Below are 93,048 nucleotides of genomic sequence, written 5' to 3'. Positions count from 1 at the left end.
CGGATGGTACCGTCGGTTGGTTTGATGTCATTACCGATCAAGGCACAACCAGCATGAACCAACCTAATACCGTGGTTGAGGTCACAAGCTTCCACGAAGCACCTCCTGCGCCAGAATTTTCAGCACACAACCAAATCAAACAAGATTTCAATGATGTCATGGATTTTGCGCCTGAAGGTAAATATGACGCGCGTGAAAACTCTACTGAACAAAAAGAAGAGGCGCCTGAAGTCGATACGAAGAAAAACGCCGCTCCCGAAGCAGAAGCGACGGAAGTAGAGGCGAAAAAAGAAACTGCCGATGCACTAGAAGCAGCTGATACAGAAGCGACTGAAGAAGTTGCGGCACAAGACGCCGCTATTACAGAAGCTCCAGCCGAGGCAGCTCCTGCGGCGCAAGCAGATGCAACCGCGCCTGCAGAAATGGCAGACCTCATCAAAACGACTCTGAATGGTGAAGCCAATATATCTGCGTTTGAAGAAGCGCAAAATATGATGGAAGGCAAAGCCAATGGCGTGCCTGAGGATGGTATAGGCCAAACAACAGAGACGGAAGATACGGCCACCAAACAAGCTGAAATGCTTACCGAGATGATGGAAAGCATGGAAGGCGAAGCAGAAGACGTCATTGAAATGGCCGACCCTGCGGAAACGACTCTTGAAGAACTCGTAGAAGAAAGTCGAGATGATCTCGTCGAAAGCGTGCTAGCAACTCAAGTGGCGGCAGAAATTGTCGCAATCGAAGTGACTCCTACAGTCACTCCTGCGACCGAAGAACCGACAATTATAGAGGAGCCAACTGTTACAGAAGAACCCGTAACCGTGACTCCGGAAGTCGAACTCGAAGTCGAAGTCGAAGTTGAAACCGTAACGGTGACAGCGCCTATTATTGTAGCAGTAAACCCAAATGACAGCCAAACCCGCACCTTCGACGACTCAGTAGTAAATCCTGTCCTTAACTTCACATTAAACGGCTTTTCAAACAGTACCGTTGATGGTGGGTCTGCTGGCTCTTCGCTCACTTTAACCATCCAAAACTCATCTGACATTGATGCCACGGCTATTGTGGCAAATGGTGGAATCACCGCAAGCATTCAAGATAGCAGTAACGTAACAATCAAAAATCTTGCCGCCACTGCAATTGCAGACCAATTCACGATAGCAGGCACGACGACAGGAGAGATTGATGGTGGGGGCGGCAATGATACTTACGATTTCCAAAACTTCTCAGGCGATGTCACGGTTCATAGTGAATCAGGAGATACCATTCACATCGATAACGCCCTTCTAGATGGCGCCAAAATCAACCTCAAAGGCGCAGGTACGATTACCGAAGATGCAAGTGTCAGCTACGCTGCGGACCCGACACTAAGACTTGAAAATGACGGCGTAAACCCAGATAATCTAATCATCGAATTTGGTAACGCAGTAAATTCTCCCAAAATCATTATTGAGGATATTGCGACCGCTAATTTCCAATTCCAACATGAGGGGACTCAACCAATCAACTTTGGGAGTCATAGCATATCCGTTCTGCCTGAGACCCGCGACTTCACTTTAGCAGAATATAGCGATGCCTCTAAATTGACGGCTGTAAACGCGACTTTTTCTAATTCAGGCACTGCAGCACTTGATGTAGCTGGAGAGGTTCACGGTTCGGTGCTTGATGATACAATCACGACCAATGGAGCGTTCCAAACGATCTTTACTTATGATGGCGATGATGTGGTGTATGCAAATACAACAGCCGGCTCAAATAATGGTGGCAATGAAAACTCTGCCTTCGACCTTGGTGGCGGCAACGATACGATCATTGTCGAGAGCCATGGCATCGATTATATCGACGTTGAGGGCGGTGATGGCTTTGATATTCTAGATCTAAGAAGCGTCATTCCAACTAGTGGAGTCACACTAGATCTTACAGCAGGAACTGCTACCTATAACAACGGCTCGACGAACACACTCGTTTCATCGATAAACGGCATTGAAGGTTACCTCACAGGCCTCAAAGACGATAACATCACGGGCAGCAACGGCATTGATCACATTGATTCAAGTGCGGGCCATGACTCCATTGATGCCGGCGATGGCGATGATTTTATTCACGGCGCCGACGGAGACGATACGATTGATGGCAGCCTAGGAGACGATCACATCTTCGGTGGTAATGATAATGACAGCCTGATGGGTGGCGATGGTAATGACACAATAGATGGTGAAAATGATGACGACACCATGAGTGGTGGTAATGGCGACGACACCTTATATGGCGATAGTGGCAACGATATTCTCTTCGGTGATAGCCACAATGACTCCCTCTTCGGCGGAAATGATGACGATATGCTAGATGGCGGTGCCGGTGATGATTCCTTACAGGGCGGCGCTGGAAATGATATTCTGACTGCTACCCTCGGCAACGACATTGTGAATGGTGATGCCGGTGACGACATGATCATAATCAATAATTTGACTTACGGGAACCACTCTATTCAAGGTGGCACAGGTAATGACACCGTTAAATTTTCAGACGGTGGAACTTATGATGTTTCCAACCTCGACGCTTCAGATATCGAAATTCTTGATTTAACAGGGGGCGGCACTAACACTCTCATCAGCTTCACAGCAAATGAAATCTATAGCATTGCAGGCACGGACGCTCTCACTATTGAGGGTGATGCTGGTGATACAATTGCGACTAGCTTCACTGCTGCTGAAGGCTGGACCTCTACTAGCAGCACTGCAAGTTACACGACCTATCAAGCAACCTCCGGTGGCAACACCGTCACCATCAACCTAGACAATGACATCACACACGCCGTCTAAACGGGGATATTAAGCCCATGATAGTTCATTAACCACTGACGATCAGGGATACGTTTTGGGCCACAGGGGCTGCCTTGGGTTCCTACACAGGGGCTTGTGATCTCAGGTGGGACATCAAAACTATCAACAAAGTTGCCAACAGCAGTACAGCTCGAAAGTGCACAGACCGCAAACGCGGCTATAAGAATTGACCGTAGAGACAACATTTGCGTACTGTACAAAAATTCTTCCCCTCGCGTCAAGCAATAAGCCATTTTCTACATCCATCTCTTGGTTGCTCTTACCGCTTTGGTCGCAATCTGATCTGGCGCCCAGCCACGCGAGGTAAAGTAATTACGCGCAGACTCTGCATTCACCGAGAGCCTTAAACCACTAGATGAGAGCTCCTGTGCTAAACCTTCCACGAACGTAGAATACTGCCATGCAATATAAGAAGCCAGAAGGAAGAACATCACATCCGTCACATCGAGCGGGAAGAGAACACTAGGCGCTGCACCGCCGCCGCCAACTGCTGCCGGCATCACAAGCCCCGCATACCCCCAAATTCCGCCATCAACTTTGACACCATTAACGTTAACCGGTCGCCACCAAGAGAAGCCTTTACTGGTACCATTGGCCATAGCATCCATAGCTTCCCAGCACCAATTTACCGTCATCAACTCTCCCAAAGAAGCGGTAACAATCGTCACAAAGAAAGCCAGGAATGCAAAGAGCAGGATTGGCTGCAAGGTGAAATTAAGCACCATATTGATCCAACCTTCAAATAAGCTTTGCGTTCGCCTGAAAAGCAAAAACAAAAAGAATATCGGCGCTAATGCGAATAAAAACCAAAGCCCGACAATGGATTTAATATACGTAAAGAGTGCGCCAATGAGCGCCATGAATAGGTTAAAGGCACCCCAGACCAACAAGATAGCAATAGCGATCCCATAAGGCCCCAAGGGAATACATCCCAACACGGTAATAAAGAACTGAGTTGAAATAATTCGCGCTAATGGCCAGTTAAGAAACTGCAAAGGTGCCGTCAACTGATTTGCCAAATCGAGCTGCCCTGTATACCCCCCGGTTACCCCACCGACTGCCTGTCCCATAAATATTTCGACCATCTCGATCATGGTTCCGAAGAAGAAATTCGCAACAATATCATTAAAGAACTGCCATGCCCCTGGCCCCGTAACAGTAACGATCAAGCCAATTTTAAAGATTAAACTGAAGATCTCACCTGGCTTGAAATTCGCAATATTGAAAACAACCATGACACCATAAATTGCAAGGACCAGCATAATCGCAGTATTACGCACCTTAAGAAACTCGCCGTCGGTAATAATCGCAGAATAAAGTGTCTGGCTTGTCTTGCCTAAAATCTCAATAATCACACTCATAATGGCGCTAATGATACCGCCACCTGCCGCACTACTTGCCTGAAATGCAGGATCTGAAACACAATCCACATCGACACCCGCAGCCACAGCATCTCCTATACCAAGCGCCATCGAAAGCACAATACAGAGCATTAGGAATAACCATTGCGATGGTTGTTTTATAATTTCTAATATTGTCATCATATCCCGTATACCATTACCTTATTATCGCTTTGCGATCAGAGCCTTAGCACCATCTTTAATGCCTTTCGCTCCTATTCTATCCGCGAAACTTGAGTTTTTATCTTGAAGCGATTGGGTCCAACCATCTTCCAGTGCATTAAGCGAACCTCGAATACGTTGCTGTATCGTTTGTCCGCCGATCGTAGGGCTATTAATGGAAAGTGCAAAACCCATACGCCCAGTCACAGCTTGTGAAATCCGCTGAATCGATTCAGTGTAAGAGTAGAACACTCCCCCTACCACTGTCAGGGTTATCATCGCAACGATGAGCTTAATAAGCTGCTGGCTATGTATCCATGTTGAATCGCCTGTTATCGACACCGCGCCCACATTACTTAGATCAAGCTTTGACACCTCAGGTACTTGCGCATTAATTTTTTTATTTAAAAGCCCTCGAACCTCATCACCTATGAAATTATCGGCTCCTACCAAAGAGCTGGAAGCCCTGAGGACTGCACAAAGAGACTCCGCTGCTTTATTACCCCGCTCCTCTATACTTTTATCTTGAATGGCCTTATTAATCGCCTCTGTATATTTATCTTTATCTGCAACGATTTTATCGAGAATCCCACTCGCTTCCACCTCATCAAGCATATTGCGATATTTCCAACCGTAATACAATGTTGTCGCATAATCCCAATAGCCCGCCTTACCACACCTCTGTTCGATTTGCGTGAAAACCGTACTATCCGCTGTAATTTCAAACTCGAAAAGCTTTTCATCATTTTTGACAAGCTTGCTCAAATCGGCTGAAAGCATGTTAATCGTGGTTCCTAATATTTCATGCACAGGCTCCACCACCTTCGTATAGCCTGCAGGCTGGGTTCCTGGTGTGTACCTACGAATATCGGAATAAAGCTCACCATCTAAAAGTAGCTTCGATTTTCTAGGCGTGTTTGCCGCAGCGGTGAATATGTCACCATATTTGATGTAGTGGCCTTCGCTCCCTTTATAAAGCAGCACATCCAGCACACCCAGTGCAAAATACAGAAACGCAATCATCACTGCAGGCTGCATGATATTACGAATGACCATACTTAGCCAACGCTGGAAGAAGTAGCTTTCTGTCGCCTTAAAAAATATCGTCAAAATGAAAACTGGTAGCATCAACATCAACAGAGAAATCGAACCATAGGCCATAACAACCATAGTTGCCGTGCGAACCAAGAACATCGCTAATGCAATGAAAAAGCCAATGGCCATCATTGCAAAATGAATTCCAATGGTACTGGTAAAGAACCCTGCCCCTACAATCCCAAAAAGACCTGCGCTAAGTATGGTTGATGGCCCAAACCCATAGAGACGGCCAAACAGGCAATCCATCCAATCAAAAACACCAATCCATCCCAAATCAGGATAAGCTGATGTGTTAATATTCGCATCGCATATAAAAACGGAGCCCGCCGAAAATGTTGTTTGCGCACCACCAGCAATGATCACCATTAACGTGTCTGTTATATCATAAAATAGAATGGCAATATTATCCAAATTCTCGAACACCACTAGAGCACCCATGACTTTGCCTACAAACATAACGGCTTCGACCTTAACATTACGGAACATTCCCCCGACCGCTTTGATTCCTATAATGACCGTAGCAAGCAGGATCATAACATAAAGCGCTGGCGTCATATAACTATGAACCGCGCCCATGACCTCACTTGTTGTTTTTTCTAGAAGCGTTCGCATGCAATAGATAAAGCGTGCACTATATTTCTTTTGCCATTCAGCAGGCAACAGACCCGATCCGCTCGGCGCTTCTTTCAAACACTTCGTGACTGGAACTTTATTCTTGAAAAAATCCTTTCCAAAAATTGAACTTAGATTAATCCCTGCAATAACGCCTGCTACGCCAGTTTTAGTTCCATCTGTAGGGCCCGCTGTTCTTCCCTGCGCACTAACCGATTGGTCACTTTTATCGATGGGAGCAACAGGCCCAACAAACTGAGCCATTGCCGAAGTTGAAAGGCACATAAGAAGCATTAAAATAGAGATAAACTGACTTATCACGATGCCCCGCCTCTCTGACCGGTTGTGCCCGCAGCGCCATCGAGTGTTTCATCAACGACCTCACTTACAGCTTTCCCCATGTCTCCTGTTTCCGAACTCCTACGAACTGTTTCCTTCAGCGCATTAAGTGTCCATCGCATTTCATTCTCACCCACCATACGCATTTTCGTTGCACTACCAAATGCGGCACCAAATTGCTGCGCCACCAAATCATGTGTAATTTGCGGGACTGCAAGCACCATATTATAAAGAATAAACACCAGTATCGCAGTGGCCATGAGTTGCAGAATAACATTCTGTAGCCATTGCTCCTCCGTGACCTGAGTACCTTTCTTAGAAAGGTACTTCATAAAACCATTCCAATCGATTTTATAGACCATGATCCCACCCGTATGACTGCCCAAATCGTCGAGTGCCTTTTTACCACTTTGCGCCGCCGCCGCACTGAGGGTACTCATTTTATCCCAAATTCCTGTATCAACAAGCTTGTCGTTCAATTTATCCGTCGCCGTTTTAGAAAGTGTTTCTACCTCTGGACTCACATGACGTGTAAATTCAAAGATATTTGACCGCTTAATATATTTACTCCAATCATCTGTTGCAGTTTTTGTCACCGCCTTAACAACATCCTTAATTCCGCCAGCAACTGTTCCAGTTGGCGTCAAACCTAATGCTTCTGAGAACGTGGTTACTTCGGTTTGCTCTTTATTAGACATCTGTGTGAATAACGAAGTTGGTCCGACAAAAATGGTAAATTCCAATGCAACTAACATCAAAATCATAAATAACATCAACAACATAGGCTGCAATGCGTAAGCAATCATCATTTTAAACCATGTCGTAAATTGCTTATAGGTTAATCCGAATAAAAGCATTGGTACAAATAACGGTGCTAATAAGAACAAGAACGAAATAGCGAGAATGGCAACAAGGTACGTAAAGACCAACCTCATCGCAATAAGCAGGAGCATTAAAACAACATAAAGGAGCCCAAAGCCAATCCCAACACCGATTCCACCAGAAAAGAAAAGACTTAGGACAATTGAAAAAATACCAGCGGAAAGAGCGCCCCCAATCAGACCGGTGAATTTTAGAAACAAGCAATCCCAGCTTGCCCATAAGGTGGGTGCTTTGCTGCCTGCTGCCGTATCGCAAAGGTTACCCATGTTACCGGCCGCAGTACTGACTGTCGTTGCAAGCCCTTGCACCATATCCAAAGACAGACCATAAACCCACATATACTTGCTAAAAAATAACGTCACACCGCCAATTTTCAGTATTAAGATAAAACTATCCTTCGGAATGCTTTGCACTGCCCCTAGCGTCAAATTAAAACCAAATAACACCACTGCCAATAGAATGCACCCGCTCACGAGTGATACATAGAAATCTCGATATGGACCATGCGTCACGATACTGCCAACAGAATTATAGATGAGCCCATCCGGTTTCCCGGCGAAGCAACTTACAATTCGATCCAACCATAGACCAGGTGCAGGAGCACACGGACAGATAGCCCCCCCTGAGTTCATCATATCGTTAATGATGCCGCCGCCACCGTTTGCAATACGACTCTGACGTAACGTCTCGCACCCTGTTGGATCTGCTGCTTTATCGCTCGTAAGTGCACTCGTATGTTTTGGATGAATTTGCGCTAATACCTCACCTCCGCTTACGAAAAGCAGCCCAAACATCAAGGCAAGGTGGAAGAAGCAACGCATCAATTGGCAGCTCCTTCACGCAATCGTTGCTGGAAAATGGGCAGAAAAACAGCTGGATTATCGCCAACTTCAGAACGTACTTGGTCAAGCACACGCACGGTCTCAGCGCGCGCAGAAAGCACGTTAATTTCTTCATCCATGCCGCTCAAATCAATACGAGCAATGACCACATCCTTGCCTTGCTTGAGCAAGAAGTAACGACTTGATGGATCCGTTGTTTTGAGCAAATTGAATTCACGATCACTTAACATAAAAGCCGTTTGGTAAGCAGCTGTTGCCTTCGCATTCGGCAAGAAAATTTGCGTTGCCGTTTGCTGGATCAACGTATCAGAAATACTACTTCCCACCGCATCCTCAACACTTTGCGTGGCGAAAATCACCATCGCATTCAGCTTCCGCATCGTCTTGAGCCAATCTTTAATTTTACCCGCAAAAATCGGATTATCGATCAACGCCCAAGCCTCATCGAGAACCACAACCGTGGGCGTTCCATCCAACGATAAATTCACCTTATGGAACAAATAAAGCAGCACGGGAGCGAGTGATGATTTATCTGAAAGCACCTCTCCCATCTCAAAACCAAACGTACTATGTGTCGTAAAATCAAGCGCATCATAGGGGTTATCAAAAATTCGAGCATAACGCCCTTCACCATACCATGGTTTCAAGCGAGAGGCGATTGAGCCTGTTTTCTCCACTCCAAAAAATGCAGCAACATTACGCAACATTCGATCTTTTTTCGCGAGTTTGTAATTACCATTGACCGCTTCTTGAATTTGCTCAACTTCCTCTGGCTCAAGCGTTTTATCATCAAAACGAACCAGTGATTCCAGCCATTCTGAAATAAAATTCCGGTTCTCATTTGTGTCCGGCAAGTGAAGCGGATTAAAGCCACAGCGCTCGGACGGTTGAATGACGCTATAAGCTCCGCCGATTGCACGCACAAAAATCTCTGCGCCCCGATCTTTATCAAACATAAAGAGTCGGCAATTAAATTTCTGCGCTTGCGCACATAAGAAATTCATCAAGACCGTTTTACCGGCACCCGTTGGCCCGATAATCGTTGTATGTCCGACATCGCGTGTATGAAAATTAAAGAAATAGGGCGTTCCCGAAGTCGTATCAAATACGGTAACCGCATCCCCCCAATGGTTCTTCTTAATACGGCCCGTCGGATAATTATGCATCGACACAAAACCCGCAAGATTCATGGTATTAATTTTCGAAGGGCGCCCAATAAAACTGAAATTCCCTGGCAGTTGTGCCCAATAACATTGCTCTAATATCATTTTCTCACGTACGGGAGCGATCCCCACATCCACCATCTTACTAATAGCCAGAGCTAGAGAATCTTCTAAAGCCGTTAAATTATCGTCTATCACCATCACACTACAATGATGATCACCAAAGGCGACGTTACCGCCCATCGCCATATCCAAAGCGGCATTAATTTCAGCAATTTGACTCACCGCAGCATCTTCAGCCGACGCCATGCGGTTTTGCTGTGTTCGCATTTTACCAATCGCCACCGTCCGGTTCACAAATGAGAAGGACTGCGTGATAATAAACTCAAAGGGCAACTGGAGATAAGCGTCAAGCAATCCTGCTGCCGTTGCCGGAGCATATTCTCTCACACTAATCATTCCGGCAAAACGTGTTTTCGTTAAACCCCGAAGCTCAATTGCGCGATTGCCGAAATACAAGCGCTGCGTCGAAAGGTAATGCGAGATATCCATCGTTGGCACTAACATTTGCTGGCGCTGACCGCCATTGACAAGCATCCCCAAAAACTGCAATGGCTGTGACAAGACACCATGCTGCGTCTGCACACATGTCAACAATCGCGGATTATAATCACGCAAACTTGCCAAAAGACGATGGGTTATTTCCTTAAGCTCTTTTTGTGCCTCACGCATGGCTTCATGCTTTTGGCCTTCATCAACAGAATTAGATAAAACGTTGATATAGTGCCCAATCGCACCCAACCCTTCCGTATCCTCACGGCGAACCACCGTAATATAGAGTTCATTCACATACGATTCGTGATTGCTATGCTTCTTCCGCCACTGCTCATTCAACTCATGCGCAAATTTATTTGTAAATTCTCCGCCAGGATAAGCACTTTTTTTGCGCCTAACGGTATGAAACCAGGCGGCATAATTACCGTTGGAAAGACTTTTTAGCAGTGAGTTACGCACCACTTTCTTCATATCAACATCGCTATCATCTGCTGTCTCGAAAGACCAACCTTCCAGACGAATGGTTTGCATCAACTCACCTGATTTGGTGATGATGGTCTCTTTATCAAAGTGATGTTGGTAAGGAATAAACTCAGAAACTGAAACTTCACGCCTAGAGTAACTTGCATTCGTCACCTTGCGGCGACCAAAATTCAGATAATCTTCAAAAGCTTTCATGCTATCTCCCTAAAATACATCATAGGAGTTTGTCTGTTTATGGAAACCCCGATTCACGCATTTCATGCCTTTGGACATTTTAAGAATAAACAACTCAACCGCACGCGGTTCGTTCATACAAATCACAAAACCAATACCGTGAATGGCAGGTGCAGCAACGAATAGGAACAAGAAATTACTCGTCCAAATGAATGTCAGCAGGCAAACAGAGGCATTCACAACAAAGTACATGTAGCTTACGCCCATCGCCATTGGAGGGCGTGCCAAGCCCTGAAAAAGCGGGTCAGCCTGTAGTCGAGCTTCGTTATCAGCCATTTTCCAACCCTCATCTATTATTTTTATTAGCTTACAGAGTAACAGAGAAATGTTTCAGTTTTTTGACGTTCTTACGCTATTTTTTACTTAAAAATCTTAAACTTGTGGAAATTAAGCCGCCTTCTTTTGCACATGTTCAAGCATTTGTTCAATCCGTTCGGCTTCTTGCAAACTGATATTATAGAAACCGGACAACGAAATGATCGCCTCATGCCCGTTATCTGTGACCACTTTTAAACTCACTCTACTGCCCGAACTAGCCTTTAACTCACCGAGTGCTTCTACCAATCCGCCGATCGCTCCAATTTGCGAAATCGTAAAGCGCTGAACGGGCGATTTCGCCCCAACAACCGGCCGATTAAGCGCCTGCTCAAGTGATATAATATCCTTTGCAATCAAACGAATGCCAGAATCATCCTGCTTCCCTTCAGCGATTACAACAACCATCGCACCAGAGATTAAAAGTTCGCGTTTATTATCCAATAACGTTTCATCGAAAATAGAAACTTCGTACGTTCCCGTCTCATCTGAAAGCCCAACAAACGCAAAACGCCCTTTTTGAGAACGCTTATATTTCACCTCACCAATAATACCTGCGAGCTTCACCACTGAATAATCAGAACCTAAGCGCCCTGTCAAATTCGCTGAGGTCGTTCGACGCAATGCCTCCATCGCAGCCACATAACCCGCCATCGGATGCCCACTCAGAAAGAACCCAATTGCCGCAAACTCCTCATTTAAACGCTCCGTTTTTGTCCAATCAGGAACATCAGGCAAGTCAGGCTTAGGCACTGCCACCTCTTCAGGTGCAGCCGCAAATAGGCTATCTTGTTCACTTTCATTATCTTCGGCTGTCGCATTCGCAAAGATCAAAATTTTCTCTAGTGATCCGAACAGCTGCTTGCGATTCTCATGCATCGAGTCGAATACACCTGCGCGAATCAGGTTTTCCATCTGGCGCTTATTGAGCACTTTGCTATCCACGCGCGTCACCACATCGAAGATATCGTTGAACTTTCCGTTCGCTTCACGCTCAGATATCAACATATCCATCGCATCACGCCCAACATTCTTAAGCGCGCCTAGTGCATATCTTATGGCTTTTTTATCCTCTGTATTATCGGTTCGAAAATCAGAAAATGAATGATTAATACAGGGCGGCAAAACATCAATATCACGAAACTTTGAATCTTCCGCAAAGATGGCAAGCTTCTCCGTATTCTGGATATCATACGTCATCGACGCGGCGAGAAATTCAGCCGGGTAATTCGCTTTCAGAAAAGCCGTCTGATAGGCTATGAGTGCGTAAGCTGCCGCATGCGACTTGTTGAAACCATAGCTCGCAAACTTCGCCATTAGGTCGAAAATCGCCTTCGCTGTCGCTTCTTTAATACCGTTATTCACTGACCGCTCGGTGAATAACGCACGCTGCGACTCCATCTCTGCTGCGATCTTCTTACCCATCGCGCGACGCAGCAAATCAGCTTCACCGAGACTATAGCTCGCAAGCTTCTGCGCGATTTGCATCACCTGTTCCTGATAGATCATCACACCGAACGTCTCAGAGAGAATTGGCTCCAAATCAGGATGCAAATATTCTGGCTCTTCTCTGCCGTGCTTGCGCGCAATATAGGTCGGAATATTATCCATCGGCCCCGGACGATAGAGCGACACTAATGCAATAATATCTTCCAAACTATCGGGTTTCAGCTTACGCAGCGTGTCGCGCATGCCGGAGGATTCCAGCTGGAACACTCCCGTTGCATCGCCTTCACCCAACATTTTATACGTCACCTCATCACCCTCAGGCAGCATAAGGAGGTCTAATTCAACCTTCTCATTTTCTTTGATGAACTTACGCGCCGTCTCCAAAACCGTGAGTGTTTTGAGTCCTAAAAAGTCAAACTTTACGAGGCCTGCTGCCTCCGCATATTTCATCGAGTACTGGACGACCAGCATATCCGAACGCGGATCACGATAGAGCGGCAAAAGCTCTACAAGCGGCCTATCACCAATGACCACACCCGCCGCATGAGTCGAGGCATGACGGTATAGCCCCTCCAATTGCAACGCAATCTCGACCATCCGCTCCGTATCTTCTTCTTCACGGATCGCCTCACGCAAAGTTGGTTCCTGATCAATCGCTTCTTGTAGCGTGCACGGGGCGGCTGGATTATTAGGAACAAGCTTGGTAATGCGATCCACCTGACCATAAGGCAGTTGCAACACACGCCCCACATCGCGCAAGACCGCACGCGCTTGCAGTTTACCAAACGTGATGATTTGCGCCACTTGGCTGGCGCCATATTTTTGCTGCACGTAACGAATCACTTCGTCACGACGGTCCTGACAAAAATCGATATCAAAATCGGGCATCGATACACGTTCTGGATTCAAGAAACGCTCAAACAGCAATCCATAACGTAAGGGATCCAAATCCGTAATCAGCAAAGACCATGCGACGACAGACCCTGCACCAGAACCACGCCCCGGCCCCACAGGAATATCATTATCTTTTGTCCATTCAATAAAGTCCGCAACGATGAGGAAATACCCCGGGAAGCCCATTCCGTTAATAACATCTAACTCATAAGCGAGACGGTCAGTGTATTCTTTCGCAACTTGCTCACGCTTCGCTTTGTCCATGTCATCGGTAAAGACTTGCTTCTCAATACGGCGCTGCAAACCAACTTCCGCTTGCTCTTTCAATAGGCGTTTTTCTTCTTCAATATCACCAAAGCGCGGTAAGATCGGCGCGCGTGCGGGTGACATAAACGAACAACGTTTCGCAATATTGAGGGTATTCTCAATCGCCTCAGGCAGATCAGAAAACAGCTCCACCATCTCTTCCGATGATTTGAAATAATGCTCTGGCGTTACCCGACGACGATCATCTTGCGTAACATACGCACCATCGGCAATACACAGCAATGCATCATGCGCCTTATGCATTTTGCGCGTTGCGAAATAGACATCATTGGTCGCGACAATCGGCAAATTATGCTTCGCCGCTAGCTTCAATAATGCGGGTTCAGGTTCTAACTGCGCCGGCGTATCATGGCGTTGGATTTCAATATACAGCCGCTCTGGAAAGAGCTGCTTCATCTTATTCAACCATTGATCCGCCACATCTCCACGGCCCCGCAAAATGCGCTGAATCAGTGGACCACCCTCACCACCGGTCAAACAAATCAGACCGTCGGTTTTACCCTCCAGAATCTTCCAATCCAGAATAGGTTCACCCTCTTGCGCTGATTCAAGATACGCACCTGAAGCCACTTCCAGAAGATTGTGATAGCCCTGTTCATTTTGAGCCAACAACACAATAGATTCAGGTTTTGGGCGTAAATTATGCGTCCGCATCCCTTCTTGTGGCAAAGGAACAAAATCTAACTGGCAACCCATAATCGGCTGCACACCGACTTTGGCCAACCCTTGCGCAAGCTCCAATGAGCCGAACAAATTATTCACATCGGTAATCGCCACGGCAGGCATTTCATACTGCACGCAGAGCTTGCCCAAATCTTTTGGTTTAATCGCGCCTTCCAGCAATGAGAATGCCGTGCGCAAATGCAAATGGATGAATTGCGTCATGATAATTCACCCTTATTCAGCACAACCGAACGCCCCATACGCAACGCCAAATTTTTATTATGCGTCGCAATCAATGCCGACATGCCGCGCTGTTTAATCGCAGCCATCAAGAGCTGGAACACAACTTCTGAAGTCTCGTCATCCAAGTTACCCGTCGGCTCATCCGCCAACAATAAAACTGGATCATTCGCGAGCGCACGCGCAATCGCCACGCGCTGCATCTCGCCACCCGAGAGCTGAGACGGACGATGCGAGAGCCGATCCGCCAAACCAAACTCGCTGAGCAAAGACTCCGCATACGCCGTTGCGTCTACCTTTGATTTACCTGCAACTAATTGCGGAAGCACCACATTTTCTAATGCGGTAAATTCGGGTAGCAAATGGTGAAATTGATAAACGAACCCAAGTGCCTGACTGCGCACTAACGTTCTGTCACGCTCACTCAAATTCGCAAATTCGCTTCCTTGCAGCATCACGCCACCACTATCGGCGGGCGATAAAAGACCCGCGATTTGCAGCAAAGTTGTTTTACCCGAACCCGATGCACCGACCAGCGCCACTGCCTCGCCAATCCCAATCTCTAAATTGATATTGCGCAGCACTTTTAGCTTCTCAGCGCCTTGCGAAAAAGACTTATTCACATTGGAAAGTTTAAAGAGACTACTCATAACGCAACGCCTCCGCTGGATCTAACGCCGCCGCACGGCGCGCCGGATAAAGCGTGGCAAGGAACGATAGAATAAGTGCCATCGCCACGATTAAGCCAATTTCAAACCAATCCACTTTCGCCGGGAGCGTCGAGAGAAAGTAGAGATTCCCCCCCAGCAATTGCTGCCCTGTTGTCGCCTCAAACCACTGGCGAAACGCATCGGCATTAGTCGCAATAAGAATACCAAGTACCACGCCCGCCAACGTCGCCACGGCCCCAATACGCACGCCCATATAAACAAATATTCGCTGAATAGAGCCACGAGTGACACCATAAGCGCGCATCACCGCAATATCGCGCTGCTTATCTTTCACCAGCATCACAAGGCTCGCAATAATGTTAAACGCCGCCACTAACAAGATCATCATGAGGATCAGAAACATCACCGTGCGCTGCACATTTAAGGCTTCAAAGATTGCACCATTGGTTTGCTGCCAATCGAGCACATTATACTCCGCACCCAATATTTTACGAAGTTCATTCGCCACCGCTGACGTATCATCTAACGAGTTCAACGTAATTTCAATAGACTGCGCACTCGGCGTTTTGAAATAGGTTTGCGCCTCTGCAAACGGCATAAGAATAAGATTGGAATCAATCATGCTCATGCCAAACGTGAAGTCACCCATCACCGGATAAGCCTTCATACGCGGCACTAGCCCGACCACCGTTTGACGACCGTCAGGCGAAATTAGCGTGAGTCTATTTTGGCCACGAAGATTGCGCTTCAAGCCACTGCCTACCAACAAGCCTTGCGTCTCAAGCGAGCCACTATTGAGATAATCTTGCAGGTAGGATTTATCTTCCACACCAGAGAGATCATACGATTTCACCTGCGCTCCGCGCGCAAGGTTCTTCGCCGTAATCATCACCTGTCCTTCAATCACGGGCACGGCGCGCTTCACTTGTGCGATCGAGTTAATTTTCTCTAACAGCGAACCCGTATCTGGCACTTGACCTGATTGATGATAAACATGAACATGCCCACTTAAGCCGATGAAATGCTTTAGCATTTCTCCACGCACGCCGTTCATCACCGATGTCACCACCACGAGCGTCATTACCCCCAACGCGATACCGACAATCGCAAACCAGATAATCACCCCAATGAAACTCTCACGTCCACGCGCGTTCAAATAGCGCTTCGCAATGAAAGATTCGTGAGGTTTAAGCAGCACGTGCGATCGCTCCTTGCTGGATCAACTCAAGAGCCGCTTCCGCAGAAATTTCTTGCTTCTCACCGCTACGGCGATTTTTCAGTTCAACCGTTCCAGCCGTCACACCACGCGGGCCGATCGCGATTTGCCAAGGCAAACCAATCAAATCCATCTTGGCAAACTTTTGGCCTGCGCCATCATCCGTATCATCATAAAGAACGGAAACGCCTGCCGCTTCAAACTGCTGATAAAGGCTTGCGCAGACCTCTACACATTCGTCATCCTTACCGCGCAGATTCATCAAACCTACGGTAAAGGGCGCAACCGCTTCCGGCCAAATAATACCGGAATCATCATGATTAGCCTCGATCAATGCACCGACCAAACGCGAGATTCCAATCCCGTAGGAACCACATTCAGGATATACAGGCTTGCCATCAGGCCCTTGAACCGTAGCGCCCATAGATTTGGTATATTTCGTACCAAAATTGAAAATATGGCCAACTTCAATACCGCGTGCTTCGCGTAAATCTGCTTTGGCAACGGGGCAATTATCCGCGTCATGTTGTTCATCAGCCGCCGCGTAAAGCGCACGCATTTCTTCTGCTGGAAGCGAGAGTTTACCGGCGCGTATATCATCGAACTTTTTATCATAATAAAGTGCCGACTCACCCTCATCCGCGATCACGCAAAATTCATGACTCAAATCACCACCGATATCACCCGTTTCTGCACGCAACGGAATAGCAACCAACCCTAAACGATCAAATATTCTCAAGTACATTTGGTAATATTTACCATAAGATTCCACCGCATCTTCGTGGGTGAGGTCAAAGCTATAAGCATCTTTCATCAAGAATTCACGCCCCCGCATCACACCAAAACGCGGACGAATCTCATCACGAAATTTCCACTGGATATGATAGAGGTTCAACGGCAATTCTTTGTAGCTTTTGACACTATTGCGAAACACATCCGTGATAAGCTCTTCATTGGTCGGGCTGTAGAACATCATACGGCCATGGCGATCTTTAATCTGTAGTGTTTCCGCTCCACAATAGGTTCCACGCCCCGACTCTTCCCATAAATCTGCTGGCTGTATGGTGGGCATCAACATTTCATTCACACCGGATTTGGCATGCTCATCACGCACGATATTCTCAACCTTGCGAAGCACTGCCAACCCCAGCGGCAACCAGTTGTAAATGCCAGAGGTAACCTGTCGAATCATCCCCGCACGCAACATTAAACGATGCGACACAATTTGCGCTTCGGACGGATTCTCTTTAATGAGTGGAAGAAAATAGCTGGAGAGTTTCATGATTACGCGGCCTTCTTCGCTGCAGTAATGGCCTGGCACCACACTTGGTTATCAAGGTACCATTGGATGGTTTGTTCCAAGCCTTGTTCAAAGGTGTATTCATTCGTGTAATTCAGTTTTGCGCGCGCGTTGGAATCGTCCATCGCATAGCGGCGATCATGGCCGGGGCGGTCCGTCACAAAACGAATAAGCGCCGAATGCGTTTGCGACATTGAGCGCGGGCTTAACTTATCTAGCGTGGCACAAATCGTCGTAACCACATCAAGATTGGTACGCTCGGCATTACCGCCGAAGCAATAGCGTCCGCCCGGTTCACCTTGGGTCAATGCCGCATAAATTCCACGACAATGATCTTCGACATGAATCCAATCACGCACATTTTTACCGTCACCATAAACCGGCAAATTCTTTTCGGCTAAACCACAAGCAATCATATGCGGGATCAGTTTTTCTGGATGCTGACGCGGCCCGTAATTATTCGTGCAGTTCGTCAGCAAGGTTGGCAGACCATACGTGTGATGCCACGCATTGACCAAATGATCCCCTGCCGCTTTCGAAGCCGAATAAGGCGAGCTTGGCTGCACCTGAAAATCTTCATGGAATTTCTCATCGGAATCCAATTCCAGCGAACCATAGATCTCATCCGTCGAAATCTGCAGATAACGGAACGCAGCCGCTTGCGCTTTGGGCAAAGCACCCCAATAGTGCCGCGCGCATTCCAGCAAGCGGTAGGTTCCCACGATATTCGTTTCGATAAACTCACCGGGACTACTGATTGAATTATCAACATGGCTTTCTGCCGCAAAATTCACCACCGCATCGGGCTGGTACTTATCCAACAAGCTACTCACTAGCGAAGTATCGCCAATGTCACCTTCATACAGCTCCCATTCGCCTTTGCCGGAAATCCATTCCAAGTTTGCAGTGTGGCCTGCATAGGTCAGTGCATCTAGCACGATGACTTTATGCCCTTGGTCAACACAGAGTTTGACGAAAGAGCTTCCAATAAATCCGGCGCCGCCGGTAACGATGAGTGTTTGCATGATATCTAGACTATTACGGTATGAAGTTAATGGGAATGAGAAATTCTAAGTATGGCTTATTATCTGGATAGTCACCCGGAACAGACGGCAGCGGGTTAGCCGCATCAATCATTTGCGTAATCGCACGATCAATTGCCTCCGACCCGCTAGATTTTTCAAGTAAGTAGCGCAGCACACGGCCTTGGCGGTTAATACGAATGCGCAAAACAACCTTACCGCCCTCACCTTTCGAACGTGCAGCATCAGGGTAAACTTTATGTTTATCAATCCATAGCGAGATGGTCTGCGTATAGCGTTTTTGGATTTCTGCCTTCTTGGAACCCGAATTCCCAATCACCGAGCCGCCATTTTGATCGAGCTCTTTAGGCTTCTTACTACCTAACTTCGCCGTCAACTGATTCGCACGCACATAACGTTTCGGCTTCTTCGCTTCCGCCGTACGGGCGGTTTTGAGCGGCTGACGAATCACCTGACGCTCCATCTTAGGTTCAGGCTTCTTCACTGCCACTTTTGGCAAAGGCTCAGGTTTTGGCGGAGTTTTCTTTTTCACCACTTTGACCGGTGCAGACTTAGGCGGCGGAGGAGGAGGCGTAATGGCCGCTTTAGGTTTTGGCGTCTCTAACGCCGCACGCGCCACCTCCTGCTTAGCGGCTTCCACCTTCTTGGGAACTGGCTTTGCTTCAACCTTCTTCGCCAGTTCAAGTTTTGGCTCAACCTTCTTGATCGGCTCCGGTTTAACGGGCTCCGGTTCGGGGCGCTTTTCAATCACCGATTTAGCGGGCGCAGGGGCTGACGCGACAGCAGGCTGCGTTTCCGCCAATCGGCGCTTAGAGAAGAGTCGCTTCACATCCGATGAAGTAATCGCCGCGGCATTAGCCTTACCGCCCAGCTTCACATTGAGCACGCGCACCGGCACCACCTGAACATTATCCTGGGGCATAATATAATAAATCACCGCGCCCATCATATGCAAAAAGAATGCGACGAAAACCACTGCGAAAAAATGCTTCCCATTCAGGTATTTCCCAAACCGTGCGTATTCGCTGTTTTCAATATTTCTGACAGCGCTGAGCATCGATTAACTCAGGCTCTGCGTTACGATAGAGAGATTCGTACCACCGGCCACACGCAGCAAATCCATAATGGCCACCATCTTACTGGCTTCCAAACGCGAATCTGCTTTGAGCGAAATAATCTTGCGCGGGTTATTGGCAAGTAGCTGTGTCACGCTCGCGCGCAATTCATCAATATCAACCAACTCATCATTGAGCAAAATCTCGTTATATTGTCCAATGACAATCACGATATGCCCCTGATCGAGCACCTTGCCGCTATCCGCTACAGGGACATCCACCGGGATCACTTCGAATTTTTCAATCGTCCCCGCAACCAGGAAAAAGATAAGCAAAAGAAATACGAGATTAATCAACGGAATCATACTGACTTCACGCGTCATGCGTTTAGCGCGATTAATTTCCATCTATCACCTCCTCAGCCATTGCGGGCTCCATCTCGGGTGTAACCTCATCTATCGGCGCGGCGGGCGCTTGGTCTATCCGCTCAGGCTCCCAACTTGCCACAGAAAGGTTGGTACTACCGGCTTGATAAATATTATCCATGACCGTCACCATTTGCTGCACAGACACACGCGGCCCACTCAATAAGAGCACGCCAACATCTGGGAATTTTTCGATCGTTCCGCGCAGGGTTTTAATCAACCCCTCTTCATTGACCAAACGACGACCAATATAGGTAGAACCATCACGCGCCACATAAACTTGCAGCAAACGCCCTTCATCTGCCGAACCACCGCCATTGGCTTGCGGCAACATCAGCTCAAGCGATTCACTGCGCACAAAACTGCTCGATAGCATAAAGAAAACAAGCAGCAAAAACACCACGTCAATCAATGGCGTTAATGGCACCTGCCGGGCTTTACGTGCTTCGCGCTCTATCTGCATGATGAATTGCCTCTAAAGCGAATTAGAATTGGCTATAGCGTGGATTAAGCAACTTCAACGTGGAGCTACTTTGCGGCGTTGAACGCATATCAGACGAATCTTTTTGCATGCGATCGCTGGTTTCGCCTTTTTCCTGATCCGTTGAGAGGCGGTCCGTCTCTTCACGCTCACGCACGCGCGCTTGCGCCTTACGGCGACGCTGCGCACGCTCATTACGCTGGAACTCATCTTCCAGCATCATAATTTGAATCGATGTATCTTTCATCACACCGCGCACACGCTCAATCAAACCATCAAAGATGTAATAGGCAACCACCGCCGGAATCGCGACCACAAGGCCACCCACCGTCGTCAGAAGCGCTTCCCAAATACCGCCTGCAAGCAGTGATGGATCCACACGACTCCCCGCACCTTCAAGGCGAGAGAAGGCCGTCACCATCCCGATTACCGTCCCTAGAAGACCAAGCAATGGCGCTACATTTGAAACCATCTCCAACCCACGCATTTGCGTCTCCAAATAGCGGATATCGGTTGAACCTACGCGTGAGATTTCGGCATCACGACTTGATTGCAGCATTTCGCGATCCGATACGCAATTGAGTGCGACCTGCATAATACGTGCAACAGGCCCTTTTGAACGCCCTAGAATCTCACGAGCTTTGGCCAAATCGCCACTACGAATCGCGGCAATCGTCGGCTCAATAAAAGCGGAGTTAAACACACCAGCTGTCGTAAATTGATAGAGTTTAAAGATCACCACCGCGATCGTGTAAATCGACAACCCAGCGAGGATAAACATTACCACGCCGCCTTTTTCAAATAGCTCGAAACCCATAATTTTACCCTCAATATTGGCCGGTGCATCCGGCACTTGTTCCTTATTCACTGCGGAATATAAAGGATTCATTATTCCCTATCAACCTGTAATGCTTGTTTTCGCTAAGAAAACTGCTATGCCTGCTGCATGAGCAAACCATCAAAAACAGAAGCGGAAGAAGCGGTCAAAACCCTTATCCGCTGGGCGGGTGACAACCCTGACCGTGAAGGCTTATTGGAAACCCCTGATCGCGTTTTGCGCGCGTATGGTGAGTTCTTTGCAGGCTATGATACTAACCCACACAATATTTTAAGCAAAACCTTCTCCGAGGTCGAAAATTACGATGAAATGATCGTACTTCGCGATATCGAATTCGTTTCGCATTGCGAACATCACATGGTGCCATTCACCGGTGTCGCTCACGTTGCGTACCTACCTGAAGATAAAGTGGTGGGCTTAAGCAAGCTCGCACGTTTAGTCGAAGCCTATGCCCGTCGCCTCCAAATTCAGGAGAAGATGACAGCACAAATCGCCAATGCACTGGATGAAGTGCTGCAGCCTAAGGGTGTCGCGGTCGTGGTCGAAGCCTCGCATCAATGCATGACAGCACGCGGCGTTCGCAAAAAAGGCGCAACCATGCAGACCAGCCGCATGATTGGCCGCTTCCGCACCGACCCGCGCACACGCCAAGAATTTTTCGATTTACTCCGAAAATAACCTGAGACAAAAACATGTTTAAACTCCGCCCTATTTTACTCATTAACGGCTTACTGTTGCTGGTATTGGGTGCGGCAATGATCATTCCGTTACTGGTTGATCTCATGTTTCACGACGGTCACTGGGAGACCTTTCTCGTATCTGCCTTTATTTGTGGTTTTATTGGCGGCACCCTATACCTGTCCAACCGAGGCTATGGCGGCACTATCAGTTTACGACAAACCTTCCTTTTCACCGCATCCAGTTGGTTTATTTTACCCGCCTTTGCCTGCCTCCCCTTTTACTTATCAGCTCCATCCACTTCCTTTATTGACGCCTACTTTGAAGGGGTTTCTGGCCTCACCACGACCGGCGCGACGGTGATGACCGGTTTAGACACAATGTCCCACGGTATTTTACTCTGGCGCTGCCTGTTGCAAGCACTAGGCGCCGTCGGGGTAATCGTCCTCGCCATGGCCATTTTACCGATCCTTCGCATTGGTGGCATGCAGCTCTTTAGAACCGAATCCTCTGATAAAACCGACAAAGTCATCCCACGCGCGGGGGAGATGGCCAAACTCATCGGTATGACTTACCTCACTCTTTCAGGTATCTGCGCCATAGCTTATTGGAGCTTCGGCATGAGTGGATTCGATGCTATTTGCCATGCGCTCACGACGCTCGGAACCGCTGGGTTTTCTAACTATGACGCCTCTATCGCGCACTTCGCCAGCGCCGAAATCGAAACCATCGCTACCCTTGGTATGATTTGTGGTGCCCTGCCCATTATCCTCTATTATCAGATGATACGCGGCAAGCCCCTAGCGCTCTTTAAAGATATTCAGGTGCGCTGGTTCTTCACCATTCTCGTGTGCACGACTCTGCTCATCACCGCATGGCTCATTTACAATCAAGGGTATGAATTCTGGCGCGCGTTTCGTTATGCTAGTTTTAACGTTGCATCCATCATTACGACTACGGGCTATGTTTCGGCTGATTACGCACATTGGGGTAGCGCGCCAACGCTTATTTTCTTCATGTTGATCGTTGTCGGAGGCTGCACTGGCTCCACAAGCGGTGGAATAAAAATATTCCGTTTCAAAGTTTTATATGAAACAGCTAAAGTTCAACTTTATCAACTTATTCAGCCTCACGGCGTCTTTATCGCGCGCTATGGCCACAAACCTATTTCGGAAAGTGTGAGCGCATCCGTGCTCGGTTTCTTCACTTTATTCGCCTTTAGCTTTATGATTTTGGCGACGGCACTTTCTGCTTTTGGCCTCGATTTTATCACTTCTATGAGTGCAGCGGCACAAACATTAGCGAATGTCGGGCCCGGCCTCGGTGAGATCATTGGCCCTACCGGTAATTACCAAACCCTCCCCGATGGAGCTAAGTGGCTGATTTGCATAGGAATGGTTGTAGGTAGACTCGAATTATTTACCGTCCTTGTTCTCTTTACCGGACATTTCTGGCGAGAGTAGTTTCCGCCTTACGTTGTCATCAGACCGTCACATTTCTTTGCTATAATTAGAAGGTAAAAAAAGGAATGAAAATTATGGCTGATCCAGCAGAAGGCGGTGGTGGTCCAAGTATAATGGATCGCATGAACCAAGGGCAAATGGGTGCCGCTGGCGGCGGTGGCGGAGCTGGCGGCGGCGCGGGTGAGACTCCTGGCGCACTCATTGACACATTCCTACGTATGCTCGGCATCAAAGGCGGCCTTAACGGACATTCAACCGGTGGGTTCGATGCCATCTTTGGCCTCGGCAACGCGTTTAGCGGCCTATCGATACAAGGCAAAAGTCTTTTTAGCTCAATGCTTGATACTCGCGGCGGCATACTCACTAGCTTCTTTGCAGATCTAGGCTTCACCTTCGGCGGCAGCATTCATGGCGCCGGTGGCGATGTTCAACATGCCCCCATTGGCGAGGCCCCCGTTGATACATCAGGCGGCGGCGGAGGCGGTGGTGATGCACAATACGCCTCGATCAACACCATTCCAAGTGCGGCGTTTCAAGATATGGGTGCTATTCAAAATACTGCCCCTCAACATGTGACAGATGCAACCCCTCCTGTACGTGGTGCTAATAAAGCCAAACGTGTTTCGCAAAGCGAAGGTGAAGGCGCAAGCCGCTAAAACCTGCTAACGGCCAAAAAACCACGCCGTCATTAACACTCCCACGATAATCACAAAACGCTTCACAACAGGCTTGGGCATTTTTTGGGCGTAATGCGCGCCAACATAACCACCGATGACCGCCGCGAGCACCATCACTCCCGCTGAAGGCCAATGTACCATCCCACTAAACAGAAAGATAACCACCGCAACACCATTAATAGCGCTCCCTAGCACCGTCTTTAGGGCATTCATCGTATGAATATCACGCACGCCAAGCAGGCTGAGCAACGCCAGCATCAATATCCCGATACCGGCACCAAAATACCCCCCATATAGTGCAATCCCCAACTGCAATAAAATACTTTTCGGTGAAGTGAAATTAACTTGCTCTAGCTCCACAGGTCGCGCACGAAGCTTATCGCCAAAGGCGAAAAGCAGCGTTGCAATCAGCATCAACCATGGAATAAGCGATTCAAACATCTGAACCGGTGTCACCAATAAAACCACCGCCCCTATCGCACCGCCCATCACACTCGTTAAGCTTAACGCGAGCACCGCTTTTCTATCCACCCTCAATTGCTTACGATAGGCCACTGCGCTGGCGACTGCTCCCGGCCATACTGCAATAGAAGACGTCACATTCGCAACAATCGGCGAAACGCCTACAAAGATAAGTGCCGGAAACGTAAAAAACGTCCCTCCGCCCGCCACGGAGTTAATCACCCCGGCAAGGAACGCACTCCCTAACAGAAAAATGATTTCAATCCATTCCATAGCGCCTAAGCACACTCTAAGAAGCAAGCATCGCCGTATGAGAAGAAGCGATATTTCTGCGCCACGGCATGTGCATAGGCTTGGCGTATAGCATCCACTCCGCTAAACGCGCTTACCAACATAAGAAGGGTTGATTTAGGTAGATGGAAGTTCGTAAGCAACGCATCCACCGCACGGAATTGATAACCAGGTGTAATGAAAATATCCGTCTCCCGGTGCTGAGCATGTAACATGCCCGCTTCATCTGCAGCGGATTCCAAACAGCGCAACGCCGTCGTGCCAACACTTACAATGCGGCGCCCTTCGGCTTTTGCTTTATTCAGCGCTATGGCCGTTGCCTCATTCATCTGCATCCATTCCGAATGCATTTGATGTTCGGATAAATCCTCCACCCGAACCGGCAAAAAAGTTCCTCCCCCAACATGCAGCGTCACATGTTGAACCTCAACACCCTTCGCATGAACCTCCGCCATCAGCGCTTCACTAAAATGCAAACCTGCTGTCGGAGCGGCAACCGCACCCGGCTCTTTCGCATGCAATGTTTGATAATTGAGAAAATCCAAATCGTCTTTTTCAGCACGCTTAATGTAAGGTGGCAACGGCATTTGGCCGATCTCATCCAGTGCACTGTAGAACTCCGCATCTGCCTTATTAAACTTTAGCACTACAGTTCCGCTCTCATTCTTACTGAGAGCCTCCGCTTCCAAGCTTGTGCCAAATTCAAGAATATCACCAACACTTAACTTCCGCGCAGGCTTCGCGAAACACTCCCACACGCTACCACGCTCTTGCTTGAGCAAAGTAATGCCAATCACTGCCTCACCTTTTTTGCCGTAAAGCTGAGCGGGAATCACTTTGGTATTGTTAAACACCAGCACATCATCAGGGCGTAGAAAATCAGGCAATTGGCGGATGGTACTATCCGTCAACTCGCCCAAAGAAGAAACGGCCAACAAACGTGACGCATCACGTGGGCTGGCCGGTTCTTGAGCGATTAGCTCCTCAGGTAAGGAGTAATCAAAATCAGAAAGTCGCACTATTGCGCCGCAGCAGCCGCTTTAGCAGGATTTGCAGTTTTCTTAGGTTTAGCAAGTTTTGCCTCTACATCAGCAGCAACGCTCAACGTGATCATCTTATCTGGATCAGACACTTCACCATTGCGAGCAGAATCACCTTTTTTGATACGATCCACATATTCCATGCCTTCGATCACTTTACCCCAAGCCGTGTATTGCTTATCGAGGAAAGTCGCGTCATCAAATACGATGAACCATTGGCTATCACCGCTATCAGGGCTTGCCGAACGTGCCATTGAAGCCACGCCACGTGTGTGAGACACATCGTTAAATTCAGCTTTTATCTTCTGGCCAGAACCACCTGTACCATTACCATCAGGATCACCTGTTTGTGCCATAAAGCCTTCGATCACACGATGGAACACGATTCCATCATAGAACTTTTCGCGGGCGAGCTCTTTAATGCGCTTCACATGGTTTGGCGCTTTTTCGGGCAAAAGCTCAATCACAACACGGCCATCTTTAAGTTCAAGATAGAGCGTGTTCTCTAAATCAGTGGCGTTAGCAGTAGAAGTCATAAGTAAGGTTCCTATTACGGTTAGAGTGGTCAGTAGTTTTTTCATGAAAAGCTCCCTGAATTGTGTTATTTCGCTACTTCTTAAGATATAGGTCAGTTTAATGCAAATAATAAGAGGCTGTCACTAAATCTTCATCAATGCCTTAGCCACATTATCAGACACAAAATGCGAGACGTCGCCATCTAACTTGGCAATCTGCTTCACAAAACGTGACGAAATAAAGTGCGTCGCCTCAGATGCGGTAAGAAACACCGTCTCCAGCTCTGGCGCTAACTTATTATTGATATTGGCCATCTGGAATTCATATTCATAATCCGAGACCGCACGCAACCCACGAATCAGAAGGCTCGCCCCCTGCTCTCGCGCGAAATTCACCAATAGGCCGGAAAACCCTGTCACAGTCACTCTATCGGTCAGTTCAAGCCGTTCAATTTCTTGCTCAACCAGTGTGACCCGCTGCTCCAAACCAAATGCCGGTGACTTGCCTGTATCTTCCGCCACTCCGATGATAAGCTTATCCACCACCTTACAGGCACGCAGGATAATATCCTCATGTCCCTTCGTAACAGGATCAAAAGTTCCTGGGTAAATGCCTGTGCGATTTTTCATATTTTCCCTTAACTTTGAGTTGTCACCTTGAGCGAGCATAGCGAGTCAAAACTTCTCAAGCTAGTGTAAAAGATGCTTCGACTGTGGCGCCTCACGCTTGCGCCAAGAACGTCGGCACCCACCCTATATCGCTTCACTAATACCCATTTTGAGCGAGTCAAAAGCCATAATAGCGGCCGCTCGCGTTGCCACATTCGTATCAGGGATTTGCACCATACGGATAGTGTCAACACCATGTTTGGCCAGCTCCGCATCCGCATATTCAATAAGTTTTAACCCTAACGGGCTCCGCCCCAGCCCGCCACCGAACAGATAAATACTCGTTCTAGCCGCCAACTTCTTTTCGTCTTCGGACCAGCCGTTAGCGGGCTCAATATCTTCATTTTCACCGCTATGGATAATGGCTATCGTACGCCCGAGATATTTACCCGCCATCGCGATTACTTGCGCATGAAGTTCGCTCGCATCAATGTCCAACTCTTCGCCGGTTTCGACGCCCGCCATCGCGTTCAACATCGGCGAACGGTATAAATCTTCCGCGCGAACTGTGCCATCGCTACATAAGATGAGCTCTTCACGTCCTGTTTTCACCTTTAATGCCTCACCGGCTTCTAGCAGCATTGGTAAATCTTCGCTATCGACACGAATACGTAGCTTGCTCGCATGCCCATCGGTGACGAAATGGTAGTGCGTATCGGTATCAACACGCACAATTGCATGGCCAAGACCTGTTCCAAGCCCGATCAAGCCGACATATTTATCCGTCACGCAATGCGGTTTCAAAATATTCCCGCGATGATCAAACATGTCCTCGCGCTCAAGCGATTGGATCGATTTTATCATCCCCGCCAACATCGCATTCGCATCATTCTTCACATTAAAAGGGATGGCTAAGAACTCTGGATTCCGCGCCTGCATGGCTTGCACATATTCACCGCGCAAGTGAATACCATCAAATTCACTCACGAAACGCCCCACATTTGGATTGGTCCCAGGCTTGATAATACCATCAATACCAAAACGCCCCGGAGTCGCGATACCAACACCAATGAGTTGCCCCTCTAACGGCTTTGCTAAATCCACACATTTCTCAATAATATCGACAATTTGGGAAGAATGAGCATCGACCCCTTTGGCCGTTTCCGCATGATCAATCCAATTGGCTTTTGGAGCAAGACTATCGCCCTCAACGATATAAAAGCCAGACTTAACCGTCTGGCCTCCAATATCAATACCGAGCATAAATTGCTTTTGAGGCATCACTTAATGCTAATACTTAGTGCGCGTGGCCGTGGCCGGTGGCGCTGTCATGTGTATGACTTCCGCACGCGCGTGTACCATGCGCATGGCTTTTGCTGCTTTTGCCGGCTTTGCGCAAACCGCACGCGCCTTTATCATGGCTATGTTCAGCTTTTTTCATTTTATTGCAGCATTTGCACGCCGCCTTTTTACAGGTCGATTTCTTGCACGGTGAGGCACAGGCTCCTTTTTCTTTAAAGATCGATTCACCCACCGCATGCTCATCCATATGACACGCACCCAATGCCAAAGCGGCAGCAAACATTATAAATAGTTTTTTCATTCTTCATCTCCGTTATTTTCTTCTGTAACTGTCGGTGCCTCAGAAGCAACTTCAGCCGTTGCTGTTTCCGCAACGCCTTCTGCCGCTTCTTCGCCTTCCGCCAACTCTTCCTCTTCATCAGATTCTGAAATATTGAGGCGAATGGCCGACACTACTTTCTCATCTTTACCAGTTTTAAAGATCGTCACGCCTTGCGTATTACGACCTGCCACGCGGATATTATGCACCGGGCAGCGAATCAATTTACCGCCATCGGTCATCAACATGATCTGTCCATCATCGGTAATGGGCATCGCTGCGACCACACCACCATTACGCTCAGAAGTCACAATATTCGTGATCCCCGAACCGCCACGGTTGGTCGTGCGATATTCATAAGAAGAACTACGCTTGCCGTAACCATTTTCGGTCATCGAGAGAATAAACTGCTCACGCATCGCCATCTCAGTAATGAGTTCATCAGAGATATCGACCTGAGGAATTTCCGCGCCTTCATCATGTTTCCATGGCGCGGCTTTCAAATAAGCCTCACGCTCTTCGCGAGTATACCCCCCAGCATCTAGGATAGACATTGAGACCACCTCGTCGCCTTCAGCTAAACGAATACCACGAACACCGGTTGATTTACGGCTCTTAAACACGCGGATCGCTTCCACTCGGAAGCGGATACATTTACCCGAACGGGCCGAGAGCAACACATGCTGATCCGGCGCGCAGACACGCACATTCACGAGCGACTCGCCTTCATCCAAATCAATCGCAATTTTACCGTTACTACGAATATTTTGGAAGTCAGAAAGATCATTACGACGTGCCGAACCTTTAGAGGTCGCGAACATGATATTCATGTCTTTCCAATCGGCTTCATCTTCTGGCAATGGCATAAAGCTGTGAATCGTCTCGCCATTTTCGAGCGGGAAGATATTGACCAACGCCTTACCTTTGGATTGCGCCGTTCCTAGCGGCAATTTATACGTCTTCAACTGGTAGACTTTACCGTTCGATGAGAAGAACAATACCGGCGTATGCGTGTTCGTCATGAACACTTCCGTCGTCACATCTTCATCACGCGTAGACATAGCCGAACGGCCTTTACCACCGCGACGTTGCGAACGGAATGTATCCAACGGCACACGCTTAATGTAGCCGTTTTGTGTCACCGTCACGACCATATCTTCGCGTTCAATCAGATCTTCAATATCATGCTCAAACTCATTATCTTCAATCATGGTGCGGCGCGGAGTCGCGAATTCTTCCTTAATCGCTGCGAATTCTGAAAGCATCAATGCGAGCATTTCATCACGATTTCCAAGCAATGATAGATACTTCTTAATATCCACCGCTAGCTCTTCTAACTCGCCATTAATTTTATCTTGCTCAAGGCCAGTTAGGCGTTGCAAGCGAAGTTCAAGAATTGCACGCGCTTGCGTTTCCGTAAATTTGATACGGCCCGATTCGATCTGATTTCCACGATCTTGCACGAGATCGATCAAGGCACGTACCGATTCCGCTTCCCAATCGCGACGCATCAATTCTTCACGCGCTACCACGGGATCTTTCGAAGCGCGAATCACTTTGATCACTTCATCAATATTGGCCACCGCAATCGCCAAACCAATCAAGTTATGCGCACGATCACGCACTTTATTCAGTTGGAATTGCGCACGACGCGTCATCACTTCTTCGCGGAATTCTACGAAACTCACGAGCATATCGCGCAGATTCATCTGACGCGGCTTACCGTGATCGAGTGCCAGCATGTTACAACCAAAGCTGGTTTGCAACGGCGTAAAGCGGAAGAGGTTATTGAGTACGATTTCGGCAATTGCGTCTTTCTTGGTTTCAATCACCAAGCGCACGCCTTGCTTATCAGACTCATCGCGCATATCGGCGATGCCTTCAAGCTTCTTATCACGCACCAACTCAGCGATACGCTCTTGCAGCTTCGCCTTATTCACCTGATAAGGAACTTCCGTCACGATAATGGCGATACGGCCATTATCCATGGTTTCCATATCCGTTTTCGCACGCATAATAACCGAGCCACGACCTGTGGTCAGTGCCGAAAGACTACCACTACGACCAAGGATGATACCGCCCGTTGGGAAATCTGGCGCTGGGACATATTCCATCAACTCCAATGCCGTCAGATCAGGCTTTGCGACCAATGCTTCGCAAGCATCCAGCAATTCGCCTAAATTATGGGGCGGGATATTCGTTGCCATACCCACCGCGATACCATTGGCACCATTGGCCATTAGATTCGGAAATTCAGCCGGAAGAACCGTTGGCTCTTTTTCGTTGCCATCGTAATTTTCTTGATACTCAACCGTGCCTTTATCGAGGTCTTCTAGCAAGTGATGCGAGACCTTCGCCAAACGAGATTCCGTATAACGCATTGCTGCTGGAGGATCACCATCCATCGAGCCAAAGTTACCTTGCCCATCGACCAATGGCAAACGCATTGAGAAATCCTGCGCCATACGCACGAGCGAGTCATAAATCGCGCTATCACCATGTGGGTGATACTTACCCATCACGTCACCGACGATACGAGCGGATTTCTTGAAAGGTTTATTCCAATCAGAACCAATTTCCATCATCCCGAATAAAATACGACGATGCACCGGCTTCAAGCCATCACGCGCATCCGGAATCGCACGACTCACGATCACGCTCATCGCGTAATCGAGGTACGATTTCTTCATTTCTTCTTCGATAGAGATTTGCGGCGAGAGCGCCATGTTGGATTCTTCGGCCATAGCCTTTTACCCTTAAACTTTTGTTCTTATTATTTCAGGATAAGAATTAGCAGAGCTTAAGAATGAGTGCAACGATTAGATGCGTGTTTTGTTATGAAAGCAAAGACCCTACGCCGCCATTTGTGCGTTGCTGCCCCGGCAGACCATATGATTTCTGAACATCCAAAGGAGAGCCAGCAACGTCCCCTGCCCCTAAGATATTGCCTGATCCCATCAAAAATGCACCGATCGAATCTGCTTGTGCGGCATTAGCCCCCAACAAAGCTGACGCACCTTGCTTATATTTTTCATTTTCGCCGCCGAATAAGCCTGCCAGCATACCGCCTACAGCAGTGGCACCTACAAGCGCTGCAGCCACCTTGACCATCGTGTTATCGTCTTTTTCTTCGTCCTGACCGCCTACACCTAATATACCTGCAATGGATTGGTTTGTTGCTTGAACCTCTGCATCCACAGCCGCTTGATCTTCCGGTAAGTCAGGATAAGCCTCTCTAACGTCATCCATGAGCTTTTGAGCTTGTGAGCCCAATGAAGGATAGTTCCCTAACAGATCCGCAATTTCTTGATAAGACCCCCTGCGCGTTGCAATCGCACCCACTTTTTGGATAAACGCCTCGTAATCAATATCTTTTTGCGATTGAGTGTCTGGTGCGGGCTGATCATCTGCTGGAGCGGACCCTGCCTGCGTAAAATCCTGTATATTAGTGTGAGAGAACTCCTCAACCGCCTCTTGATCGAGTCGTTCGAAACCTTTCATTGGAGCATGTATGTTCCCTACCATACCTTAAGTATAACCAAAAAATATTACAGTTCAGTTAAGGTTTTGAGGTTAAAATTGTCCTAAACGCTTGCGAGTACGTAAGCGCAGTGCATTCAACTTAATAAAGCCTGCTGCGTCGCCCTGATCATAGACTTCATCTTCCTCGAAAGTAGCAATCGCTTCATCAAAGAGTGAATTAGGTGACTTACGTCCGTTGACCATGACATTACCCTTATAAAGCACTAAACGTACTGTACCGGTGACATATTCCTGCGTCTTATCGATCGCCGCCTGCATCATTTCGCGCTCGGGGCTGAACCAGAACCCGTTATAAACAAGCTTCGCGTAACGTGGCGCCATTTCATCTTTCATATGCTGCACTTCACGATCAAGTGTGAGGCTCTCTAAGCCACGACGTGCATGATACAGAATCGTTCCACCCGGTGTTTCGTAAACGCCGCGCACTTTCATGCCTACATAACGATTTTCTACCAGATCCAAAATACCGACACCATTGGCCGCACCCAAATCATTCAATTTCGATAGCAGAGATGCCGGAGACAACGCCTCACCATTAATAGCAACGGGGTCACCTTTTTCAAAATCGATAAAGACTTCAGTCGGTTCATCCGGCGCATCCTGCAATGACTTCACCCATTGGCACATGCCTTTCGGCGGTGCTACCCACGGATCTTCGAGCGATTTACCTTCGTACGAAATATGCAGCAAATTGCCGTCCGTTGAATAAGGCGGTTCATTCTCTTTATCGCTTGGAATTTCAATATTATGCTCGCGTGCATAGGCGAGCAGCTTCGTACGAGAGTTTAGCCCCCACTCACGCCACGGTGCGATCACCTGAATGTCTGGGTTGAGCGCATAATAAGCCAACTCAAAACGCACTTGGTCCGTACCCTTACCCGTCGCACCATGTGAGACCGCATCCGCACCAATTTCCGCAGCAATCTCCACCTGACGCTTCGCAATCAAGGGACGTGCAATCGACGTACCGAGCATGTAATAGCCTTCATAAAGCGGGTTCGCGCGGAACATTGGGAACACATAATCACGTACAAATTCTTCACGCAGATTTTCAATATAAATATGCTCCACACCGGCGCGTTTTGCTTTTTCGCGTGCGGGTTCAATCTCTCCACCTTGCCCTAAATCAGCGGTAAAGGTAATCACTTCGCAATTATATTCATCTTGCAGCCATTTAAGGATCACCGAAGTATCCAAACCACCTGAATAGGCCAAAACCACTTTATTTACTTTAGACATGCTCTGCTCTTTCTTTCGTCATTGCGAGCGAAGCGAAGCAATCCAGAGCGACTCGGTAAAACCTCTAGGTTGCCGCATCGCTTAACGCTCCTCGCAATAACGAATGTTCATTCGTCATTTTCGCATGTACTTCTAAGCCCAGCCAAACTAAGATGCAAGACATGCGTAGAATTCTTCCTTACTTGGCCCTCGCCTTTTTAGTTTTTTCGGGTTGGACTTACTTTAACGGTCACTCCTCATCCTTCTCAGGCATCTCCGAGGCGCACGCGCTTCCTGCCGGAATTGAAGCCATTCGCCTAGACGAAATCAAAAGCTTCCTAAACGCGGATAAGCCGCGCATCCTCTTTCTGTATGCATCATGGTGCCCTTATTGCCAAAAGCAGATTGCTGGCTTCAAAACATTCCATGAGAAATACCCGCTGGCCAACATGATCGCAGTTTCAACCGATAAAAAACCAAGCGCCTTTGCCAAATATATTAATAGCAAAAACGGCGTACCCTTCACCCCCTATATCTACCAAGGCGATAGCAAGCTAATCGACTACCTTAAAGAGCGTGGAGGCAGCTTCAGCGGAGGCATTCCTTACTTCGCAATTTTCGAAAAAGGTGAGCTTAAACAAGAGTTTCTCGGCCTCACCCACCCTGAAAAACTAGCTGCTGCAGTCGCCAAATAGATTTTCACTTGCGGTAACCACTTCCCTCTGCCATTGATTCTATCAATTCCTTTCTATCCTTTGGGAAGGAAAAGAAAAAGAACAACCATCAGGGAGAAAAAACATGGATGCTCTTACACAAACTGAGTGGCTGATTCTTGCCGCAGGAGGACTTGCATTATTGTATGGTCTGATTGCCGGCAAGCAGATCATCGCTGCTGAAACCGGTACTAAAAAAATGGTAGAGATTGCCTCTGCGATTCAAGAAGGTGCCAATGCTTACCTTAACCGTCAATATATAACCATCACCGGTGTGGGTGTGATTATCTGCATTCTACTGGGCACACAGCTCGGCGAATATGTAGCCATCGGCTTTGCAATTGGTGCGATCTTCTCAGGCGTTGCCGGTTATATCGGTATGAACATTTCCGTTCGCGCAAATGTGCGTACCACCGAAGCAGCCCGTAAAGGTTTGGCCGGTGCATTGACACTTGCCTTCCGTGCAGGTGCTGTGACGGGTATGCTCGTCGTAGGTCTCGGCCTTATCGGTGTAGCAGGATATTACTTCTACCTGAAGAATATCGGCATTGACCAACGCGCGATTATGGAAGCCTTAGTCGCTTTAAGCTTTGGTGCATCACTCATTTCTATCTTTGCTCGTTTGGGCGGCGGTATCTTCACCAAAGGTGCGGATGTCGGTGCTGACCTCGTCGGTAAAGTCGAAGCTGGTATTCCAGAAGATGATCCCCGCAACCCTGCAGTTATTGCGGATAACGTCGGTGATAACGTCGGTGACTGTGCAGGCATGGCCGCTGATTTATTTGAGACTTATGCGGTGACCATCGTCGCAACCATGCTGCTTTCGACGATTTTCTTCGTCACAGGCGACACGGCGGCGATCATGATGGAATATATCCTTAGTATTGGCGCGGTATGTATCGTGACTTCTATTATCGGCACCTTCTTCGTACGTCTCGGTAGCGATGGCAACATCATGAAGGCGCTTTATAAAGGCTTCTTCGCGACGGCGATTCTATCCGCAGTGGGTATCTACTTCCTTACGGATAAACTCCTCGGCCTAGAAACCATCTTTACGATTGACGAATTAAGCTTCACCGGTGCGCAGATCTTTAACTGTGCGCTTGTTGGTTTAATCCTGACTGCCCTTATCGTGTGGGTGACGGAGTATTATACTTCAACGTCATTCCGTCCGGTAAAAAGCATCGCGGAAGCGTCTGAGACAGGTCACGGTACTAACGTGATTCAAGGTCTTGCGGTTTCGATGGAAGCTACGGCTGTTCCAGTTGTTTTGATCTCTGTGGCAATTATCGCGGCATACCTCAATTGTGGTGTGTTCGGTATTGGTATCGCCGCAACAACCATGCTTGCACTTGCGGGGATGGTAGTTGCACTTGATGCTTACGGCCCAGTGACAGATAATGCTGGCGGTATTGCTGAGATGGCGGAACTTCCTGCGAAGGTTCGCACAACAACCGATGCGCTTGATGCAGTTGGTAACACCACAAAAGCAGTGACTAAAGGTTACGCCATTGCTTCTGCCGGTCTTGCTGCACTTGTATTGTTCGCCGCTTACACCGAAGATCTGAAACACTATTTCCCAGATCTCGATGTACAGTTTAACCTATCTGATCCTTATGTCGTAATTGGTCTCTTTATGGGTGGCATGTTGCCGTACCTATTTGGTGCCTTGGGCATGATGGCAGTGGGCCGCGCAGCGGGTAGCGTTGTGGTTGAGGTTCGTCGCCAATTCAAGGAAATCAAAGGCATTATGACAGGCAAAGCGAAGCCAGATTATAGCCGTGCGGTTGACTTACTAACCAAAGCAGCGATTAAAGAAATGATCATTCCTTCATTGCTTCCAATCGTTGCGCCGGTAGCCCTTTACTTCATCGTCAATGAAGTAGGCGGTCAAGCGGCAGCCTTTGCTAGCCTTGGCGCGATGCTGATGGGTATCATTGTAACGGGTCTCTTCGTCGCCCTTTCAATGACAGCCGGCGGTGGTGCTTGGGACAATGCCAAGAAATACATCGAAGAAGGTAACTGTGGTGGTAAGGGCTCTGAAGCTCATAAAGCTGCAATCACCGGTGATACTGTAGGCGATCCGTATAAAGATACGGCTGGTCCTGCGATTAACCCGATGATCAAAATTGCGAATATCACGGCAATTCTATTGCTAGCACTACTCGCACACTAAAACGTTTCGAAAGAAACTTGTGGAGAAAAGGCAGTCACTGGTTGGCTGCCTTTTTTCTTTGCTCTATAGCTATCAGATGCGATTGCTATTTATTTTACTTATATCCTTATTCTTTTCTCAAGCGGCACAGGCCGATAACTTCCAACGCGCCTTTAAAGCCGCAGATAAGAAAGACTGGACGACAGCACTCAACGCGGCGGAAGCGACGTGTCAGAACTACATGAAAGACTACGTCCTGTGGCGCAAATTACGCAGCAGGGACGGTCGTGGCAGCTCCAAGCAAACGCTGCGTTTTATGGAATCGCATCAAGACTGGCCTGAACATGACCGCCTTGGCGCGCGCGCGGCAGAGGCTTTCTTGCTTGAAGGTTTCACTATGTCGGATGAACGACGCTGGCGCAAACTGAGTGGCGAAAAGCAAGACCTCTTCACCTATGCCTGGGTTCATGGTAGCTTCACAGCTACTGAACAAAAGCGCCTCAAAGTAAAATACAGCGAACGCCTCACCCAAAAATTATTCGAAGCCAGAGCCGACCGCCTCCTTTGGGATAATGAAGCGACTCGTGCCAGTAGCCTACTCGTCAATACACGCAAAACCTTCCGTGATGTCGCACGTGTCCGCGTTGCCTATATTACCCGTGCCCGCGACGCAAAACGCAAGCTTCAAAAATTGTCTAAGCGATACCAAAAACACCCTGCCCTGCTTTTTGCTCGTGTGAATTATCACAAAAAGAAACGCCAACACCGCAGCGCTGAGGGCCTCCTAAAGCAACTTCCTGCTAAAGTGCCTTACACGAAAAAATGGTGGAAGCTCTGGCGTTATTATGCGCGTGAAGCGGTTGGCGAAAAACGCTACCGCGACGCTTATAATATCCTCCGTCCGGTTAAAAATGCAGAACATGGCGTAGGCGCTCAACTCTTCTGGCTACGCGGGTGGATTCAACTCCAGTTCTTAAACAAGCCCGCAGAAGCCTATAAGGATTTCTACACGTTCCATAAGCATGTCGGCACGCCAATCAGTAAATCACGAGGCGCTTTCTGGGCCGGCCTCGCAGCCGCCGCAAATGACAATAGCAGTATCGCCCGCAACTGGTTTGCGGAAGCCGCGAAATATCCCACGAGCTTCTACGGCCAACTCGCTAAACTCAAGCAATCGAGCGCAACGACCCTGCCTATTAGCAAGACCCGCATTTCACAAAGCAAACCACGCGCCCTACGCGATCAACTCCCACTTATCCGTAAGCTTGTAAACTATGATCAAACCTATTCGGTCAATGCGTTCTTACTTGGCATGGCCAAGCGCTTTAACAAACCGGAACAAGTGATGGCGATTGCACAAGCGGCGCGCAAAATTGGCGTTCCCCACCTCGCCGTACGTATGGGTAAGAATCACTTCTCAAACCAAGATGAATGGCTGCAACCGGTCAGCCACCCTGTCCCCAGCCTACCGCAGGGGCTGGCCGTTGAACCTGCACTTGTGCTCGCCATCACGCGTCAGGAGAGTGAGTTTAACCCGAAAGCAAGCAGCAGCGCTAATGCACGCGGGTTGATGCAACTTCTTCCCTCCACGGCCAAACTCGTCGCGAAAGAACATAGCATCAGCCACAGCACCTCGATGCTGGGCAACCCGAAACATAATATGAAACTGGGCAGCCACTACCTCGCTGGGCTCATCAAAAAATTTGATGGTCAATACCCGCTCGCCATTGCTGGGTATAATGCTGGCCCTGGCCGTGTCGTGCAATGGAAAAAGAGGTTTGGCCCCTTCCCGAATGATATGGCCGGACAGCTCAAATGGTTGGAGCAAATCCCCTTTTCCGAAACACGAAACTACGTACAACGCGTGTTAGAAAACTTACAGGTTTACCGCAAATTACTGGGAGAGAACCAACCCCTCACCCCAACACGCATGTTCAAAAAATACTAAACGCTTTCTCTTTACGCAGCCTGTCACTCTGAGGTGAATCCGAAGCATCAAAAATCCCTCCCCCGCACAATGCGAAGGAGGGAGATGACAGTGATTGAGTTTCAGCGAGTGTTAGCGTTTATCTAGCGCCACGTATTTTCGCTCGTCCGGGCCCGTATAGAGTTGACGAGGACGGCCGATACGTTGATCAGGCTCTTCGATCATCTCACGCCATTGTGCGACCCAACCCACGGTACGGGCGATGGCAAACATCGCCGTAAACATCATGGTCGGAATACCAATTGCGCGGTAAATAATGCCGGAATAGAAATCCACATTCGGGTAAAGCTTACGCTGCACGAAGTAATCATCTTCTAACGCAATTTTCTCTAGCTCCATCGCAATTTCAAGCAATGGTTCATTTTGAATACCCAGCTCTTCAAGCACCTCATGACACGTCTCACGCAGCACCGTCGCACGCGGATCAAAGCTTTTATAAACACGATGACCAAAGCCCATCAGACGGAAAGGGTCATTCTTATCTTTCGCCCGTGCGATAAATTCTGGAATACGATCCTTACTGCCAATTTCAGTCAGCATATCAAGTACCGCTTCATTCGCGCCACCATGTGCCGGTCCCCAAAGGGATGCAATACCTGCCGCCAAACATGCAAAAGGATTAGCACCCGAAGAGCCTGCCAAACGCACCGTTGAAGTCGAAGCATTTTGCTCATGATCCGCATGCAGAATAAACAGTTTATCAATCGCTTTTTCCAAAACTGGGCTCACTACATAAGGCTCACAAGGATTGGCAAACATCATATGCAAGAAATTACCCGCAAAGCTGAGTTCATTTTTCGGATATACTGGGGGCATACCAATCGAGTATTTATATGAGAGCGCCGCCAATGTTGGCATTTTCGCTATCATACGATAAACCGCCAAATCGCGGTCTTCATCATTCAAAATATCAATCGAATCATGATAAAAAGCCGAAAGCGAGCCGGTCGCTCCTACCAAGATTGCCATCGGGTGCGCATTACGCGGAAATCCACGGAACAACCACTCCAGCTGCTCATGCACCATCGTATGCATCGTGATATTATGTTCAAAACTGTCATATTGTTTCTTCGTCGGCAAGGCGCCTTCTAACAACAAATACGACGTTTCGATGAAGTTACTATTCTCCGCCAAATCAGCGATATCATAACCGCGATAGCGCAAGATACCTTTGTCGCCATCAATATACGTAATCTTCGATTCGCACGAAGCGGTCGCTAGAAAACCGGGGTCAAACGTAAAGTAATCTGTTTCCTTATAGAGTTTACTAATATCAATGACATCGGGACCAATTCCACTTTCCAGAATCGGCAACTCAATCGTAGGGCCACCTTCAATACTCAATGTTGCTTTCTTTTGTGTCATTTCAAGCCTCCTTTGGCATCTATTCTTACAACTATTGATAGAGTATTAGCGAAGAAAAATGAATAAATTACTAATATCGACGAATTGATTTTTGTCATTTCCTTATCGTCTTATGCTGACTATAAGAAATAAGGAGGATTCATGCGATTCGCAATTATACTAATGACCATACTGCTATTAATCGGCTGCAAACAGAATAAGTATGACGAAGTGTGGCATAATTATGAATGGCTTCCCCCGGGTGCAGAAAATTCTAACCCTTACGTTCTCACGCCTCAACACCAAAGAGGCTACGGAAACTACCCTTATTACGATAATGATGCCGAATATGTCCAACCGCGAGGTTGGGGGATGTGTAATGGCACAAACAATCTCGGAAATTGCGAATAGGTTGAATTTAACATTTTTCGCGCTAAGTTAGGCCGATGGAACACCCACTCATTTTTCTAGTCTCTTCGATTCTCTCGCTCATCAACATGGCGCTGCTTGTTTATATTATCATCAGCTTCTTGATTTCGTTTAATATCCTCAACCGCCATCAAGGCCTTGTATCAACGGTCTATCAAGCGCTAGAACGCTTGCTTGAGCCAATGCTCCGCCCGATTCGCAAGCATTTACCGGATTTAAATGGCATTGATATCTCGCCTATCGTTCTGATTCTTATTCTCAGATTCCTAGAATATGCGATGCATTATTACCTCTAATGCCTGAGGGAAGCTTCTACCAACATCACGTCTTTATCTGCGACAATCGCCGCGAAACAGGCCATGTTCGCGGCTGTTGTGCTGAAAAGAATGCCGAAGAATTACGCGACCATCTAAAAACCCGCGTCAAAGACCTCAAGCTAAACGGTAAAGGCAAGGTCCGTATCAACAAAGCCGGATGCCTAGATCGCTGCGAACTCGGCCCCGTCCTCGTCATCTACCCCGAGGAATGCTGGTACCGCGCAACGAGCAAAGCCGACATTGATGAAATCCTACAAACACACCTCATCGAAGGCAAAATAGTCGAGCGCCTAAAGCTGGCCCGCAACCAAACTTTCTAACGGAACACCACCGTCTTGCTGCCATTACGGATCACACGATGTTCGATGTGATATTTGATCGCTTTGGCAAGCACTAGGCACTCAATATCTCGGCCTGCAGCCGTTAGTTCTTTCGGTTTGAAGCTATGATCTACACGCGTCACTTCTTGCTCGATAATCGGGCCTTCATCTAGATCGCTTGTCACATAATGCGCCGTTGCTCCGATAATCTTCACCCCACGCTCAAACGCCTGATGATACGGGCGTGCGCCTTTAAAACTCGGCAAAAACGAGTGATGAATGTTAATCGCCCTGCCCTCTAGCTGCTCGCACATATTCTGCGACAGGATTTGCATGTAACGCGCGAGCACAACAAGATCGATCTGATGCTCATCAATGAGCTCAAGCACCTGCGCTTCTTGCGCGGCCTTATCTTCTCCTACGGGCAGATGGTAAAATGGCACTTTATACCACTCCGCCACCTCACGCAGGTCCTCATGATTAGAAATAATAGCAGGCACCTCAACCGGTAATGTGCCCGTATGCATGCGGTGCAATAAATCATAGAGGCAATGCCCGAATTTCGACACCATCAACAATAAGCGCGGCTTATGCTGCGCTTCATCCAACTGCCACTGCATTGCAAAACGTGAGGCGATGCGCTCGTCAAATTGCTGCTTAAAGGCTTCAATCGAAGCCTCGCCCTCATCCATAAATTCCATACGCAGGAAAAACTGATTCGTGGACTCATCACGAAACTGCGCCGAGTCAATCACATTGCCCTGATGGTTCATAATGAAGCCTGAAACGGCCGCGACAATACCGCGCGCATCCTGACAAGAGAGGGTTAGAATATAGCTAAGATTAGTGTTTGAGATCATTTTTATTTTCATGTGTTGGCAATGGGATAACAATATCATCTTCTGGCTGTTTACGCGGCAGAATGCAAGTAATTGTCGTACCTTTACCTTCTTCAGATTCCAATATTAGGTGCCCGCCATGCAGCTCGATAAAGCTCTTCACCATCGCAAGCCCTAGTCCCGTGCCCGAAGATTTACGGCTCGCAGAACCACTACGGTAAAACTTATCAAATACCGCTTCATGCTCGCTCTGAGCAATACCCATACCCGTATCTTCTACGCTGATTTGGATAAATTCATCACTCGCTTTTTTCTCTATTTTCACCGCGACACTCACTTCGCCACCCTCATCGGTATATTTAATCGCATTGCCTACCAGGTTAAAAATAGCCTGCTTCAAACGGCTTTGATCACCATCCATTCTTCCGATATCCATCGGGCAATCAAATGACATTTTAAGTCCCGCAGCTTCCGCCTTATCACGCAGCATGGTTTGCACTGCATTGAGCATCGGCAACACATCCACCTTGCCTACATCTAATTGCAAGTAACCGGCCTCAATACTTGCAATATCAAGAATATCATCAATGAGATTCATCAAATGCTGCGAGGCCGTACCGATACTTTCCACATACTCAGCCTGCTTATCCGTGAGCGATCCCACATAAGCCTGATTCAGCATTTCATAGAAACCACGAATCGATGTCAGCGGTGAGCGAAGCTCATAGGACACATTGGCGAGAAACTCACTCTTAAGGCGATCCGCTTCTTCCAACGCTTCATTCTTCTCACGCAAGGAGCGTTCAACCAGCATTGAATCCGTCATATCCACATAATTGAGTAGCGTTTGGCCATCGGGTAAAGGCAACGCAATCACTTCAAACACTTTTCCATCACGGCGTTCAATCTGTAGTTTAGAGGTTTTGCGGACGGAAAGCATTTCCGTGAAGTGGCTTTTAAATTTCGTCCAATCATCAAAATAATAAAGCGAACGCTGCTTATTAAGCAGATCATTAATATGCGGCTCTGCTTCGGCCAGTTTCTCGCTCAAATTCCACATTTCGCGGTAGACCGGATTATGCAGCTTAAGGCGGCCATCCTGCCCGAATACCGCAACGCCTTCCGTCAAATGATCCAACGTTTCGCGCTGCACGGCAATCAGCGTATTATACGAACGCTCCAATGCCAGCCTATCCGTCACATCTTCATCGGCGAAAAGAATCCCACCTGAGGCATCTGGAATCGCCAATTGACGCACGGTACGTCCATCAGGGAGATAATAAAACTCCTCATTCGGATCCAATAACCCGGTAAACATTTTAATTCGTTTTTGCTTAAAAGCCGGGAAATTTGCTTGCTCAGGTAGCATGCGATTCTCACGCAATTTTTCCAGCACATCTCCGTATTTCGGGTTTTGACTCAGCCAGCTTGCTTCCAATTTCCACATGCGTACAAAGGCATTATTGTAGAATTTCAAACACTGATCCGAACCAAAAATAGCAATTGCGCTGGTGATCGTTTCCAGCAGATTACTTTGCGTCGCCAGCATATCTTGTAGCTTTGCATTCAGTTGCTCAATATCGGTCTTATCCAATGCAATACCGGTGAGATTCTTACGATCTTCCCACGGAAACTCCATAAAATCAAATAGCTTACGCTCTCCATTCAGCACAACATGGCGGCGCTCATTTTGAGAACCTCCGGTCTTCAGTGCTTGAGCTGCAAGCTTACTACCTTGACTGTAAATCTCTAAAGACTCCCCGCCGCTTGGGTCGGTTGTTTCTTCCGAAGCTTCCAAAAATGCTAGATTACAGTACCGAATCTTTAAATCGTCATTTCGTTGCCAAACCGGCATCGGCAATGCATTAAACATATTACTCAGTTGGCGCATTTCAAGTTTGCTACGTTCATTTTCGTGGCGTAATCGTTGCACATCTTTCGCACGTCCAGTAATATCTTTCCACCAAAGTACTAAATGCTTATCCGCTTCCGCTTCGACAATCACACCATAACATTCCAACCAGCGTTTTTTCGTCGGATCTTCAATTTCTACTGTAAAATTAGACACTTCATCCGCTAAGAGTGCTTCAATTTTCTCGTCTAAACTCCCCAGAGACTCTTCAGGTAACTCTGCCAAAAGTTGCGCATATTCTGTCGAAACAGGAAGAGAAAATAGCTCCCTAAGTTTACGCGAAAACCACTCCCTATCCGTACTCAAACTCCGGTAATAGAAAGAATTATTTGATGATGAGAGCAACGCCGCAATGCGCGCATCGCTGCCGACGGTGCCCAGTCCACCTTTTTGATAAAAATATAAAATAACCGCAGCGCCTCCTCCTAAAAAGGCAGCCACCAACGATAAATAAACCCACATATCCTGCATAGGTCCAGCATGAGGATTTCTCGCTCTTTCACAAGCAGGAATTCGCAATAACAGGCCTGTGATGAGAAGTTAGAGAGAGAGACTATCGAATATGGAAAACAGTTGAGTTATCCAAAATTGTACCTTGCTCAATATCGTGACTCGGCAAAGAATATCCCACATTTGCACCGTCCAGGAACATCGCATCAACGGCGCCATGCTGCGCGGCTATTTGCCCTAAATGGTAATTATTCACCTTATCCGCATGGATGATGACTAAATCACCCTCTGCATTAAACCCCATGGCGGTGCGTTCTTTCAACGAACTTGTCATCGGATTGTTAGGGTTATGCACATTATCACTCCCCGTCACACTATAGGTACCATCTTGATCTAAAAGCACTCCTCCATTTTGGAAGGCCCAATCAATTTTATCTGCTGGAATAGGGGTTGTTTTCCACTCCAATGCTGTCATTACAAATGGGTCCCCATTCGTCATCTTCCCCATAATGCCATTCTCATCTGCGAAATTCTCTATCCCACCACTTGCAATATCAAAGCGCGGCAAGCTCGGGTCAACAAACGGGCGCTGTATATCGCCATCCACAATCAACATCCCAACCGTTTCGCCATAGCGCGTCGGGATCGTTTGACCATTTACAACGTAAGAACCGGCGTTATCAAAAAGCGGGCCATTTAGCGTCAACGCATACCCCTCTTGCGTTAATACTCCCCCGCCCTGCGCATCTTGCTGAATCAACACATCTTTGAAATCTTCAACAATAATAGTGCTATAGCTACTATTTCCAAACGTGCCACCCATATCATACGTTAAATTGGAAGTGACATTAATTTTCGTATTCCCAGCATCAACGACGCCTCCATCTACCACTGCACCTCCATCCACCGTCGGTTCTTCTGCAGGCGGTGTTGTGACATCAGGTTCCGCATTCACATCGGACATCACCTCCAGTGCCATAAACCCAAACAGAGAGCCCACTAAACCACTGAACAAACCATGCATCGCACCGGCGCCAATAATATTACTCACATTCACTTTCCGTGCGACACTCAATGCTTCAGCAGAGGGAGGGTTTGCTGTATCCGCCGTCAATTGCGCGACACGCTCTTGCGCCGCAGACGTTTGCTTTACAGTCGCACGTACAGAGGTAATCAGGGCTGCGGCTAGCATACCCGCAACAATCGGTGTCGCAAAAGGTCCAAGCGCAACCCCTAACAGGGCCTGTATTGCAAAAGATTTAACCACCATAAAGGTCGCCATTGAAGTGGCGGTTGAAGTGACAAAATCAATCGGATTATCCATCGCATAATTGATATTTTGCTGAATCTTTTTAGAAAATGTGACAGGCCGCGCCGTCGCTTGCGAGCCGCTCTTTAACAATAAATCTCGTTTTTTAGGCAAGGCATCACGCCCAACACCATTACGCCAAAGGTGTGTTTCTGCGTTGTTTAATGTGGAGGATTCAACCACCAAACCAATAATAAGAATCTACTAACATACTAAGATTATAGCAGATATTTGGCTCTGCTATAATCTCTAGTATGTTAAGCTTTTATGACGAAAAAGCCTAGTAACGATACGTTTCAGGCTTAAATGGCCCTTCTTGCTTCACACTAATATAATCAGCTTGCTCTTTGCTTAGCTTCGTCAGCTTCACACCAAGTTGATCAAGGTGCAGCATTGCTACTTTCTCATCCAACTGTTTTGGCAATACGTATACTTTATTTTCGTAATTATCAGAATTTTCCCATAGCTCAATTTGCGCCATGACTTGATTGGTGAAGCTCGCAGACATCACGAAACTTGGATGACCTGTCGCACAACCCAAATTCACCAAACGGCCTTTCGCCAACAAGATGATACGTTTTCCATCCGGAAATTCAACTTCATCGACTTGCGGCTTAATCTCAGTCCATTTCATGTTACTGAGTGCTTCAACTTGAATCTCATTATCAAAATGACCAATATTACACACAATCGCACGATCTTTCATCGCACGCATATGATCGATCGTGATAATGTCTTTGTTACCCGTCGTGGTCACAAAAATATCCGCTGTGGCGACAGCATCTTCCATCGTCAGAACTTCGTAGCCTTCCATGCTCGCTTGAAGCGCGCAGATAGGATCAACCTCAGTCACTGTTACGCGAGCGCCATGACCTTTAAGCGCCGCGGCACAACCTTTACCCACATCGCCATAACCGGCAACCAGAACACGTTTACCGGCAAGCATCACGTCTGTCGCCCGCTTCAAACCATCCGGCAAGCTCTCACGGCAACCGTACAGGTTATCAAATTTCGATTTTGTCACCGAGTCATTCACGTTAATCGCAGGCATTTCCAATGTGCCGGCTTTTTCCATTTCGTAAAGGCGAAGTACACCGGTCGTTGTCTCTTCCGACGTGCCTTTAATGCCAGCCACCATGTGCGGATAATCGTCATGAATCATCTTCGTCAGATCACCACCATCATCCAAAATCAGGTTCGGAACCCAATCCGGGTTTCCTTCGATCGTCTGGCGAACGCACCATACATATTCTTCTTCGGTCTCACCCTTCCACGCGAACACAGGAACGCCGGTCGCCGCAATCGCAGCAGCCGCTTGGTCTTGCGTTGAAAAGATATTGCACGATGACCAACGTACTTCAGCGCCAAGCGCCGTAAGCGTTTCGATCAAGACAGCCGTTTGAATCGTCATGTGCAAACACCCAACAATACGCGCACCTTTAAGCGGATTCTTGCCCGCATATTCTGTGCGCAAAGCCATCAGACCTGGCATTTCACTTTCGGCAATAGAGATTTCTTTACGTCCCCAATCAGCGAGGGAAATATCAGCAACTTTATAATCAGTATCAGTCAGAGCGGGAGCGGGAGTATTCATAGGGTAAATCCTTTGGTTAGATAGCTTCTGGCATTGCCATCTCGATACACATAAGTGTCGATGGTTTAGCCGTTTCAAGTACTTGTAATAAATCACGTTTTACCAAACCAACGCAGCCTTGCGTTGGCGGGTAATCTTTAGGTGCCACATGGAAGAAGATGGCACTGCCCTTACCGGGCTTAAAGGGGTTATCATTGTACCCTAACGTCACAATAAGATCGTATTTTTCATCCTCGCGCCAAAGCTCTTCATGGCTTGGCTCAAAGGGAAGTTTCACCGGCTGATTATAAGCGGAACTATCTACATCATCACACCAACCATCATCTTTTTCGATAATACGCAACGGCAGATCCGTCACAGGCGGGTCCATGCGATCCGCACGATACCACACTTCTCGTAGAGGAAAACTTCCAACCGGGGTTTTCAAATCACCTTCGCGCTTTTCTCCAGTTAGCCCTGTCTGACCCAAAGTACAGCGATAACGTTGACCTCTAAATTCCAACGTTCCAAGCCCTAACTCGGAGGATGCATTAACTAAGATGGTGCCGGACACGAGATTCCTCTGAGATTGAAAGATGTTTTTGAACTTGTTCAACGATACCATCAGCATCCAAGCCCGCTTCGGCAAGCATTTCTTGCGGAGAAGCATGCTGCTGGAACTTATCTGGCAAAAAGAGTGGTAGAATACGCCCATATTCCTGAGTGTTCCATGCCTGTAAAGCGGCCAGCTCAAGCACATGCGCGCCAAAACCGCCTGCCGCACCCTCTTCAACCGTCAGCACAAGCTCATGGTTTGCCAAAAGCTGTTCTACAAGCGCGGCATCAATCGGTTTCGCAAAACGAGCATCCGCCACCGTCACTGAAATCCCTTGTTTCGTCAACTCATCCGCAGCTTCGTCACAAGCCGAGAGGCGCGAGCCGAGAGACAAGAGTGCCACCGCTTTACCTTCACGAATGATACGACCTTTACCAATTTCCAGCACTTCTGGATTCTCCGGCAACGCAACCCCCTCGCCTTCGCCCCGCGGGAAACGGAAGGCAATCGGCCCCGTATCATGAGCATTAGCGGTATGTACCATATGGACAAGTTCAGCCTCGTCACTCGCAGCCATCACCACCATGTTAGGCAACGCCGTTAGGTAACCAATATCGAATGCACCGGCATGAGTCGGCCCATCGCCGCCGACCAAACCCGCTCTATCAATCGCAAAGCGAACCGGCAGATTTTGAATGCATACATCATGCACCACTTGATCATACGCGCGCTGTAAGAAGGTCGAATAAATCGCACAATAAGGCTTCATACCTTCAAGCGCCATGCCTGCGGCAAACGTCACCGCATGCTGCTCTGCAATCCCCACATCGAAGGTCCGATCCGGATAGGCTTCGCCAAATTTATCTAAACCTGTGCCCGATGGCATCGCCGCGCTAATCGCCACGACTTTCTCATCCACTGCCGCTTCCGCCATAAGTTGTTTGGCAAAAACGCTGGTGTAGCTCGGCGCGCTTGGAGTCGATTTCGCTTGCACTTTCGTCGACAGATCGAACTTCTTCACCGCATGGTATTTTTCTTTGCTCGCTTCAGGCGAAACAAAACCCTTACCTTTTTGCGTGACCACATGAATCAACACCGGCCCAGAATCTTTTTGATTTTTAATATTTTTAAGCACCGGCAAAAGGTGATCCATATTATGCCCATCCACCGGACCGACATAATAGAAACCGAGTTCTTCAAACATATTGCCACCGGCCACCATCGCGCGAGCATATTGCTCTGCCTTCTTAGCAAAACGCGCCATCGGTTCCGGAAATTTTCGAGTGATCGCTTTACCAATATCGCGGAACGTATGATACGGCTGCGACGATACCATGCGCGAAAGATACGCACTTAGCGCTCCCGTCGGCGGTGCGATCGACATATCATTATCATTGAGAATCACAATCAAACGACTACCTAAATGGCCCGCATTATTCATCGCTTCATAGGCCATACCAGCGCTCATCGCACCATCGCCAATCACGGCAATCACATCATTATCGCGGCCTTCAAAGTCACGACCTACCGCCATGCCTAAACCGGCTGAAATCGAGGTTGAGCTATGCCCTGCGCCAAACGCATCATATTCGCTTTCTTCGCGCTTACAAAAACCGCTTAGGCCCTCTTTTTGACGTAGAGTATGCATTTGATCGCGGCGCTCAGTCAGAATTTTATGCGGATAACATTGATGCCCCACATCCCAGATCAACTTATCTTCGGGCGTATTAAACACATAATGCAAAGCGACGGATAATTCGACCACGCCCAAGCCTGCGCCAAGGTGACCGCCCGTTCCCGAAACAATTCGGATCGTTTCCGCGCGCAATTCATCCGCAATTTGCGTCAGTTCGGACTCATCGCGCTTGCGTAGCGCCTCAGGATTGCGTATTTCATCAAGTAACATGTTAGGAAATGTAAGGATTTTGGCGGCTGGCGCAATGATTTTTGCGACTTGCGCGCTATTGAGTTTCTCCGCTTTTGCCGAAGATGACTTCATCACCTTGCGCGACTATAGCGAGATTCACTGTCAATTATTGCAATCCGCATCCCTCCAGCCATCCCCCACCATGGAAAAACGCATCGAAGAGCTCATCCACACACCGGATGAATTTCACCTTGAAAGCCAATATGAGCACGCACCCGATTTCGGCTTTTTACTTCCGAACTATTGGTCCGTCATGAGCTGGGCACAGCGCGTTCGCTTCAATCACGGCATTGTCGCGCTCATCAAACGCCGCATGCAAATCCCACAACATCACGTTAAAGCGGGTGATTGCGACCCGCAAATCCGTATCATCGAATATCCGAATCAAGAGGAAGATGAAAGCGAATCGCCCCTGCCTCGCCCGGCGAAACTACAGGCCCTGATTCTCATGAATATTCGCGGCAAATTAAATGCTGAAACGCCTCTCACCTACCTCTTCACCAAAACCTGGAATAAAGGCTGGAAACTAGAGGATGTGCTTATTCACACCAATAGCGTGAAAAACCGCGACAGCGAAACGCTAGAGGAGGTGATTCGCACACAGGGGCTGGATGAATTAGAGGCTTATATCGAGCAATTACTCAGTAAAGAGTGATTTATCCGCTCTTTCCGATAAAATTATTTTATGCCTAAAAACTTACATGAGTTAAACGAAATCGGTATCGCGCTCTCAGCCGAGCATAATATTGAACGATTACTCGAAATGATTCTGGAAAAAGCCAAGCAAATCGCGAATGCTGATGCGGGAATTTTATTTACCAAACACGAATTAGAGGAAGCTTATATCCAGCGTGTTCGCCATTGCGATACTCTAAATATCCATGTCGGCGGCACCACGGGGGAGCCCACTTACGGCTACCCGATTGAGCTACAGAACGCCAACGGCAAACCCCATACAAGCTCCGTGACGGCGGCCTGCGCCATGACGCGAGAATCTATCAATATTGAAAATATACAAGACCACCCAGAATTCGATTTCTCTTCCACCAAAGATTTTGACAAGCGCCGTGGCTACGAAACAAAATCCGTCCTCGCGGTGCCGATGATCACTAAACGCAAAGAAGTGATCGGCGTCATTCGCCTTTCCAACGCGCAAAATGAAAAGGGTGAAATCTCAACCTTTTCTGCCGAAACTCAACACATGGTCGAGTCGCTCGCTTCCCAAGCCGCCATTGCGCTCGACAATGATTTACTCATTCAAGGTTTGGAGGATTTGCTCGAATCGTTCATTCAACTCGTCGCAAAGGCCATTGATAATAAATCGGCGCATACGGGCAACCACCTGCAGCGCATCCCCATTATTGTCGAGATGCTTGCCAAGGCCGCCAATGACTCTAAGCACCAAGCGTTTAAAGATTTCAACTTAAATGAAACCGAGATGTACGAGCTACGTATCGCAGCATGGTTGCATGATTGCGGCAAGCTCTCCACGCCGGATTATATTCTAGAAAAAGGCACCAAGCTCGCCACTTTCCATGATCGAATTCAAGTGATCGGCACCCGCCTAGAAGTACTGCTACGCGACCTTGAAATTGCGCACCTAAAAGACGAAATTGATGGGGCCACTCATGCCAAACAAATCATGCGGATCAAAGATGATTGGCAGTTCCTGCAGGAGCTCAACCTTGGCCGCGAATGGGTGCCCAATGAAGAAATCACTCGTCTCAACAAAATCGCTGAATATAGCTGGGCCCCGCAGCTCGATAATAGCGAGAAACGCCCCTTCTTTTCCGATGATGAGCTGGAGAATTTGAGCGTTCAGTGCGGCACTCTCACCACTGGCGACCGTAAAATTATTCAAGATCACATCTTGCATTCAATCGACATGTTAGAGCGTATGCCCTTTCCGAAACAGCTCCGTCGCGTACCCGAATATGCCGGCGCGCATCATGAACGAATGGACGGCAAAGGCTATCCGAACGGCTTAACCGGCGATCAAATGTCGATCCCGGCACGCATGATGGCTGTGGCCGATGTATTCGAAGCGCTTACCAGCCATGACCGCCCTTATAAAACACCAAAAACCCTCACCGAATCGCGCGAAATTATGACGCAAATGCGCAATAATGGCGGGCTAGATCCCGATATCTTCGACCTACTCTGGGATGGCAGCGATGTCGTCAATAAATACTCGGACCGCTTCTTAAACGAAGAGCAAAAAGTTTAGGAAAACTCTTCCATTGTGAAGCTTTCAGTGTTGCTACAAAACTGACATTTCACTTCCAATTTTGCATCATCACCCAGCATTCCTTCAAGTTCTTCTTCTGGGAATTGCGCGAGCGTTTGAATCACCTTTTCGCGTGAACAGCTGCATTCCGCACGGAAGGCTTCGGCATCGTAAACCCACACGCCATCTTCATTATAGAGACGGTAAAGCAAGGCTTGCGGCGACAGATACACATCGAGCAACTCTTCTTCTTTCACCGTCATCGCTAAAACACGGTTATGGTTCCAGTCTTCAATCAAATTTTCTGGCTTATCTTCAAGCGCGGTTTGTTCCAGCGTTTCTTCTTGGGTGCCACCCTCTTGAGGCACTTGCTGAATCATCACCCCACCCGCAACCCAAACCGACTCGCCATTGACTTCGCGTTTACCAACTGACGTTTTCACATAGACCACGCTTTGTTCAGAGTTGCTAAAATAATGCTGCATCGAGTCACCAATACTTTCGCCATCCAACTCCACAATACCTTGATACGGCTTTTTGCCTTTTTGCAGCGTAATAGCCAGATAGCCTTTACCCACCAACTCTTTCATCGAGCGCTCAGAATCTTCAAAAATCGCGCCTTCTTTCATCTCTGCATAGCCGCGTAACGCGCCATCGGCTTTCACATCTACTACCATAAATGCGATATCGCCATCGCCACGAATCTGCATGGTCAACTTCCCGCGACCTTTCAAATTTGACGATAACATCGCCGCCAGTACGCACATTTCCGCCAATAAAGGTGAGACCGCAGGCGGATAAGCATGTTGGCTCAAAATCGCATCAACCGATTTACCCAGACGCACAATACGCCCGCGCACACTCGAATGGTGGATAAGAAAGGGTTGGATTAAATCCTGATGATTTGCAAGTTCGATAGACATAAGTTCAGTATAATTGTTAGAATTTTAAATTTGCTTGAAGCACCATAGGATGACTGCTTTTTGCGCATGCAGGCGATTCTCAGCTTCATCGAAAACCACCGACTGCGGGCCATCAATCACTTCCGCCGTCACTTCTTCCCCACGATGCGCCGGCAAGCAATGCATGAATAACGCATCCGCTTTCGCAAGCGCCATAAGCTCCGCATTGACCTGATAAGGCGCCAGCACTTTATGACGGAAATCGGCATCCTTATCGCCCATGCTCACCCAGCAATCGGCAAAGATCGCATCGACATTTATCACCGCATCTTGCGGAGAATCGAAAAGCTCGATTGTCGCTCCATTGTCACGCGCCCATCCAATCGCTTCTTGCGAAGGTTGAAGCTCTGGCGGACATGAAAGATGTAAAGTAAAATCGAACTGCGCCGCCGCTTCAATTAAACTGGTCGCCACATTATTTCCATCGCCCACCCATGCGAGAGTTTTACCCGCGATGGGTCCACGATGTTCTTCAATCGTCATCACATCGGCCATAATTTGGCACGGATGACTCTTATCTGTCAGGCCGTTAATTACAGGGATATGCCCATGCTCCGCCAGCCCTAAAACCGTCTCATGTTTATTTGCACGAATCATAATACAATCGATGAAACGAGACATGACTTTCGCCGTATCAGAGATACTCTCACCATGCCCGATTTGAATTTGGTCTTCGCTCATATAGATGGAGTACCCCCCTAAATCACGCATCCCCACTTCAAAGGAAATGCGCGTACGGGTCGAAGGTTTCTCAAACACCATACCCATAATTTTACCCGGCAACGGCGCATATTCAAAGCCTTGTTTAAAGCCTTGTTTTACGTCTTTGGCCGTATCAATCATTTTACGCAGTTCTTCTTTCGGAATCTCGCGTAAATCAATAAAATGGCGAATCGGATATTGGGTTTCTACAAACGGCATCGGCTTAGTCTTTCAAATTTTCAGCAATCAATTGAATCGCCTCATCAATATGCGATTCATCGATAATTAAAGGCGGCACCACCCGTAACACAGAATCGCCCGCCGGTGCAAGCAATAGCCCCGCATCGCGCAATTTCTCGTTCAGTTCGTAAGCTGAGGTTTTCGTCACCAACCCGAGCATCAGGCCAAGCCCACGCACTTCCTCTAACTGATCCGGAAACTGCTTTACCAAACCCTGAAGTTTCGCTTTCAACTGCCGGCCCATACGCTGCGAATGGCCAAGCACGTTATTATGCGTAATCTCTTCCAGCACCACCGTACCCACTGCCATTGCCAGCGGGTTGCTGCCGTAAGTGGAACCATGACAGCCCGGCGTCATTGTATCAGAGATCGCCTGCGTCGCCAAAACCGCTGCCACGGGAAAACCGCTGCCAATCCCTTTACCAATCGTCACCACATCGGGCACGACATCATAATATTCGTAAGCAAATAGCGTTCCCAAACGCCCCGTTCCGCACTGCACTTCATCAAAAAAGAGTACTGCGCCATGCTCATCGGCTAATTCGCGAGCACGCTGGAGATAGGCTTTACTATGCGGACGCACGCCGCCCTCACCTTGTACAGGCTCTAACATGATCGCTGCCGCATTCTTATCCATTGCCACTTCGAGCGCTGCAATATCGTCAAACGCAACGGTTTCAAACCCTTCCAACAAAGGATGGTACGATTCCTGAACGCGTGAATTACTTCCAGCGGAAAGTGCGCCTAGAGTGCGCCCATGAAAGCCGCCCTCTGCTACAATAATTTTATTACGCCCCGTCTCTCTCACATGGTGATAGCGGCGGATAAATTTAATTGCAGATTCCACCGCCTCCGCGCCAGAAGAACAGCAGAAGATGGCATCAGCGAAACTAAGAGATGCCAATTTTTCCGAGAATTCTACTACCCCCGCATTGCTAAATAAGTTGGAGCAATGCCATAGCTTACCTGCCTGACTCTGCAACGCCTCCACCAATCGTGGATGACTATGACCAAGCGCATTGACCGCAATTCCGGCTGCGAAATCGAGATAACGCTTACCTGTGTCATCAAACAGATACACGCCCTCGCCGCGTTCCATCAGAATATCCGCTCGGCGATAAACCGGCATAATCGTAGATGAAAGGGTCATGACTTCAACCTCCAACCTTTAATGAATGCATGGCGCACAAGGAACCACATCAAAACCGTCATCACAAACATGACAACCGCGCCAACCTGTACATCGCCATCCGAATGCCCCGTCATCGCATAACGAAACCCGTCAATCATATAAAAGAACGGATCTGCATGGCTCACCTTCTGCCAAAAGGGCGGCAAGTTCTGAATCGAATAAAACGTTCCCGACAGAAATGCCAAAGGCGTAATCACATAATTCGTGATGGCCGACATTTGATCAAAACTTTGCGCAAAAATACCGGTCATACATCCAAGCAGCGCCAAAAACATGCTCGATATTACCAGAAAATAAATCGCATAACCTGCGCTATGCAGCGTAAATGGCACAAAGAAATAAAGCGCCGCGCCACTGCTGAGCGCTACCATTAAACCACGCGTCACACCGCCCATGCTGAGCGCCAGAGCAAGCTCTCCACCCGTAAAAGGAGGCATCAATAAGTCAATAATCACACCTTGAAATTTCGAGAGCATCAATGATGAGGAAGCATTCGCAAAAGCATTCTGCACGACAGCCATCATAATCAGCCCCGGGGCGATAAACTGCTCATACGGCATCCCTCCCACCACGCGAGTCGCGCCTCCCAGTGCCAAATTCAAAATCGCTAAAAACAATAAAGTTGTGACGCAAGGCGCCAATAATGTTTGATTCCACACTTTCAAAAAGCGCCAACACTCACGCTTATAAAGCGTCCACACACTCAAGAGCGGGCTGTAATTGGATACTGAAAAACTGGTCATCGCTTCACCGCATAAATTAAAAATTCAACATTGCCTTTCGGTCCAGTGATCGGACTTTTCGTCACGCCCTTCACATCCCAGCCACTCGCTTGTACCCAAGCCGCGATGTCATCGCAAGTCTGCTGATGCAATTCAGGGTCTTTGACCACCCCGCCCTTGCCTACATTCTCTTTACCCACCTCGAATTGCGGCTTGATGAGCGCTGCCATCCAGCCTCCTGCTTTGATACATTCCATTGAGGCGAGCAGCACGGTTCTGAGGCTAATAAAACTCGCATCACACACTAATCCGTCGAGCGGTTCGGCGAAATCATCTTGCGTAAGATAGCGGGCGTTGGTTTTTTCACGATTAACCACGCGGGCATCTTGACGCAGCTTTTCATGCAATTGCCCATACCCCACATCGATCGCATAGACTTTGACCGCGCCGTTTGTCAGCAGCACATCGGTAAAGCCGCCGGTCGAGGAGCCAATATCCACAATCACCTGCCCCGCTGGATCAATTTCATATTCTGCGAGCGCTTTCGCCAACTTCATGCCGCCGCGAGATACCCATGGGTGCTCTTTTTCCTTTAAACGAAGTTCCGCATCATCACGCATTTGATGCCCGGCTTTCGTCAGCAGCTGGTTGTTACCATCCATCACCTTATGCGCCAGAATCATACTTTGCGCTTGTGTGCGACTATCGACTAAGCCACGCTCAACAAGCAACTGATCGAGTCTAATTTTAGGCATTACTAGCGAGAGCCGCCTAATAATCCACCTAGCGGGTTAGACCCACCTTTATCAAGTTCATTTAGGATATTCAGAAGTTTTCGTGGATCTTTAGTATCTTCGAAGGCTTTGATATTCTTATTAATAGCATCTTTTGTGGGTTCAAAACTATCTTCAATTGCTTTTCCTTCAGTTTTGAAGTTTTTCAGCTTTTTCTCAATATTCTTCGGATCTTTCAAGATATTGCCAATCACACTACTGTAATCAGGAGTCACTTTAATATCATCAAATGAACCTTTGATCATCACAGGAACCATCAAACCGGACGGCGCTTCTTCACCTTCTATCACTTCGACTTGTGGGATAAGTTCTGGCTTTAATAACAGATTCAAACTCTGCCCAGCCAAGGAAACCGTGCCGCTAGCATCCGCTTTCAAACGATTCCCGCGCAAACTTCCCTCACGCAAACGCATCACTCCCTTATCAACAGAAAATGCAGTTTTGATCGCAGAGAAAGTTGTTTTCTCTCCCACTTGTGACGCAACCGTTTGCGGAACATTGAATCCAATAATTTGACGGAAAAGTTTCGGTAATGAGAAACCTTTAATCTCACCATTCGCAATTGTCAGATTCCCACCTCCTGCCAAACGATGCATCCAATCATGCATCGATTTTCCATTAGATTTCAATGAAATACTTCCGTTCGTCATCCCCGTTAACGCCACTTTTTCCATGTAATTAACGGCTAGTTTTTCAAAGGGGATATTCGTGATTTTCAGTGTTTTATTCCACGTTCCCTTTGCATTGAGGGCGCCGCTACCGCTTACCTCACCACCGAGCAATCCGGCCTTGAAATTGGAAACCCTTAGACTCCCGTTATTCAATTTTAACGCACTCGTGAAATCACTTAAGGTGTACCCTGAGCTAATCAAAGTGCCTACAGAAAGTTTTGCATCCGCATCTATCGTATAGAGCCCGCCTAGATTAACCGTATCACGGCTCCATCCGGTCGACGCATACGCATTATTGATAAACGAGAATGATGCTTTCTTCGGTTGTTCTTTTGGTATCAACGCATCGAGGTTCAATTCAGGGATCGAAAGTGTCGTGGTTAGGTGTGGTTTTTTATTGGCATAATTCACCACCATATCGCCCGTTGCAGAAACACCGATATCGCTCTCAATACTCAAAATCCCCATCGTCGCTTTATTTACATCTGCAGTGAATTTACGGCTATTTAGATTGCCAATTCCCGTAAAGGAACCCGCAATTTCACCCGTTAGTTTCGCATCGAACTTACCCGCTGAAAGATTGACTCTCTCTAAATTTCCTTCGAAGTCTGTGCGGATAAGCGGCGAACGCATCTTTAATATCATTGGTGTTTGGTTCGCAGAAAATAAGCTTTTCGTATCCGACGTATTAACATTAATTTTGTAGTTTGTTCCCGCATGTTTAAGCACTAAACTCACTTTTGCTTCATTATTTTTATAATCAACATTAAGGTCTTCAGTGCTAAATTTCTGTCCAGGCTTTAAATAATGCAATTTTGTGTTCTCAATAAAGATAGAATCTACATTCATCTTAAAATTCGATTTTTGTTCTTTTTTAAGATTGTTGGATGAAGTTTTCGTTATTTTGGCAGTATCAAACTCCCAGTTCTTTTTCCCACCAACCGCTTCTTCCAAATAGATCTCAGCATTATCAACGGCCAGATGATTCACTTCCACTTGCTTACTCAGCAGAGGCCAAAGCGCCATTTTTAGCCTTAATGTTCCTATCTTAGCGAATTGTGACGAGACAAACCCACTCGGATTACCGATTGTCACGTCATTTACTTCTAACGCAATATTGGGTAATAAAGTGAAGTCTAACGCCCCATCAATGGTCACTTCACGCCCAGTTTTTTCTTGTACCAATTTCAAGATATCTTCACGGTAATTATCAATCGGGATCAAAAATGGCAGCACAATCACTGCCAATAATAGCATTAATAATACACTACCCAATAAGGTGAAAAATTTACGTAACATGTTACTCTCCAAATTTTTGACGGGCTCGATGCATTAGCAAATGATCCGCTAAAACACAGGCCATCATTGCCTCACCAACGGGTACTGCACGAATTCCAACACATGGATCATGACGCCCCTTGGTTTGAATTTCGGATTCGTTGCCATTGGCATCAATTGTCTTTACCGGCGTTAGGATCGAACTTGTCGGTTTAATTGCAAAACGCACCACAATAGGCTGTCCGCTCGAAATTCCACCCAGAATACCACCCGCGTGATTACTCGTGAATTTAACTTCACCGTTTTCCATACGAATTTCATCTGCATTTTCTTCGCCTCGCAAGGTCGAAGAGGCGAAACCATCTCCAATTTCGACCCCCTTAACCGCATTGATACTCATCATTGCAGCTGCCAGTTCGGTATCCAGCTTTTTATAAACCGGTTCGCCTAATCCAACGGGCACATGATTGGCCTGCACTTCAATAATGGCCCCGATCGAACTACCTTGCTTGCGAATTGCTTTAAGTTCGTCTGCCCATTTCTCAGCCGTTTCGGCATGCGGGCAGAAAAAGTCATTCTGATTGACCTGCGCCCAGTCATAAGCCATTTCATCTACTTTATGGCTACCCATTTGCACCATTGCGCCGCGCACGGTTATATCGCCTAAAATCTTGCGCGCGATCGCTCCAGCAGCGACTCGCATCGCCGTTTCACGTGCCGAAGAACGCCCACCCCCGCGATAGTCACGGAAGCCATATTTCTCATCATACGTATAATCAGCATGTCCGGGGCGATAAAGATCTTTAATATCACCATAATCTTTCGATTTCTGATCTGTATTATGAATCATCAGGCTAATCGGATGCCCTGTGGTTTTACCTTCGAACACACCCGAAAGGATTGCTACTTCATCCACCTCTTTACGTTGCGTCGTATGTTTAGATTGTCCAGGACGGCGCTTATCAAGGTAAGGTTGAATATCAGCTTCCGATAGCTCAATTCCTGCTGGGCAGCCATCTACCACACAGCCGATCGCCTTACCATGAGATTCACCCCAAGAGGTGAAACGGAAGAGATTTCCGAATGAATTGAACATGGGCGCTAAAGTGCGCCGAGATCAGGCGCATCCGTACGCTTCATGCCCACAACGTGGTAACCACTATCAACATGCAGGTTTTCACCCGTTGTACCGGCACCAATATCCGATAATAGATAAAGCGCGGAACCACCCACATCAGGCAGCGTCGTATTACGGCCAAGTGGCGAGTTATATTCGTTCCATTTCAAGATATAACGGAAGTCACCAATGCCTGAAGCTGCCAATGTTTTCACCGGGCCGGCAGAAATAGAATTTACACGGATATTGAATTTACCAAGATCCATCGCCAAATAGCGAATAGAGGCTTCCAAAGCAGCTTTTGCCACACCCATCACGTTATAATGAGGGACTACACGCTCAGCTCCAAGATAGCTCAGGCTCACCATCGAGCCGCCATCCTTCATCAGCTTATAAGCACGGTTGGCCACCGCTGTGAATGAATAGCATGAGATATCGAGCGAGCGTAGGAAGTTGCCGCGCGAGGTATCAACATACATGCCCTTAAGTTCTTCTTTATCCGCAAAAGCAATGGCGTGAACCACAAAATCTAACGTGCCCCACTTCTCTTCCAATTCCGCGAATACGGCATCGATACTGTCTTCATCCGTCACATCGCAAGGCAACACGATATCGCTACCCACACTTGCAGCCAAAGGGCGAACACGTTTTTCAAGCGCTTCGCCTTGATAGGTAAAGGCGATTTCCGCGCCTTGCGCCGCGAGTTGTGAGGCAATACCCCACGCCAATGACTTATCGTTCGCCACGCCCATAATAACGCCACGTTTGCCCTTCATGAGCTCACCTTTTGGGTATTCTACCACATCTGACATGCTTTAACCTTTATAGCCTTAAATTAGATTAGCTTTGAATTCTCCAGCTACCGTCCACTTGACGGCAAGCCACACCATGACCTTCTTGCAAACGCCCACCGATTGTGACGGTTTGCGTGTATTCACGGCAATATTTACCTTCTGCGTTTTGGTGATAATTAGACGGCGTGACCGTACCTGTTACCCCCGAAGTTGGACTCTGCCATGGGAATAACTGGCCCGGTTGACCGACTTCCATCGCACGTTGAGACGCTTGATGATAATACCCTAAATCTGCATTACCAAGCGATTGACCAATCGAACGACCTAACGCCGCTCCCAGCAATGTACCCGTTGCTGTTGCAACGGTACTGCCGGTTCCATCACCGATTTGAGAACCAATTGCCGCGCCTGCTACGCCGCCAAGAATTCCGCCTAAATCACCTTTAGAGAGGGTAGGAAAACCGCCTCCATTTTGTTGACAGGCTGCCAAAAACAACATTGCCACCACGCCACTTATAATCTTTTTCACGATAACGTCTCCATACCTGCACTTAAACCTGCTGGCGTTGTATAAGCCAATTATCTTAGAAAATCAACGAAGAAGCGCGCAAAAATGAGAGACTTACTACTCTGTCCAGCAATCTGGATTGGCTAGAGTCGGCTCTACCGTCGAAATATCACGACCGTTAAAGCTGACACCACCGGTTTTCGCATTCACCGCCACTTCGCCCGTGCGCAATTCCATGCGATCTGTATTTAAATTAATCCGCTCATTAACATCCGTCACCTCGCCTCTACCCTTATCTAAATACGACTCAACCGGAATATCGAGCGGTAATTTCACTTGCGCGAAATCATCGGCGCTTAAGGCTGGCGGCACTTCATCCGCAGGGGCCACTGCATAACCAGAGGCCGTTTTACCGGCTTCATACTCTAAATTAGCCATCGGCTTATGATGCACTTTAGCCGGACATTTTGTACCCGCCGTGTAATCCGCCGCATAAGCGCTGAGCGCGGCAAAAATCACCAAACTAGTAAAAATAAAGCGCATTTACGCCGCCTTTTTCACTTCCTGACGATAAACCAAAGCCGCTTCAACAAAACTCGCAAAGAGCGGATGCGGCGCGAACGGACGAGATTTAAATTCAGGATGGAACTGCACTCCGACAAACCAAGGGTGGTCTGGCAGTTCGATAATTTCCGGCAATTGCCCACTTGGCGACATGCCTGAGAAAATCGCCCCTGCTTTTTCCAAATCCGCGCTATATTGGTTATTCACTTCATAGCGATGGCGATGCCGTTCGGAAATTTTATTTTCACCGTAAGCAGCATAGGCTTTTGTGCCTTGCGTAAGCATGCAATCGTAAGCACCCAAGCGCATTGTACCGCCGAGATCACTCTCATTGGTGCGACGCTCTTTAACACCACCACGCACCCATTCAGTCATCAAACCAACCAAAGGTCCGCGATCATCGATACCCTGATAGTCGCTAAATTCGCTAGAGCCACAAGTCTCTAACCCAACGACATTGCGGGTAATTTCAATTGTTGCCAATTGCATACCGAGGCAAATACCAAAATACGGGATTTTATTTTCGCGCGCATATTTAATCGCCGCAAGTTTACCGCTAATACCGCGATCACCAAAGCCGCCAGGCACAAGGATAGCGTCGATATTCGCAAACACTTCATCAAGATCGTTTTTCTCAAAACCCTTAGCATCGAGAATTTCGATATTCACTTGGGAGTGATGCGCCATGCCGGCATGATCAAGCGCTTCTGCGATTGATTTATACGCGTCACCGATACCCGTATATTTACCAATGATTGCGATATTAACTTCGTTTTCCGGATGATGGTTACGCTCAGACAGATCTTCCCACTGCTCTAAGTCAGGCGAAGCATCATAAGGCAGATTAAAGTGGCTAAGAACTCGACCATCCAAGCCTTCTGCATGGTAACGCAACGGCACTTCATAAATAGAGGATACATCGCGCGCTTCGATCACATTTTCTTCAGGCAAATTACAGAAAAGCGCAATCTTACGGCGATCCGAGGCTGGAACTTCACGGTCAGAGCGGCAGAGCAGAATATCTGGTGTAATACCAATCGAACGCAACTCTTTGACCGAGTGCTGTGTCGGTTTGGTTTTTAGCTCACCGGCCGCCGCAATATAAGGAATCAACGTGAGATGCATAAATAGGCACTTATCACGCCCCATTTCATAGCCTAATTGGCGAATTGCCTCGAAGAATGGCAGGCCTTCAATATCGCCCACGGTACCGCCGATTTCGCAAAGCACGAAATCTTCATCATGCGTATCATTCAGCACAAAATCTTTAATGAGGTCAGTCACATGCGGAATCACCTGAACCGTTCCACCGAGATAATCGCCGCGACGCTCTTTACTCAATAAGGTCGAATAAATACGCCCCGTTGTCACATTATCGGTCTTCTTCGCATCTACGCCGGTAAAGCGCTCATAATGACCTAAATCCAAATCGGTTTCGGCGCCATCTTCGGTCACGAATACTTCACCATGTTGCATCGGCGACATCGTACCGGGATCGACATTCAAATACGGATCAAGCTTGCGAAGGCGAACCTTATAACCACGCGCCTGCAATAATGCGCCGAGACTTGCGGAGGCTAAGCCCTTACCTAATGAAGAAACCACACCGCCTGTAATGAAGATATAACGCGTCATTCTGGTTTTGGAACCTCCGCAGGAGCTTTAGGTGCTTTTACTTTTTTCAACGTTTCCGTGATATCCGCCGGCACAGGAACCGAAATAGGAGCCACTTGCTCCTCCACCAATTTATCGGAGAGTGAGCGATCGCGCACATCTTGTTGCGTTAACCAGCTAAGTGCGAGGCTATTTAAGATAAAGATCGCAGCAAGAACCGCCGTGGTACGTGTTAGTAAATTCGCTTGCGCCCGACTCGTCATGACACCACCGCCACCGCCACCGAGACCGCCAAGGCCGTCGCTCTCACTACGTTGTATTAAAATAATCACAATCAGTGCCAATGTCACGATCACGTGTATGACCAATAAAACCAAATACATGCTTTTCTTTACCCTTTATTTTTCTGCTGCAGCGATAATGGCGATAAAGCTTTCAGATTTCAAGCTCGCTCCGCCCACTAATACACCATCAACATGTTCAATCTTCATTATTTCTTCTGCATTCTCCGGTTTTACCGAGCCACCATAGAGAATTTCCGTGCTTGTCGGCAACTGCCCAGCAATCAATTCATGTGTCGCACGAATCGTATCAATATCAGCCACTTTGCCCGTGCCAATCGCCCAAACTGGCTCATACGCTAGCAAAAAATCACTCGCTGTAAAGCTTTCAGGAACCGAACCCTTCACTTGCGCGGCTAGCACAAATTCAAACTCACCACCTTCGCGCTGCTCCAACGTTTCACCAATACAAATAACCGGAATTAAGCCTGCTGCCTTGGCCGCGATCGCTTTTTCTGCCACTGATGCATCCGCTTCGCCATGCCCAGCACGACGCTCTGAATGCCCAAGAATCACATATGTCGCGCCTATATTCGCTAACATCGGCGCACTAATATCGCCCGTATAAGCGCCTTCTTCTGCCGGACTGCAATCTTGTCCAGATACAGAAACCGGCGTACCCACCGTATGTTCCAGTATCTCTGATAGATGCAATGCAGGCGGCGCTAGCACGACTTTCGTCTGCTGCAAATCTGCTTCACCTACATAATAAGAAATTTCGGAGGCCAAAGAGGCGGCACTCGTTAATGTACCATGCATTTTCCAATTACCAATAACGGTCTGCATATTGTGCCCTTTTGTTTTGTGGCTTCTAACATATCATTTCGATGAGTTCTAGTCGCAATTTACCCTTTTCATCTACTCAGGCTTACACTACAACCAGCGCATTATGATGAGATCGATACAAAATTCCTCCAATGGCCTAGTGATGAAACTTATTCTGGGAGCCATTGCTGCCAGTTTTGCCCTCTGGGGCGTGGGCGACATGTTCCGCGGCGGCGTTAGCGGCGGATATGCCCTAAAAGCCGGCGATAAAGAAGTTTCGCTACAAGAATACCGTGATGAACTCACCCTACGTTACGGCGCCTTGCGTCAGGTGATGGGCGGGAATTTTACGCCAGAACTCGCGAATCGCCTCGGTATCGGCCAGCAAGTGATGAATGATTTGCAAACCGGTCTACTCGTCCAACTTGAAGCAGAATCGCTTGGTTTGAAGGTTCCTGAATCTGAAATTCTCAAATCTATGCGCAATACCGCAGCATTTCAAATGGGCGGAAACTTCAACAAAGACAGTTTCCAGCAAGCGCTCCGCCAAGCAGGTATTAGCGAAAAACGCTATATTGAATCGCTCAATAAAGAAACTTTGAGCAAATTACTCTTACAAAACTTCAGCAGTTACGTGCCAGATTTAACTGATACGGCCACGTTGCTTTACCGTCTGCGCAACGAAAAACGCGATGTCACCTTCTATCGCTTTACTCAAAAAGTGAATGTCAGCGAACTCCCCACTCCAGATGATCGCGCATTAGAAGATTACCACAAGGCTTACGGCGAACAATTCCGCAAGCCTGAATATCGCAAACTAGCGTGGGTCACCTTGAGTAAAGACAAAATTGCTAAAGGCCTCAGCATTGATGACGAAACCCTCATGCAGCTTTACGATGATAAAAAAGATAGCCTCACTACACCGGAACGACGCGAAGTGAGCCAACTGCTTTACGAAACAGAAGAGACAGCACAAAACGCACTCGCGCTGCTGCGCCAAGGCCAAAGCTTTGCCGAAGTGATCCAAGAACATGCGCCTGAAAATGAGATGTTATCTCTGGGTGTAATCACGAGCGATGGCTTACCCGAAGCCGCACGCGGTGCTGTGCTTGCACTTAAAGCGAGCGAATCAACCTCGCCCATCGAAACGGATTTCGGCTGGCATATTTTCCGTGTGGAAAACATTATTGAACAAACCGTCCCAAGCTTTGAATCGGTTCGCGATGATCTCTCTAAAGAGTGGTTCGCGGCCGAGCTTGAAGATGCAATTTATGATGTCACTGTCGAGATCGAAGACAGCCTAGCGGCAAATATTCCACTGGAAGAAACCACCAAAGAACTGGGCCTCACTACGCAAAGCAGTGAGTGGGTCAATGCGAACGGGTTGAACCTTGAAGGCAAAAAAGTGGCGCTACCTAAGCAACCGAGTTCCCTACTTTCAGCAGGCTTCAAACTGCAAGATGAAACCGATAGCTCACTCATCGATAACGGCACAGGCGATTACGTGCTCGTCGCCATGGAAGACCTTAAAGGCTCTTACATTCCCGTCGTTTCAGATTTAGACGATACGGTTAAAAAAGCTTGGACAGCGAAACAACTGCGTGATGCACAGCGCGAAAAATCGATGACTCTCGCCGCAGCCGTCATAAAAGATAGCAGCAAGCTAAAGAGCGATTTATTCCGCCCGCTCAAAGGCAAAAACGTGCAGCGCTCTGGCGATCTACCAAACGCTGTTAGCAACGCCTTTACCGAACTGCCACCAGGCTTACGCCAAGATATTTTCACCAAGCCTGTCAGCGGTATCACCGATGCTTATCTGGTCGATAGCAAAAAAGGCACTTATGTACTGGCGAAAGTCAATCGCATTGCAAGCCTGTCTGACGATGCGGCTGGCAACGGATCAGCAAAAGCAGAAATCGAGAAAATTGTCGCGGAGTTGAACAAGCAATATGGCGAAGATGTGCTGTCACTTTACCTACAACACCTCGCTCGTAAATATCCGGTCGACATCAATGAACGAGCGATTGCACAGCTCTCTACCCGCTAGACGCCATCTATGAGCCAGCCACAACTTCTTACGCGTCAATTGGTGGCTGATGGCCTTTCTGCCGTCAGTATTTTCCATCAACTGCTCGCCGATCAACGCTATGCTTTCCTACTAGAATCCGTCACCGGCGGCGATACGCGCGGGCGCTATAGCATCATCGCCCTCGACCCCGACCTCATCTGGCGCTGCAAAGATGGCTATGCCGAAATCGAAACCAAAAACGGGATCACACCTTGTGACGACAAACCGCTCGAATCACTCGAAGCACTGATCGCACAGCATCAAATGGATATTCCTGAGGGACTCCCTCCCATGCTCGCAGGCCTCATCGGCATGATGGGCTATGAGATGGTGCGCGAAGTGGAAGATCTTCCTTCCGATAAAGAAGGGCCGAGCGGCCTGCCCGATGGCTGCTTCATGCGCCCGCAAATGACCCTCGTATTGGATAATGCGAATGATACGCTCACCCTCGCCACCCCTATCTGGAATAACGACACCCTAAGCGAGGGCGAAGCGCGATTGGATGCTCAAGTCGCGCAGCTACAAAGCATTACCCCCCTGCCTCCTGTCGATAGCAAAGCCACGACAAGCGAAGTCACCTACGATACGAATATGACGCGTGAAGGTTATATACAGGTCGTCGAAACGGCCAAGGAACATATCCGCGCCGGCGAGATTTTCCAGATCGTGCCTAGCATGCGCTTTACGGCGGAATTCCCACGCCAACCGCTGGCCTTTTACCGCGCCTTGCGACACCTCAACCCCTCGCCCTATATGTTCTATCTGAAGCTAGACGAAGCAACCATTATCGGCGCAAGTCCTGAGATTCTCGTGCGTTCGCGCGATGGACAAGTGACCATTCGCCCGCTCGCCGGCACCCGCAAACGCGGTGCAACGCAGGCCGAAGATATCGCACTCGAACAAGAACTCCTCAACGATACGAAAGAAATGGCCGAACATCTGATGCTCCTCGACCTAGGCCGCAATGATGCAGGCCGCGTGACCAAAGGTGGCAGTGTAAAAGTCACCGAACGCATGACGGTCGAACGCTATAGCCATGTGATGCATATCGTCTCCAACGTCGTAGGTGAATTAGCCGAAGATAAAAACTCAATGCAGGCACTCATGGCCGGTTTCCCCGCCGGAACCGTCACCGGAGCACCCAAGATTCGCGCAATGGAAATCCTCGATGAATTAGAGCCAGAGCGTCGTGGATTTTACGGGGGATGCGTCGGATATTTCTCCACCCAAGGCGAAATGGATAGCTGCATTACCTTACGCACCGCCCTCATCAAAGATGGCAAACTGCACCTGCAAGCGGGCGCTGGCGTTGTTGCCGATTCCAACCCTGAATCTGAATATGAAGAGGTCTGCAACAAAGCACGCGCCCTCATGCGCGCTGCAGAACTCACTCCGCATTTTGAGGTAAACTCATGACCAAACTTCTCCTCATCGATAATTACGATAGCTTCACCTATAACCTTCTGCATTACTTTGCCGAGCTGGGTGCCGATGTTGAAGTCATCCGCAATGACGCCGTGAGTGCTGAACAAGTACTCACCAGCCGTGCTGAAGGTATCGTTATTTCCCCCGGCCCAAGCAATCCGGATAATGCAGGTATTTGCTTGGACGTCATCAAACAGAATGCGGAACGCGAACACACCATCCCCCTACTTGGCGTATGCCTTGGGCATCAAGCCATTGGCCAAGCTTTCGGCGGAAAAATTATCCGCACGGCGCCAATGCATGGCAAAACCAGCCCGATTCAACATGGAAATACCGGACTTTTCGCCGACCTAAAGAACCCACTGGAAGTCACGCGCTATCATTCCCTCATCGTTGAGCGCGCGAGCCTGCCAGACTCTCTGCACATCACCGCGCAAACCGTTGATGGCATCATTATGGGGCTGCAACATCGCACCCTTCCCTTCCACGGCGTGCAGTTCCATCCTGAAAGTATCGCTTCTCAGCAAGGCCATGAGCTGCTCGATAACTTCTTGAAGGCGGTAAAATCATGATGCCGACTCCCTTCAAAGATTTCATCAATCAAGCCGTCGCCGGCGAAGATCTAGACACAGAGCAAGCAAGCCGCGCCTTCCAAATTATGATGAGTGGCGGCGCCACGCCCGCACAAATGGCAGGCCTACTGGTTGCTTTACGCATTAAAGGCGAAAGCGTTTCCGAGATTACCGGTGCGGCCAAAGCCATGCGCCACAAAGCCTTAGCCTTTGATGCACCGGATGGCGCCATCGACACATGCGGTACGGGCGGCGACGCGACGGGCACCTATAATATCTCCACGGCAACGGCTATTGTCACCGCCGCATGCGGCGTTCCTGTCGTCAAACATGGCAATCGCTCCGTCTCTTCCCAATCCGGTTCTGCCGATATTATGAAAGAGCTGAATGTCAATCTGCTCGCCTCAGCCCAAACGATGCAACAGGCGCTCATGCAATGCAATCTCTGCTTTTTAATGGCTCCCGCTTATCATAAAGCGACACGCCATGTAGCCCCCGTGCGGCAAGAACTCGGCATACGTACCTTGTTCAACCTTCTCGGCCCGCTTTCCAATCCGGGCAGTGTTAAACGCCAGTTAATGGGTGTCTATAGTGCGGACTTACTGGTACCACTCGTCGAAGTCTTGCGCGAACTTGGATGTGAACATGCATGGGTCGTGCATGGGGATGGTGGGCTGGATGAAATTAGCCTCACCGGCCCCACACAAGCAGCCATTTTGAAAGATGGCGAAATCACGCTGAACGAAATCACCCCCGAAGAAGCAGGGCTAGAGCTTTGCGAGATGCGTGATCTCAAAGGCGGCAATGCTGCGCAAAATGCCAAAGCATTAGAACATGTGCTCGCGGGCAGCCCGTCCGCTTACCGCAACATCGTTTGCCTCAATACCGCAGCCTCTCTCATGATCGCAGGCAAAACAAATAATTTGCGTGATGGCGTTGCAATTGCAGCAGAAGCCATTGATAATGGGGGTGCCCGTCACGTACTGAATCAATTAGTCGAAATCACCAATCAGGAAGTCCTGCCTCATGATGCAAATGGATAATGTTCTCAAGCGAATTTGCGACGATAAAGAAATTCATATCGCGCGCCGTCAGGAAATGCTTCCTCTGGCACGCGTGAAAGAAATCATTACAGAGAATGATGATTTTCCTCGCCCCTTCCTCGGCCGCATCAAAAACGCGGTTGATAAAAAACAAACTGCGCTGATTGCTGAAATCAAAAAATCTTCGCCAAGTCGCGGTACCATCCGTGAGGATTTTGACCCTGCCAGCCTTGCCCTAGCTTATCAAGAAGGCGGAGCTTGCTGCCTTTCCATCCTGACCGATATCAATTATTTTGGCGGAAAAGATGATTATATTAAAGACGTTAAAAGCTTTTGCTCCCTTCCTATTTTACGCAAAGACTTTATCCTAAATCCTTACCAAATCTATGAAAGCCGTGCGATTGGCGCAGATGCGATTTTGCTTATTAAATCCATTCTTTCGACTGCGCAGATCAACCAATTTGCCGCGATTGCCGATCAATTGAAAATGGCCGTGCTCCTCGAAGTGCATAATGAAAAAGAGATGGAAGAAGCGCTTAAAACTGACATTCCACTCATTGGCATCAATAACAGGGACCTGAAAACATTTAAAGTTTCGCTCAACACCACGCTTGAGCTTGCCCCTAAATTACGCAAAAAGAAAAAAATCGTTGTGTGCGAAAGCGGCATCAAGACCAATGCCGACATCCAGAGAATCTCTAAAGCGACCAAAACCTATAGCTTTCTCGTAGGTGAGTCTTTGATGCGCGAGAAGGATGTTGAAACCGCGACCCGGAAACTCTTACGCGGGTAAATAAATTGAGATTCCCCTTATAGCCCGCTATAAAGTGGATATGCTTAACTTTATTTCCCAGCGTGCAACGCGCAAAACCGATATTCCTGTGATTCCTGTGACCGTGAAGAGCTACGCTAAGTGGCTCAAAACACGTTCCAAGCGCGAACAGAACCTCCTCAAAACCTGTACATTTAAACCTGAGAAAGGCGAATATTCCCTTCTCACCGCGGAGGATGGCACCCTCGCTCTCGTGCTGATTGGTATTGAGAATAAGGAAGATATTTGGAGCTGGGCGGCTCTGCCTTCCAAGCTTTCGGATCAACATAGCTACTCTATCGACGAGTCAGTTGAAAAGATCAGCCTCCACCATGCCGTACTTGGCTGGAAACTCGGCAGTTATAAATATGATAATTACACAAAAAAACCGACGGAGTTTCCAACCCTCATCATTCCCGCCAAGGCCGATACGGCACTCGCACAAGAAATGGCGAGTTCTATTTGCCTGACGCGTGACCTGATCAACGCTCCCACTAACGATATGGGACCAAGCGAGCTCGCCGCTGAAATCAAAAAAATTAGCAAAGAATGCAAAGCCAAATACAGCGAAATTATTGGCGATGACCTGTTAAAGAAAAACTATCCAACCATCCATGCAGTCGGCCGCGCCTGCGACGATGCTCCACGCTTATTGGAGCTACGTTGGGGCAATAAAAAGCACCCGAAACTCACGCTGGTCGGTAAAGGCGTCTGCTTCGACACAGGTGGCCTGAACATTAAAGGCGGAAAAAGCATGGGCATGATGAAAAAAGATATGGGCGGGGCTGGCTTTATGCTTGGCCTCGCACGGCTCATCATGAAAATGGAGCTACAGGTGAATCTACGCCTCCTCATTCCGGCGGTTGAAAATAGCATCAGCGCCAATGCCTACCGCCCACAAGATGTACTCACCACCCGCAAAGGCATCACGGTTGAAATCAGTAACACCGATGCAGAAGGCCGCTTGATTCTGTGCGATGCGCTGGCAGAAGCCGATACAGAAACTCCCGATCTACTGATCGATGCGGCCACTCTCACCGGAGCAGCTCGTGTTGCTACCGGTACTGATATCCCTGTCTTTTTCAGTACCGATGATAAGCTCACCACGCAAATCAACAAACACGCCAAATCGAGCGGTGAAATGCTGTGGCAGCTCCCGTTATGGGACGGCTATCGCTACCTGCTCGATAGCGACATTGCCGATATCGACCATTCTGCCAGCACCGGCTATGCAGGCGCGATCACGGCGGCGCTCTTCCTAAAAGAATTTGTGACGGAGACCAAAAACTGGATGCATATTGATATGATGGCCTGGAACACACGCAACCTCCCTGGCCGCCCACGCGGTGGCGAGGCTCAAGGCATGCGCGTTCTTTATTCGCTACTTGAAGCACGCTACGGCACAGCGTAAGATCAGTTTATGGGATTTTACATTAAATACGAAACGCATCAGGACGGGCCATTCGACCTCGTCACGATGATTCGTAAAATCCGTAAAGGTCTCATCCCTTCTGATACGCTAGTGATGGAGGAGACAGAGGATAATGCACAGCCAGCGCGCCTTCACCCCCAGCTGAATAGCTTCTACCGCGAACTAGAAGACGATTATGTGAGCGACGAAGCAGCCACCATGGTCGAACATCTCAACTTCGGTGCTATCATCGCCTATGGCTGGGATTTCTTTACCAACAACCTCATTGCAGGCATGCTTTCTGGTCTGTTCATCTTCGCCACCCTTTGCTACGGCCTCATCATCTTGATAGCGGCTCAGGGATCATTCTTGCCCTCTATTCTCTTAATTGCCATTGCGGCGGTTTTCTTCCTTTGTGGCTTTATCTTTTTATTGCAACGCTTACAGCGGCAACTCCCTTTCTCGCTTCATTCGGTGCGAAACTTCTACCGCGATAACTGGACTAATCTCATCTTATTCAGTTTGGCTTTCTCGATCATCCACGTGGCGGCACTTTCGCTTCTGATCATTCCAGGCGTCATCCTCCTCGCTCGTTCGGCGTTCGCACCCATCCTTGTGGTTGAGAAGAACTATCATTTCTGGCACGCGATTGAAGCCAGCAACCGTACCGTCACAAATCATGGCACGAAGCTATATTCCACCCTGCTCGCTTTGGTCGGCATTAATTTAATAGCGGCGATCTTTATCTTCCCGCTACTCATCACCCTGCCCATCACGTTCGCAGGGGTGTTAGAACTCTATAATCAATTAGATTTCAGCTAGGCCGCTAAAATTCCGGCCAATTCATCACGGATATCAACAAGCTCAACCTTATCATGGTACTGAGACTTCTGCGCCAGCTCCTGCCACGCTCGATCCATACGCTGGCTCGCCTTATCAGTGAGCTCGCCCGTACCTTCAGCAATCGCCACCATTTCATCCATCTTACCATTACAATGCAGCACAGCATCACAGCCCGCCGCAAGTGCTTTCTCTGCACGTTCACGATAGGTTCCAGTCAGTGCTTTCATAGAGAAATCATCCGACATTAGGAAGCCGTCAAAGCCAATCTTCTCACGGATATAACTTATGACCTTAGGGGAGAAGGTCGAAAGCACTTCTCCATCAAGGGCAGTGTAGATAATATGCGCCGTCATCCCGAGCGGAATATCAGACAGTTCGCGAAACGGAATAAAATCAGAAACTTCCAGTTCCGCCAATGACGCATCAACCACGGGCAAGCTTTCATGACTATCAACCATCGCGCGGCCATGTCCGGGAATATGTTTCAGCGTTGGCAGAACACCGCCTGCCATCAAGCCTTCTGCATGCTGACGAGCCAGTTTTGTCACTTTCTCAACCGTATCGCCAAAAGCGCGATCGCCAATAATATCATGACTACCCGGCACCGGCACATCACCTATAGGAGTGCAATTAATCGTAATTCCTACATCGGCCAATTGCTGCGCAATCACGCGCCCTTGGAGGTACATTGCACGTTCTGGGTTTTGACTTGCTGCAAAGGTCGCGGCAGGCGGCAAGGCCTCCCACGCGGGTGGACTTAAACGAGTCACACGACCACCCTCTTGATCAATCAAAATAGGCAGCTGATCTTTACCGGTTAACTCACGCAATGAATCAGTCAATGCGCGTACCTGATCTGGATTTTCGCAATTACGCTTAAATAAGATAAAACCAAGCGGATCTGCTTCCTTGAAAAAGCTAATTTCCTCCGGCTTCAGTACAGTCCCTTCAAACCCATAAAATGCAGCTTGTGTCATAGGTCGCCCCTTTAGTTATTTTTTAACAGGAAAACACGCTTGGTTGCGCGCCTTCAGCATCACGCAAAGGGCATCCGCTTTTGCCCGATCCGCAAAAGGATAAGCCTGAATACGGTAATACATTTTACCTTTCACTTCTGCCGACTCCACATGTGCTTTCTTACTGCCTAACAACGAGCTATTGCGAGATTTAATCTTGCCCCAGCTTTTCAACGCTTCAGAGCGGCTGCCAAATGCACCTAATTGCAAACGATGACTCGTCAGCACGGCGGGCTTGTTCGAAACTTCTTTTTTCTTCACAACCGCTGCTGGCTTTGGTTTTGGCTTTTTAATCACAACCGGTTTAACGATTTCTGCGATCACTTGCTTGGCTGCTTTCTTAGACACAACGACCACTTCAGGTGCTGCTACCGGAGCCGGAGTATCTGGGGTCGTAATAATTTCTGGGACCACGGCTTGCGTCGCATCTTTCGCAATCTCTTCCATCTTACGGCGTTCTGCATCCGTCAAACCAATCGGTTCACTCGACACCACATCTTCTTTGTTAACCCAACCTTCAGCGCCGGCTTGCGCACGGGGTGCTGGGCGCTCGGGCTGAGGTAAAATTTGTTCAACATCCATGTCTTCTGCATTACCAGAACCGAGTTGATAAACTTGGCGCTCTGTATCGGGGAACTGCCATCCGCTTTCGCCTTCAGGCGCGATACGAACATCGCCTTCTTGGGCGTAAATGGTTTCGATTTCGCCGCCCTCAACACCCTCATCCTGATAGGCATACCATGCAAGTGCGATAAAGGCTGCTACCGCCAGAAAGGCGACTCCGAGCGACATTAAGCTCAAGAGACTTCCGCCTACTTCTTCGTCAAAATAATCCGTTTCCAGATCGTCATAAGATGATTTTCTAACCATTAGCGCATTTCCTCTTTTGCTTCGACGCCCAGTACATTCAAGCCGCTTGCAATGACATTCGCCACTGCTTCAACCAATATGATCCGAGCTGCCGAGAGTTTTTCATTAGACGTTAAAAAACGCAAGTTTTCATTTTCATTTCCGAGATTCCAGAAGCCATGAAATTCCGCCGCCATCTCCTGCAGATAGAATGCAATACGGTGCGGCTCAGACGATACCGCTGCCTGCTCCACCAAGACCGGCCAGTAGGCCATCTTTCTAATCAGCGCTAATTCGGCTTTATCCGTCAGCACCGACAAAAGATCATCACTACCTTTTTGTGACAGCGCATAAGCCTCTGGATTTTGCTCTTGTGCCATCCGCAAAACCGACCGGCAACGCGCATGGGCATACTGAACATAAAAGACAGGATTATCACGAGATTGCTCGACCGCTTTATCCATATCAAAGTCAAGCATCGCATCATTTTTACGCGTTAACATAATGAAACGTAAGGCATCCCTACCTACTTCTTCTACCACTTCACGCACGGTAATAAAGCTACCTGAACGTTTTGACATCTGCACCGGCTCGCCACCACGCATGAATCTCACCATCTGACAAAGCTTCACGCTGATGGTCGAACGCCCTCCGGATAGTGCATCCACTGCCGCCGAAATACGCTTCACATACCCCCCATGATCCGCACCAAAAATATCGATAAGAATATCATGACCGCGTTGAATTTTATCATAATGGTAAGCAATATCCGGCGCGAAATACGTCCAACTGCCATCCGATTTTTTGAGCGCCCGATCCACATCATCGCCAAATTTAGTCGATTTAAACAAAGTTTGCGGGCGCGGTTCCCAATCATCCGGCTCTTTACCTTTGGGCGCTTCTAAAACACCCACATAAACCAAATCCTCATCTTTCAAACGCTGGAGCACTTCTTCAACCTTGCCGGCATCGGAAATCGCCTTCTCAGACGAGAACACATCCTGCTTAATATTAAGCAGCGCTAAATCCGCACGGATCAAATCGAGCATCTTCTCGACCGAGATACGCTTCACCTTTGGCATCCACTTCTCTTCCGGCTCCGTCAGCAATCTATCGCCAAACTGCTCGGCGAGCTCTTGCCCAACGGGAATCACATAATCTCCCGGATAGAACCCTTCCGGAATGTCACCAATCTCTTCACCTAGCGCCTCGCGATAGCGCAAATGCGCCGAACGAGCGAGCGTATCAATCTGGCTACCCGCATCATTGACATAATATTCACGGGTGACTTCATAACCGGCTTTTTGCATCAAACCAGCGAGCGCATCGCCCACCACCGCGCCACGCGCATGGCCAATATGCAGTGGCCCGGTTGGATTGGCCGAGACATACTCAACATTCACTTTTTTGCCAACACCCAGCGCCGAATCCCCATACTCCAAACCTTGCGAAAGAATCGCCGGCAGAAGTTGCTGCCAAAAGCTCGGCGCAAAACGGAGGTTAATAAAGCCCGGCCCAGCGATCTCCACCGCCTCGCAGCCCTCAATTTTCTCGATCTTAGTTTTCAGCTGCTCTGCAATCGCCCGCGGATTACTGCCCGTGGGCTTTGCTAGCACCATCGCGGCATTGGTCGCCACATCGCCATGATCAGGATTACGTGGAAGCTCCACCGTAACCGCCTCAATTGGCAGGCCCGCAGGCCATTCATTTTCAACCGCCAGAACCGTCACGGCCTCGCGCACTTGCTGTTGTAATTGCTGGAATAAATTCATGGAATGGGAATAAGGCGTAAGCGAGTGAGGGGCAAGGGGTTATTTCCCTTTCATTTGCGCGCTCGTGCTCAACACGAATGCTGCGTAAAGACGGAATTATCAGGTGAGGTCAGCAGGCCGAAGCGGGAACAGAACAAACTAACCCTGCGCCGCGCTCGATCCTAAATCGAACAACCTTGCATGCTCTTGAATCGCAAAACGGTCGGTCATACCGCTGATGTAATCGGCGATGATGCTCATTTTGGCATTATCATCTTTCACGGCGTTCCATTGGCGGAACCATTCGGTCGGCAAGCAATCAGGTTCATCACGGAAAATTTCAAAAAGCTGAACGATCACACGGCGTGCTTTGCTGGTCATGCGGTTCACTTTATAATGCTTATACATGCGCTCCATCAGGAATTTACGCAACTGACGATGCACTGAGTCCATCTCGCCTGAGAACGCCACCATCGGACGCCCTGCGGCGCGCACTTGCTTCACCGATTGCGGATTCAGGTTACTGAGATTACGATGCGTCTCTTCCAACAGATCCACCACCATTGCATTGATCACACGGCGCACACCCTCATGCGCCAAACGCTGGCGGCTCAAGAGCGGGTATTTCTTAATCACATCGCGGAAGGTCTGACCGACGAGCGGCAGGTGAAGCAAATCTTCAATCTCAAACAAACCCGCACGCAACCCATCATCAATATCATGGTTATTATAAGCGATATCATCCGCTAATGCCGCCACTTGCGCTTCGGCTGAAGCATACGTATTGAGCTCCAAATCATACATCTCATTGCAAAGCTTGAGCGTCGAATGCGGATTCTTCACCGGACCATTATGTTTGGCGATCCCTTCCAGCGTTTCCCAGGTCAGGTTTAGGCCATCAAACTCTGCGTAACGCTGCTCCAACATCATCATCAAACGCAACGTCTGTGCGTTATGATCGAAGCCTTCATACCCTTTAAGCACGTCTTTAAGCGCATCCTCACCGGCATGGCCAAAAGGCGGATGCCCCATATCATGCGAAAGCGCGCAGGCTTCGGCCAAATCTTCATTCAGCTCCAGTGTACGAGCGATAGAGCGCGCCAACTGTGCCACCTCTAAACTATGCGTCAACCGTGTGCGGTAATGATCGCCCTCATGATTGACAAAGACTTGCGTTTTATATTCCAGCCGGCGAAACGCCATCGAATGGATAATGCGGTCACGATCTCGCTGATAGGGCGTACGATTCTGGCTTTCGCTCTCATCGATCAAACGGCCACGTGAGTCCTTAGGCTGACTCGCAAAGACTGCCAAGAATTTCGTATTAGGTTGCATCCAACTTTGCATGAGATCTTTACTCCAATTTGCACACCTCGCACTTGAATGCGGGGTCTCTTGCATAAGATTCCGCATCGCGCGAGCTTGTGCCGCATGCGAAACCCAAACGGAGCTTACCCTGCCCCTTGTAACCCGCAAGGAATAAGTTATATTAGTTTCATGACTGACACGCCAAATATCACTTTGAGTGACTCTGCTGCCAAACGCATCGCCTTTTTGTTGGAGGATGAGCCCCTAGGCACCTATTTCCGCATCGCGGTCGAGGGCGGCGGATGCTCTGGCTTTCAATATCGTTTCGATTTTGACGCCGCGACGCTTACCGAAGAAGATTTAGAGATTCAAAAACAAGGCGCTAAAGTGGTCATCGACACCACCTCGCTCGAGCTCGTATCAGGTTCCGAACTTGATTTCACCACCGAACTTGTCGGCTCCGCCTTCGCGCTAAAGAACCCCCAAGCTACCAGCGGCTGTGGCTGCGGCAACTCATTCGCGCTTTAAACATGAAAATCGCTACTTGGAACGTCAATTCGCTGCGCCAGCGCTTAGAACATCTACTTAAATGGTCGGATGAGTTCCAGCCGGATGTGATCTTGCTGCAGGAAACCAAAGTCACGGATGATCTCTTCCCGCGTATGGAGCTAGAAGATAAAGGCTATAACCTCGCTTTCACGGGGCAGAAGACCTTTAACGGCGTTGCCATCCTGTCTAAATTCCCGATGGAAGATATCATCACCACCCTGCCCGGCGATGATTCGGATGAACAAAAGCGCTATGTCGAAGCATTACTCACCACCCCTAACGGCGTCGTACGCGTCGCATCGGTCTATGTGCCAAATGGCCAAGACGAAGATTCCGATAAATTCATCCATAAAATGAGCTTCTTTGACCGTCTGCATAAACATCTAGGCGTGTTGCTCGAAGAAGACACGCCGCTCGTCGTCGGCGGAGACTATAATGTCGCGCCCTTGCCCATTGATGTGTTGGAGCCGGAAAAGAAAGAGGGCATGATCTGCTATCATCCCAAAGAACGTGCCAAATGGCGGGCGTTAGAATATCTCGGCCTCACCGAATCTTTCCGCATGCATCACCCCCACCGCGAGGAAGCCTTCAGCTGGTGGGATTACCGGCGCGGCGCTTTCCAACGCAATGATGGCTACCGTATTGATCATCTCTTATTATCCGGCGAAGCGGCTGACGCTTGCACCGCCAGCGATATCGACATCAACCCACGTGGCTGGGAAAAGCCATCCGATCACACACCCGTTTGGTGCGAGTTAAGCCTTTAACATCGCCGCGAAAAATCCGTCCATTCCGCCTTTATCGCCAAGCATCGCCGGCGTCGTGCGCAAATAGCCTTGCGGGCTAATCCACTCGTCAGGAATACCGGCAACTGAAGCTTCTAACGGCTGAACTCTCTTGATATGCAGCTGCATTTGGTTCTCGCCTTCTTCCGGCTGAAGCGAGCAGGTAATATAGAGAAGCTTGCCGTCTGGTTTTAACCATTGCAACGCTTTGGCAAGCAGTGTTTGTTGAATCTCAACTAGCCGATTCACATCTTCCGGCTGCCGCTGATGCATGATCTCAGGATGGCGACGAATCGTTCCGGTAGCCGAGCAAGGCGCATCCAATACGATAATATCAAATTTCTCATCCGGCTGCCATTTACGTAGGTCCGCGCAAATCACCTCAGCTTCTAAGTTATTATATTCTAAATTCTCACGTAGGCGATTGAGACGGTTCTCAGAAATATCTAACGCCGTCACCTGCGCGCCGGCGATCGCCAACTGCATGGTCTTACCGCCCGGCGCCGCGCACGCATCCAGCACGCGCTTGCCTTTAATATCGCCCAATAATTTCACTGGCAATGAAGCCGCAATATCTTGCACCCAACCATTACCCTCTAAGCTCGCAAAGTCAGACCCTTTAGGCAGGCGGATACTTCCACCGGGCATTACTTCACCTTCGGCAATTGGCTGCACCCATGTCACATCCAGCGGAGGCTCACCCACATGTGCGGCGGCAATCGCAAGCGCTTGCTCTTTGCCATAATCATCCACCCAATGCTCCCACAGCCACGGCGGCATCGCATCTTCGGGCTTGAGTTGGATAGCCTCTTTATCCGCGGCGATCTTTTTGCAGATCGCATTGACCAAGCCTGAAAGCTTCGGGAAAAATCGCTTCGCAACATCGACCGTCGTATTCACGGCAGCATGCGGCGGCGTATCGAGCAATAGAATTTGCGCCACCCCCATATAAAGGCAGCACGTAATATCAAGGCGAGATTCCTGCATCTGCTTTTGCAGATATTTCTTCAACAAAGCGTCCATCGCCAGCTTATAACGCAGGCACGTTTTCGCCAAACGATAAGCCAGCGCACGATCTTGCGGTGCAAGTTCCGGCAATTCATCCATTGCGAATTCGAGGGTTTTCTTTTGCTTGAGCACCGCCATTAAAAGCGAGTGCGCAGCGAGACGACTATTTAGACCAGCATTTGACATGTCTGCTGCATAGCAGACATTATCGTTATCTTACACTTCATTTTTCAAATGAAGTGGGGCTCACACGTCGCCCATGCTTACGCCAGAAATCTAGCGGTCCGACCTTGCCAGCCTATCCTTTAGATTGTAAGATCATAAGATGAGCGATGCTGACAAAAAACCCAAGACCGAAACAGACGAAGACTCTAGCGAGAATAAAAAAGAAATTGGCGGCCCGAAAGGCCCTGAACCCACCCGCTATGGCGATTGGGAAGTCGCCGGTCGCTGCACTGACTTTTAGAACCAAAAAGGGCGCCGAATCATAGACCCTACGCCGCTCTTTGTTTAAGTCACTTACGATTATTTACCGCAAGATTCTCCGCTGCATGATACGGCTTTCCATACCATTGCACCGAGAGCTGCACCACCAAGTGGCGCGACCCAGAATAACCATAACTGGCTAAGCGCTTCGCCGCCTACGAATAAAGCAGGACCAAAGCTACGCGCTGGATTGACGGACGTACCCGTGACCGGAATACCGACCAAGTGAATCACCACAAGTGCAATACCAATCGCAAGGCCCGCAAAACCAACCGGAGCGCCCGCGCTTGTTGCCCCAAGGATAACAAAAATGAAAATCGCGGTGAGCACAACTTCTGTTACCAAGGCCGCTTGCAAACTGTATCCACCTGGAGAGCCCGCATCATAACCATTTTGGCCGAGGCCATTTGCAGCAATATCGTAACCCGCTTTACCCGAAGCAATCAGATACAAGATACCTGCACCAATGACGGCGCCGATACATTGCATGATCACATACATAATCGCACCTTTCGTGCACATACGCCCCGCAACCACCATACCAAAGGTAACGGCTGGGTTAATGTGGCAGCCGCTAATGCCGCCAATGGCGTAAGCCATTATCAAAACAGTAAAACCGAAGGCGAATGAGATGCCAGCAAAGCCAATTGCATCCCCCGCCAATACAGCACTACCGCAACCGAATAGCACCAGCACCATCGTGCCGAATAATTCCGCTAAATATTTATTTCCATGACCTTCATCATGTCCTTTTTCTTTTCCCATGTCGCTTTATCCTCTCAAGAAGCTGTTAACGGCAAGAAGCCATCCCAATTTCAAACATAATTCCACAACAATTTACAGTGAATATTCTCAACATAAACCCTAACTCATTCGTTTAACTTGATAACATCGATTTTTGTGGCTATTGGATGAGCCCATGCACGCAAATATCCTCACCCTCTTTCCCGAAATGTTCCCCGGCGCACTGGGTTATTCGATTCTTGGCCGCGCGCTGGCAGACAAAACATGGTCGCTCGATACCGTCAATTTGCGAGATTTCGCCGTCGGCAAACATGCCAATGTTGATGAAACTCCTTATGGCGGCGGCGCTGGCATGCTATTGCGCGCCGATGTCGTCGGCCCGGCGATTGAATCCATCCCCAATAAAGGCAAATTGCTTTACCTATCTCCGCGCGGTAAGCCACTAACTCAGACGAAAGCAGTCGAACTTGCCCAAGAAGAAACCCTCACCTTACTCTGCGGACGCTTTGAAGGTGTCGATCAACGCGTACTCGACCATTACGAGATAGAAGAAATTTCGATCGGCGATTATGTTCTCGCCGGCGGAGAAGTCGCCGCACAGGTGGTTTTGGAAGCAGTTTTACGCCTGATACCCGGTGTTTTGGGTGAATCTGCCAGTGCAGAGGAAGAAAGTTTCGGATTAAACACGGATTATGCTGGACTCCTTGAATACCCTCACTATACTAAGCCCCCCTTATGGAACGATCTTGAAGTTCCTGAGGTTTTGCTCTCCGGCCATCATGGAAACATAAAAAAATGGCGAAAAGAGCAAGCAGAGAAATTGACTAAAGCCCGTAGGCCTGATATGTGCCTGCGCTTAGAGAAGAAAGAGGAACACGATGAACCTATTGCAAAAGACTGAAAAAGATCACTTAGATAGCATTACTGAGGGTAAAACTATCCCGGATTTCGCTGCAGGTGATACTGTTCGCGTGAACTTCCGTATCGTTGAGGGTACTAACGAGCGTGTTCAAGCATTTGAAGGCCTTGTAATTGCGAAGAAAAATCGCAGCCTAGCCTCTTCTTTCACCGTTCGTAAATTGAGCCATGGTGAAGGCGTTGAACGTATCTTCCCACTTTACTCACCACGTATTGACAGCCTCGAAGTCATTCGTCGCGGTGATGTTCGTCGCGCTAAACTTTACTATCTACGCGGTCGTACCGGTAAAGCCGCTCGTATCGCTGAGAAGAAAGATTACACGAACACGAACACAGTGAAGAAAACTCGCGAAGAGCGTCAAGCAGCTAAAGCAATTAAAGTCGCTGCTAAAGCGGAAGCTAAAAAAGAAGCTTAATAAGCTCACTGTAATTTGATAAGTTAAAGACTCTGCATCTATGGTTCGCTTTATGCGGGGCATGGAGAAGAGACTATGATGGCACAAACACTTTTCGATAAAATCTGGGAAAGCCACCTCGTTCACGAGGCAGATGACGGCACGTCACTACTCTATATTGACCGCCATTTGGTGCATGAAGTCACCAGCCCACAGGCTTTTGAAGGCCTGCGCATGAATGGCCGCAAGGTACGTCAGCCCGAAGCCACTTTGGCTGTCGCTGATCACAACGTCCCAACCACGTCTGACCGCCTTGAAGGCATTAAAGACGAAACCTCGCGCATTCAGGTCGAAACACTTGAAGCAAACTGCAAAGAATTTGGCGTCCGTTACTTCGATATGTCTGATATTCGCCAAGGCGTCGTTCACATCGTAGGGCCAGAGCAAGGCTTCACCCTGCCCGGCACAACCATTGTTTGCGGCGATTCTCACACTTCTACCCACGGTGCCTTCGGCGCCCTTGCCTTCGGTATCGGCACCTCTGAAGTAGAGCATGTGCTTGCGACGCAAACCCTCATCCAAAAACGTGCAAAAAACATGCGCATCACGGTTGAAGGCACCCCGAATGCTGGCATCACCGCCAAAGATATCACCCTCGCCGTGATCGGCCTTATCGGCACTGCGGGCGGCACTGGCTATGTCATCGAATATGCTGGCCAAGCGATTCAAGACCTTTCCATGGAAGGCCGTATGACCGTTTGTAATATGGCAATCGAAGCCGGCGCGCGCGCGGGCCTCATCGCACCAGACGAAACAACATTCGACTATCTCAAAACCCGCCCAATGGCTCCAGCGGGCGCACAGTGGGACGAAGCCGTTGCCTATTGGAAGACCCTCCCATCAGATGCGGGCGCTGCTTACGACAAGGAAATCACCTTAAACGCAGCGGATATCGCACCACAGGTTACATGGGGCACCAGCCCGCAAGATGTTCTGCCAATCACGGGCGAAGTTCCCAACCCTGCCAATGAGAATGATCCCGTCAAACGCAAATCTTTGGAACGCGCACTAAACTATATCGGCCTGACTGCTGGAACCAAACTAAACGAAGTGCCGGTTGATAAGATCTTCATCGGCTCTTGCACCAATGGCCGCATCGAAGATATGCGCGCCGCCGCAAAAGTTGCAAAAGGCCGTAAAGTGGCGAACACGATCAGCCTCGCGATGGTCGTTCCGGGCTCTGGCCTCGTCAAGCAACAGGCCGAAGCAGAAGGCTTAGATAAAATCTTCGTCGAAGCGGGCTTTGAATGGCGCGAAGCAGGCTGTTCTATGTGCCTCGCGATGAATGACGATTACCTGCAACCGGGCGAACGGTGCGCCTCCACTTCGAACCGTAATTTCGAAGGTCGCCAAGGTAAAGGCGGACGCACTCACTTAATGAGCCCCGCCATGGCCGCAGCTGCAGCCATAACAGGCCGCCTCACCGACATCCGCGAATTCGCCTAACCCGCTCTCACGATGTTAGATATTACCGACGCGCAGCAATTTGAATTCCGCGCAACCCTTTGGTTATGGAGCGGCGGCAAAACATCATGGCACTTCATCACCCTGCCCAAAACAGAATCCGAACAAATCAAATTCTTCGCCAGCGGCATCAAACGTGGCTGGGGTTCCGTTCGTGTCGAAGCGCGCATTGGCGGCACAAGCTGGAAAACCTCCCTCTTCCCTTCCAAGCAGGCAGACGCCTATATTCTACCCATCAAAGCCGCTGTCAGAAATGATGAAAATATGCAATTGAACCAAGACTACCCCGTGCATTTAACCCTCATCTAAAAATAAATATTTTTATCCGTAGGGTTTTGCATTTACAATCGTATGATAAGTAACAAGGAGAATTTTATGAAACGTCTTATCGCCCTTTTAGCGACTACCACCCTACTCACCGCCTGCCAACAGGTAAGCGACAGTTACGACAATAACGGCCAAACCTTTAATGGTGCGGCCATTGGTGCAATCGCAGGCGCAGCCCTTGGCTCACTCACCGGTGATGGCTCAACCGAGCGCCGCCAACGTGCTACCATCGGCGCATTAGCCGGCGCAGCAGCAGGTGCCGGGATCGGCCAATATATGGACCGCCAAGAAGATCAATTACGCGGCCAACTTGCAGGTTCCGGCGTAGACGTGAAACGCCAAGGCGACGATATCCTCCTCAACATGCCAAGCAGCATTACCTTTGCCGTTGACCAAAGTAATATCCAATCACAATTTTACGGCACGCTCAGTAACGTCGCTAGCGTTCTCAAGAGTTATCCAGAAACGACCATCAATGTCATTGGTCACACCGATAGCAGCGGGGCGGCAGACTATAACCAATCACTTTCGGAACGCCGCGCGCAATCCGTCGTGCAGTATCTTGGTGGCCAAGGCGTCGCCTATGCGCGCCTAGATGCTTATGGCCAAGGCGAGTCACAGCCCATTGCCAGCAACAACACGCTCTCCGGCAAAGCGCAAAACCGTCGCGTCGAAGTTCGCATTATTCCGCAAGCACAATAATTTTGGCACCCTGTCATCCTGAACGAAGTGAAGAACCTTCAGATCCTTCGCTTACATTCAGGATGACAGGGTAAGCGCTGCAAGAATATTTTACACTTCCGGCCATTCGGCATTCGTCATATTCTCTAAATATAGATTGGAGAAATCATGACTGCCATCAACGCGACCGCCCTCACCTTACTCGTCGGAAATGGGCAAGCCCCTGAAACATTCACGGAATTAGGAGGCTTACGCAACCCCCGTATCGCTTTGCGTAATTCGCCTGAGCGTCATCACCATGCGAATCTCAGCCATGCATGGGAAAAGTCGCTTGCCGGCGCAGGCCGCCAGCAACTGACCGTCTCAGGCCAAGGCATCTTCACCGATAGCCCCTCCGAAGAAAGCCTACGCGCACAAGCCTTTAGTAACAGCCTGCAAAATTTTCAAATCGCATTGGGCAATGGCGATACCATCACCGGCAGCTCCAGCATCCTCAATTACGAACGCTCCGCCTCGATGGAAGGCGCAACAGAATATCAAATCAGCCTACAAAGCGCTGGCGAGATTAACTTTAACGCGGCTACTTAACCGTCATAATCCGCAATGTATTGGTCGTTCCGGGAACACCAACAGGCTCCCCGGAAAGTGTCACAATTTCATCTGCAGGCTCCAGCGAGAGTGCTCGTTTAGCAAAATCATTGGTCCAGGCATAAATTTCCTCGACCGCTTTAAAGTCAGGCGACAACACCGAAGTCACGCCCCACACCAGCGCTAATTGGCGCGCTACTTTAGGCTGAGGGGTAACGCCGAAGACAGGACAACGCGCACGATCACGTGCACATGCAAAGGCCGTTCCGCCACTGCGAGTAAAAGCCAACGTTGCTTTCGATTGCACCAAACGCGTGATATCACGCGCGGACGCTGCCAAAGCATGCAACGGATTCGCAATTGGTATTTTTCGTTTATCGTATAACTCATCCCAGTAGCTATCGTCCCCTTCGACTGCACGAATGATACGATCCATCACCGCGACTGCCGTTGCAGGATGGCGCCCGACAGCAGATTCCGCACTCAACATGACCGCATCAACACCAAGGTAAACCGCCGTGGCTACATCTGAGGTTTCTGCACGCGTTGGCACGGGCGTATCGACCATCGATTGCAGCATTTGCGTTGCCACCACGACCGGCTTACCCGCCTTACGACACGCCGTTACGATCTTACGCTGTGCGGCAGGCACTTGCTCCATTGGCAGCTCGACCCCCAAGTCGCCGCGCGCGACCATGATCATATCAGAGAGTTCGACAATCGCTTCGATACCGTCCATCGCGAGTGGTTTCTCAATCTTTGAGAGCACCAGCGCTTTATCGCCGATAATCTTTTTCGCTTCCGCGACATCCTCTGCCGTTTGTACAAAACTGAGCGCAATAATATCGACCCCATGCTGCAAAACGAAATCAAGATCCGTACGATCCTTCTGCGTAAGCGCCGAAATAGGCAATTGGCGAGTCGGCACATTCACGCCTTTTTTATCAGAAAGCATGCCCGGAATATCGACACGCGCCGTCGCACGTTGGTTGCTCTCTTTCGCCGTTAAGGTCAGCGCCATCGTACCATCATCAAGCTTAAGCTCATCGCCCACTTGGAGCGCCTCTAAAATCTCAGGATGCGGCAAACGAATAAGCCCTGACTTGCCAGGTTCTTTGGAAACTTCGAGCGTCACTTCTGTCCCATATTTCAGCTCTATCGGCCCATCAGCGAACGTCCCGACGCGAATTTTTGGGCCCTGCATATCTGCCAGAATCGGAATATATTGCCCGGTTTCTTTTTCCACTTCACGAATGGCATGAATTTGTTTGAGATGATCTTCATGGCTTCCATGACTAAAATTAAGGCGGAATGCCGTCGCCCCAGCATTAATCAATTGCAGTAAGTTTGTCGCCGGCCCCACCGTCGCAATAATCTTACAACGCCTTGGCGCTAGCGATAATTTAGGGTGGTTGGCGCTATCATTCATATCGATCATCTGTACTACACTCATATTTTTCATCCCTGCTTTGAACTTAAGATAAGCGAAAAGTAACGTATGTCACTGGCTTTTTGCCAAACAAGCCCTTATGACAACAGCATGCTCTGGCGCTATGTGATAATGATTGCGATCTTAATCGCCGCAGGAATGGCCTTTTACCCTTCCAAAGAAACCCATACGCCCACAGCCCTTCCCGATGTTTCATTCGCTTTACCCAATGGCGAGCAAAGTTCTTTGCACTCCTTCAAAGGCAAAGTAACGCTCATTCACTTTTGGGCAAGCTGGTGTCCGCCTTGCTTACCCGAGATTCCTGAGCTCATCGCTTTAGCCCAAGCACACCCTGATGATCTGACCATCATTGCTTTCTCGCTTGATAAAACAGCAGCAGACATGAAACGATTTTTCAACGTAAAGTTTGGAGAACTCCCCGCGAACTTCATCCCCCTATGGGACGAAGGCGGCTCCATTGCCCGCGATAGTTTCTACAGCTTAAACTATCCTGAAACCTATATCATGGGTTGCGCGGGTAATTTACGCGATAAAATAATCGGTCCCGCCAGCAATTGGGAAACAGAAATAGAACCACACTTAGCGGCTTGCATTAAGTAACGATTCGTTTTGCTGGGAAGCGTACCATGACCAAGGTTGGTTTGCCTGGCTGGCTTTCAATCGTTAGATTGGCTTGGTGCATTGCGACCAAGGCTTTTGTCAGTGGGATTCCTAAGTTACTAATGCGCCCTAATTGGCTGCGAGACTGCAATTTCGGGTTACCCTCTTCATCCATTTCTTGCTGGATTGTATTGCCCTCAGGTACCATTTTCTTAACTGTTTTCGCACCAAAATCCGTCACGATAATTTCAAAGTAACGCTCTTCTTTTGAATCGCGCCCGATCTGCGCATCGATAATCACACTGCCGCCTTTAGGCGCATGCGAGATCGCATTACCAAGTAGATTCAGGATGATCTGCTTCAAGCGCAATTCATCAACCAACAGACGTGGCAGCATATCGCCGACACGATTTTCGATCGTAATTCCCGATTCCTTCAAACGATCGCTTAACACACGAATACATTTGGAAATCACAAATTCGACCTGAACCGGTTTTTCCTGCAATTCGAGCATTCCCGCTTCCGCTTTGGCAAGCGCTAACACATCGCCGACCAGCCCCTGAACCGCGCTTGAACAATCATAAATATCGTCAATATATTGCGTGTATTTCTCATTCTCAATAACGCCGTAAACCTGATTTTTCATCAATTCCGCAAAACCGGCAATCGTATTAAGCGGGGTTCTAAGCTCATGACTCATCGAATGTAGGAAGTCAATTTTCACACGGTTACTAAGTTCCGCCGCTTCTTTTGCCTGCTTCATAAAGGCAATCTTACCGCGCTGCTCGCGTTCAATATTGCGGCGTTCTTGTAAGTATCCATTAATGCGAACCAACTGCTTATCAAGATACACAATCTCGTCCAATGCCTCGATATCTGCGGTGATCGCCTCTCCCCGAATCAACCCTTGCACCTTATCCGTCAATTGATGCAGCGGCACTAAAATACGCCCGCGCACGACCCATAAAACAAATAACAAAAAGATCGTAATCATGAAAATAGGCACCATGCGCTGCCACAACATACCCGCAAAATCGACCCAACGCTTATTGAGATTAACGCCTAATAAAAAGGTGAAAGGATAGATCGCCGACTGCTGGTAGTACGTTACCAAATTCCCTTTGGTAACGGCAGCCATTTCACCTTGCGGTTTCGCATCAAAATCAATGACACGCAACAGATCAATAGGGAAAAATTGATTAATAAAATCAGTCTCTTCAGAAGATTCCGTAATCCCAATATAGGTATTGGTCACCATCGCAAAATCAACCACTTTACCCTGCAAGGTACGGCGCAGTTTTTGCGTAATTTTTTCAATATCAATACTCAGTAATACGGTGCCTAAATGATTACCTGAATAATCATCTATCCCCATCGCGGTCGGGATGACCCATTTATCCGAAACGCGACCTTCGACAGGGCGGCCAAGCTGTACTTTCCATGGCTCAACTAACGCCTTTTTCATATAGTCACGATCTGAAACATCCAACCCTTTCGAAAGGACGCCGCGTGCTGAACTCGCCACGATACGTTGATCGGCATCAATCCACGCAAACAGACGGAACATTGAGCTTTCCGTATCGAACGAGCGGAGTAACCGCGCAATCCCATCTTTATCCTGCGCACCTAAATGCAAAATTTGGCGTCCTAGAGACTCCAGCAAATACGAAGATTGCTTGAGTTCTAAAATCACGGCGCGGTCAAGGCGAGTCGCTTCCGTTTCCAGTAACGTCAGGTTTTGAGTTTTGTAATCACGGTTGGCGTCAAACACGACCCATCCGGCCAGCAGCAACAGCATGCAAAGCATCGACCCTGCGAGTAACGCAAAGTCACGTGAATAAAATACACCGCTGGGAGCTGTTTCAGTTTCACTCATACTCTAGAGAAAATAGGAGTTTGCGCCGCTTGAGGCAAGAAACTTGCCGTTTATTCTGCGCCTAGAGGCAAGAATTCTCGTTTATCTTTCCATCCGGGCACTACTTTGACGAAAAGGAAAAGGTGCACTTTGCGATCCAGAACTTTCTGCAAGCTCATACGCGCCGCTTGCGAAATCTCTTTCAACTGCGAACCCTGCTTACCCAGCACCATCTTCTTATGCGCGTCACGTTCGACCATCACAATTTGGTTGATCTTCACGCTACCATCGGCGCGCTCTTCCCACGCTTCCGGCTCGACTCGCAAACCGTAAGGTAGCTCTTGGCGCAAACGTAAAAACAATTTCTCACGCGTCACTTCTGCCGCAATAAAGCGCATCGGCAAATCCGAAATCTGATCTTCTGGGAACATCCATTCACCTTCGGGCATATGGCTCATCATCCATTTTTTGAGATCATCCGTCCCTTGGTTTTTAAGCGCCGACCCCATGAAAACTTCCGCGCCACCCGATAGTTCAGACACTTCCGCCACCTGCTTGAGCAACTCAGGTTTATCCACCTTATCGGTCTTATTGAGCCACACCGCACGCGGCTTATTTTTCATATCCTGCAGTGCTTTAACGAGAGTTTTTTCTGCATCGCTTAAGCCTTTGCGTGACACTCGCTCTGCATCAACTAGCAGCACCGCCGCATCCGATTCACGCGCGCCATTCCACGCGGCCGATACCATCGCTTTTTCAAAATTACGTTCCGTACTGAAAATCCCTGGCGTGTCCAGATAGACCATCTGACAGTCACCCTCGATCGCAATACCGCGGATAATATCGCGTGTGGTTTGCACCTTCGGCGTCACAATCGCTAGCTTGGTTCCGACCAAGCAATTCAACAAAGTTGACTTACCGGCATTCGGCGCACCAATTAAGGCAACAAAGCCACATTTTTTTTCACTCATTTTACCTGCTCCAACATTTTCGTCGCCGCTAACTGCTCGGCTTTGCGTTTAGTATTTGCTTGTGCTTGTTGAGCTGCTTGCCCCTCAACCGTTACTTCCACTGTAAAAACCGGCGCATGCGCAGGGCCATCTTGATTCACCAACGTATAAATCGGCAAGCCTAAACCGCAACCTTGCGCCCATTCTTGCAGTGCTGTTTTACCATCAATCGGCGCATCTTTGAGCGCTTTTAAACGCTCCAACCAATGCGTCGTAATAAACTCATGCGCCGCTTCAAACCCGCCATCGACAAAGATTGCGCCAATCACCGCTTCGCCAATATCTTCCTGTACGGAGCTATTATCGCACGCACCGGAATTAGCCTCCACCGCCGAGAATCGAATATGTTCATGAATTCCGAGATCACGCACCATCTGCGCCACCGCATCTTTTGCCACCAGAACAGATTTCCGGCGCGCTAAGTCGCCTTCCACCTCATGCGGGAAATGTGTTATGAGTAGATGGCTAACCACCACTCCCAGCACGGAATCCCCTAAGAATTCCAAACGCTGATAGCTGAACGGCGAGCCATCTTCTTGCTTCAAATTACAGCTTGGGTGAGTCAGCGCCTCTTCAAGGAGCGCTGCATCTTTAAAACGATACCCTAGCGTATCCATGTGAGAAGTCTATCCCAGCGCGGCACCATATTCTCGCCAAACGAGAGCACCACAATCTCTGCTTTACCCACTAAATTCTGCGCCGGCACAAACCCGACAATATCAAGATAACGGCTATCCGTAGAATTATCGCGGTTATCGCCCATCATGAAATAATGCTCAGCAGGAACAGTAAAGACCTTCGTATTATCCACCACGCCATAAGTAGTCTGGTCCAACACTTTATATTTCAAGCCGCTTGGCAAGGTCTCTTCATATTGCGCAATCGCAATATCGCTATTGAGCGCTTCCTCATGGAAACGGTAATCTTCCACCGGGTCTTTCGGCAGCGCCTCGCCATTGAGGTAAACAACGCCGCTACGCATCTGCACCGTATCGCCCGGCAAACCAATCACACGCTTGATAAAATCGATACTCTCGGCACCCGGTTTGCGGAAAACAGCCACATCGCCGCGCGTCGGCTCATCCTGCCAAATACGCCCGTCAAACAGATCTGCGCCAAAAGGGATAGAATAGCGGCTATAGCCATATTTATATTTGGAAACAAAAAGATAATCGCCCACCAGCAAGTTTGCCTTCATCGAGCCCGAGGGAATATGGAATGGCTCGAACAAAAAACTGCGAAAAAGCAAGGCTAAAACAATAGCATATACAATTGTTTTCAGCGTTTCGAAATGAGATGATTTTATTTTTTCAGTATTCACGAGCGGCAGAGTAAGCGTTGCACACATAATTGCAAGGCAGAATGAAGTCTACGGATTGACAGGTCGCGCTTCAGCGCTTACAACCCCATGAATAGCTGCCCAATACTGATGCAGCAAATGGTACGGATGGGTGGCCGAGTGGCTGAAGGCGCTCCCCTGCTAAGGGAGTATAGGGCAACCCCCTATCGTGGGTTCGAATCCCACCCCGTCCGCCATTTATCTTGTTTATATTATTGTTTTATATGAAGAAATGGATTTATTTATTATCCCGACCAACACTATGACCAACATACAAAATCACTCCTTGCTGGAATACTATTCATACAATCCGTATTTTTCTCTAAAATTTGACTAACTCTTATCTTTGGGAGTGGTTGAACTATTCGGCAGTTTGGCACATTCACCAATCGGGAGTGTTATCCATTCATTCGGATCGTTGTCTGTTTTGGCCATACCTGCACAGCCATGCTTATTGGCTTTACTCGCACATTCATTCACTCCGGCTTTGGAGACTCCATAGCATTTTTCCATACCATCACCTTGTTTCGGCTCCATGTGCGCCGCTGCACTTGAAGCCTGAATAGCGGCTAGAATAGTGGTGGCAATCAGCAGTTTTTGTTTCTTATCCATGATAATTTCCTTTCGGTTGATGATGGTTCTTTTGGTTAAAGTGGCGCCCCTCCCATAAATAATAAACTACGGGAATCACGATGAGGGTGAGTATCGTGGTGGTAATCATGCCGCCAACCATCGGCAGGGCGATGCGGCGCATGACATCCGCACCCAACCCATCGAACATGAAGATGGGCAATAGTCCGGCAAACTCGGTAATAACCGTCATAAGCACCGGGCGAATACGCATTAGTGCGCCTTCATGAACGGCCTCCCCCAATTCTGCGAGGGTGGTGGGTTGCTTCTCTCTGACGCGTAAATCGATATAAACCATCATAATAGCGGCAGTTTCCACCGCTAAGCCACCCAGTGCAATAAACCCAACGCCGGAAGCCACCGACAGGTTATAACCGGCCAGATAAAGCGCCCACATGCCGCCGACTAACGCCACAGGCAAAGAGAGCATAACCATTAGCTACTCATCAGAAAATGTATCACAGCGTATGTAATCAAGTTTATTTGCATGGTTGCTGGCACAGATATCCATATGTTTTATATTGATACGTAAGAAGGAATGTAACCCAATGTAACCCGTAGCAACCGATGAAGTTTCACCTAACATATTAAGTTATAGGTATTGTATCTATGTATCCTTATATCCATGAAATATATACTAAAGAGTTTTTTGAAAAATTAATTTGAAGTTCTTTTATTCAACAAAATTTACAGCACCTTAGTTAGTGCCGGAGAAAGGTTACGGTCACCAAGAAATAACAATACAACATTATCAACACCTTAGAAGTAACCTTGTAACCGGAATTACAAGTCGTCTAAACAGCTTAGTTTTGATAAATCGACTAAGCTGTACTTTGTAGACCTACCCGAAAACCTTTTGCTCTTGTTATGGTCGCTATCAATTTCAGGGTGCTGCCGTAAGGTATTCCCCCAATTAACTGAATAAGCCGTATGCTCTAACAGCTGGCGCAAGCCCTCATTCTGATTAGCGATATATAATTTTTGGGGCTGACACCTAATAATATTCTTTGAGCAACTTTTTCAGGTCTGCCAGTAAGTCACTTGGTGTGCCCATATTAAACCTCCACTCACATTCTTTCAAGAACAGATTAAA

85 protein-coding genes, 1 tRNA gene and 1 pseudogene are annotated in these 93,048 nt (G+C 48.5%); 30 read left to right on the top strand and 57 right to left on the bottom strand.

The features are described 5' to 3' along the window. On the top strand, positions 1 to 2,822 hold a 2,822-nt coding region (locus P8P30_08610), incomplete at its 5' end, for a calcium-binding protein (protein MDG1287608.1). A 257-nt stretch (positions 2,823 to 3,079) separates the two neighbouring features. On the opposite strand, the gene P8P30_08605 is transcribed toward P8P30_08610, so the two are convergent. The 14 genes from P8P30_08605 to P8P30_08540 form a co-directional block, all read right to left on the bottom strand. After that, positions 3,080 to 4,387: a type IV secretion system protein gene (locus P8P30_08605; protein ID MDG1287607.1), complete on the bottom strand. Its 1,308-nt coding sequence runs from the start codon at positions 4,385 to 4,387 to the stop codon at positions 3,080 to 3,082. A gap of 21 nt (positions 4,388 to 4,408) precedes the next feature. Next, entirely contained in the window at positions 4,409 to 6,379 is a 1,971-nt protein-coding gene (locus P8P30_08600) for a hypothetical protein (GenBank protein MDG1287606.1), read from the bottom strand. 53 nt (positions 6,380 to 6,432) lie between these two features. Further along, positions 6,433 to 8,157 carry a type IV secretion system protein gene (locus tag P8P30_08595; protein ID MDG1287605.1) on the bottom strand — a complete coding sequence of 575 codons (1,725 nt, stop codon included), beginning with the start codon at positions 8,155 to 8,157 and terminating at the stop codon, positions 6,433 to 6,435. Continuing rightward, the gene (locus P8P30_08590; protein MDG1287604.1) at positions 8,157 to 10,574 is read right to left on the bottom strand and encodes a VirB4 family type IV secretion/conjugal transfer ATPase; all 2,418 of its coding nucleotides are present in this window, start codon (positions 10,572 to 10,574) and stop codon (positions 8,157 to 8,159) included. Before P8P30_08590 ends, P8P30_08595 begins: the two co-directional genes overlap by 1 nt. Positions 10,575 to 10,583: 9 nt before the next feature. After that, on the bottom strand, positions 10,584 to 10,889 hold the full coding sequence (locus P8P30_08585; GenBank protein ID MDG1287603.1) for a VirB3 family type IV secretion system protein: 306 nt from the start codon (positions 10,887 to 10,889) through the stop codon (positions 10,584 to 10,586). Between the two features lie 111 nt (positions 10,890 to 11,000). Then, positions 11,001 to 14,483 carry a DNA polymerase III subunit alpha gene (gene dnaE, locus P8P30_08580; protein MDG1287602.1) on the bottom strand — a complete coding sequence of 1,161 codons (3,483 nt, stop codon included), beginning with the start codon at positions 14,481 to 14,483 and terminating at the stop codon, positions 11,001 to 11,003. Further along, positions 14,480 to 15,151: an ABC transporter ATP-binding protein gene (locus tag P8P30_08575; GenBank protein ID MDG1287601.1), complete on the bottom strand. Its 672-nt coding sequence runs from the start codon at positions 15,149 to 15,151 to the stop codon at positions 14,480 to 14,482. Before P8P30_08575 ends, dnaE begins: the two co-directional genes overlap by 4 nt. Next, a complete protein-coding gene (locus P8P30_08570) occupies positions 15,144 to 16,370 on the bottom strand; it encodes a lipoprotein-releasing ABC transporter permease subunit (GenBank protein MDG1287600.1) in 1,227 nt (408 codons plus the stop codon). Before P8P30_08570 ends, P8P30_08575 begins: the two co-directional genes overlap by 8 nt. After that, entirely contained in the window at positions 16,360 to 17,670 is a 1,311-nt protein-coding gene (locus tag P8P30_08565; protein ID MDG1287599.1) for a proline--tRNA ligase, read from the bottom strand. The genes P8P30_08570 and P8P30_08565 overlap by 11 nt, the downstream gene beginning before the upstream one ends. A gap of 2 nt (positions 17,671 to 17,672) precedes the next feature. Then, a complete protein-coding gene (gene rfbB / locus P8P30_08560) occupies positions 17,673 to 18,713 on the bottom strand; it encodes a dTDP-glucose 4,6-dehydratase (GenBank protein ID MDG1287598.1) in 1,041 nt (346 codons plus the stop codon). Between the two features lie 13 nt (positions 18,714 to 18,726). Next, positions 18,727 to 19,653: a TonB family protein gene (locus P8P30_08555; GenBank protein ID MDG1287597.1), complete on the bottom strand. Its 927-nt coding sequence runs from the start codon at positions 19,651 to 19,653 to the stop codon at positions 18,727 to 18,729. A gap of 138 nt (positions 19,654 to 19,791) precedes the next feature. Continuing rightward, positions 19,792 to 20,193, bottom strand: coding sequence for a biopolymer transporter ExbD (locus tag P8P30_08550; protein ID MDG1287596.1), 402 nt, complete (start codon positions 20,191 to 20,193; stop codon positions 19,792 to 19,794). After that, entirely contained in the window at positions 20,183 to 20,674 is a 492-nt protein-coding gene (locus P8P30_08545) for a biopolymer transporter ExbD (GenBank protein ID MDG1287595.1), read from the bottom strand. The genes P8P30_08550 and P8P30_08545 overlap by 11 nt, the downstream gene beginning before the upstream one ends. Before the next feature lie 22 nt (positions 20,675 to 20,696). Beyond that, positions 20,697 to 21,581 carry a MotA/TolQ/ExbB proton channel family protein gene (locus P8P30_08540; GenBank protein MDG1287594.1) on the bottom strand — a complete coding sequence of 295 codons (885 nt, stop codon included), beginning with the start codon at positions 21,579 to 21,581 and terminating at the stop codon, positions 20,697 to 20,699. 57 nt (positions 21,582 to 21,638) lie between these two features. On the opposite strand from P8P30_08540, the gene folE reads away from it, so the two are divergent. From folE to P8P30_08525, 3 genes are all read left to right on the top strand, one after another. After that, entirely contained in the window at positions 21,639 to 22,208 is a 570-nt protein-coding gene (folE, locus tag P8P30_08535; GenBank protein ID MDG1287593.1) for a GTP cyclohydrolase I FolE, read from the top strand. A gap of 14 nt (positions 22,209 to 22,222) precedes the next feature. Beyond that, positions 22,223 to 23,671: a TrkH family potassium uptake protein gene (locus tag P8P30_08530; protein ID MDG1287592.1), complete on the top strand. Its 1,449-nt coding sequence runs from the start codon at positions 22,223 to 22,225 to the stop codon at positions 23,669 to 23,671. A 74-nt stretch (positions 23,672 to 23,745) separates the two neighbouring features. Continuing rightward, positions 23,746 to 24,327 (top strand): hypothetical protein, encoded by a 582-nt coding sequence (locus P8P30_08525; GenBank protein ID MDG1287591.1) that lies wholly within the window; start codon positions 23,746 to 23,748, stop codon positions 24,325 to 24,327. Positions 24,328 to 24,333: 6 nt separating this feature from the next. Here P8P30_08525 and P8P30_08520 read toward each other — a convergent pair whose 3' ends face one another. The 9 genes and pseudogenes from P8P30_08520 to P8P30_08480 all read right to left on the bottom strand — a co-directional run bounded on the left by P8P30_08520 (position 24,334) and on the right by P8P30_08480 (position 33,668). Next, the gene (locus P8P30_08520; GenBank protein MDG1287590.1) at positions 24,334 to 25,083 is read right to left on the bottom strand and encodes a sulfite exporter TauE/SafE family protein; all 750 of its coding nucleotides are present in this window, start codon (positions 25,081 to 25,083) and stop codon (positions 24,334 to 24,336) included. 5 nt (positions 25,084 to 25,088) lie between these two features. Beyond that, positions 25,089 to 26,120, bottom strand: coding sequence for a tRNA preQ1(34) S-adenosylmethionine ribosyltransferase-isomerase QueA (queA, locus tag P8P30_08515; GenBank protein MDG1287589.1), 1,032 nt, complete (start codon positions 26,118 to 26,120; stop codon positions 25,089 to 25,091). Beyond that, positions 26,120 to 26,722 (bottom strand): peptidylprolyl isomerase, encoded by a 603-nt coding sequence (locus tag P8P30_08510; protein MDG1287588.1) that lies wholly within the window; start codon positions 26,720 to 26,722, stop codon positions 26,120 to 26,122. The genes queA and P8P30_08510 overlap by 1 nt, the downstream gene beginning before the upstream one ends. A 78-nt stretch (positions 26,723 to 26,800) precedes the next feature. Then, positions 26,801 to 27,325 (bottom strand): pantetheine-phosphate adenylyltransferase, encoded by a 525-nt coding sequence (gene coaD, locus P8P30_08505; protein ID MDG1287587.1) that lies wholly within the window; start codon positions 27,323 to 27,325, stop codon positions 26,801 to 26,803. A gap of 84 nt (positions 27,326 to 27,409) precedes the next feature. Then, positions 27,410 to 28,546 (bottom strand): hypothetical protein, encoded by a 1,137-nt coding sequence (locus tag P8P30_08500; GenBank protein ID MDG1287586.1) that lies wholly within the window; start codon positions 28,544 to 28,546, stop codon positions 27,410 to 27,412. A gap of 16 nt (positions 28,547 to 28,562) precedes the next feature. Next, a complete protein-coding gene (locus tag P8P30_08495) occupies positions 28,563 to 28,868 on the bottom strand; it encodes a hypothetical protein (protein MDG1287585.1) in 306 nt (101 codons plus the stop codon). Positions 28,869 to 28,939: 71 nt separating this feature from the next. Beyond that, a pseudogene (gene gyrA / locus P8P30_08490) lies at positions 28,940 to 31,630 on the bottom strand (DNA gyrase subunit A). Positions 31,631 to 31,721: 91 nt separating this feature from the next. Next, positions 31,722 to 32,411: a hypothetical protein gene (locus P8P30_08485; GenBank protein ID MDG1287584.1), complete on the bottom strand. Its 690-nt coding sequence runs from the start codon at positions 32,409 to 32,411 to the stop codon at positions 31,722 to 31,724. 48 nt (positions 32,412 to 32,459) lie between these two features. Then, positions 32,460 to 33,668, bottom strand: coding sequence for an argininosuccinate synthase (locus P8P30_08480; protein ID MDG1287583.1), 1,209 nt, complete (start codon positions 33,666 to 33,668; stop codon positions 32,460 to 32,462). A 161-nt stretch (positions 33,669 to 33,829) separates the two neighbouring features. Between P8P30_08480 and P8P30_08475 the strand changes: the two genes are divergently transcribed. The 3 genes from P8P30_08475 (at position 33,830) to P8P30_08465 (ending at position 38,463) form a co-directional block, all read left to right on the top strand. Continuing rightward, complete coding sequence (locus P8P30_08475) at positions 33,830 to 34,342, top strand: thioredoxin-like domain-containing protein (protein ID MDG1287582.1); 513 nt, start codon at positions 33,830 to 33,832, stop codon at positions 34,340 to 34,342. A gap of 103 nt (positions 34,343 to 34,445) precedes the next feature. Then, positions 34,446 to 36,536: a sodium-translocating pyrophosphatase gene (locus P8P30_08470; GenBank protein ID MDG1287581.1), complete on the top strand. Its 2,091-nt coding sequence runs from the start codon at positions 34,446 to 34,448 to the stop codon at positions 36,534 to 36,536. Positions 36,537 to 36,612: 76 nt separating this feature from the next. Beyond that, complete coding sequence (locus P8P30_08465) at positions 36,613 to 38,463, top strand: lytic transglycosylase domain-containing protein (GenBank protein MDG1287580.1); 1,851 nt, start codon at positions 36,613 to 36,615, stop codon at positions 38,461 to 38,463. 111 nt (positions 38,464 to 38,574) lie between these two features. Here P8P30_08465 and P8P30_08460 read toward each other — a convergent pair whose 3' ends face one another. Further along, complete coding sequence (locus P8P30_08460) at positions 38,575 to 39,867, bottom strand: citrate synthase (GenBank protein ID MDG1287579.1); 1,293 nt, start codon at positions 39,865 to 39,867, stop codon at positions 38,575 to 38,577. A 141-nt stretch (positions 39,868 to 40,008) separates the two neighbouring features. Between P8P30_08460 and P8P30_08455 the strand changes: the two genes are divergently transcribed. The 3 genes from P8P30_08455 to P8P30_08445 are packed head-to-tail and all read left to right on the top strand — an operon-like array spanning position 40,009 to position 40,912. Continuing rightward, entirely contained in the window at positions 40,009 to 40,257 is a 249-nt protein-coding gene (locus tag P8P30_08455; protein ID MDG1287578.1) for a hypothetical protein, read from the top strand. 35 nt (positions 40,258 to 40,292) lie between these two features. Further along, a complete protein-coding gene (locus tag P8P30_08450; protein MDG1287577.1) occupies positions 40,293 to 40,571 on the top strand; it encodes a YggT family protein in 279 nt (92 codons plus the stop codon). Next, positions 40,571 to 40,912 carry a (2Fe-2S) ferredoxin domain-containing protein gene (locus P8P30_08445; GenBank protein MDG1287576.1) on the top strand — a complete coding sequence of 114 codons (342 nt, stop codon included), beginning with the start codon at positions 40,571 to 40,573 and terminating at the stop codon, positions 40,910 to 40,912. The genes P8P30_08450 and P8P30_08445 overlap by 1 nt, the downstream gene beginning before the upstream one ends. Here P8P30_08445 and purU read toward each other — a convergent pair. The 6 genes from purU to dxs form a co-directional block, all read right to left on the bottom strand. Next, entirely contained in the window at positions 40,909 to 41,784 is an 876-nt protein-coding gene (gene purU, locus P8P30_08440; protein ID MDG1287575.1) for a formyltetrahydrofolate deformylase, read from the bottom strand. The genes P8P30_08445 and purU overlap by 4 nt on opposite strands. After that, positions 41,756 to 44,134 carry an ATP-binding protein gene (locus P8P30_08435; protein ID MDG1287574.1) on the bottom strand — a complete coding sequence of 793 codons (2,379 nt, stop codon included), beginning with the start codon at positions 44,132 to 44,134 and terminating at the stop codon, positions 41,756 to 41,758. Before P8P30_08435 ends, purU begins: the two co-directional genes overlap by 29 nt. 82 nt (positions 44,135 to 44,216) lie before the next feature. Beyond that, the gene (locus P8P30_08430; GenBank protein MDG1287573.1) at positions 44,217 to 45,605 is read right to left on the bottom strand and encodes a phosphodiester glycosidase family protein; all 1,389 of its coding nucleotides are present in this window, start codon (positions 45,603 to 45,605) and stop codon (positions 44,217 to 44,219) included. Between the two features lie 97 nt (positions 45,606 to 45,702). Beyond that, a complete protein-coding gene (gene ahcY, locus P8P30_08425) occupies positions 45,703 to 47,016 on the bottom strand; it encodes an adenosylhomocysteinase (GenBank protein MDG1287572.1) in 1,314 nt (437 codons plus the stop codon). A gap of 16 nt (positions 47,017 to 47,032) precedes the next feature. Beyond that, a complete protein-coding gene (locus P8P30_08420) occupies positions 47,033 to 47,569 on the bottom strand; it encodes a L,D-transpeptidase family protein (GenBank protein MDG1287571.1) in 537 nt (178 codons plus the stop codon). Beyond that, entirely contained in the window at positions 47,547 to 49,457 is a 1,911-nt protein-coding gene (gene dxs, locus P8P30_08415; protein MDG1287570.1) for a 1-deoxy-D-xylulose-5-phosphate synthase, read from the bottom strand. Before dxs ends, P8P30_08420 begins: the two co-directional genes overlap by 23 nt. On the opposite strand from dxs, the gene P8P30_08410 reads away from it, so the two are divergent. Further along, the gene (locus P8P30_08410) at positions 49,456 to 50,133 is read left to right on the top strand and encodes a hypothetical protein (protein MDG1287569.1); all 678 of its coding nucleotides are present in this window, start codon (positions 49,456 to 49,458) and stop codon (positions 50,131 to 50,133) included. The two genes, dxs and P8P30_08410, sit on opposite strands and share 2 nt — an antisense overlap. A gap of 30 nt (positions 50,134 to 50,163) precedes the next feature. Next, positions 50,164 to 51,705, top strand: coding sequence for an HD domain-containing phosphohydrolase (locus P8P30_08405; GenBank protein ID MDG1287568.1), 1,542 nt, complete (start codon positions 50,164 to 50,166; stop codon positions 51,703 to 51,705). Here P8P30_08405 and P8P30_08400 read toward each other — a convergent pair. The 13 genes from P8P30_08400 to tpiA all read right to left on the bottom strand — a co-directional run bounded on the left by P8P30_08400 (position 51,702) and on the right by tpiA (position 63,990). Next, entirely contained in the window at positions 51,702 to 52,628 is a 927-nt protein-coding gene (locus P8P30_08400) for an Hsp33 family molecular chaperone HslO (protein ID MDG1287567.1), read from the bottom strand. The two genes, P8P30_08405 and P8P30_08400, sit on opposite strands and share 4 nt — an antisense overlap. A gap of 24 nt (positions 52,629 to 52,652) precedes the next feature. Further along, positions 52,653 to 53,588, bottom strand: coding sequence for an ornithine carbamoyltransferase (gene argF / locus P8P30_08395; GenBank protein MDG1287566.1), 936 nt, complete (start codon positions 53,586 to 53,588; stop codon positions 52,653 to 52,655). Positions 53,589 to 53,592: 4 nt separating this feature from the next. After that, on the bottom strand, positions 53,593 to 54,759 hold the full coding sequence (locus tag P8P30_08390; protein ID MDG1287565.1) for an aspartate aminotransferase family protein: 1,167 nt from the start codon (positions 54,757 to 54,759) through the stop codon (positions 53,593 to 53,595). After that, on the bottom strand, positions 54,756 to 55,544 hold the full coding sequence (locus tag P8P30_08385) for an ABC transporter permease (protein MDG1287564.1): 789 nt from the start codon (positions 55,542 to 55,544) through the stop codon (positions 54,756 to 54,758). The genes P8P30_08390 and P8P30_08385 overlap by 4 nt, the downstream gene beginning before the upstream one ends. Further along, on the bottom strand, positions 55,541 to 56,278 hold the full coding sequence (locus P8P30_08380) for a TlyA family RNA methyltransferase (protein ID MDG1287563.1): 738 nt from the start codon (positions 56,276 to 56,278) through the stop codon (positions 55,541 to 55,543). Before P8P30_08380 ends, P8P30_08385 begins: the two co-directional genes overlap by 4 nt. Before the next feature lie 2 nt (positions 56,279 to 56,280). Further along, positions 56,281 to 58,287 carry an AsmA family protein gene (locus P8P30_08375; protein ID MDG1287562.1) on the bottom strand — a complete coding sequence of 669 codons (2,007 nt, stop codon included), beginning with the start codon at positions 58,285 to 58,287 and terminating at the stop codon, positions 56,281 to 56,283. Between the two features lies 1 nt (position 58,288). Further along, entirely contained in the window at positions 58,289 to 59,362 is a 1,074-nt protein-coding gene (gene aroC / locus P8P30_08370; protein MDG1287561.1) for a chorismate synthase, read from the bottom strand. A gap of 5 nt (positions 59,363 to 59,367) precedes the next feature. After that, positions 59,368 to 60,195, bottom strand: coding sequence for an enoyl-ACP reductase FabI (gene fabI / locus P8P30_08365; GenBank protein MDG1287560.1), 828 nt, complete (start codon positions 60,193 to 60,195; stop codon positions 59,368 to 59,370). 28 nt (positions 60,196 to 60,223) lie between these two features. Then, complete coding sequence (locus P8P30_08360; GenBank protein MDG1287559.1) at positions 60,224 to 60,706, bottom strand: RT0821/Lpp0805 family surface protein; 483 nt, start codon at positions 60,704 to 60,706, stop codon at positions 60,224 to 60,226. 96 nt (positions 60,707 to 60,802) lie between these two features. Then, positions 60,803 to 61,228 carry a hypothetical protein gene (locus P8P30_08355; protein ID MDG1287558.1) on the bottom strand — a complete coding sequence of 142 codons (426 nt, stop codon included), beginning with the start codon at positions 61,226 to 61,228 and terminating at the stop codon, positions 60,803 to 60,805. After that, a complete protein-coding gene (locus tag P8P30_08350) occupies positions 61,229 to 62,884 on the bottom strand; it encodes a CTP synthase (protein MDG1287557.1) in 1,656 nt (551 codons plus the stop codon). It lies immediately after the preceding gene. After that, positions 62,881 to 63,246: a preprotein translocase subunit SecG gene (gene secG / locus P8P30_08345; protein ID MDG1287556.1), complete on the bottom strand. Its 366-nt coding sequence runs from the start codon at positions 63,244 to 63,246 to the stop codon at positions 62,881 to 62,883. The genes P8P30_08350 and secG overlap by 4 nt, the downstream gene beginning before the upstream one ends. Positions 63,247 to 63,261: 15 nt before the next feature. Then, complete coding sequence (tpiA, locus tag P8P30_08340) at positions 63,262 to 63,990, bottom strand: triose-phosphate isomerase (GenBank protein ID MDG1287555.1); 729 nt, start codon at positions 63,988 to 63,990, stop codon at positions 63,262 to 63,264. A 103-nt stretch (positions 63,991 to 64,093) separates the two neighbouring features. Here tpiA and P8P30_08335 point away from each other — a divergent pair, with 103 nt between their 5' ends. Genes P8P30_08335 through P8P30_08305 form a run of 7 tightly spaced genes read left to right on the top strand, consistent with a single transcriptional unit; the run spans position 64,094 to position 72,121 of the window. Further along, positions 64,094 to 66,016 carry a SurA N-terminal domain-containing protein gene (locus tag P8P30_08335; GenBank protein MDG1287554.1) on the top strand — a complete coding sequence of 641 codons (1,923 nt, stop codon included), beginning with the start codon at positions 64,094 to 64,096 and terminating at the stop codon, positions 66,014 to 66,016. Between the two features lie 9 nt (positions 66,017 to 66,025). Then, positions 66,026 to 67,453, top strand: coding sequence for an anthranilate synthase component I (gene trpE / locus P8P30_08330; GenBank protein MDG1287553.1), 1,428 nt, complete (start codon positions 66,026 to 66,028; stop codon positions 67,451 to 67,453). Continuing rightward, positions 67,450 to 68,034, top strand: a complete 585-nt coding sequence (locus P8P30_08325) for an aminodeoxychorismate/anthranilate synthase component II (protein ID MDG1287552.1) — start codon at positions 67,450 to 67,452, stop codon at positions 68,032 to 68,034. Before trpE ends, P8P30_08325 begins: the two co-directional genes overlap by 4 nt. After that, the gene (trpD, locus tag P8P30_08320; protein ID MDG1287551.1) at positions 68,031 to 69,077 is read left to right on the top strand and encodes an anthranilate phosphoribosyltransferase; all 1,047 of its coding nucleotides are present in this window, start codon (positions 68,031 to 68,033) and stop codon (positions 69,075 to 69,077) included. The genes P8P30_08325 and trpD overlap by 4 nt, the downstream gene beginning before the upstream one ends. Further along, on the top strand, positions 69,061 to 69,870 hold the full coding sequence (trpC, locus tag P8P30_08315; protein ID MDG1287550.1) for an indole-3-glycerol phosphate synthase TrpC: 810 nt from the start codon (positions 69,061 to 69,063) through the stop codon (positions 69,868 to 69,870). Before trpD ends, trpC begins: the two co-directional genes overlap by 17 nt. Before the next feature lie 40 nt (positions 69,871 to 69,910). Next, entirely contained in the window at positions 69,911 to 71,299 is a 1,389-nt protein-coding gene (locus tag P8P30_08310; protein MDG1287549.1) for a leucyl aminopeptidase family protein, read from the top strand. 9 nt (positions 71,300 to 71,308) lie between these two features. Then, positions 71,309 to 72,121 (top strand): DUF4339 domain-containing protein, encoded by an 813-nt coding sequence (locus P8P30_08305; protein ID MDG1287548.1) that lies wholly within the window; start codon positions 71,309 to 71,311, stop codon positions 72,119 to 72,121. Here the strand turns inward: P8P30_08305 and nagZ are convergent. The 4 genes from nagZ to P8P30_08285 form a co-directional block, all read right to left on the bottom strand. Beyond that, on the bottom strand, positions 72,118 to 73,119 hold the full coding sequence (nagZ, locus tag P8P30_08300; GenBank protein MDG1287547.1) for a beta-N-acetylhexosaminidase: 1,002 nt from the start codon (positions 73,117 to 73,119) through the stop codon (positions 72,118 to 72,120). The two genes, P8P30_08305 and nagZ, sit on opposite strands and share 4 nt — an antisense overlap. A gap of 15 nt (positions 73,120 to 73,134) precedes the next feature. Beyond that, complete coding sequence (locus P8P30_08295) at positions 73,135 to 74,028, bottom strand: SPOR domain-containing protein (GenBank protein MDG1287546.1); 894 nt, start codon at positions 74,026 to 74,028, stop codon at positions 73,135 to 73,137. Continuing rightward, entirely contained in the window at positions 74,028 to 75,779 is a 1,752-nt protein-coding gene (gene argS / locus P8P30_08290) for an arginine--tRNA ligase (GenBank protein MDG1287545.1), read from the bottom strand. The genes P8P30_08295 and argS overlap by 1 nt, the downstream gene beginning before the upstream one ends. A gap of 138 nt (positions 75,780 to 75,917) precedes the next feature. After that, positions 75,918 to 77,093, bottom strand: a complete 1,176-nt coding sequence (locus P8P30_08285) for a deoxyguanosinetriphosphate triphosphohydrolase (protein MDG1287544.1) — start codon at positions 77,091 to 77,093, stop codon at positions 75,918 to 75,920. A gap of 162 nt (positions 77,094 to 77,255) precedes the next feature. On the opposite strand from P8P30_08285, the gene P8P30_08280 reads away from it, so the two are divergent. Together P8P30_08280 and xth are read left to right on the top strand one after the other, a co-directional pair. After that, the gene (locus P8P30_08280) at positions 77,256 to 77,594 is read left to right on the top strand and encodes an iron-sulfur cluster assembly accessory protein (GenBank protein MDG1287543.1); all 339 of its coding nucleotides are present in this window, start codon (positions 77,256 to 77,258) and stop codon (positions 77,592 to 77,594) included. Positions 77,595 to 77,596: 2 nt separating this feature from the next. Continuing rightward, a complete protein-coding gene (gene xth / locus P8P30_08275; protein ID MDG1287542.1) occupies positions 77,597 to 78,382 on the top strand; it encodes an exodeoxyribonuclease III in 786 nt (261 codons plus the stop codon). On the opposite strand, the gene P8P30_08270 is transcribed toward xth, so the two are convergent. After that, a complete protein-coding gene (locus P8P30_08270) occupies positions 78,371 to 79,594 on the bottom strand; it encodes a transcription antitermination factor NusB (GenBank protein MDG1287541.1) in 1,224 nt (407 codons plus the stop codon). The genes xth and P8P30_08270 overlap by 12 nt on opposite strands. Positions 79,595 to 79,733: 139 nt before the next feature. On the opposite strand from P8P30_08270, the gene P8P30_08265 reads away from it, so the two are divergent. Further along, positions 79,734 to 79,874, top strand: a complete 141-nt coding sequence (locus P8P30_08265; protein ID MDG1287540.1) for a DUF1674 domain-containing protein — start codon at positions 79,734 to 79,736, stop codon at positions 79,872 to 79,874. A gap of 59 nt (positions 79,875 to 79,933) precedes the next feature. On the opposite strand, the gene aqpZ is transcribed toward P8P30_08265, so the two are convergent. Beyond that, entirely contained in the window at positions 79,934 to 80,659 is a 726-nt protein-coding gene (gene aqpZ, locus P8P30_08260; GenBank protein MDG1287539.1) for an aquaporin Z, read from the bottom strand. A gap of 154 nt (positions 80,660 to 80,813) precedes the next feature. Here aqpZ and trmD point away from each other — a divergent pair, with 154 nt between their 5' ends. From trmD to P8P30_08230, 6 genes are all read left to right on the top strand, one after another. Continuing rightward, the gene (trmD, locus tag P8P30_08255; GenBank protein MDG1287538.1) at positions 80,814 to 81,539 is read left to right on the top strand and encodes a tRNA (guanosine(37)-N1)-methyltransferase TrmD; all 726 of its coding nucleotides are present in this window, start codon (positions 80,814 to 80,816) and stop codon (positions 81,537 to 81,539) included. Further along, entirely contained in the window at positions 81,517 to 81,972 is a 456-nt protein-coding gene (gene rplS / locus P8P30_08250; protein ID MDG1287537.1) for a 50S ribosomal protein L19, read from the top strand. The genes trmD and rplS overlap by 23 nt, the downstream gene beginning before the upstream one ends. A gap of 75 nt (positions 81,973 to 82,047) precedes the next feature. Beyond that, positions 82,048 to 83,457 carry a 3-isopropylmalate dehydratase large subunit gene (gene leuC, locus P8P30_08245; protein ID MDG1287536.1) on the top strand — a complete coding sequence of 470 codons (1,410 nt, stop codon included), beginning with the start codon at positions 82,048 to 82,050 and terminating at the stop codon, positions 83,455 to 83,457. Positions 83,458 to 83,469: 12 nt separating this feature from the next. Further along, complete coding sequence (locus tag P8P30_08240; GenBank protein ID MDG1287535.1) at positions 83,470 to 83,784, top strand: DUF1905 domain-containing protein; 315 nt, start codon at positions 83,470 to 83,472, stop codon at positions 83,782 to 83,784. Positions 83,785 to 83,850: 66 nt separating this feature from the next. Further along, entirely contained in the window at positions 83,851 to 84,504 is a 654-nt protein-coding gene (locus P8P30_08235; protein MDG1287534.1) for an OmpA family protein, read from the top strand. Between the two features lie 147 nt (positions 84,505 to 84,651). Beyond that, positions 84,652 to 85,071 carry a phage tail tube protein gene (locus tag P8P30_08230; protein MDG1287533.1) on the top strand — a complete coding sequence of 140 codons (420 nt, stop codon included), beginning with the start codon at positions 84,652 to 84,654 and terminating at the stop codon, positions 85,069 to 85,071. On the opposite strand, the gene pyk is transcribed toward P8P30_08230, so the two are convergent. After that, entirely contained in the window at positions 85,064 to 86,524 is a 1,461-nt protein-coding gene (gene pyk, locus P8P30_08225; protein MDG1287532.1) for a pyruvate kinase, read from the bottom strand. The two genes, P8P30_08230 and pyk, sit on opposite strands and share 8 nt — an antisense overlap. A gap of 45 nt (positions 86,525 to 86,569) precedes the next feature. Here pyk and P8P30_08220 point away from each other — a divergent pair, with 45 nt between their 5' ends. Next, positions 86,570 to 87,121: a TlpA disulfide reductase family protein gene (locus tag P8P30_08220; protein ID MDG1287531.1), complete on the top strand. Its 552-nt coding sequence runs from the start codon at positions 86,570 to 86,572 to the stop codon at positions 87,119 to 87,121. On the opposite strand, the gene P8P30_08215 is transcribed toward P8P30_08220, so the two are convergent. The 4 genes from P8P30_08215 to lepB are packed head-to-tail and all read right to left on the bottom strand — an operon-like array spanning position 87,114 to position 91,334. Continuing rightward, a complete protein-coding gene (locus tag P8P30_08215) occupies positions 87,114 to 88,997 on the bottom strand; it encodes a histidine kinase dimerization/phospho-acceptor domain-containing protein (protein MDG1287530.1) in 1,884 nt (627 codons plus the stop codon). The genes P8P30_08220 and P8P30_08215 overlap by 8 nt on opposite strands. A gap of 50 nt (positions 88,998 to 89,047) precedes the next feature. After that, on the bottom strand, positions 89,048 to 89,947 hold the full coding sequence (gene era, locus P8P30_08210; GenBank protein MDG1287529.1) for a GTPase Era: 900 nt from the start codon (positions 89,945 to 89,947) through the stop codon (positions 89,048 to 89,050). Continuing rightward, a complete protein-coding gene (rnc, locus tag P8P30_08205; protein MDG1287528.1) occupies positions 89,944 to 90,603 on the bottom strand; it encodes a ribonuclease III in 660 nt (219 codons plus the stop codon). Before rnc ends, era begins: the two co-directional genes overlap by 4 nt. Next, positions 90,591 to 91,334, bottom strand: a complete 744-nt coding sequence (lepB, locus tag P8P30_08200; protein MDG1287527.1) for a signal peptidase I — start codon at positions 91,332 to 91,334, stop codon at positions 90,591 to 90,593. Before lepB ends, rnc begins: the two co-directional genes overlap by 13 nt. Positions 91,335 to 91,431: 97 nt before the next feature. Here lepB and P8P30_08195 point away from each other — a divergent pair. Next, positions 91,432 to 91,522 (top strand) — tRNA-Ser (locus tag P8P30_08195). A 136-nt stretch (positions 91,523 to 91,658) separates the two neighbouring features. On the opposite strand, the gene P8P30_08190 is transcribed toward P8P30_08195, so the two are convergent. The 3 genes from P8P30_08190 to P8P30_08180 form a co-directional block, all read right to left on the bottom strand. Beyond that, a complete protein-coding gene (locus P8P30_08190; protein MDG1287526.1) occupies positions 91,659 to 91,937 on the bottom strand; it encodes a DUF2282 domain-containing protein in 279 nt (92 codons plus the stop codon). Then, complete coding sequence (locus P8P30_08185) at positions 91,930 to 92,391, bottom strand: efflux RND transporter permease subunit (protein MDG1287525.1); 462 nt, start codon at positions 92,389 to 92,391, stop codon at positions 91,930 to 91,932. The genes P8P30_08190 and P8P30_08185 overlap by 8 nt, the downstream gene beginning before the upstream one ends. A gap of 558 nt (positions 92,392 to 92,949) precedes the next feature. Continuing rightward, the coding region (locus P8P30_08180) for an IS1595 family transposase (GenBank protein ID MDG1287524.1) at positions 92,950 to 93,048 on the bottom strand (99 nt) is incomplete at its 5' end.

The sequence above is a fragment of the Rickettsiales bacterium genome (genome assembly GCA_029252805.1).
Taxonomy (GTDB): domain Bacteria; phylum Pseudomonadota; class Alphaproteobacteria; order Rickettsiales; family JALZUV01; genus JALZUV01.
Note: the sequence above shows the minus strand (reverse complement) of the source record. Positions and strands in the feature narration are given on the sequence as shown.

Bases quoted from the DNA above. Each gene is read 5' to 3' on its own strand.
- P8P30_08605 (MDG1287607.1), bottom strand. From the start codon at position 4,387: ATGATGACAATATTAGAAATTATAAAACAACCATCGCAATGGTTATTC.
- P8P30_08600 (MDG1287606.1), bottom strand. From the start codon at position 6,379: ATGGCTCAGTTTGTTGGGCCTGTTGCTCCCATCGATAAAAGTGACCAA.
- P8P30_08595 (MDG1287605.1), bottom strand. From the start codon at position 8,157: ATGCGTTGCTTCTTCCACCTTGCCTTGATGTTTGGGCTGCTTTTCGTA.
- P8P30_08590 (MDG1287604.1), bottom strand. From the start codon at position 10,574: ATGAAAGCTTTTGAAGATTATCTGAATTTTGGTCGCCGCAAGGTGACG.
- P8P30_08585 (MDG1287603.1), bottom strand. From the start codon at position 10,889: ATGGCTGATAACGAAGCTCGACTACAGGCTGACCCGCTTTTTCAGGGC.
- dnaE (MDG1287602.1), bottom strand. From the start codon at position 14,483: ATGACGCAATTCATCCATTTGCATTTGCGCACGGCATTCTCATTGCTG.
- P8P30_08575 (MDG1287601.1), bottom strand. From the start codon at position 15,151: ATGAGTAGTCTCTTTAAACTTTCCAATGTGAATAAGTCTTTTTCGCAA.
- P8P30_08565 (MDG1287599.1), bottom strand. From the start codon at position 17,670: ATGAAACTCTCCAGCTATTTTCTTCCACTCATTAAAGAGAATCCGTCC.
- rfbB (MDG1287598.1), bottom strand. From the start codon at position 18,713: ATGCAAACACTCATCGTTACCGGCGGCGCCGGATTTATTGGAAGCTCT.
- P8P30_08555 (MDG1287597.1), bottom strand. From the start codon at position 19,653: ATGCCCCAGGATAATGTTCAGGTGGTGCCGGTGCGCGTGCTCAATGTG.
- P8P30_08550 (MDG1287596.1), bottom strand. From the start codon at position 20,193: ATGGAAATTAATCGCGCTAAACGCATGACGCGTGAAGTCAGTATGATT.
- P8P30_08545 (MDG1287595.1), bottom strand. From the start codon at position 20,674: ATGCAGATAGAGCGCGAAGCACGTAAAGCCCGGCAGGTGCCATTAACG.
- P8P30_08540 (MDG1287594.1), bottom strand. From the start codon at position 21,581: ATGAATCCTTTATATTCCGCAGTGAATAAGGAACAAGTGCCGGATGCA.
- folE (MDG1287593.1), top strand. From the start codon at position 21,639: ATGAGCAAACCATCAAAAACAGAAGCGGAAGAAGCGGTCAAAACCCTT.
- P8P30_08530 (MDG1287592.1), top strand. From the start codon at position 22,223: ATGTTTAAACTCCGCCCTATTTTACTCATTAACGGCTTACTGTTGCTG.
- P8P30_08525 (MDG1287591.1), top strand. From the start codon at position 23,746: ATGGCTGATCCAGCAGAAGGCGGTGGTGGTCCAAGTATAATGGATCGC.
- P8P30_08520 (MDG1287590.1), bottom strand. From the start codon at position 25,083: ATGGAATGGATTGAAATCATTTTTCTGTTAGGGAGTGCGTTCCTTGCC.
- P8P30_08510 (MDG1287588.1), bottom strand. From the start codon at position 26,722: ATGAAAAAACTACTGACCACTCTAACCGTAATAGGAACCTTACTTATG.
- coaD (MDG1287587.1), bottom strand. From the start codon at position 27,325: ATGCTCGCTCAAGGTGACAACTCAAAGTTAAGGGAAAATATGAAAAAT.
- P8P30_08500 (MDG1287586.1), bottom strand. From the start codon at position 28,546: ATGCCTCAAAAGCAATTTATGCTCGGTATTGATATTGGAGGCCAGACG.
- P8P30_08495 (MDG1287585.1), bottom strand. From the start codon at position 28,868: ATGAAAAAACTATTTATAATGTTTGCTGCCGCTTTGGCATTGGGTGCG.
- P8P30_08485 (MDG1287584.1), bottom strand. From the start codon at position 32,411: ATGGTAGGGAACATACATGCTCCAATGAAAGGTTTCGAACGACTCGAT.
- P8P30_08480 (MDG1287583.1), bottom strand. From the start codon at position 33,668: ATGTCTAAAGTAAATAAAGTGGTTTTGGCCTATTCAGGTGGTTTGGAT.
- P8P30_08475 (MDG1287582.1), top strand. From the start codon at position 33,830: ATGCGTAGAATTCTTCCTTACTTGGCCCTCGCCTTTTTAGTTTTTTCG.
- P8P30_08470 (MDG1287581.1), top strand. From the start codon at position 34,446: ATGGATGCTCTTACACAAACTGAGTGGCTGATTCTTGCCGCAGGAGGA.
- P8P30_08465 (MDG1287580.1), top strand. From the start codon at position 36,613: ATGCGATTGCTATTTATTTTACTTATATCCTTATTCTTTTCTCAAGCG.
- P8P30_08460 (MDG1287579.1), bottom strand. From the start codon at position 39,867: ATGACACAAAAGAAAGCAACATTGAGTATTGAAGGTGGCCCTACGATT.
- P8P30_08455 (MDG1287578.1), top strand. From the start codon at position 40,009: ATGCGATTCGCAATTATACTAATGACCATACTGCTATTAATCGGCTGC.
- P8P30_08450 (MDG1287577.1), top strand. From the start codon at position 40,293: ATGGAACACCCACTCATTTTTCTAGTCTCTTCGATTCTCTCGCTCATC.
- P8P30_08445 (MDG1287576.1), top strand. From the start codon at position 40,571: ATGCCTGAGGGAAGCTTCTACCAACATCACGTCTTTATCTGCGACAAT.
- purU (MDG1287575.1), bottom strand. From the start codon at position 41,784: ATGAAAATAAAAATGATCTCAAACACTAATCTTAGCTATATTCTAACC.
- P8P30_08435 (MDG1287574.1), bottom strand. From the start codon at position 44,134: ATGCAGGATATGTGGGTTTATTTATCGTTGGTGGCTGCCTTTTTAGGA.
- ahcY (MDG1287572.1), bottom strand. From the start codon at position 47,016: ATGAATACTCCCGCTCCCGCTCTGACTGATACTGATTATAAAGTTGCT.
- P8P30_08410 (MDG1287569.1), top strand. From the start codon at position 49,456: ATGTTAGGAAATGTAAGGATTTTGGCGGCTGGCGCAATGATTTTTGCG.
- dxs (MDG1287570.1), bottom strand. From the start codon at position 49,457: ATGTTACTTGATGAAATACGCAATCCTGAGGCGCTACGCAAGCGCGAT.
- P8P30_08405 (MDG1287568.1), top strand. From the start codon at position 50,164: ATGCCTAAAAACTTACATGAGTTAAACGAAATCGGTATCGCGCTCTCA.
- P8P30_08400 (MDG1287567.1), bottom strand. From the start codon at position 52,628: ATGTCTATCGAACTTGCAAATCATCAGGATTTAATCCAACCCTTTCTT.
- argF (MDG1287566.1), bottom strand. From the start codon at position 53,588: ATGCCGTTTGTAGAAACCCAATATCCGATTCGCCATTTTATTGATTTA.
- P8P30_08390 (MDG1287565.1), bottom strand. From the start codon at position 54,759: ATGACCCTTTCATCTACGATTATGCCGGTTTATCGCCGAGCGGATATT.
- P8P30_08385 (MDG1287564.1), bottom strand. From the start codon at position 55,544: ATGACCAGTTTTTCAGTATCCAATTACAGCCCGCTCTTGAGTGTGTGG.
- P8P30_08380 (MDG1287563.1), bottom strand. From the start codon at position 56,278: ATGCCTAAAATTAGACTCGATCAGTTGCTTGTTGAGCGTGGCTTAGTC.
- P8P30_08375 (MDG1287562.1), bottom strand. From the start codon at position 58,287: ATGTTACGTAAATTTTTCACCTTATTGGGTAGTGTATTATTAATGCTA.
- aroC (MDG1287561.1), bottom strand. From the start codon at position 59,362: ATGTTCAATTCATTCGGAAATCTCTTCCGTTTCACCTCTTGGGGTGAA.
- fabI (MDG1287560.1), bottom strand. From the start codon at position 60,195: ATGTCAGATGTGGTAGAATACCCAAAAGGTGAGCTCATGAAGGGCAAA.
- P8P30_08355 (MDG1287558.1), bottom strand. From the start codon at position 61,228: ATGCGCTTTATTTTTACTAGTTTGGTGATTTTTGCCGCGCTCAGCGCT.
- P8P30_08350 (MDG1287557.1), bottom strand. From the start codon at position 62,884: ATGACGCGTTATATCTTCATTACAGGCGGTGTGGTTTCTTCATTAGGT.
- secG (MDG1287556.1), bottom strand. From the start codon at position 63,246: ATGTATTTGGTTTTATTGGTCATACACGTGATCGTGACATTGGCACTG.
- tpiA (MDG1287555.1), bottom strand. From the start codon at position 63,990: ATGCAGACCGTTATTGGTAATTGGAAAATGCATGGTACATTAACGAGT.
- P8P30_08335 (MDG1287554.1), top strand. From the start codon at position 64,094: ATGATGAGATCGATACAAAATTCCTCCAATGGCCTAGTGATGAAACTT.
- trpE (MDG1287553.1), top strand. From the start codon at position 66,026: ATGAGCCAGCCACAACTTCTTACGCGTCAATTGGTGGCTGATGGCCTT.
- P8P30_08325 (MDG1287552.1), top strand. From the start codon at position 67,450: ATGACCAAACTTCTCCTCATCGATAATTACGATAGCTTCACCTATAAC.
- trpD (MDG1287551.1), top strand. From the start codon at position 68,031: ATGATGCCGACTCCCTTCAAAGATTTCATCAATCAAGCCGTCGCCGGC.
- trpC (MDG1287550.1), top strand. From the start codon at position 69,061: ATGATGCAAATGGATAATGTTCTCAAGCGAATTTGCGACGATAAAGAA.
- P8P30_08310 (MDG1287549.1), top strand. From the start codon at position 69,911: ATGCTTAACTTTATTTCCCAGCGTGCAACGCGCAAAACCGATATTCCT.
- P8P30_08305 (MDG1287548.1), top strand. From the start codon at position 71,309: ATGGGATTTTACATTAAATACGAAACGCATCAGGACGGGCCATTCGAC.
- nagZ (MDG1287547.1), bottom strand. From the start codon at position 73,119: ATGACACAAGCTGCATTTTATGGGTTTGAAGGGACTGTACTGAAGCCG.
- P8P30_08295 (MDG1287546.1), bottom strand. From the start codon at position 74,028: ATGGTTAGAAAATCATCTTATGACGATCTGGAAACGGATTATTTTGAC.
- argS (MDG1287545.1), bottom strand. From the start codon at position 75,779: ATGAATTTATTCCAGCAATTACAACAGCAAGTGCGCGAGGCCGTGACG.
- P8P30_08285 (MDG1287544.1), bottom strand. From the start codon at position 77,093: ATGCAACCTAATACGAAATTCTTGGCAGTCTTTGCGAGTCAGCCTAAG.
- P8P30_08280 (MDG1287543.1), top strand. From the start codon at position 77,256: ATGACTGACACGCCAAATATCACTTTGAGTGACTCTGCTGCCAAACGC.
- xth (MDG1287542.1), top strand. From the start codon at position 77,597: ATGAAAATCGCTACTTGGAACGTCAATTCGCTGCGCCAGCGCTTAGAA.
- P8P30_08270 (MDG1287541.1), bottom strand. From the start codon at position 79,594: ATGTCAAATGCTGGTCTAAATAGTCGTCTCGCTGCGCACTCGCTTTTA.
- P8P30_08265 (MDG1287540.1), top strand. From the start codon at position 79,734: ATGAGCGATGCTGACAAAAAACCCAAGACCGAAACAGACGAAGACTCT.
- aqpZ (MDG1287539.1), bottom strand. From the start codon at position 80,659: ATGGGAAAAGAAAAAGGACATGATGAAGGTCATGGAAATAAATATTTA.
- trmD (MDG1287538.1), top strand. From the start codon at position 80,814: ATGCACGCAAATATCCTCACCCTCTTTCCCGAAATGTTCCCCGGCGCA.
- rplS (MDG1287537.1), top strand. From the start codon at position 81,517: ATGAACCTATTGCAAAAGACTGAAAAAGATCACTTAGATAGCATTACT.
- leuC (MDG1287536.1), top strand. From the start codon at position 82,048: ATGATGGCACAAACACTTTTCGATAAAATCTGGGAAAGCCACCTCGTT.
- P8P30_08240 (MDG1287535.1), top strand. From the start codon at position 83,470: ATGTTAGATATTACCGACGCGCAGCAATTTGAATTCCGCGCAACCCTT.
- P8P30_08235 (MDG1287534.1), top strand. From the start codon at position 83,851: ATGAAACGTCTTATCGCCCTTTTAGCGACTACCACCCTACTCACCGCC.
- P8P30_08230 (MDG1287533.1), top strand. From the start codon at position 84,652: ATGACTGCCATCAACGCGACCGCCCTCACCTTACTCGTCGGAAATGGG.
- pyk (MDG1287532.1), bottom strand. From the start codon at position 86,524: ATGAGTGTAGTACAGATGATCGATATGAATGATAGCGCCAACCACCCT.
- P8P30_08220 (MDG1287531.1), top strand. From the start codon at position 86,570: ATGTCACTGGCTTTTTGCCAAACAAGCCCTTATGACAACAGCATGCTC.
- P8P30_08215 (MDG1287530.1), bottom strand. From the start codon at position 88,997: ATGAGTGAAACTGAAACAGCTCCCAGCGGTGTATTTTATTCACGTGAC.
- era (MDG1287529.1), bottom strand. From the start codon at position 89,947: ATGAGTGAAAAAAAATGTGGCTTTGTTGCCTTAATTGGTGCGCCGAAT.
- rnc (MDG1287528.1), bottom strand. From the start codon at position 90,603: ATGGATACGCTAGGGTATCGTTTTAAAGATGCAGCGCTCCTTGAAGAG.
- lepB (MDG1287527.1), bottom strand. From the start codon at position 91,334: ATGTGTGCAACGCTTACTCTGCCGCTCGTGAATACTGAAAAAATAAAA.
- P8P30_08190 (MDG1287526.1), bottom strand. From the start codon at position 91,937: ATGGATAAGAAACAAAAACTGCTGATTGCCACCACTATTCTAGCCGCT.
- P8P30_08185 (MDG1287525.1), bottom strand. From the start codon at position 92,391: ATGGTTATGCTCTCTTTGCCTGTGGCGTTAGTCGGCGGCATGTGGGCG.